This window comes from Streptomyces sp. DSM 118878, assembly GCF_052936595.1.
The window spans coordinates 3056603-3171945 of the sequence record NZ_CP193622.1 but is presented as its reverse complement, the minus strand read 5'-3'; the positions used below and the strand labels follow the sequence as shown (position 1 = coordinate 3171945).

General features: G+C 71.9%; 98 protein-coding genes (2 of these 98 running past the window's edge). 57 read left to right on the top strand and 41 right to left on the bottom strand.

Features of this window, described 5'->3' with window-relative positions; translation table 11 throughout:
• Both ACRAKF_RS13935 and ACRAKF_RS13930 read right to left on the bottom strand, forming a co-directional pair.
• A protein-coding gene (locus ACRAKF_RS13935; RefSeq protein WP_447037383.1) for an NADH-ubiquinone oxidoreductase-F iron-sulfur binding region domain-containing protein crosses the window boundary here: on the bottom strand, nucleotides 1–1257 show its 5' portion. The gene continues 336 nt to the left of window position 1, outside the view; only the first 1257 of its 1593 coding nucleotides appear in the window; its start codon is at nucleotides 1255–1257; the stop codon falls past the left edge of the window.
• On the bottom strand, nucleotides 1254–2306 hold the full coding sequence (locus ACRAKF_RS13930) for a hypothetical protein (RefSeq protein WP_447037382.1): 1053 nt from the start codon (nucleotides 2304–2306) through the stop codon (nucleotides 1254–1256). Before ACRAKF_RS13930 ends, ACRAKF_RS13935 begins: the two co-directional genes overlap by 4 nt.
• Nucleotides 2307–2703: 397 nt before the next feature.
• Here ACRAKF_RS13930 and leuS point away from each other — a divergent pair, with 397 nt between their 5' ends.
• The 6 genes from leuS to ACRAKF_RS13900 all read left to right on the top strand — a co-directional run bounded on the left by leuS (nucleotide 2704) and on the right by ACRAKF_RS13900 (nucleotide 12577).
• A complete protein-coding gene (gene leuS, locus ACRAKF_RS13925) occupies nucleotides 2704–5604 on the top strand; it encodes a leucine--tRNA ligase (RefSeq protein ID WP_447037381.1) in 2901 nt (966 codons plus the stop codon).
• Nucleotides 5605–5743: 139 nt separating this feature from the next.
• Nucleotides 5744–6487, top strand: a complete 744-nt coding sequence (locus ACRAKF_RS13920) for a hypothetical protein (protein WP_447037380.1) — start codon at nucleotides 5744–5746, stop codon at nucleotides 6485–6487.
• Between the two features lie 88 nt (nucleotides 6488–6575).
• Nucleotides 6576–7421 (top strand): DegV family protein, encoded by an 846-nt coding sequence (locus ACRAKF_RS13915; RefSeq protein WP_447037379.1) that lies wholly within the window; start codon nucleotides 6576–6578, stop codon nucleotides 7419–7421.
• Between the two features lie 121 nt (nucleotides 7422–7542).
• The gene (locus ACRAKF_RS13910; protein ID WP_447037377.1) at nucleotides 7543–8718 is read left to right on the top strand and encodes a helix-hairpin-helix domain-containing protein; all 1176 of its coding nucleotides are present in this window, start codon (nucleotides 7543–7545) and stop codon (nucleotides 8716–8718) included.
• Nucleotides 8715–11405, top strand: a complete 2691-nt coding sequence (locus tag ACRAKF_RS13905) for a ComEC/Rec2 family competence protein (RefSeq protein WP_447037376.1) — start codon at nucleotides 8715–8717, stop codon at nucleotides 11403–11405. Before ACRAKF_RS13910 ends, ACRAKF_RS13905 begins: the two co-directional genes overlap by 4 nt.
• A gap of 278 nt (nucleotides 11406–11683) precedes the next feature.
• On the top strand, nucleotides 11684–12577 hold the full coding sequence (locus ACRAKF_RS13900) for a YceI family protein (RefSeq protein ID WP_447037374.1): 894 nt from the start codon (nucleotides 11684–11686) through the stop codon (nucleotides 12575–12577).
• Between the two features lie 97 nt (nucleotides 12578–12674).
• On the opposite strand, the gene ACRAKF_RS13895 is transcribed toward ACRAKF_RS13900, so the two are convergent.
• Nucleotides 12675–12920 carry a hypothetical protein gene (locus ACRAKF_RS13895; protein WP_447037373.1) on the bottom strand — a complete coding sequence of 82 codons (246 nt, stop codon included), beginning with the start codon at nucleotides 12918–12920 and terminating at the stop codon, nucleotides 12675–12677.
• A gap of 117 nt (nucleotides 12921–13037) precedes the next feature.
• On the opposite strand from ACRAKF_RS13895, the gene holA reads away from it, so the two are divergent.
• Nucleotides 13038–14024: a DNA polymerase III subunit delta gene (gene holA / locus ACRAKF_RS13890; RefSeq protein WP_447037372.1), complete on the top strand. Its 987-nt coding sequence runs from the start codon at nucleotides 13038–13040 to the stop codon at nucleotides 14022–14024.
• Nucleotides 14025–14497: 473 nt separating this feature from the next.
• Here holA and rpsT read toward each other — a convergent pair whose 3' ends face one another.
• Nucleotides 14498–14764: a 30S ribosomal protein S20 gene (gene rpsT, locus ACRAKF_RS13885; protein ID WP_447037371.1), complete on the bottom strand. Its 267-nt coding sequence runs from the start codon at nucleotides 14762–14764 to the stop codon at nucleotides 14498–14500.
• A gap of 345 nt (nucleotides 14765–15109) precedes the next feature.
• Between rpsT and lepA the strand changes: the two genes are divergently transcribed.
• Both lepA and ACRAKF_RS13875 read left to right on the top strand, forming a co-directional pair.
• Nucleotides 15110–16981 (top strand): translation elongation factor 4, encoded by a 1872-nt coding sequence (gene lepA, locus ACRAKF_RS13880; RefSeq protein WP_447037370.1) that lies wholly within the window; start codon nucleotides 15110–15112, stop codon nucleotides 16979–16981.
• Between the two features lie 274 nt (nucleotides 16982–17255).
• A complete protein-coding gene (locus tag ACRAKF_RS13875; RefSeq protein WP_447037369.1) occupies nucleotides 17256–19145 on the top strand; it encodes an AMP-dependent synthetase/ligase in 1890 nt (629 codons plus the stop codon).
• Between the two features lie 49 nt (nucleotides 19146–19194).
• Here ACRAKF_RS13875 and ACRAKF_RS13870 read toward each other — a convergent pair whose 3' ends face one another.
• The gene (locus ACRAKF_RS13870; protein WP_447037368.1) at nucleotides 19195–19779 is read right to left on the bottom strand and encodes a response regulator; all 585 of its coding nucleotides are present in this window, start codon (nucleotides 19777–19779) and stop codon (nucleotides 19195–19197) included.
• Between the two features lie 12 nt (nucleotides 19780–19791).
• Nucleotides 19792–23886 carry a HAMP domain-containing protein gene (locus ACRAKF_RS13865; RefSeq protein ID WP_447041972.1) on the bottom strand — a complete coding sequence of 1365 codons (4095 nt, stop codon included), beginning with the start codon at nucleotides 23884–23886 and terminating at the stop codon, nucleotides 19792–19794.
• Nucleotides 23887–24141: 255 nt separating this feature from the next.
• Here ACRAKF_RS13865 and ACRAKF_RS13860 point away from each other — a divergent pair, with 255 nt between their 5' ends.
• Both ACRAKF_RS13860 and hemW read left to right on the top strand, forming a co-directional pair.
• On the top strand, nucleotides 24142–26058 hold the full coding sequence (locus tag ACRAKF_RS13860) for a SpoIIE family protein phosphatase (RefSeq protein WP_447037367.1): 1917 nt from the start codon (nucleotides 24142–24144) through the stop codon (nucleotides 26056–26058).
• 28 nt (nucleotides 26059–26086) lie between these two features.
• Complete coding sequence (gene hemW / locus ACRAKF_RS13855) at nucleotides 26087–27319, top strand: radical SAM family heme chaperone HemW (protein WP_447037366.1); 1233 nt, start codon at nucleotides 26087–26089, stop codon at nucleotides 27317–27319.
• 18 nt (nucleotides 27320–27337) lie between these two features.
• On the opposite strand, the gene ACRAKF_RS13850 is transcribed toward hemW, so the two are convergent.
• Nucleotides 27338–28165, bottom strand: coding sequence for a DUF3097 domain-containing protein (locus tag ACRAKF_RS13850; RefSeq protein WP_447037365.1), 828 nt, complete (start codon nucleotides 28163–28165; stop codon nucleotides 27338–27340).
• Nucleotides 28166–28200: 35 nt separating this feature from the next.
• Complete coding sequence (locus tag ACRAKF_RS13845) at nucleotides 28201–28944, bottom strand: MBL fold metallo-hydrolase (RefSeq protein ID WP_447037364.1); 744 nt, start codon at nucleotides 28942–28944, stop codon at nucleotides 28201–28203.
• A 166-nt stretch (nucleotides 28945–29110) separates the two neighbouring features.
• On the opposite strand from ACRAKF_RS13845, the gene hrcA reads away from it, so the two are divergent.
• The 17 genes from hrcA to ACRAKF_RS13760 all read left to right on the top strand — a co-directional run bounded on the left by hrcA (nucleotide 29111) and on the right by ACRAKF_RS13760 (nucleotide 48199).
• The gene (hrcA, locus tag ACRAKF_RS13840) at nucleotides 29111–30127 is read left to right on the top strand and encodes a heat-inducible transcriptional repressor HrcA (protein ID WP_447037363.1); all 1017 of its coding nucleotides are present in this window, start codon (nucleotides 29111–29113) and stop codon (nucleotides 30125–30127) included.
• A complete protein-coding gene (gene dnaJ / locus ACRAKF_RS13835) occupies nucleotides 30128–31264 on the top strand; it encodes a molecular chaperone DnaJ (RefSeq protein WP_447037361.1) in 1137 nt (378 codons plus the stop codon).
• 168 nt (nucleotides 31265–31432) lie between these two features.
• Nucleotides 31433–32515: a nitronate monooxygenase gene (locus ACRAKF_RS13830; RefSeq protein ID WP_447037360.1), complete on the top strand. Its 1083-nt coding sequence runs from the start codon at nucleotides 31433–31435 to the stop codon at nucleotides 32513–32515.
• The gene (locus ACRAKF_RS13825) at nucleotides 32512–33252 is read left to right on the top strand and encodes a 16S rRNA (uracil(1498)-N(3))-methyltransferase (protein WP_447037359.1); all 741 of its coding nucleotides are present in this window, start codon (nucleotides 32512–32514) and stop codon (nucleotides 33250–33252) included. The genes ACRAKF_RS13830 and ACRAKF_RS13825 overlap by 4 nt, the downstream gene beginning before the upstream one ends.
• A 76-nt stretch (nucleotides 33253–33328) precedes the next feature.
• On the top strand, nucleotides 33329–33982 hold the full coding sequence (locus ACRAKF_RS13820; protein ID WP_447037358.1) for a hypothetical protein: 654 nt from the start codon (nucleotides 33329–33331) through the stop codon (nucleotides 33980–33982).
• A gap of 46 nt (nucleotides 33983–34028) precedes the next feature.
• A complete protein-coding gene (locus ACRAKF_RS13815) occupies nucleotides 34029–37262 on the top strand; it encodes a S41 family peptidase (protein ID WP_447037357.1) in 3234 nt (1077 codons plus the stop codon).
• A 63-nt stretch (nucleotides 37263–37325) separates the two neighbouring features.
• The gene (locus ACRAKF_RS13810) at nucleotides 37326–37679 is read left to right on the top strand and encodes a histidine triad nucleotide-binding protein (protein ID WP_447037356.1); all 354 of its coding nucleotides are present in this window, start codon (nucleotides 37326–37328) and stop codon (nucleotides 37677–37679) included.
• Nucleotides 37680–37694: 15 nt separating this feature from the next.
• Nucleotides 37695–38600, top strand: a complete 906-nt coding sequence (locus tag ACRAKF_RS13805) for a ribonuclease Z (protein ID WP_447037355.1) — start codon at nucleotides 37695–37697, stop codon at nucleotides 38598–38600.
• Nucleotides 38601–38640: 40 nt separating this feature from the next.
• Nucleotides 38641–39642 (top strand): adenosine deaminase, encoded by a 1002-nt coding sequence (locus ACRAKF_RS13800; RefSeq protein WP_447037354.1) that lies wholly within the window; start codon nucleotides 38641–38643, stop codon nucleotides 39640–39642.
• Nucleotides 39643–39799: 157 nt separating this feature from the next.
• Nucleotides 39800–40981 (top strand): macrolide family glycosyltransferase, encoded by a 1182-nt coding sequence (locus ACRAKF_RS13795; RefSeq protein WP_447037353.1) that lies wholly within the window; start codon nucleotides 39800–39802, stop codon nucleotides 40979–40981.
• 135 nt (nucleotides 40982–41116) lie between these two features.
• Nucleotides 41117–42052, top strand: coding sequence for a TerC family protein (locus tag ACRAKF_RS13790; protein WP_447037351.1), 936 nt, complete (start codon nucleotides 41117–41119; stop codon nucleotides 42050–42052).
• Nucleotides 42053–42339: 287 nt separating this feature from the next.
• Nucleotides 42340–43644 (top strand): glucarate dehydratase family protein, encoded by a 1305-nt coding sequence (locus ACRAKF_RS13785; protein ID WP_447037350.1) that lies wholly within the window; start codon nucleotides 42340–42342, stop codon nucleotides 43642–43644.
• Between the two features lie 67 nt (nucleotides 43645–43711).
• Nucleotides 43712–44815, top strand: a complete 1104-nt coding sequence (locus ACRAKF_RS13780) for a carbohydrate kinase family protein (protein ID WP_447037349.1) — start codon at nucleotides 43712–43714, stop codon at nucleotides 44813–44815.
• A gap of 195 nt (nucleotides 44816–45010) precedes the next feature.
• Nucleotides 45011–46027 carry a PhoH family protein gene (locus ACRAKF_RS13775; RefSeq protein ID WP_447037348.1) on the top strand — a complete coding sequence of 339 codons (1017 nt, stop codon included), beginning with the start codon at nucleotides 45011–45013 and terminating at the stop codon, nucleotides 46025–46027.
• A gap of 12 nt (nucleotides 46028–46039) precedes the next feature.
• Nucleotides 46040–46537 carry an rRNA maturation RNase YbeY gene (ybeY, locus tag ACRAKF_RS13770; protein ID WP_447037347.1) on the top strand — a complete coding sequence of 166 codons (498 nt, stop codon included), beginning with the start codon at nucleotides 46040–46042 and terminating at the stop codon, nucleotides 46535–46537.
• 4 nt (nucleotides 46538–46541) lie between these two features.
• The gene (locus tag ACRAKF_RS13765) at nucleotides 46542–47846 is read left to right on the top strand and encodes a hemolysin family protein (RefSeq protein WP_447037346.1); all 1305 of its coding nucleotides are present in this window, start codon (nucleotides 46542–46544) and stop codon (nucleotides 47844–47846) included.
• Nucleotides 47843–48199, top strand: coding sequence for an MmcQ/YjbR family DNA-binding protein (locus ACRAKF_RS13760; protein WP_447037345.1), 357 nt, complete (start codon nucleotides 47843–47845; stop codon nucleotides 48197–48199). Before ACRAKF_RS13765 ends, ACRAKF_RS13760 begins: the two co-directional genes overlap by 4 nt.
• 202 nt (nucleotides 48200–48401) lie before the next feature.
• Here ACRAKF_RS13760 and ACRAKF_RS13755 read toward each other — a convergent pair whose 3' ends face one another.
• Nucleotides 48402–48533 carry a hypothetical protein gene (locus ACRAKF_RS13755; protein WP_257788610.1) on the bottom strand — a complete coding sequence of 44 codons (132 nt, stop codon included), beginning with the start codon at nucleotides 48531–48533 and terminating at the stop codon, nucleotides 48402–48404.
• A gap of 442 nt (nucleotides 48534–48975) precedes the next feature.
• On the opposite strand from ACRAKF_RS13755, the gene ACRAKF_RS13750 reads away from it, so the two are divergent.
• The 4 genes from ACRAKF_RS13750 (at nucleotide 48976) to era (ending at nucleotide 51895) form a co-directional block, all read left to right on the top strand.
• A complete protein-coding gene (locus ACRAKF_RS13750; RefSeq protein WP_447037344.1) occupies nucleotides 48976–49890 on the top strand; it encodes a helix-turn-helix domain-containing protein in 915 nt (304 codons plus the stop codon).
• A gap of 193 nt (nucleotides 49891–50083) precedes the next feature.
• Nucleotides 50084–50308 (top strand): DUF397 domain-containing protein, encoded by a 225-nt coding sequence (locus ACRAKF_RS13745; protein ID WP_447037342.1) that lies wholly within the window; start codon nucleotides 50084–50086, stop codon nucleotides 50306–50308.
• A gap of 164 nt (nucleotides 50309–50472) precedes the next feature.
• On the top strand, nucleotides 50473–50826 hold the full coding sequence (locus tag ACRAKF_RS13740; protein WP_447037340.1) for a cytidine deaminase: 354 nt from the start codon (nucleotides 50473–50475) through the stop codon (nucleotides 50824–50826).
• A gap of 106 nt (nucleotides 50827–50932) precedes the next feature.
• Nucleotides 50933–51895 carry a GTPase Era gene (gene era, locus ACRAKF_RS13735; RefSeq protein ID WP_447037339.1) on the top strand — a complete coding sequence of 321 codons (963 nt, stop codon included), beginning with the start codon at nucleotides 50933–50935 and terminating at the stop codon, nucleotides 51893–51895.
• A 210-nt stretch (nucleotides 51896–52105) separates the two neighbouring features.
• Here era and ACRAKF_RS13730 read toward each other — a convergent pair whose 3' ends face one another.
• The 3 genes from ACRAKF_RS13730 to ACRAKF_RS13720 form a co-directional block, all read right to left on the bottom strand.
• The gene (locus ACRAKF_RS13730) at nucleotides 52106–53458 is read right to left on the bottom strand and encodes a GH1 family beta-glucosidase (protein ID WP_447037338.1); all 1353 of its coding nucleotides are present in this window, start codon (nucleotides 53456–53458) and stop codon (nucleotides 52106–52108) included.
• Nucleotides 53459–53553: 95 nt separating this feature from the next.
• A complete protein-coding gene (locus ACRAKF_RS13725; protein WP_447037337.1) occupies nucleotides 53554–53820 on the bottom strand; it encodes a protealysin inhibitor emfourin in 267 nt (88 codons plus the stop codon).
• A 43-nt stretch (nucleotides 53821–53863) separates the two neighbouring features.
• On the bottom strand, nucleotides 53864–54940 hold the full coding sequence (locus tag ACRAKF_RS13720; protein WP_447037336.1) for a M4 family metallopeptidase: 1077 nt from the start codon (nucleotides 54938–54940) through the stop codon (nucleotides 53864–53866).
• A 358-nt stretch (nucleotides 54941–55298) separates the two neighbouring features.
• Between ACRAKF_RS13720 and leuA the strand changes: the two genes are divergently transcribed.
• The 5 genes from leuA to ACRAKF_RS13695 all read left to right on the top strand — a co-directional run bounded on the left by leuA (nucleotide 55299) and on the right by ACRAKF_RS13695 (nucleotide 62184).
• On the top strand, nucleotides 55299–57020 hold the full coding sequence (leuA, locus tag ACRAKF_RS13715) for a 2-isopropylmalate synthase (protein WP_447037335.1): 1722 nt from the start codon (nucleotides 55299–55301) through the stop codon (nucleotides 57018–57020).
• Nucleotides 57021–57275: 255 nt separating this feature from the next.
• The gene (locus ACRAKF_RS13710; RefSeq protein ID WP_447037334.1) at nucleotides 57276–57959 is read left to right on the top strand and encodes a TerB family tellurite resistance protein; all 684 of its coding nucleotides are present in this window, start codon (nucleotides 57276–57278) and stop codon (nucleotides 57957–57959) included.
• Nucleotides 57960–58108: 149 nt separating this feature from the next.
• Nucleotides 58109–60199, top strand: a complete 2091-nt coding sequence (locus ACRAKF_RS13705) for an MMPL family transporter (protein WP_447037333.1) — start codon at nucleotides 58109–58111, stop codon at nucleotides 60197–60199.
• A gap of 72 nt (nucleotides 60200–60271) precedes the next feature.
• Nucleotides 60272–61519 carry a sensor histidine kinase gene (locus ACRAKF_RS13700; RefSeq protein ID WP_447037332.1) on the top strand — a complete coding sequence of 416 codons (1248 nt, stop codon included), beginning with the start codon at nucleotides 60272–60274 and terminating at the stop codon, nucleotides 61517–61519.
• A complete protein-coding gene (locus tag ACRAKF_RS13695) occupies nucleotides 61516–62184 on the top strand; it encodes a response regulator transcription factor (RefSeq protein ID WP_447037331.1) in 669 nt (222 codons plus the stop codon). The genes ACRAKF_RS13700 and ACRAKF_RS13695 overlap by 4 nt, the downstream gene beginning before the upstream one ends.
• Nucleotides 62185–62200: 16 nt before the next feature.
• Here the strand turns inward: ACRAKF_RS13695 and ACRAKF_RS13690 are convergent, their stop codons facing one another.
• From ACRAKF_RS13690 to ACRAKF_RS13670, 5 genes are read right to left on the bottom strand one after another with little or no spacing between them, the layout of a single operon-like run.
• On the bottom strand, nucleotides 62201–63130 hold the full coding sequence (locus ACRAKF_RS13690; RefSeq protein ID WP_447037330.1) for a dihydrodipicolinate synthase family protein: 930 nt from the start codon (nucleotides 63128–63130) through the stop codon (nucleotides 62201–62203).
• Nucleotides 63127–64167 (bottom strand): oligopeptide/dipeptide ABC transporter ATP-binding protein, encoded by a 1041-nt coding sequence (locus ACRAKF_RS13685; protein WP_447037329.1) that lies wholly within the window; start codon nucleotides 64165–64167, stop codon nucleotides 63127–63129. The genes ACRAKF_RS13690 and ACRAKF_RS13685 overlap by 4 nt, the downstream gene beginning before the upstream one ends.
• Nucleotides 64164–66185, bottom strand: a complete 2022-nt coding sequence (locus tag ACRAKF_RS13680) for a dipeptide/oligopeptide/nickel ABC transporter permease/ATP-binding protein (RefSeq protein ID WP_447037328.1) — start codon at nucleotides 66183–66185, stop codon at nucleotides 64164–64166. Before ACRAKF_RS13680 ends, ACRAKF_RS13685 begins: the two co-directional genes overlap by 4 nt.
• Before the next feature lie 31 nt (nucleotides 66186–66216).
• Nucleotides 66217–67176 (bottom strand): ABC transporter permease, encoded by a 960-nt coding sequence (locus ACRAKF_RS13675; RefSeq protein ID WP_447037327.1) that lies wholly within the window; start codon nucleotides 67174–67176, stop codon nucleotides 66217–66219.
• A gap of 37 nt (nucleotides 67177–67213) precedes the next feature.
• A complete protein-coding gene (locus ACRAKF_RS13670; RefSeq protein WP_447041971.1) occupies nucleotides 67214–68869 on the bottom strand; it encodes an ABC transporter substrate-binding protein in 1656 nt (551 codons plus the stop codon).
• Nucleotides 68870–69114: 245 nt separating this feature from the next.
• Between ACRAKF_RS13670 and ACRAKF_RS13665 the strand changes: the two genes are divergently transcribed.
• Nucleotides 69115–70395: an aminotransferase class I/II-fold pyridoxal phosphate-dependent enzyme gene (locus ACRAKF_RS13665; protein ID WP_447037326.1), complete on the top strand. Its 1281-nt coding sequence runs from the start codon at nucleotides 69115–69117 to the stop codon at nucleotides 70393–70395.
• Nucleotides 70396–70425: 30 nt separating this feature from the next.
• Here ACRAKF_RS13665 and ACRAKF_RS13660 read toward each other — a convergent pair whose 3' ends face one another.
• The gene (locus tag ACRAKF_RS13660) at nucleotides 70426–71103 is read right to left on the bottom strand and encodes an AIM24 family protein (protein ID WP_447037325.1); all 678 of its coding nucleotides are present in this window, start codon (nucleotides 71101–71103) and stop codon (nucleotides 70426–70428) included.
• A 200-nt stretch (nucleotides 71104–71303) separates the two neighbouring features.
• Between ACRAKF_RS13660 and ACRAKF_RS13655 the strand changes: the two genes are divergently transcribed.
• Nucleotides 71304–72101, top strand: a complete 798-nt coding sequence (locus tag ACRAKF_RS13655) for an isocitrate lyase/PEP mutase family protein (RefSeq protein WP_447037324.1) — start codon at nucleotides 71304–71306, stop codon at nucleotides 72099–72101.
• A 25-nt stretch (nucleotides 72102–72126) separates the two neighbouring features.
• Nucleotides 72127–73599, top strand: coding sequence for a membrane-associated oxidoreductase (locus ACRAKF_RS13650; protein WP_447037322.1), 1473 nt, complete (start codon nucleotides 72127–72129; stop codon nucleotides 73597–73599).
• On the opposite strand, the gene ACRAKF_RS13645 is transcribed toward ACRAKF_RS13650, so the two are convergent.
• A complete protein-coding gene (locus ACRAKF_RS13645; protein WP_447037320.1) occupies nucleotides 73586–73951 on the bottom strand; it encodes a DUF397 domain-containing protein in 366 nt (121 codons plus the stop codon). The genes ACRAKF_RS13650 and ACRAKF_RS13645 overlap by 14 nt on opposite strands.
• Complete coding sequence (locus tag ACRAKF_RS13640; RefSeq protein WP_447037319.1) at nucleotides 73933–74766, bottom strand: helix-turn-helix domain-containing protein; 834 nt, start codon at nucleotides 74764–74766, stop codon at nucleotides 73933–73935. Before ACRAKF_RS13640 ends, ACRAKF_RS13645 begins: the two co-directional genes overlap by 19 nt.
• A 115-nt stretch (nucleotides 74767–74881) precedes the next feature.
• On the opposite strand from ACRAKF_RS13640, the gene ACRAKF_RS13635 reads away from it, so the two are divergent.
• The 4 genes from ACRAKF_RS13635 to ACRAKF_RS13620 all read left to right on the top strand — a co-directional run bounded on the left by ACRAKF_RS13635 (nucleotide 74882) and on the right by ACRAKF_RS13620 (nucleotide 77041).
• On the top strand, nucleotides 74882–75124 hold the full coding sequence (locus ACRAKF_RS13635) for a hypothetical protein (protein WP_447037318.1): 243 nt from the start codon (nucleotides 74882–74884) through the stop codon (nucleotides 75122–75124).
• Complete coding sequence (locus ACRAKF_RS13630; RefSeq protein WP_447042311.1) at nucleotides 75121–75342, top strand: hypothetical protein; 222 nt, start codon at nucleotides 75121–75123, stop codon at nucleotides 75340–75342. Before ACRAKF_RS13635 ends, ACRAKF_RS13630 begins: the two co-directional genes overlap by 4 nt.
• 68 nt (nucleotides 75343–75410) lie before the next feature.
• A complete protein-coding gene (gene recO, locus ACRAKF_RS13625; protein ID WP_447037317.1) occupies nucleotides 75411–76160 on the top strand; it encodes a DNA repair protein RecO in 750 nt (249 codons plus the stop codon).
• Between the two features lie 59 nt (nucleotides 76161–76219).
• Nucleotides 76220–77041 (top strand): isoprenyl transferase, encoded by an 822-nt coding sequence (locus tag ACRAKF_RS13620; protein ID WP_447037316.1) that lies wholly within the window; start codon nucleotides 76220–76222, stop codon nucleotides 77039–77041.
• Between the two features lie 73 nt (nucleotides 77042–77114).
• Here ACRAKF_RS13620 and ACRAKF_RS13615 read toward each other — a convergent pair whose 3' ends face one another.
• From ACRAKF_RS13615 to ACRAKF_RS13600, 4 genes are read right to left on the bottom strand one after another with little or no spacing between them, the layout of a single operon-like run.
• A complete protein-coding gene (locus ACRAKF_RS13615; protein WP_447041970.1) occupies nucleotides 77115–77570 on the bottom strand; it encodes a Fur family transcriptional regulator in 456 nt (151 codons plus the stop codon).
• A gap of 17 nt (nucleotides 77571–77587) precedes the next feature.
• Nucleotides 77588–78475, bottom strand: a complete 888-nt coding sequence (locus tag ACRAKF_RS13610; protein ID WP_447037315.1) for a metal ABC transporter permease — start codon at nucleotides 78473–78475, stop codon at nucleotides 77588–77590.
• Nucleotides 78476–78486: 11 nt separating this feature from the next.
• Entirely contained in the window at nucleotides 78487–79266 is a 780-nt protein-coding gene (locus tag ACRAKF_RS13605) for a metal ABC transporter ATP-binding protein (protein ID WP_447037314.1), read from the bottom strand.
• Nucleotides 79267–79298: 32 nt separating this feature from the next.
• On the bottom strand, nucleotides 79299–80321 hold the full coding sequence (locus ACRAKF_RS13600; RefSeq protein ID WP_447037313.1) for a metal ABC transporter substrate-binding protein: 1023 nt from the start codon (nucleotides 80319–80321) through the stop codon (nucleotides 79299–79301).
• 187 nt (nucleotides 80322–80508) lie between these two features.
• Here ACRAKF_RS13600 and ACRAKF_RS13595 point away from each other — a divergent pair, with 187 nt between their 5' ends.
• Nucleotides 80509–81891: a glycine--tRNA ligase gene (locus ACRAKF_RS13595; RefSeq protein WP_447037312.1), complete on the top strand. Its 1383-nt coding sequence runs from the start codon at nucleotides 80509–80511 to the stop codon at nucleotides 81889–81891.
• Between the two features lie 246 nt (nucleotides 81892–82137).
• On the top strand, nucleotides 82138–82656 hold the full coding sequence (locus ACRAKF_RS13590) for an allene oxide cyclase barrel-like domain-containing protein (protein WP_447037311.1): 519 nt from the start codon (nucleotides 82138–82140) through the stop codon (nucleotides 82654–82656).
• A 34-nt stretch (nucleotides 82657–82690) separates the two neighbouring features.
• On the opposite strand, the gene ACRAKF_RS13585 is transcribed toward ACRAKF_RS13590, so the two are convergent.
• Entirely contained in the window at nucleotides 82691–84145 is a 1455-nt protein-coding gene (locus ACRAKF_RS13585) for an MFS transporter (RefSeq protein ID WP_447037310.1), read from the bottom strand.
• A 156-nt stretch (nucleotides 84146–84301) separates the two neighbouring features.
• Between ACRAKF_RS13585 and dusB the strand changes: the two genes are divergently transcribed.
• The gene (gene dusB / locus ACRAKF_RS13580) at nucleotides 84302–85435 is read left to right on the top strand and encodes a tRNA dihydrouridine synthase DusB (RefSeq protein WP_447037309.1); all 1134 of its coding nucleotides are present in this window, start codon (nucleotides 84302–84304) and stop codon (nucleotides 85433–85435) included.
• Nucleotides 85436–85513: 78 nt separating this feature from the next.
• Here dusB and ACRAKF_RS13575 read toward each other — a convergent pair whose 3' ends face one another.
• Entirely contained in the window at nucleotides 85514–86788 is a 1275-nt protein-coding gene (locus tag ACRAKF_RS13575; RefSeq protein ID WP_447037307.1) for a cytochrome P450, read from the bottom strand.
• Nucleotides 86789–86821: 33 nt separating this feature from the next.
• Entirely contained in the window at nucleotides 86822–88153 is a 1332-nt protein-coding gene (locus tag ACRAKF_RS13570; RefSeq protein WP_447041968.1) for a glutamine synthetase family protein, read from the bottom strand.
• 354 nt (nucleotides 88154–88507) lie between these two features.
• Here ACRAKF_RS13570 and ACRAKF_RS13565 point away from each other — a divergent pair, with 354 nt between their 5' ends.
• From ACRAKF_RS13565 to ACRAKF_RS13535, 7 genes are all read left to right on the top strand, one after another.
• Nucleotides 88508–89305 (top strand): acetoacetate decarboxylase family protein, encoded by a 798-nt coding sequence (locus ACRAKF_RS13565; RefSeq protein WP_447037306.1) that lies wholly within the window; start codon nucleotides 88508–88510, stop codon nucleotides 89303–89305.
• Between the two features lie 161 nt (nucleotides 89306–89466).
• Nucleotides 89467–90045 (top strand): MarR family winged helix-turn-helix transcriptional regulator, encoded by a 579-nt coding sequence (locus ACRAKF_RS13560; protein ID WP_447037304.1) that lies wholly within the window; start codon nucleotides 89467–89469, stop codon nucleotides 90043–90045.
• 126 nt (nucleotides 90046–90171) lie between these two features.
• A complete protein-coding gene (locus ACRAKF_RS13555) occupies nucleotides 90172–91692 on the top strand; it encodes an aldehyde dehydrogenase (protein WP_447037303.1) in 1521 nt (506 codons plus the stop codon).
• Nucleotides 91685–92602, top strand: coding sequence for a 3,4-dihydroxyphenylacetate 2,3-dioxygenase (locus tag ACRAKF_RS13550; RefSeq protein WP_447037301.1), 918 nt, complete (start codon nucleotides 91685–91687; stop codon nucleotides 92600–92602). Before ACRAKF_RS13555 ends, ACRAKF_RS13550 begins: the two co-directional genes overlap by 8 nt.
• Before the next feature lie 2 nt (nucleotides 92603–92604).
• The gene (locus ACRAKF_RS13545; protein ID WP_447041966.1) at nucleotides 92605–93450 is read left to right on the top strand and encodes a fumarylacetoacetate hydrolase family protein; all 846 of its coding nucleotides are present in this window, start codon (nucleotides 92605–92607) and stop codon (nucleotides 93448–93450) included.
• A 26-nt stretch (nucleotides 93451–93476) separates the two neighbouring features.
• Nucleotides 93477–93668, top strand: coding sequence for a ferredoxin (locus ACRAKF_RS13540; RefSeq protein ID WP_447037300.1), 192 nt, complete (start codon nucleotides 93477–93479; stop codon nucleotides 93666–93668).
• A gap of 3 nt (nucleotides 93669–93671) precedes the next feature.
• On the top strand, nucleotides 93672–94871 hold the full coding sequence (locus tag ACRAKF_RS13535; protein ID WP_447037299.1) for an NAD(P)/FAD-dependent oxidoreductase: 1200 nt from the start codon (nucleotides 93672–93674) through the stop codon (nucleotides 94869–94871).
• A 143-nt stretch (nucleotides 94872–95014) separates the two neighbouring features.
• Here the strand turns inward: ACRAKF_RS13535 and ppdK are convergent, their stop codons facing one another.
• From ppdK to ACRAKF_RS13490, 9 genes are all read right to left on the bottom strand, one after another.
• Nucleotides 95015–97753, bottom strand: a complete 2739-nt coding sequence (gene ppdK, locus ACRAKF_RS13530) for a pyruvate, phosphate dikinase (RefSeq protein ID WP_447037297.1) — start codon at nucleotides 97751–97753, stop codon at nucleotides 95015–95017.
• 402 nt (nucleotides 97754–98155) lie between these two features.
• The gene (locus ACRAKF_RS13525; RefSeq protein ID WP_447041965.1) at nucleotides 98156–98992 is read right to left on the bottom strand and encodes a carbohydrate ABC transporter permease; all 837 of its coding nucleotides are present in this window, start codon (nucleotides 98990–98992) and stop codon (nucleotides 98156–98158) included.
• Between the two features lie 89 nt (nucleotides 98993–99081).
• The gene (locus tag ACRAKF_RS13520) at nucleotides 99082–100002 is read right to left on the bottom strand and encodes a carbohydrate ABC transporter permease (protein ID WP_447037296.1); all 921 of its coding nucleotides are present in this window, start codon (nucleotides 100000–100002) and stop codon (nucleotides 99082–99084) included.
• A complete protein-coding gene (locus tag ACRAKF_RS13515) occupies nucleotides 99999–101255 on the bottom strand; it encodes an ABC transporter substrate-binding protein (protein ID WP_447037295.1) in 1257 nt (418 codons plus the stop codon). Before ACRAKF_RS13515 ends, ACRAKF_RS13520 begins: the two co-directional genes overlap by 4 nt.
• Before the next feature lie 133 nt (nucleotides 101256–101388).
• A complete protein-coding gene (locus ACRAKF_RS13510; RefSeq protein WP_447037293.1) occupies nucleotides 101389–102171 on the bottom strand; it encodes an SDR family NAD(P)-dependent oxidoreductase in 783 nt (260 codons plus the stop codon).
• A 76-nt stretch (nucleotides 102172–102247) separates the two neighbouring features.
• On the bottom strand, nucleotides 102248–102832 hold the full coding sequence (locus ACRAKF_RS13505) for a TetR/AcrR family transcriptional regulator (protein ID WP_447037292.1): 585 nt from the start codon (nucleotides 102830–102832) through the stop codon (nucleotides 102248–102250).
• 84 nt (nucleotides 102833–102916) lie between these two features.
• A complete protein-coding gene (gene nirD, locus ACRAKF_RS13500) occupies nucleotides 102917–103240 on the bottom strand; it encodes a nitrite reductase small subunit NirD (RefSeq protein WP_447037291.1) in 324 nt (107 codons plus the stop codon).
• Nucleotides 103237–105813, bottom strand: coding sequence for a nitrite reductase large subunit NirB (gene nirB / locus ACRAKF_RS13495; protein ID WP_447037290.1), 2577 nt, complete (start codon nucleotides 105811–105813; stop codon nucleotides 103237–103239). Before nirB ends, nirD begins: the two co-directional genes overlap by 4 nt.
• Nucleotide 105814: 1 nt before the next feature.
• Nucleotides 105815–107077, bottom strand: a complete 1263-nt coding sequence (locus ACRAKF_RS13490) for an NAD(P)/FAD-dependent oxidoreductase (protein ID WP_447037289.1) — start codon at nucleotides 107075–107077, stop codon at nucleotides 105815–105817.
• 282 nt (nucleotides 107078–107359) lie between these two features.
• Here ACRAKF_RS13490 and ACRAKF_RS13485 point away from each other — a divergent pair, with 282 nt between their 5' ends.
• Entirely contained in the window at nucleotides 107360–108142 is a 783-nt protein-coding gene (locus ACRAKF_RS13485; protein ID WP_447037287.1) for a sulfite exporter TauE/SafE family protein, read from the top strand.
• 2 nt (nucleotides 108143–108144) lie between these two features.
• On the opposite strand, the gene ACRAKF_RS13480 is transcribed toward ACRAKF_RS13485, so the two are convergent.
• From ACRAKF_RS13480 to ACRAKF_RS13470, 3 genes are all read right to left on the bottom strand, one after another.
• A complete protein-coding gene (locus tag ACRAKF_RS13480; RefSeq protein ID WP_447037286.1) occupies nucleotides 108145–108813 on the bottom strand; it encodes a class F sortase in 669 nt (222 codons plus the stop codon).
• Between the two features lie 152 nt (nucleotides 108814–108965).
• Nucleotides 108966–109517, bottom strand: a complete 552-nt coding sequence (locus ACRAKF_RS13475) for a hypothetical protein (RefSeq protein ID WP_447041964.1) — start codon at nucleotides 109515–109517, stop codon at nucleotides 108966–108968.
• Between the two features lie 544 nt (nucleotides 109518–110061).
• Nucleotides 110062–110859 (bottom strand): aminotransferase class IV, encoded by a 798-nt coding sequence (locus ACRAKF_RS13470; protein WP_447037285.1) that lies wholly within the window; start codon nucleotides 110857–110859, stop codon nucleotides 110062–110064.
• A 69-nt stretch (nucleotides 110860–110928) separates the two neighbouring features.
• On the opposite strand from ACRAKF_RS13470, the gene cutA reads away from it, so the two are divergent.
• A complete protein-coding gene (gene cutA, locus ACRAKF_RS13465) occupies nucleotides 110929–111315 on the top strand; it encodes a divalent-cation tolerance protein CutA (protein ID WP_447037284.1) in 387 nt (128 codons plus the stop codon).
• A gap of 18 nt (nucleotides 111316–111333) precedes the next feature.
• Here the strand turns inward: cutA and ACRAKF_RS13460 are convergent, their stop codons facing one another.
• Together ACRAKF_RS13460 and ACRAKF_RS13455 are read right to left on the bottom strand one after the other, a co-directional pair.
• Nucleotides 111334–113490, bottom strand: coding sequence for a molybdopterin oxidoreductase family protein (locus ACRAKF_RS13460; RefSeq protein ID WP_447037283.1), 2157 nt, complete (start codon nucleotides 113488–113490; stop codon nucleotides 111334–111336).
• Between the two features lie 107 nt (nucleotides 113491–113597).
• Nucleotides 113598–114443: a SanA/YdcF family protein gene (locus ACRAKF_RS13455; protein WP_447037282.1), complete on the bottom strand. Its 846-nt coding sequence runs from the start codon at nucleotides 114441–114443 to the stop codon at nucleotides 113598–113600.
• A gap of 241 nt (nucleotides 114444–114684) precedes the next feature.
• Here ACRAKF_RS13455 and ACRAKF_RS13450 point away from each other — a divergent pair, with 241 nt between their 5' ends.
• Nucleotides 114685–115343, top strand: the 5' portion of a protein-coding gene (locus ACRAKF_RS13450) for a sirohydrochlorin chelatase (RefSeq protein ID WP_447037280.1). The gene runs 289 nt beyond the window's last position; the window shows 659 of its 948 coding nt (coding positions 1–659); its start codon is at nucleotides 114685–114687; its stop codon lies off the right edge, out of view.

Sequence of the window (115343 nt, the reverse complement as noted above, 5' to 3'; positions counted from 1 at the left end):
CACCGGGCGGCCACAGCCGTCACCGAGGACGTGCGCCGCGAGGTCGTCGGTGAACGCCGCGATCGTCGACTCCAGAAAGGCTGCCGTGCCGTCCGGATGCTTGCAGGCGCCGCGCCGCTTCACGGCTCTGGTCACCTCACGCAGCGCCTCCAGGGCGGTGGGGCCGCCCCCATTGAGGACGTCCGCGAGGCCGCGGGCCGCCGCGGGGAGGCCGAGATAGCAGGGCCCGCACTGCCCCGAGCTCTCCGCGGCCAGCCAGTGCGCGACGCGCAACGACTCGCCGAGCGGGCAGGTCGACTCGCCGATCGGCAGGATCGCCCCGGCGCCGAGCGCGCCTCCGCAGGCGTCCAGCGAGGCCCTGGAGACGACCGCCTCGTGCGCGGTGACGCTGTCGAGCCACTTGCCGTGGTAGCCGCCGGTGAGCACGCCCTGGGGCAGCGCGGGAGCGCCGGCGAGCTGGAGCACGTACCGCAGCGGGACGCCGGTGGACACCTCCACGACCATCGGCCGCGCGACCGCTCCGGAGAGGGTCAGCAGGACCGTGCCGGGCTCGTCGTGCAGACCGGTGCGGCAGTAGCGGTCCGCGCCGAGCCGTGCGGCGATCGCGAGCTGGGCGAACGTCTCGGCGTTCGAGAGCAGCGTGGGGGCGCCGCCCACCCCGGAGTCGGAGGTGCGCACCTTGCGGCCCGGCGGCAGCGCGGGCCCGCCGTCGGCGGAGCGGACCAGCGCGGAGGACTCCCCGGTGACCATGCGCATCGGATTGCGCTGCACGCGCGCGCGTAGTGCGGCGCCGCGGCGGTTGCCCAGGCCGCGCTCGGCGAGGGCGGTGCGCATCGAGGCCTCGGTCGAGTCGCGGGTCACGCCGATGACGAGCGTCCGGGCGCCGAGGGCCTCGGCCGCGAGCAGGGCGCCGTCCAGGATGAGGTGCGGGGCGCGGTTGATCAGGACGGTGTCCTTGCGGCAGGCCGGCTCGTCCTCGCTGCCGTTGACGACCACCACGGGACGTACGCCGCGCCGTATCGCCGCCTCCGCGACGGAGCGCAGCTTGCGCGCGAAGGGGAAGCCCGCGCCACCCCTGCCGCGCAGCTCGATCTGCTCGGCGAGTCCGGCGAGAGCCTCGCCCGCCATCGGTTCGAGGGGCCCGTGCACCTTCAGGTGCATCGTCAGATCGAGGCGTTCGACCAGGTCGAAGCCGGACGTGAGCAGGGGCAGGCCGACGACGCGGACCTCGGGGACGTCGGGCAGCGACGTGTTCACGGGTGGCCTCCGGTGGCGGCGTTCCAGGGCTCGCCCGAGCTGGGGGCCTGGAAGGGCCCTGGCAGCGGCTCGGTGGCGGAGCCACTGTCGTACGCGGGGTCGTAGGGCTCGTACACGGGCTGGGGTGCGGTGTCGTAGGTGGGCGGGGGCGCCACGTAGGGGGACTCGGCGGGAGGGGGCGGCGATGGCGCGGGCCAGCGCTCGGCGGGCTCGGCGCGCGGCGGGGGCCCCGGCGGGTACAGAGGCGGCGTGGTGGCCAGTGCGCGGTAGGCCGCGGAGATGCCGACCACGGGGCCGGGGTCGGTCGCGACGTCGGTGACCGTGCCCGGCAGCGGGGCGGAAACGGTGTCCCGCGCGGGAGGCCGTTTTCGGGACGGTGTGCCATGTCCCGGTTCGAGCAGGGCCAGGATGCGGGCGGCGACCTTCCGCTTGACCGGCGGTGGCGCGGCGCGCAGGGCGACGGCTCCGGCGACCGCGATGAGACACAGGCAGTACAGGGCGACCACCCAGGGCTTCGGCTGGCGGCCCGCGTACAGGCCGTGCGTGAGCGAGGCACACCAGGCGGGGTAGGCGAGCATGTGCAGCGACCGCCAGCGCGACGCGACCCGGGCGGGAGAGGCGAAGGCGCTGCGCAGGGCTCCGGTGACGCTCGTGACCACCATGAGGAGGCCCGCGAGCGAGCCCAGGCCGATCAGCCCGGCGCTGCCGGAGACGCCGAGCCCGAAGGGCACCAGGGCGCCGAGGAGCGACACGTGGTCGAGCGCGACCTTGACGGTGCCGTGCAGCAGCAGGAAGCCCACCGAGGCGACCGCGGTGGCGCGGTGCACGGCCTGGGCGAGCAGCCGCTGGCGGGAGCGGAGGAAGAGGCGGTCGGTGGCGACCAGGCCCCAGACCACGGCCGCGGTGAGGGAGACCAGGCACAGGACGCCGGTCGTGAAGTCCAGGGCGGCGCGGAAACCGTCACTGCCCGCGAAGACGAGCAGGGGTATCAGGAGCATGGCGCCGGCGGCGAGAACTCGGCTCCGGCGATGAGGGTGCAGAGGGTTCATGGGGGCGGCTCCGAAAGGGTTCGGTTCCCGCCGCATGCTAAGTCGCTCCATACCGGTGGGTACGAGGTTTGAGTTATTGCGTCGTTACCAAAGCGCTATCTGCTCTTGGTGTTGCCCCGATAGTGGGCGGTACGCCGAGTAACCCTTGGCCAAGGGTGAAGATCCACGGTCGGGAGGCCCGCCCGGGGAAGCTCGTCGCGGGGTGCGGGAGGGCTGCGGTACCCTGACGCCATGCGTGCCGTACGCCTTCTGCTTAGCGGGCCGCGTTGATCAGTCCCGACCGTCGGTGAACCGCGGTTGGAATCGGCGCGGCGTCCCCTCCTGTGCGAGGGGCTTTTTCATTTGACCCGCACGGTCAATTCCGCAGGCAGAGACGATCGATGGAGCTTTGAGGATCATGAGCGAGACGAATTCTGCTGCCGCCTCCGAGGTGGCCGCGCCGCACCGCTACACGGCCGCCCTGGCCGCTGAGATCGAGGCACGCTGGCAGGACTTCTGGGACGCCGAGGGCACCTACGAGGCGCCGAACCCCAGCGGTGACATGGCCGCACGGGACGAGGCGGAGGCCGCGCTGGTCGACCGGCCCAGGAAGTTCATCATGGACATGTTCCCGTACCCCTCGGGTGCGGGCCTGCACGTCGGCCACCCGCTGGGCTACATCGCCACGGACGTCTTCGCCCGCTTCCAGCGCATGACGGGCCACAACGTCCTGCACACCCTGGGCTTCGACGCCTTCGGCCTGCCCGCCGAGCAGTACGCCGTGCAGACGGGCACCCACCCCCGGGTCTCCACCGAGGCCAACATCGCGAACATGAAGACCCAGCTGCGCGCGCTGGGTCTGGGGCACGACAAGCGGCGTTCGTTCGCCTCGATCGACCCCGAGTACTACAAGTGGACCCAGTGGATCTTCGTCCAGATCTTCAACTCCTGGTACGACGCCGACGCCCAGAAGGCCCGCCCGATCGCCGACCTGGTCGCCCAGTTCACCAGCGGTGAGCGCCCCGTACCGGGCACCACGCGCGCGTGGGACGAGCTGGACGCCACCGAGCGCGCGGAGATCCTGGGCGAGTACCGCCTGGCCTACGCCTCCGACGCACCCGTCAACTGGTGCCCCGGCCTGGGCACCGTCCTGGCCAACGAGGAGGTCACCGCCGACGGCCGCTCCGAGCGCGGCAACTTCCCCGTCTTCAAGGCCAAGCTGCGCCAGTGGAACATGCGCATCACCGCCTACGCCGACCGGCTGCTCGACGACCTGGACGGGCTGGACTGGCCCGAGGCCATCAAGCTGCAGCAGCGCAACTGGATCGGCCGCTCCGAAGGCGCCCGCGTGAGCTTCCCCGTGGGCACCGAGGGCGACGCCATCACCGTCTTCACCACCCGCCAGGACACCCTGTTCGGCGCCACCTACATGGTCCTGGCGCCCGAGCACGAGCTGGTCGACAAGGTCGTGCCCGCCGCCTGGCCGGAGGGCACCCACGAGACCTGGACCGGCGGCCACGCCACGCCCGCCGAGGCCGTCACCGCGTACCGCGCGAGCGCCGCGGCCAAGTCCGACGTGGAGCGCCAGGCCGACGCCAAGGAGAAGACCGGCGTCTTCACCGGCGTCTACGCCACCAACCCGGTCAGCGGCGAGCAGGTCCCCGTCTTCATCGCCGACTACGTCCTGATGGGCTACGGCACCGGCGCGATCATGGCCGTCCCCGCCCACGACAGCCGCGACTTCGCCTTCGCGCGCGCCTTCGGCCTGCCGATGCGCTGCGTGGTCGAGCCGTCGGACGGCCGCGGCACCGACACCGCCACGTGGGACGACGCCTTCTCCTCCTACGAGGCGAAGCTGATCAACTCCGCGAACCAGGAGATCTCCCTGGACGGCCTGGACGTCACCACGGGCAAGGCCCGCATCACCGGCTGGCTGGCCACGCGCGGCATCGGCGAGGGCACCGTCAACTTCCGGCTGCGCGACTGGCTGTTCAGCCGCCAGCGCTACTGGGGCGAGCCCTTCCCGATCGTCTACGACGAGGACGGCGTCGCCCACTCGCTGCCCGAGTCCATGCTGCCCCTGGAGCTGCCGGAGGTCGAGGACTACTCCCCGCGCACCTTCGACCCGGACGACGCGGACACCTCCCCGGAGACGCCGCTGTCCCGCAACGACGACTGGGTCAACGTCACGCTGGACCTGGGCGACGGCCCCAAGAAGTACCGCCGCGAGACCAACACCATGCCCAACTGGGCCGGTTCCTGCTGGTACGAGCTGCGCTACCTGGACCCCCACAACGACCGGAAGCTGGTCGACCCGGCCGTCGAGCAGTACTGGATGGGCCCGCGGGAGGACCGGCCGACCGGTGGCGTCGACCTGTACGTGGGCGGCGCCGAACACGCCGTCCTCCACCTGCTGTACGCGCGCTTCTGGTCCAAGGTCCTGTTCGACCTGGGGCACATCTCTTCGGCCGAGCCGTTCCACAAGCTGTACAACCAGGGCATGATCCAGGCCTACGTCTACCGGGACAGCCGCGGCTTCCCGGTGCCCGCGCCCGAGGTCGAGGAGCGCGACGGCACGTTCTTCTTCGAGGGCGAGCCGGTCAAGCGCGAGCTGGGCAAGATGGGCAAGTCCCTGAAGAACGCCGTCACCCCGGACGAGATCTGCGACGAGTACGGCGCGGACACCCTGCGCCTGTACGAGATGGCGATGGGTCCCCTGGACGTCTCCCGCCCCTGGGACACCCGCGCCGTCGTCGGCCAGTACCGCCTGTTGCAGCGGCTGTGGCGTCTGATCATCGACGAGTCGACCGGTGAGGTCACCGTCGCGGACACCGCCGAGGCCGACATCGACGAGGCCACCCTGCGCGCCCTGCACAAGGCGATCGACGGCGTGCGCCAGGACCTGGACGGCATGCGGTTCAACACCGCCATCGCCAAGATCACCGAGCTGAACAACCACCTGACCAAGGCCGCGGGGCCGGTGCCGCGCTCGGTCGCCGAGCGCCTGGTGCTGCTGATCGCGCCGCTGGCCCCGCACATCGCCGAGGAGCTGTGGCGCAAGCTGGGCCGCACCGACTCCGTCGTCCACCACGACTTCCCCGTCGCCGACCCGGCGTACGTCGTGGACGAGGCCGTGACCTGCGTCGTGCAGATCAAGGGCAAGGTCAAGGCACGCCTGGAGGTCTCTCCCGCCATCTCCGACGAGGAGCTGGAGCAGATGGCCCTGGCCGACGACAGGGTCGTCGCCGCGCTGGACGGCGCCGGCATCCGCAAGGTCATCGTGCGGGCGCCGAAGCTGGTGAATATCGTCCCCGCGTAGCCGGAACCGCCCCGAGGGGGCGGCATGGGGGTCATCCCCTACGGGCAGGTTGGGGGTTCCGCTGGAACCTCTGGCCTGCCTTCTCCGTTTACGGTGGGAGGACGGTCGCAGGAGCGGACGCGAATCGGAGAGGGGCGTCATGGAAGCCGTGGGCGCAATCGTGGCGCTGCTCGTCGTGCTGTTCCTGGTGGTGGGGGTCTACGCGACGGTGAAGGTCGTCAAGGCGACCAAGCGGGGAGTCGACCGCACCATCGCGGAGGCCCGCCGCACCGTGGAGGACACCACGCTGCGGGCGAGGAGCTTCGCGCAGGTCGGCAGCGCCGCCCAACTGGCACAGCTGCGCCTGTCGTTGCGCACGTCGATGCGGGCCACACAGGACGTGCTGCGCGCGGGCGCGGTCGAGGACAATTCGCTGAAGGAGTCCCTCGGACTCTTCGACCGGCTCAGCGCCCATGGGCACGAGCTGGACGAGGAGCTGCGGCGCCTGGAGCGGGACCCGGACAAGGCGGCCCTCGCCGCGCGCCTCCCCGAGCTGCGGGAGCGCACCGAGCAGATCACCAAGGCTGCGGACTCACTGCGGTGGGTGGCGCGAGACCGCGCCAGCCGGTTCGCCAACGACGACCTGGACGCGCTGAGCACCCAGATCGACTTGGAGACGGGCGCCCTGCGCCACTGGACGACGGAGCCCGCGCCGGAGCAGGCGCCTGCGGCGTGGCCGGAACCGGCGGCGCCCGGCAAGGCCTCCGAGCAGGCCTGGTCCGAGCCGTCCCCCGCCTCCGCGCGGGAGGAGACTCAAGAGCCGCAGCGGCCCGCGATCACCCCGCCCAAGCCGCCGGTCACCTATCCGTGGGAGAAGAAGACCAAGCCTGAGACCACGACCTGAGCCGCCCGTGACACAGCACGTCGCCCCGGGGCAGGGTGAGCGGGGGCCGGACTGCCGTCCCGCCGGTCAGACGGGTAACCTCCAGCTCATGTCCCGCCATGTCGCGATCGTCACGGATTCAACGGCCTATCTGCCGCAGCGGACGATGGACCGGCACGGCATCACCGCGGTGCCCCTGACGGTGGTCCTCGGCAGCCGGGCGCTTGAGGAGGGCACCGAGATCTCCGCCCGGTCCCTCGCCCAGGCCTTGCAGAAGCGGAAGCCGGTGACGACGTCCCGGCCCAGCCCGGAGGTCTTCGCGGAGACGTACCGGAAGGTCGCCGAGGCGGGCGCCACGGCCATCGTCTCGCTCCATCTGTCCGCCGAGTTTTCCGGTACGTACGACGCCGCGGTCCTCGCGGCGAAGGACGCGCCGGTCCCGGTGCGGGTCGTGGACACCGGGATGGTCGCGATGGCCCTCGGCTTCTGTGCCCTCTCGGCCGCGGAGGCCGCGGAAGCGGGAGACTCGGCCGAGGAGGCGGTGGCAGCGGCCGAGAAGCGCGCCGCGGGCACCTCCGCCTACTTCTACGTCGACACCCTCGACTATCTGCGCAGGGGCGGCCGCATCGGCGCGGCGCAGGCGCTCTTCGGCTCGGCGCTGGCCGTGAAGCCGCTGCTGAAGCTGGACGACGGCCGCATCGACATGCTGGAGAAGGTCAGGACGGCGTCGAAGGCGATCGCCCGCCTCGAAGAGATCGTCGTGGAGCGTGCGGGAGCCGGTCGTGTCGACATCGCGGTCCATCATCTGTCCGCGCCGGACCGCGCGGCGACGCTCGCGGACCGCCTCCGCGAGCGGGTGCCCGGCCTGGCGGAGCTCCACGTCAGCGAGGTGGGCGCGGTGATCGGGGCGCATACGGGTCCGGGGTTGCTGGGGGCCGTGGTCTCGCCTCGATAGGTGGGGCTCGGTACGGCGGAATTCCCTCGTGAGGGTGACGGAGTTATCCACAACGGGCCGGTGATCCACGGGTTTTGCCCAAGATCATCGCGAACGGGCGGTGGTGCCTAACGTCGTCGGTATGACTCTTCGATCTCCTTCCCGGACACCCCACGTGACCTCCGCGGCCCGAGCGCCTCGGGCGCCCTCCGCGACGAGCGGCCCCGGCCGCGGTCCGACATCCGACGGTCGTGCGCAGAGCCGGCACGCCCGAGGCAGGGCCCGCCGCAGGCGAGTCACCGTGGACGCCGTGCGGTTGCGCGCGGAGAACCTCTTCCCCGAGCCACAGCCGCCGCCCGCCTCGACGCGGCCGGACGTGGCGGCCGCCGATGAGGCGCATGCGCCGCCGCGTGCGCCCGGGCCCCAGCGGGCGTGGAAGGCCGTGCCTGCCGCATGGCCCGAGGTGAGAAGTGCGCCGGAAGGGGATGCCGAGCAGGAGCCTGACGCCGATGGGCAGGCGGTGGCGCGGCGGTCCTCGCGGCGGGAGCGGGCGGGGCTCGCCGTGCGGGAGCGGCTGCCGGTGTGGCTCCAGTCGCGGTGCGGCCTGGAGCGCCGAGGCGTCGTCGCGCTCGTCGTGGTCCTTGCCGTCGCCGCGGTCTTCGCGGCGCAGCACTTCTGGGCGGGGCGTACGCAGTCGGTGCGGCCGCCTGACGTGGTGCGTGCGGCGGGCGACACCCGTGAGCAGGGGGCGGAACCGGTTCCTTCGCCGGGGGCGGCGCCGAAAGGGGGCAGCGCGACTGCGGGGGGCGGTGTCGCGGCGGCCGGTGCGCAGGGCGGCCGGGTCGTCGTGGACGTCAGCGGAAAGGTGCGTCATCCAGGGGTGCGCCGGCTGCCCGCCGGCTCCCGGGTGGCCGACGCGCTGCGGGCCGCCGGTGGGGTCCGGCCCGGTGCCGACCTCGGTGGGCTCAACCGTGCGCGGGTCCTGCTGGACGGCGAGCAGGTGGTCGTCGGCGCCCCTGCGGTGCCGGCCGCTCCGGGCCAGGCCGGTGCGGGCGGGACTGCTCCGGGTGGGAGCGGTGCGGGTGGCGCCGGGGCTGCCGGAGCCGGCGGGCCGGCGGCTGCCGCGGGCCCGGTCGCGCTGAACACGGCGAGCGCCGCGCAGCTCGACGAACTGCCGGGCGTCGGACCGGTCCTGGCTCAGCACATCATCGACTATCGCACCGAGCACGGCGGTTTCCGCTCCGTCGAAGAGCTCCGCGAGGTCAACGGCATCGGCGACCGGCGGTTCGCCGATCTCCAGGATCTCGTACGGCCATGACGCCGGGCACCGGGGCCGGGACGGCGCGCGAGGCGGTCCACCTCTCGTCGGGCAACGCCCTGGGCGCCTCGCATCCCCGGCAGGAGGGACCGGTCGACCTCCGGCTCGTGCCGCCCGCGCTGGCGGCGTGGGCGACGGCAGCGCTGATGCTGGACGCCTCGCCCCGATGGGCTCTCACGACGGTCGTGGCCTGCGTGGTGGTGGCCGGAGCCCTGATGGTGGCGCGGACGGCGCGGGGGCCGTCGCACGCCGCACCGGATCGCGGGAGACCACCGGGGCGGCGCCCTCTCCGGGGACGGCTGACGGTGGCGGCCGTGCTGCTGTGCACCGCCGCTTCGGCAGGCTCCGCGGCGCTGCACGGGGCGGACCTGCGTCGTGGACCGGTGCCCGCCTCCGCGAGGGAGTACGCGGAGGTGGAGGCGGAGCTACAGGTCACGTCCGACCCCCGTCGCACCAGGCCCCGCACGGCGAGTGCGCACGCGATGCCGCCCGCCGTGGTGCTCGACGCCGAGGTCCTGCGCCTCACGAAGGCTGACGGCTCGGCGTCGGTGACACGGGCGCCGGTGCTGGTCATCGTGAGGACGGAAGGAGGGACTGAGGAGGGGGGCACGCGAAGGGCCGCGGAGGCGGTTCCGGGCGGGGGCGCGGACAGAACGGTGAGCTCGTCCTCGGAGGCACGGGGGAGCGACGCGCGGAGAGGCGACGCGCGGGAGTCCGAAGCCCGGGGTCCCGGCAGCAGTCCCTGGCTCGCTCTGCTGCCGTCGACGCGGCTGCGGGTGCAAGGGCGTCTGGCGCCGCCGTTGCCGCAGGGCGGGAGGGCCGCGGCGGTGCTGCGGGTGTCGGGGCAGCGGGCGCCGCACGTGATCGGGCCGCCCTCCGGGGCACAGCGGTTCGCCGGTGAACTGCGGGCGGGGCTGCGGGAGGCCACGGGCGGACTGCCGGCCGACGCCCGGGCGCTGCTGCCGGGGCTCGTGATCGGGGACACCTCGCGGGTGCCCGCCGAGTTGGAGCACGCGTTCAGGGCGACGGATCTGACCCACCTGCTGGCCGTCAGCGGGGCGAACCTGACGATCGTCCTCGCGCTGCTCATCGGACCACCGGGCATGGCGCAGCGGGCCGAGCGGCGGGGGCTCGCGCCGAAGCTGGGCATTCCGTTGCGGACCACGGCGTTACTGGGCGGGATGCTGACCCTCGGCTTCGTCATCGTCTGCCGACCGGACCCGAGCGTGCTGCGCGCCGCGGCCTGCGGGCTGATCGCGCTGCTCGCCATCGCCACCGGGCGGCGCAGATCGCTGATCCCGGCGCTGGCCGCCGCGGCGCTGCTGCTCGTCCTGTGGGACCCCTGGCTGGCCCGGAGCTATGGCTTCCTGCTCTCCGTCCTGGCCACCGGCGCCCTGCTCACCCTCGCGCCCCGCTGGGCAGCCGCGCTGCGGAAGCGTGGGGTGCCGCAGCGGCCGGCGGAGGCGCTGGCCGCGGCTGCCGCGGCGCAGGCGGTGTGCGCGCCGGTGGTGGCCGTTCTCGCCGCCCGGGTGAGTCTGGTCGCGGTGCCGTGCAATCTCCTGGCGGAGTTCGCCGTCGCACCCGCCACCGTGCTCGGTTTCGCCGCGCTCGCGGTGGCGCCGGTGGCGATGCCGGTCGCGGAGGTGCTCGCGTGGGGCGCCAGTTGGCCCACCGGGTGGATCGCGGAGATCGCCCGCACGGGCGCGGCACTGCCCGGCAGCGGCGTCGACTGGCCGGGCGGCTGGCGCGGCGGGCTCCTGTTGGCGCTCGCCACGGTGGCGGTCGTCCTGGCCGGGCGCAGGCTCGCACGGCACCCGTGGCTCGCGGCGGCCTGCGTGCTGCTGCTCCTGCTGGTCATCGTTCAGCCGCCGCCCCTCACCCGGGTGATCGCGGGCTGGCCGCCGCAGGGCTGGCGCATGGTGATGTGCGACGTGGGCCAGGGCGACGCCATGGTGCTCGCGGCGGGCGAGGGCGCCGGGGTGGTGGTCGACGCGGGGCCGGATCCGGTGGCGGCGGACCGCTGTCTGCGCTCCCTCGGGATCACCCGTGTGCCCCTCGTGCTCCTGACGCATTTTCACGCCGACCATGTGGCCGGGCTGCCGGGGGTGTTGCGGGGGCGTGAGGTGGGGGCGATCCAGACAACGGGGTTGCAGGAGCCCTCGGATCAGGCGGAGTTCGTCCGGAGGCAGGCGGCTGCGAAGGGGGTGCCGGTGACCCGGGCCGCGGCAGGGGAGCAGCGGCGGGCGGGCGCCTTGGAATGGCGGGTGCTCTGGCCGCAGGCCGAGCCACGGGTGCGGCCCGAGGGGCCGAACGACGCGAGTGTCACCCTGCTCGTGCGGACCGCCGGGCTGAGACTGCTGCTGCTCGGTGACCTCGAACCCCCCGCCCAGCGGGCGTTGCTGCGAAGCCCGCAAGCCGCGTCACTCACGTCCGTGGACGTCCTGAAGGTCGCCCACCACGGCTCGGCCAACCAGGACGCGGAGCTACTGCGCAGGGCGGCGCCCCGGCTGGCCCTGGTCTCTTGCGGCGCGGACAACACGTATGGACACCCGGCACCGGTCACCGTGGCGGCGCTGAGGGCGGAGGGCGCGGAGGTGTTGCGCACGGACAAGCGGGGTGCGATCGCGGTGCTGGCTGCGGGGCGGAGATCGGCGCCACGGCTGGAGGTCGCCACACGGCCGCCCTAGCGGGACGCCGGAGTGGGTGGTCGGCGCAGGGCTGAGTGGCCATCGTCCCGGGCGGTCGCTCTCTCCGGTGGGGCTACCGGCGGGAACACCATCCTGACCTGCGCCGGAGGCGGAAGTGTAGGGGCCAAAGCGGTTCAGTAGTGGCGCTACAGCGCATCGTCGGCATTTGGCGCGATGTAGGTCCGTGTTGCACCGAAAGCCGCAACGGTGATCGAATGCCCTTCGTTGTAGTTGGCGGGTTTCAGGTGTTGTCAAGGGAACGCGGGGGTGTGTCGTAGGTGTTCAGCCGTTGGCTGGGGAGCCGGTTGGGGAACCGTACGAATCGGGTGGGACGGACAGGGGTCCTGTCGGCGTTCACGGTTCCGCCGAGTGCGGGGTTGCTCAGCTGCCGAGTGCTCGATGCCGTGAACGAGCCCGTTCGGAACGCGGAGTTCGTGGTCAGCGATGCCGTGGGCCGCAAGGTGGTGAGCGGGGGGACGGACCCCTTCGGGTCGTTCATCACGACCGTGCCGGCGGGGGAGTACCGCCTCGCGGTGGCGGCGGAGGGGTTCACTCCGTACCGGGCGAGCGCCACGGTGGGAGAGGACGCGCACGCCTCGCTGGGTGACGTCATGCTCCAGGTCGCCCAGCCCCCGGCGCTTCCCGAGCCCGGCGACTGGGAGATCGACCCGCAGCACTCCTCGGTCGGGTTCTCCGCGCGGCACATCGGACTGGCCCGGATCCACGGGCGGTTCAACAGTTTCGCGGGGGCGATTCGGTTGGGCGAGCGCATAGAGGACTCCGCGATGCACGTCGTCATCGACGCGGCGTCCATCGACACCGCGGTCAAGATGCGCGACGACCATCTGCGTTCGGGGGACTTCCTGGACGTGGCGCGCTTCCCGACGATGGAGTTCTACAGCGACCGCTTCGTGCACAAGGGCGGCAGCCGCTGGGCGATATCCGGTGGGCTGACGCTGCACGGCGTGACGCGGACGGTGACGCTGGACGCCGAGTACCTCGGGGTCGGGCAGGGGCTGGAGGGGGAGACCCGCGTGGCCTGCCGAGCCAGCACCGAGCTGCACCGCGACGACTTCACGATCACCTGGCAGACGATGCTCGCGCGCGGTATCGCGGCCGTCGGGCACAGCATCACGATCGACCTCGACATCCAGGTCGTCCCCAAGAGCTGACGCGGCGGAGGTACACGCGGCGGCCTGAGGTCGCCCCCGGGCCGCCGCGCGAGACCGCCAGGCCTACGGGCCTACCGGGCCTACCGGGCCTCCAGACCTACGGAACCTCCAGCCAGCCCTCGTGTTCGGCGGCCAGTTCGTCGAGCGCCGCGCGGTCGAGGCGGGACTCGGGGTCTTCGACCACGACCAGCCACTGGGCGTCCTCGGCGTCGTCCTCGCCGGCCAGGGCGTCGCGTACCAGCTGGGGTTCCTCGGCGACGCCGAAGCGGTCGGGAAGCTCTTCGGCCACCTCCTCCGCGGCATCGCGGTCGGGCAGCACCAGGACATGTCGTACGTCGCTCACGCCCCCATTCTCCGCTACGGGCCGCGCGGCCCGGCACGGGCTCCCGGCCGGGAAGGCCGTCGTACGGGACGGACTGTCGGTGCCGCCTGTCAGTGCCGCGTGGGATGCTTGACCGCGATGGCCAGGAAGACAGCTAACGACGATCCGCTCGCTCCCCTCACGCTCGCCGTGGGGCAGGAGGACCTGCTTCTCGACCGTGCCGTGCAGCAGGTGGTGGCGGCCGCCCGTGCCGCCGACGCGGACACGGACGTGCGCGACCTCACCTCCGACCAGGTGCAGCCCGGCACGCTCGCCGAGCTCACCAGCCCCTCGCTCTTCGCCGAGCGCAAGGTCGTCGTCGTGCGGAACGCGCAGGATCTGTCGGCCGACACGGTGAAGGACGTGAAGGGGTATCTGGGGGCGCCCGTCGAGGAGATCACCCTGGTGCTGCTGCACGCGGGCGGCGCCAAGGGCAAGGCGCTGCTCGACGCGGCCCGCAAGGCGGGAGCGCGGGAGGTCGCCTGCCCGAAGATGACGAAGCCCGCGGACCGGCTGGCGTTCGTGCGTTCGGAGTTCCGTACGACGGGGCGTTCGGCGACGCCCGAGGCGTGCCAGGCCCTGGTCGACACGATCGGCAGCGATCTGCGGGAGCTCGCCTCGGCGGTCTCGCAGCTCGTGGCGGACGTCGAGGGCACGATCGACGAGGCGGTCGTCGGGCGGTACTACACCGGCCGGGCGGAGGCGTCGAGCTTCACGGTGGCGGACCGGGCCGTGGAGGGGCGGGCCGCGGAGGCGCTCGAGGCGTTGCGCTGGTCGCTGTCGACCGGGGTCGCCCCCGTCCTGATCACGAGCGCGCTCGCGCAGGGCGTGCGGGCCATCGGCAAGCTCTCCTCCGCGCGGGGCGGGCGGCCCGCCGATCTGGCCCGCGAGCTGGGTATGCCGCCCTGGAAGATCGACCGGGTGCGGCAGCAGATGCGCGGCTGGACCCCGGATGGCGTAGCCGCCGCGATCACCGCGATCGCCGCGGCCGACGCGGGGGTCAAGGGCGGCGGCGACGACGCGGAGTACGCACTGGAGAAGGCCGTGGTGGCCGTCGCCCGCGCCGCCAGATCCCGCCGCACCTGACCCCCTGGCCCACCTGGCCTTCCCCAAACCTCGGGCCCACCTGACCTCCCCCGGCCCCACGGCCCCGGCGGCCTCCCCTGGGCCTCGGGCCCGGCGACACCCCCGCGCCGCGCCGCCTCCGCGATCGCGACCGCGGGGCCGCCCCGCCCAACGGTCGCAGCCGCCCGTAAGCGACGGCCGACCGCGGGCCCGGCCACGCCCCAGCCGCCCCCCCCCGCGGCGGAGCCCCCCGCCGCCCGTACCCCCCAACGCCGAAAACCCCGCCCCGCCGACCTGGGGAAGGGCGGCGGAGCGGGGTTTTCGTTGAAACGCTGAGTGGACCCGTACCCGCGTGGCGAACGCAGATCGTGTACGGATCCGGGGTGCCGGACGGGAGCGGAAGAGAGGGGCCCGCTGGTTCCCGTGCCGGCGTCAAATCAAGTGAGGCCGCTGTCAGCCGCTCGAAGCGAGGGCCCGCGGTACTCGCAGAGGCTTCAGCCCTTGAGGGACGCGGCCTTCGTCGCAAGCGCCGACTTCTTGTTGGCGGCCTGGTTCTTGTGGATGACGCCCTTGGAGACAGCCTTGTCCAGCTGACGCGTGGCCTCACGCGTGAGCTCGGCGGCCTTCTGGGTGTCACCGGCGGCAACGGCCTCGCGGGCCTTGCGGATCGAGGTCTTCAGAGAAGACTTGACCGCCTTGTTGCGCTGACGCGCCTTCTCGTTGGTCTTGATCCGCTTGATCTGGGACTTGATGTTCGCCACGAAAGAGCCTTCTCAGGTTCAGGTACTGCAGAGGTACTGCAGATGAGTGTTATGACACGTGCCTCGATGCTCGATCTCGATGCTCGATAGGGCTACGAGACACAGCTGTCCACGGTACCAGTCGTCCTCCGACCGGCCCAAACCGGGCGCAGCCCCAGCCCCAGCCCCGCCGAGCAGCCCAGCATCGACCGCCGCCGCCGAGCCGCCGCCCCCCAAGCAGCGCTGAGCCCCCCCATACCGCCCCCGCCCCACCAAGCGCCCGGCCCGCGTCCCGCCCATGGGACGATGGAAGCTACGTATAGATCCGACCCGAGGCGACCGGCGCCTCAAGAGACAGGACCCTGCGTGCCCGCGACCCCTAAGAATGTGCCCGAGCCGAGCCGTACCGACCCGGCTCTGATCCGCAATTTCTGCATCATCGCGCACATCGACCACGGCAAGTCCACGCTCGCCGACCGCATGCTCCAGCTCACCGGGGTGGTGGAGCAGCGGCAGATGCGTGCTCAGTACCTCGACCGTATGGACATCGAGCGCGAGCGCGGCATCACGATCAAGTCCCAGGCGGTGCGTCTGCCCTGGGCCCCGAGCGAGGGCCCGGACCAGGGCAGCACCCACGTCCTCAACATGATCGACACCCCGGGCCACGTGGACTTCACGTACGAAGTCTCGCGTTCGCTCGCGGCCTGCGAGGGCACGGTCCTCCTGGTCGACGCGGCCCAGGGCATCGAGGCGCAGACTCTCGCCAACCTCTACCTGGCGATGGAGAACGACCTCAAGATCATCCCCGTACTGAACAAGATCGACCTGCCGGCCGCCCAGCCGGAGAAGTTCTCCGAGGAGCTCGCCAACCTCATCGGCTGCGACCCCGAGGACGTCCTGAAGGTCTCCGCGAAGACCGGCATGGGCGTCGAGGCGCTGCTGGACAAGGTCGTCGCCGAGATCCCGGCGCCGGTCGGCGTCAAGGACGCCCCGGCGCGCGCGATGATCTTCGACTCGGTCTATGACTCCTACCGCGGCGTCGTGACGTACGTACGAGTCGTCGACGGTCAGCTCAACAAGCGCGAGCGCATCCGGATGATGTCCACCGGTGCCACGCACGAGCTGCTTGAGATCGGTGTCTCCTCGCCCGAGATGACCCCGGCCGACGGCATCGGCGTCGGCGAGGTGGGCTACATCATCACCGGCGTGAAGGACGTCCGTCAGTCCAAGGTCGGTGACACGATCACCTCCCTGCACAAGGGCGCGACCGAGGCGCTGGGCGGCTACAAGGACCCCAAGCCGATGGTGTTCTCGGGGCTGTATCCGCTGGACGGCTCGGAGTACCCGGACCTGCGCGAGGCCCTGGACAAGCTCCAGCTCAACGACGCCGCGCTCGTGTACGAGCCGGAGACGTCGGCCGCGCTCGGCTTCGGTTTCCGCGTGGGCTTCCTGGGTCTCCTTCACCTCGACGTGATCCGCGAGCGCCTCGAACGCGAGTTCGGGCTCGACCTGATCGCCACCGCCCCCAACGTGGTCTACCGCGTGACCATGGAGGACGGCACCGAGCACACGGTCACCAACCCGAGCGAGTTCCCCGAGGGCAAGATCGACGAGGTGCATGAGCCCGTCGTGCGCGCCACGATCCTCGCCCCGAGCGAGTTCATCGGTTCGATCATGGAGCTGTGCCAGAACCGGCGCGGCGTCATGCTCGGCATGGACTACCTCTCCGAGGACCGCGTCGAGATCCGCTACACGCTGCCGCTCGCCGAGATCGTCTTCGACTTCTTCGACCAGCTCAAGTCGAAGACGCGCGGTTACGCCTCGCTGGACTACGAGCCCACCGGCGAGCAGTCCGCGCAGCTCGTCAAGGTCGACATCCTGCTCCACGGCGACAAGGTCGACGCCTTCTCCGCCGTCACGCACAAGGACGCGGCGTACGCGTACGGCGTGCGGCTCGTCGCCAAGCTGCGCGAGCTCATCCCGCGGCAGGCCTTCGAGATCCCCGTGCAGGCGGCGATCGGTTCGCGCGTCATCGCGCGCGAGACGATCCGCGCGATCCGCAAGGACGTCCTCGCCAAGTGCTACGGCGGTGACATCTCCCGTAAGCGCAAGCTCCTGGAGAAGCAGAAGGAGGGCAAGAAGCGCATGAAGATGGTCGGCTCCGTCGAGGTGCCGCAGGAAGCCTTCATCGCCGTGCTCTCCAGCGACGAGAGCGGCCCCGGCAAGGGCAAGAAGTAGTCATCCCGGCCGCGGTCGAGCCGCTGCCGCGCGGGCCCGGTGCGTAGGTGCACCGGGCCCGCGGCATGTTGCCGCGGGCCTGCTCGTTCCGTTTGAGTGTCTGTACGAAGTGTCTGTACGAAGTGACAGGCAGATGCCCCTTACGCACCGGGCGTCGGCGCTCTACTCTGATCACCACTCGTAGGTTACTCGCAAGTTAAACAAGTAGCCGGCAGGGACGTAAGAAGCAGCCAACCAGCCAGTTCGCCGCACTGACGTGGGCCCGGAGGATGTCGTGAGCGACACACAGACCTTGATCGAGAACCGTCCGCCCTCCGTGGCGCATCTGTTCCTGGAGCGCGTGGCGGCCACGCCCGACGCCGAGGCCTATCGCTACCCGGTGCCCACGGCCACCGGCGAGGGCCCCGACGACTGGAAGGCGCTCAGCTGGGCACAGGCCGCCGAGCGGGTCCACGCCATCGCCGCGGGCCTCATCGAGCTCGGCCTGCGCCCCGAGGACCGCGTCGCCCTCGCCTCCTCCACGCGGGTCGAGTGGATCCTCGCCGACCTCGGCGTCATGTGCGCGGGCGCGGCCACCACGACCGTCTACCCGCAGACCAACGCGGAGGAGTCCGCGTACATCGTGGCCGACTCCGAGAGCCGGGTGCTGATCGCCGAGGACGCCGCCCAGCTCGCCAAGGCGCGCGAGAAGCGGGCCGAGTTGCCCGAGCTGCGGCACGTCGTGGTCATCGACGCCGAGGGCGTCTCGGCCGCCGAGGGCGACCCCGACGGCTGGGTACTCACCCTCGCCGAGCTGGAGACCAGGGGCGCCGCCCACCTGGAGAAGAACCCCGCGCTCGTCAAGGACCGGATCGCGGCGATCACCTCCGACCAGCTCGCCACACTGATCTACACCTCCGGCACCACGGGCCGCCCCAAGGGCGTGCGCCTGCCGCACGACAACTGGTCGTACATGGCGAAGGCCATCGCCTCGACCGGGCTGCTCGGCCCGGACGACGTGCAGTACCTGTGGCTGCCGCTCGCCCACGTCTTCGGCAAGGTGCTGACCTCCGGGCAGATCGAGCTCGGGCACGTCACCGCCGTCGACGGCCGGGTGGACAAGATCATCGAGAATCTGCCGGTGGTACAGCCCACCTACATGGCCGCCGTGCCCCGCATCTTCGAGAAGGTCTACAACGGCGTCGCGGCCAAGGCCCGGGCCGGCGGCGGGGCCAAGTACAAGATCTTCCTGTGGGCCGCCGAGGTCGCCCGCGAGTACGCGAAGGTCAGCCAGGACAACTTCCGCAGGACCGGCACCGCCTCCGTGCCCTTCGGGCTGCGCGCCAAGCACAAGGCCGCCGACGCGCTGGTCTACTCCAAGCTGCGCGAGGCCTTCGGCGGACGGCTGCGCGCCGCCATCTCCGGTTCCGCCGCGCTCGCCCCGGAGATCGGGTACTTCTTCGCGGGCGCCGGCATCCACATCCTGGAGGGCTACGGCCTGACCGAGTCCTCCGCGGCGTCCTTCGTGAACCCCGGCGAGGCGTACCGCACCGGAACGGTCGGCAAGCCGTTGCCCGGCACCGAGGTGCGGATCGCGGACGACGGCGAGATCCTGCTGCGCGGCCCCGGCATCATGGAGGGCTACCACAAGCTGCCCGACAAGACCGCCGAGGTCCTGGAGTCCGACGGCTGGTTCCACACCGGGGACATCGGCGAGCTGTCCGTCGACGGCTATCTGCGGATCACCGACCGCAAGAAGGACCTGATCAAGACCTCCGGCGGCAAGTACATCGCGCCCGCCGAGGTCGAGGGCCAGTTCAAGGCCGTGTGCCCGTACGTCTCCAACATCCTGGTGCACGGCGCCGACCGGAACTTCTGCACCGCGCTGATCTCCCTCGACGAGCCCGCGATCCTCCAGTGGGCCAAGGAGAACGGCCAGGAGGGCAGGTCCTACGCCGAGGTCTGCGCCTCGCCCGCCGCCGTCAGGCTCGTCGACGGCTATGTGAGGCAGCTCAACGAAGGCCTCCAGCGCTGGCAGACGATCAAGCAGTTCCGTCTCCTCCCGCGCGACCTCGACGTCGAGCACGGCGAGCTCACGCCGAGCCTGAAGCTGAAGCGCCCGGTCGTCGAGCGGGAGTACAAGCACCTGATCGACGAGATGTACGCGGGCTCACGCGAGGCCTGAGAGCCGGTGTCATCACCCCGGCAGGGGGACGCGCACGGGGCGGTCCGTCTCAGACGCCCCGTCCGCGGCGCATCTCCTGCACCAGTTCCTCCATATGGGTCACATGGCGGCGCAGCTCCAGGACGTCCCTGAGGCCGCTCGCCGCCATGTGGCTCTCGATCGCCGAGAGGCGCGCGGCCAGCTCGTCGAACTGGCGCTGCTCACGAGCGAGTATCCGCTCCAGCTGGCGGTTCTTGCGGTGCAGTTCCAGGAAGACGGTGACCTTGGCGCGCAGCACCCACGGGTCGAAGGGCTTGGTGAGGTAGTCGGCGGCGCCCGTGGCATACCCGCGGAAGGCGTAGCCCGCGTCGTTGTCGGTGCCCGTCAGGAAGATGATGGGCACGTCCTTGGTCTGGTCGAGGCGCTTGATGTTGGTCGCGGTCTCGAAGCCGTCCATGCCGGGCATCCGGACGTCCAGGAGGATCACGGCGAACCGTTGCCTCAGGATCGCCTTCATCGCCTCCTCTCCCGAACGGGCACGCACCAGCGGTTCGTTCAAGGACCCCAGGACTGCTTCGAGTGCCATCAGGTTGTCCTCCATGTCATCGACCAGGAGGATGCTCGCGCGGTGGTCGGTCATGGAATCTGCGCTCATGGTCATGGTGCCTCAATCGGTTGCCGGCGGAGCAGCGCTCTCTTCAGGGGTGCTCGGCTGTTCCGCTGCGACGGATGCCGGGTCGGGGGAAGCGGGCTCCTGCCCGGTGGCCGTGCCCTCCTGGTCCAGGAGGGCGCAGACGACACCGAGGAGCTGGTCCACATCCACGGGTTTGGGTACGTAGTCGGTGGCGCCCTCGGCGATCGCCTTCTCGCGGTCGCCCGGCATGGCCTTGGCGGTCAGCGCGACGATCGGCAGCCCCCGCCAGCGGGGGCTGCGGCGGATGGCCGCCATGGTTTCGTAGCCGTCCATCTCCGGCATCATGATGTCCATCAGGACGATGTCGACGTCGGGATTGCGCTCCAGGGTCTCGATGCCCTCGCGGCCGTTCTCCGCGTACAGGACGGGCATGCCGACGCGGCTGAGCACGTGGGTCAGCGCGAAGACGTTGCGGATGTCGTCGTCGACGATCAGCACCCTGCGGCCCGGCAGTATCCGACCGGCACGCCCTTCCTTCCACTCCTCCAGTTTCGTGGGGGTGGGCCAGCTGTCGTCGGGTTCGAGGGCGGTGTGCGGCCGCAGGGCCGCGTGTTCCAGCGGTTCGGGCAGGTGCTGGGTGTGGGCCGCCGCGTACGCCAGGGCGGCGGCGCCGTGGCCGGGGTGCACCACGGGCACGTACAGCGAGAAGACCGAGCCCTGGCCCGGGCGGCTCTCGGCGGTGATCCGGCCGCCGAGCAGGCCCGCGATCTCGCGGCTGATGGAGAGGCCGAGGCCGGTGCCGCCGTACTTGCGGTTGGTGGTGCCGTCGGCCTGCTGGAACGCCTCGAAGATCACCGGTAGCTGCTCGGACGGGATGCCGATGCCGGTGTCCTTGACCGCGAAGCAGAGCAGGTCGTCGTGGTCGTGGGCCAGGCGGTCGCGCGCGGTCTCCTTGACGCGGCTGACCCGCAGCTCGATGCGGCCGGCCGAGGTGAACTTCACCGCGTTCGACAGGAGGTTGCGCAGGATCTGCTGGAGGCGCTGCTCGTCGGAGAACATCTCGCGCGGCACGTCCTCGCCGACCGACACGTCGAAGGCCAGGCCCCGGTCGAGGGTGAGCGGGCGGAACGTCGCGTGGACGTAGTCGAGGACCTTGATCAGCGGCAGCTTCTTGGGGCGTACGTCCATCCGGCCCGCCTCGATCTTCGACAGGTCGAGGATGTCGTTGATGAGCTGGAGGAGGTCCGAGCCCGAGCGGTGGATGGTCGTGGCGAACTGCACCTCCTGGTCGGAGAGGTGGTTGTCGGGGTTGTCGGAGAGCAGCCTGGCCAGGATGAGCAGGGAGTTGAGCGGGGTGCGCAGCTCGTGCGACATGTTCGCCAGGAACTCCGACTTGTACTGCGAGCTCGTGGCGAGCAGGGCCGCCTTCTCCTCCAGCTCGGCGTTGGAGCGGCGCAGTTCGGCCTGCTGGCGCTGGAGTTCGTCCGAGCGCTCCTGGAGCTGGGTGGCCAGCCGCTGGGACTCGCCGAGCAGCGATTCCGTACGTGAGTTGGCGATGATGGTGTTGATCGCGACGCCGATGGTGTTCACGAACTGGTCGAAGAAGGCCAGGTGGACGTCGGAGAACCGGGAGAACGTGGCCAGCTCGATCACGCCGAGGAGCTTGTCCTCGAAGAGGATCGGGATGATCACCACGGTGGCGGGGGCGGCGTCGCCGAGCCCGGAATGGATCTTGATGTACTCGGGCGGCACCTCCTCGACCAGGATGCGCTTCTTCTCCAGGGCCGCCTGCCGCACCAGGCCCTGGGCGGGCATCCCGCCGGTGTCGACGACCGAGCCCTGCGCCGCGCCGTAGCCCGCGATGAAGGCGAGGCCCTTCGCCGTGACCTGGGTGGGCGCCGGGCTCTCCGCGGCGTCCGGATCGGCCAGGAAGAACGCGCCGTACTGCGCGTTCACCAGCGGGGTCAGCTCGCGCAGGATCAGGTCGGCGACCTCCATCAGGTCGCGGTGGCCCTGCATCAGGCCCGCGAGGCGGGCGAGGTTGGACTCCAGCCAGTCCTTGGCGCGGGTGGTCTCGCGGAGGTTGGAGACCATGAGGTTGATGTTGTCCTTGAGCTCCGAGACCTCGCCCCGCGTCTCCACGGTGATGGCGCGGGTCATGTCGCCCTGGGCCACGGCGGAGGCGACCTCGGCGATGGCGCGGACCTGGGTGGTGAGGTTCAGCGCCAGCTCGTTCACGTTCGTCGTCAGGCGCTTCCACGTGCCGTAGACGCCCTCGACGCGGGCCTGGCCGCCGAGCTGCCCCTCGGAGCCGACCTCGCGGGCGACGCGGGTGACCTCCGAGGAGAAGGAGGAGAGCGTGTCCACCATGGTGTTGATGGTGGTCTTCAGCTCCAGGATCTCGCCGCGCGCATCCACGTCGATCTTCTTGGAGAGGTCGCCCTGGGCGACGGCGGTCGCGACCTGGGCGATGTTGCGGACCTGGCCCGTGAGGTTGTCCGCCATGTAGTTGACGTTGTCGGTGAGGTCCTTCCACACGCCCGAGACGCCGAGGACCTGCGCGCGGCCCCCGAGACGGCCGTCCGTGCCGACCTCGCGGGCGACGCGGGTGACCTCGTCGGCGAAGGCGCGCAACTGCTCCACCATCGTGTTGACGGTGTCCTTCAGCTCCAGGATCTCGCCGCGCGCGGTGACGGTGATCATCTTGGAGAGGTCGCCGTTGGCGACGGCGGTGGTCACCTGGGCGATGTTGCGGACCTGGGAGGTGAGGTTCGACGCCATGAAGTTGACGTTGTCGGTGAGGTCCTTCCATACGCCGGACACGCCCCGCACCTGGGCCTGCCCGCCGAGGTTGCCCTCGGTGCCGACCTCGCGGGCCACGCGCGTGACCTCGTCGGCGAAGGCGGAGAGCTGGTCGACCATCGTGTTGATCGTCGACTTCAGCTCCAGGATCTCGCCCTTGGCCTCGACGGTGATCTTCTTGCCGAGGTCGCCCTGGGCGACGGCCGTCGAGACGAGCGCGATGTTGCGGACCTGGGAGGTGAGGTTGTCCGCCATGAAGTTGACGTTGTCGGTGAGGTCCTTCCATACGCCGGACACGCCCCGCACCTGGGCCCGCCCGCCGAGGTTGCCCTCGGTGCCGACCTCGCGGGCCACACGCGTCACCTCGTCGGCGAAGGCGGAGAGCTGGTCCACCATCGTGTTCACCGTCGACTTCAGCTCCAGGATCTCGCCCCGGGCGTCGACGGTGATCTTCTGGCTCAGGTCGCCGTTGGCGACGGCGGTGGTCACCTGGGCGATGTTGCGGACCTGGGAGGTGAGGTTCGACGCCATGAAGTTGACGTTGTCGGTGAGGTCCTTCCACACGCCGGACACGCCCCGCGCCTGCGCACGGCCGCCGAGCTGCCCCTCCGTGCCGACCTCGCGGGCCACGCGGGTCACCTCGGCGGCGAAGGCGGAGAGCTGCTCCACCATCGTGTTCACGGTCAGCTTCAGTTCGAGCAGCTCGCCCGTCGCCTCGACCGTCACCGTGCGCGTCAGGTCGCCCTGTGCCACCGCCGTCGTGACCAGGGCGATGTCCCGCACCTGCGCGGTGAGCCGCGCCGCCATGGTGTTGACCGCCTCGGTCACATCGCGCCAGCTCCCGGAGAGGCCACGCACCTTGGCGCGTCCGCCGAGCCGCCCCTCGGTGCCCACCTCGCGGGCCACGCGCGTGACCTCGCCGGTGAAGAGGGAGAGCTGGTCGACCATCGTGTTGACCGCGCGGCCCAGCCGGCGCAGGTCGCCCCGCAGCTCGCGGCTGCCGTCGTGCAGGTCGACGCGCTGGGTGAGGTCGCCGCCCGCCACCGCGTTGAGCACCCGGGTGGCGTTCGCGGCCGGGGCGACCAGGGAGTCGAGGAGGGTGTTGACCTCCTGGACCCGGGCCGCCCATCTGCCCTGGCCCGGGCTCGGGGTGAACCGCTCGTCGAGACGGCCGTGCCGGATGATCTCCCTGCGCACCCGGACGAGTTCCCCGTCGAAGTGGAGCGAGCGGTCCAGCATCTCGTTGAAGAGCGTGTACAGCTCGGCGGTCAGCCCCTCGCCGACCGGTACCACCTTGGTGAAGTCCCCGTCCCGCGCGGCACGCATGGCGGCGAGAAGCGGGCGCAGTTCGGCCGGGGTCACGGTGACGGGGCTCGCGGGAGCGTCGCCGTCCACCGGCACCGAGGGGTGCGCCGGGGCGGGAACGCGGTTGGATCCACGCGTCGATCCACGCGCAGGGATAGCACTGTTCTCACTCATAGCGGCCCACTTCGGTGACTCGGTGCTTATGGGCGCGACCAGTCTGTCACTCTGTCGGTGTCGCCTGAGGCGTATTCGCCCGAACTGCTCAGGAGCCGCACCGTGGGGTCCATCTCGCCGCAACGGGAGACCGCGTTCCGTGCCTCCGCCAAGGACCCGGACCATCCCGGGTCGTCGGCGGTGGCGCGGACGTCGCTGCCCGGAAACCCGCTGGCACCGGCGGCCGCGCGAAGATTCGTGCGTGGCGCCCTCGCCGACTGGGCCGAGCTCGGCGTGCCCGCGGCGGCCGGCATCGACGGCAGGCTGGCCGACGACGCGGTGCTCATCGTCAGCGAACTGGCGACCAACGCCGTCGTCCACGCGGGCACCGACGTCGAACTGCTGTGCCGTCTCGAGGAGGCCGAGGCGGGGGAGGAGGGCGAGACCCTCGTCATCGAGGTGTCCGACCACCACCCCGCCCGCGCCGTCCGCGGCGACCAGGGCCCGGTCTCGGCCGGCATCCCCGAGTACGGCCGCGGCCTCCAGCTCGTCGCCAGCCTCGCCGAGTCCTGGGGCATCACCTACCGCAGGGGCACCAAGAGCGTCTGGGCCAGGCTGCCCGTCCACGGCGTCGTGGCCGTCAAGGGAATCGAGGCGTACGCGAACGACCAGGCGCTCCAGCGCGGTCTGCGCGCCGTCGAGATCCTCGCGCCGCTGCCCAAGCGGACCTCGCACGGCGCGGAGTGGGTCAACCGCGGCGCGCTGAGCTTCCTCGCCGAGGCGTCCGACCTCCTCGCGGGGCAGTTCGACGAGGACCTGGTGGCCGCCCTGGCGGGCCAGCTCCTCGTGCCGCGGCTCGCGGACTGGTGCGCGGTCTGGCTCGACGTCGCCTCCGAGGGCCCGGCCCACACCGCTGCCGACGGCTCCGCGACGCGGCTCGCCCGCGTCTGGCACACCAGCGAGAGCCGCATGGAGGAGCTCCGCCGCGTCCTGGAGAAGGACCCGCCCCACCTGGCCGCCGCCGCGGGCTCCGGCGCCCACCCCGTCCACTGGCCGGCCGCCGCCCTGCCGGACGACACCTCCGGTGCCGCGCTCGCGTACCGGCTCACCGCGGGCGGGCGCGCCCTCGGCACGCTGGTGATCGGCCGTGCGGGCCTGGACCGCTTCCCCGACGAGGTCACCGGCCTCGTCGAGGACTTCAGCCGCCGGGTCGCCCTCGCGATCAGCACGGCCCGGCGGTACCAGCGCCAGGCCAACATCAGCCAGGTGCTCCAGCGCGGACTGCTGCCCGACAAGGTCGCGCAGATCCCCGGCGTGGCGAGCGGCGTGGTGTACGAACCGCGGGACAAGGGCGGGCCCGGCGGCGACTTCTACGACCTCTTCCAGGCCGGCGAGGGGCGCTGGTGCTTCGCGCTCGGCGACGTCCAGGGCAAGGGGCCCGAGGCCGCCGTCGTCATCGGCCTGGCCCGCCCCTGGCTGCGGCTGCTCTCCCGCGAGGGGTACGCGGTCGCCGAGGTCCTCGACCGCCTCAACCAGCTCCTCCTCGACGACGCCACCGAGGCGTCCGACGCGGCGGCCGCGGTCGTCGCCGTCGCGGGCGGCCAGGGAGTGCCCGCCGACGGCTCCACCGCGCGCTTCCTCTCCCTGCTCTACGGAGAGCTCGTGCCGTACGAGGGAGGGGTCCGCTGCACCATCGCGTGCGCGGGACACCCGCTGCCGCTGCTGCTCGGCCCCGAGGGGAAGGTGCGGGTGGCGGCGAACCCGCAGATGCTGCTCGGGGTCTTCGACGACGAGACGTACACGAGCGAGTCCTTCGAGCTGCGGACCGGCGACACGCTCCTGTGCGTCACGGACGGCGTGACCGAGCGGCGCTCGGGGCGGCTCCAGTTCGACGACGGCGACGGCCTCGCGCTGGCCCTCGCCGACTGTGCCGGGCTCGACGCGGAGCTCGTGGCGGAGCGGATCCGGCGGCTCGTGCACGAGTTCTCCGACCGGCCGCCGGACGACGATCTGGCGGTGCTGGTGCTCCAGGCGCGGTGAAGGCGCGTAGTGCGGGACAATCGGGTACATGCCTTCCGCACTGCCCGATGGTGAGCCCATGCCCGAGGACGGCGCGCTGCCCGCGTCCGCCCTGGACGGCGCGGCCTCCCGCCCGCTCGGCTTCTACCTGCACGTCCCGTACTGCGCCACGCGCTGCGGCTACTGCGACTTCAACACCTACACCGCGACGGAGCTGCGCGGCTCCGGTGGCGTGCTCGCCTCGCGCGACAACTACGCCGAGACCCTGGTCGACGAGGTACGGCTCGCCCGCAAGGTCCTCGGCGACGACCCGCGGCCCGTGCGGACCGTCTTCGTCGGCGGCGGTACGCCGACGCTCCTCGCCGCGGGCGATCTCGTACGGATGCTGGCCGCCGTACGGGAGGAGTTCGGGCTCGCGGACGACGCGGAGGTCACGACCGAGGCGAACCCGGAGTCGGTGGACGCGGCGTACCTCGCCGAGCTGCGGGCCGGTGGCTTCAACCGCGTCTCCTTCGGCATGCAGAGCGCCAGGCAGCACGTGCTGAAGGTGCTCGACCGCACGCATACGCCCGGGCGGCCCGAGGCGTGCGTGGCCGAGGCGCGGGCGGCCGGGTTCGACCACGTCAACCTCGACCTGATCTACGGCACGCCGGGCGAGTCCGACGCCGACTGGCGGGCCACGCTCGACGCGGCGCTCGGGGCCGGGCCCGACCACATCAGTGCCTACGCGCTGATCGTCGAGGAGGGCACGCAGCTCGCGCGGCGCATCCGCCGCGGGGAGGTGCCGATGACCGACGACGACGCCCACGCGGACCGGTACCTCATCGCCGACGAGGTGCTCGGGGCCGCGGGCTTCGAGTGGTACGAGGTCTCCAACTGGGCGACGACACCGGCGGGCCGGTGCCTGCACAACGAGCTGTACTGGCGGGGGGCCGACTGGTGGGGGGCCGGGCCCGGCGCGCACAGCCACGTCGGGGGCGTGCGGTGGTGGAACGTGAAGCACCCCGGCGCGTACGCGGCGGCTCTGGCGGAGGGACGGTCGCCCGGGGCCGGGCGCGAGGTCCTCTCCGCCGAGGACCGCAGGGTCGAACGCATCCTCCTGGAGCTCCGCCTCCAGGACGGCTGCCCGCTCTCCCTCCTCCGGGAGGCGGGCCTGGCGGCCGCACGGAAGGCCCTCTCCGACGGCCTGCTGGCTCCCGAGCCCTACGCGGCCGGCCGCGCGGTCCTGACCCTGCGGGGACGCTTGCTGGCGGACGCCGTCGTACGGGACCTGGTGGACTAGGGGCATCTGTCGCGGGTGCTAGGGGCCGGGCGCCGTCACGAAGTCGATCAGTTCTTCCACCCGGCCCAGGAGTTCCGGCTCCAGGTCCCGGTAGCTGTGGACCGAGGAGAGGATGCGCTGCCAGGCCGCGCCCGTGTTCGGGGGCCAGCGCAGGGCCTCGCAGACGCCCAGTTTCCAGTCCTGGCCCCTCGGCACCCGCGGCCACGCCTCGATGCCCACCGAGGAGGGCTTCACCGCCTCCCAGACGTCGATGTAGGGGTGGCCGACCACCAGGGCGTGCGCGGTGCCGACCTCCGCCGCGATGCGGGACTCCTTGGAGCCGGGGACCAGGTGGTCCACCAGGACGCCGAGGCGCGCGTCGGGGCCCGGGGAGAACTCCGCGACGATGCGAGGCAGGTCGTCGATGCCCTCCAGGTACTCGACGACGACGCCCTCGACCCGCAGGTCCTCGCCCCACACCCGCTCCACGAGCTCCGCGTCGTGGCGGCCCTCCACGTAGATGCGCCCCGCGCGAGCGACCCTGGCGCGCGCCCGCGGGACGGCCACCGAGCCGGATGCCGTACGGGACGGACGTACCGGAGCGGGCGCCGTCGCGGCCGGGCGGACGAGCGTCACCGGCCGGCCCTCCAGGAGGAAGCCGCTCGGCTCCATCGGGAACACGCGGTGCTTGCCGAAGCGGTCCTCCAGCGTCACCGTCGGCCCCTGCGCCGTCTTCTCGCAGCGGATCACCGCCCCGCAGAACCCGGTGACCGGCTCCTCGACCACGAGACCGGCGTCGGCCGCCACCTCGGGCACGGCCTTCGGCTTCTTCCAGGGGGGCGTGAGGTCGGCGGAGTACTGGCGCATTGTGCCGACGATAGGAAGAGTGGCGGCGGCGGCGCTCACGACACGCCGAAGCGAGCCGCCAGTGTGGCGCGTTGCGCACGGACAAAAGCCGCATCCACCACCGCGCCGTGCCCCGGCACGTACAGCGCGTCCTCCCCGCCGAGTTCGAGGAGGCGGTCCAGCGCCGCGGGCCACCGCCGGGGCACCGCGTCAGGACCCGCCTGCGGGTCGCCCGACTCCTCGACGAGATCGCCGCAGAAGACGACCTCCGGACCGTCGCCGGGGCTCTTCACCAGGACCGCCAGGTCGTGCGCCGTGTGACCGGGGCCGACGTTCGCGAGGAGGACCTCGGCCCCGCCGCCGAGGTCCAGCGTCCACTCCCCGCACACCAGATGCCCCGGTGCGCGCAGGAGATCGGCCGCCTCCGCCGCCGCGTCCGCGCCGAGGCCGTGCCGCACCGCGTCCGCCCGCAGCTCCTCGCGGCCCGCGTCGAGGACCGTGTCGGCGCCTACGGCGGCGTACACCTGTACCCCCGCGAAGGCCGCCGCCCCGAAGACGTGATCGAAATGGGGGTGGGTGAGCGCGAGATGCGTCACTCTGCGCCCGCCGCCCATGAGATCCCGGGCCCGCGTCCGCAGCGCCGCGCCCTCCGCCAGGCTCGACCCCGCCTCGACCATGAGGGCCGCCCCGGCACCGACGACGAGTCCCGCCGTGCAGTCCCAGCCGGGCAGGCGCACCCGTCCCACGCGCGGGGCGAGCCGTTCCCAGCCCGCCGCTTCCCATGCCGGCTCCACGTCCATACGGTGACGCTAACCGCTGGGGAAGGCCTCGGCAGAGTGAGAGGGGTCCGGCCTTGCCGGGCCCGTACCCGACCGCCGTACACTGGCTCTTTGACAGGCTGGCACTCACCCGCGTTGAGTGCCAGGCGGGGATCACGGCGACGGATGACGGCTGGAGGTGTGCGCGATGCTGAGTGAACGCAGGCTCGAGGTGCTGCGCGCCATCGTCCACGACTATGTCGGGACAGAGGAGCCCGTGGGCTCCAAGGCGCTCACCGAGCGGCACAGTCTCGGGGTCTCGCCGGCCACTGTCCGCAACGACATGGCGGCGCTGGAGGAAGAAGGGTTCATCGCCCAGCCCCACACCAGCGCGGGGCGTATCCCGACCGACAAGGGCTACCGCCTTTTCGTCGACAGACTCGCGGGCGTCAAGCCGATGACCGCGCCCGAGCGGCGGGCCATCCAGAACTTCCTCGACGGCGCCGTCGACCTCGACGACGTGGTGGGGCGTACGGTGCGGCTGCTCGCGCAGCTCACGCGGCAGGTGGCCGTCGTGCAGTACCCCTCGCTCACGCGGTCGACGGTGCGGCACGTGGAGTTGCTCTCGCTCGCTCCGGCGCGCTTGATGCTCGTACTGATCACCGACACGGGCCGGGTCGAGCAGCGGATGATCGACTGCCCGGTGCCCTTCGGTGAGACCTCGCTGGCCGACCTGCGGGCACGGTTGAACAGCAAGGTCGCGGGGCGCCGCTTCGCGGACGTGCCGCAGTTGGTGCAGGACCTTCCCGAGGCCTTCGAGGCCGAGGATCGCGGCACCGTCGCGACGGTCCTCTCCACCCTCCTCGAAACGCTCGTCGAGGAGACCGAAGAACGGCTGATGATCGGCGGCACCGCCAATCTCACCCGCTTCGGACATGACTTTCCCCTCACCATCCGGCCCGTTCTCGAAGCCCTTGAGGAGCAGGTCGTGCTCCTCAAGTTGCTTGGTGAGGTGCAGGATTCGGGCATGGCCGTACGGATCGGTCATGAGAACGCCCATGAGGGGCTCAGCTCCACGTCCGTGGTCTCGGTCGGCTACGGTTCGGGCAGCGAGGCAGTCGCGAAACTAGGCGTGGTCGGACCGACCCGCATGGACTATCCGGGAACGATGGGAGCAGTACGCGCAGTGGCACGTTACGTCGGACAGATCCTGGCGGAGTCGTAAGTGGCCACGGACTACTACGCCGTACTCGGCGTGCGCCGCGACGCTTCCCAGGACGAGATCAAGAAGGCCTTCCGGAGGCTGGCGCGTGAGCTTCACCCGGACGTGAATCCGGACCCGAAGACTCAGGAGCGCTTCAAGGAGATCAACGCCGCCTACGAGGTGTTGTCGGACCCGCAGAAGAAGCAGGTCTACGACCTCGGCGGCGACCCGCTGTCCCAGGCGGGCGGCGGCGGAGCAGGTGGCTTCGGAGCCGGTGGCTTCGGCAACTTCTCCGACATCATGGACGCGTTCTTCGGTACGGCGTCGCAGCGTGGCCCGCGGTCGCGCACGCGCCGCGGCCAGGACGCCATGATCCGGCTGGAGATCGACCTCGACGAGGCGGCCTTCGGCACCACCAAGGACATCCAGGTCGACACCGCGGTCGTCTGTACGACCTGTAGCGGTGAGGGCGCCGCGCCGGGGACCTCCGCCCAGACGTGTGACATGTGCCGCGGTCGCGGCGAGGTGTCGCAGGTCACGCGGTCCTTCCTCGGCCAGGTCATGACCTCGCGGCCCTGCCCGCAGTGTCAGGGCTTCGGCACGGTCGTGCCGACGCCGTGCCCCGAGTGCGCGGGCGACGGGCGGATCCGCTCGCGGCGGACGCTGACCGTCAAGATCCCGGCCGGTGTCGACAACGGCACCCGGATCCAGCTCGCGGGCGAGGGCGAGGTCGGGCCCGGCGGCGGTCCCGCCGGTGACCTCTACGTCGAGATCCACGAGCTGCCGCACGCCGTCTTCCAGCGGCGCGGCGACGATCTGCACTGCACGGTGACGATCCCGATGACGGCGGCGTCGCTCGGCACGCAGGTGCCGCTGGAGACGCTCGACGGTCTTGAGGAGATCGACATCCGGCCCGGCACGCAGTCGGGGCAGTCCGTCCCGCTGCACGGGCGCGGCATCACGCATCTGCGGGGCGGCGGCCGTGGCGACCTCATCGTGCACGTCGAGGTCCTCACGCCGACGAAGCTCGACGCCGAGCAGGAGCGGGTGCTGCGGGAGCTGGCGCAACTGCGCGGCGAGGAGCGGCCCACGGGGCAGTTCCAGCCGGGGCAGCAGGGTCTGTTCTCCCGGCTCAAGGACGCGTTCAACGGGCGGTAGCGCCTTCAGCGGTGCGATGGCGGGGCCCCGAGGTGACGACCTCGGGGCCCCGCGGCTTTTCCCTCCTTTGCCGCTTCGCGGCAGGTCTCCCACCGACCCGCCCGTTACCCCGAGGTAAACGGGTGGGTGGGGGGAAGTGGGGGGCCGGGGACGTGGCACGATGCCGTTATGTCCTCCGCACTGACCGATCTCTGCCGCTGTCCGATCGTGCAGGCCCCCATGGCCGGCGGGGCCTCGGGCCCGCAACTGGCCGCGGCCGTGTCCGAGGCCGGAGGGCTCGGGTTCCTCGCCGCCGGGTACAAGACCGCCGACGGGATGTACCAGGAGATCAAGCAGTTGCGGGGGCTGACCGCGCGGCCCTTCGGCGTCAACCTGTTCATGCCGCAGCCCGACAGCGCCGACGCGGCGGCGGTGGAGGTGTACCGCAACCAGCTCGCGGGCGAGGCGACCTGGTACGAGACGCGGCTCGGCGACCCGGAGTGCGGCCTCGACGACGGGTACGACGCCAAGCTCGCGATCCTCCTCGACGACCCGGTACCGGTCGTCTCGTTCACCTTCGGCTGCCCCACCCGCGACGTCCTGGACTCCTTCACGCGCGTCGGCACCCTGACCGTCGTCACCGTCACCACCCCGGAGGAGGCGCAGGCCGCCCAGTGGGCCGGCGCCGACGCCGTGTGCGTGCAGGGCGTGGAGGCGGGCGGCCACCAGGGCACCCACCGCGACCAGCCGGAGACCGACGGCGCCGGACTCGGCCTGCTCACCCTCCTCACGCTGGTCCGCGAGACCGTGCGGCTCCCCGTGATCGCCGCGGGCGGCCTGATGCGCGGCGCGCAGATCGCCGCCGTGCTCGCGGCGGGCGCGGACGCGGCGCAGCTCGGCACGGCCTTCCTCGTCACCCCCGAGTCGGGCGCCCACGCCCTGCACAAGCAGGCCATGACCAACCCGCTGTTCGTACGCACCGAGCTGACCCGGGCGTTCTCCGGGCGGCCCGCGCGCGGCCTCGTCAACCGCTTCCTGCGCGAGCACGGCCCGTACGCCCCCGCCGCCTACCCCCAGGTCCACCACCTGACCAGCGACCTGCGCAAGGCCGCGGCGAAGGCCGGTGACGCGCAGGCCATGGCGCTCTGGGCAGGGCAGGGCCACCGGCTCGCCAGGGAGATGCCCGCCGGGCAGCTCGTGGAGGTCCTCGTGGCCGAACTGGCCGAGGCGAAGGCGTCGTCGGCCGCGAAGGACCAGGGAGGCACCCGGTGACCGCACCCGTATTCGTCGTCGAGCACCTCGACGTGGGCGCCGGCGGGCGCCATGTGCTGGACGGGCCCGAGGGGCGGCACGCGGTCTCCGTGAAGCGGCTGCGCGCCGGTGAGGACGTCGTCCTGACCGACGGCGCCGGACGGTGGGCCCGGTGCGTGGTCGTGGACACCGAGGGCAAGGACCGGCTCGTCGTCCACATGGACCCCGTCGCCGAGGAGCCCGCGGAGTCGCCCCGTATCACCGTCGTCCAGGCGCTGCCCAAGGGCGACCGCGGTGAACTGGCCGTGGAGACCATGACGGAGACCGGCGTCGACGCCGTCGTGCCGTGGGCCGCGTCGCGCTGCATCACGCAGTGGAAGGGCGAGCGCGGCCAGAAGGCGCTCGCCAAGTGGCGGGCCACCGCGCGCGAGGCCGGCAAGCAGTCGCGCAGGACGCGCTTCCCCGAGGTGGCGGACGCGGCGTCGACCAAGCAGGTCGCGGCGCTGCTCGCGGAGGCCGACTTCGCCGCCGTCCTGCACGAGGAGGGCAGCGAGCCGCTGGCCACCGCGGAACTCCCCGACAGCGGCCACATCGTGCTCGTGGTGGGGCCCGAAGGAGGGGTTTCCCCGGCCGAGCTCGCGCTCTTCGCGCAGGCCGGTGCGGCGCCCTACCGGCTCGGGCGCAGCGTGTTGCGCACATCGACCGCGGGGACCGCGGCGAGCGCGCTGCTCCTCGGACGCACGGGCCGCTGGTCCTGACCCGTCGGCCCGGCCTTCGGACGGATGGCCGCAAGCGGTCTACCCCTCCGGCGCGCCGGGTGGCACTCTGCCGCTCATGGGGGCATCGAGGCGGCCGAGCGGCCGCGAAAAGGGGATCCTGCGGCCACGGAAGCGGCGCGCCCCGGTCCTGTACGCCGTCGGGCTCGCCGGCGCCGCCGCGCTCGGCGTCACCGCGTGCGACCCGGCGCACGGCGGCATGACGCCCTCCGTGGTCGCGCTCACCACCGACCGGGAGGGCACCGAGGAGCTGGAGCGGCAGCACCTGGACGTGACCTGGCTGAGCTGCACGGCACGCTACGAGGACAAGGTGACCCCGAAGAGCGGCTCCTCCGCCGAGGGGAACGCGGCCGTCACGGTGGACTGCCAGGGCGAGAGCGACGACCGCGAGGACATCACCCTCAAGGGCAAGGTGCACTCCGTCGTCGACGGAGGCTGCGTCCGCGGCGACCTCACGGCCAAGGTCGACGGGAAGCAGTGGTTCCAGGTAGACGTCCTCGGCAACTGCGACGCGGGCGACGACAACGACAACGACAACAACGACAACAACGACGACGGCGGCGACGGTGACGGCAACGGCTCGAATCCGCCCGTCTCGCACCAGCCGCCCTCCCCGCCCTCCCAGGAGGAGCCGCGGCCCGGCCCCACCACGACCGTCACCGTGACCGTGACACCGCCCGCCCCGACCTGCGACTGCCTGCCGGGCAAGTGATCCAAACCTCTGCCGGACCGCCGCGGGCCTGCCTAGGCTGGACCGTGTGACACAGACTGCGTACCTCCGATACCCGCACCTTCACGGCGAGTTGGTCACCTTCACGGCCGAGGACGACGTCTGGGTCGCCCCCCTCGACGGGGGCCGGGCCTGGCGGGTCAGCGCCGACAACATGCCCGTGAACCACCCCCGTATCTCCCCGGACGGCACGACCGTCGCCTGGACGTCCACCCGCGACGGCGCGCCCGAGGTGCACATCGCGCCCCTCGACGGCGGACCCTCCCAGCGGCTCACGTACTGGGGCAACGCGAAGACCGGCGTGCGCGGCTGGACCCCCGACGGGCGCGTCCTCGCCGTCAGCGCGGCGGGCCAGGCCTCCCTGCGCCGCACCTGGGCACGGGCCGTCCCCCTCGACGGCGGCCCCGCGCAGACCCTGCCGTACGGCCTCGTCGGCGACGTCACGTACGGCCCCGACGGGCAGGTCCTGCTGCTCTCGGCCCCCATGGGGCGCGAGGCCGCCCGGTGGAAGCGGTACCGGGGCGGCACGGCGGGAAAGCTGTGGCTCCGCGCGGCCGTCGCCCCCGAGCCGTCGGATGAGGCCGCCGGACCGTTCGTACGCGTCCACGAGGAGCTCGCGGGGAACATCGAGTACCCGCTCTGGGTGGGGGAGCGGATCGCCTTCCTGAGTGATCACGAGGACGTGGGGGCCGTCTACTCCTCACTGCCCGACGGCACCGGCCTGCGCCGCCACACCCCCGTCGACGGCTTCTACGCCCGGCACGCCGCCACCGACGGCACCCGCGTCGTCCACGCGTCCGCCGGTGAACTCTGGCTCCTGGACGACCTGGACGGCGCCGAGCCGCGCCGCCTCGACATCCGCCTCGGCGGCCAGCGCACCGACCTCCAGCCGCACCGCGTGGCCGCCGCCCGCTGGTTCGGGGCCGCGGCGCCCGACCACACCGGACGCGGCAGCGCCGTCTCCGTGCGCGGCTCCGTGCACTGGGTCACGCACCGCGAAGGCCCCGCCCGCGCCCTCGCCGCCACCCAGGGCGTCCGCGCCCGGCTGCCCCGCACCTTCCGCGTCGCCGGCGAGGAACACGTCGTGTGGGTCACCGACGCCGAGGGCGACGAGGCACTGGAGTTCGCCCCCGCCACCGGACCCGCGCCCGGCGCCACGCCCCGCAGGCTCGCCGCGGGGCAGCTCGGGCGGGTCCTCGGGCTCACCGTGTCGCCGGACGGCAGCCGCGCCGCCGTCGCCTCGCACGACGGCCGGGTGCTGCTCGTGGAGCGGGAGAGCGGCGAGGTCCGCGAGGTCGACCGCGGCGAGGACGGCGAGGCCACCGGCCTGGTCTTCTCGCCCGACTCCGCCTGGCTCGCCTGGTCGCACCCGGGGCCGCCCCCGCTGCGGCAGCTCAGGCTCGCCAACACCGCCGACCTCTCCGTCTGCGACGCGACCCCGCTGCGCTTCCGCGACTACTCGCCCGCCTTCACCCTCGACGGCAAGCACCTCGCGTTCCTCTCCGCGCGCGCCTTCGACCCGGTCTACGACGAGCACGTCTTCGACCTCGCCTTCGTCGGCGGCGCACGGCCGCACCTGATCACGCTCGCCGCGACCACGCCGTCCCCGTTCGGGCCGCAGCGCCACGGCAGGCCCTTCGACGCGCAGGACGGCGGCCCGGAGACCCCCGACAGCGAGGGCGCCCCCGTCACCCGCGTCGACTTCGACGGGCTCGCCGACCGCATCGTGCCCTTCCCCGTGGAGGCCGCCCGGTACTCGACGCTGCGCGCCGCCAAGGACGGGCTGCTCTGGCTGCGCCACCCGGTGCGCGGCGTGCTCGGCGCCTCCCGGGCGCACCCCCTCGACCCCGACCCGCACACCGAGCTGGAGCGGTACGACCTCGCCCAGCGCCGCGTGGAGGAACTCTCCTCCGACGCCGACCACTTCGCGGTCACCGGCGACGGCAAGCGGGTCCTGCTGTGGACCGACGGCAAGCTGAAGGTGGTGCCGAGCGACCGGCGCGCCTCCGGCGACGAGGACAGCGACTCGAACATCACCGTCGACCTCTCCCGCGTCCGGCACACCGTCGACCCGGCCGCCGAGTGGCGGCAGATGTACGACGAGACCGGCCGCCTCATGCGCGACAACTTCTGGCGGGCGGACCTCGGCGGCGTCGACTGGGACGGCGTCCTGGAGCGCTACCGCCCCGTCCTCGCCCGCGTCGCCACCCACGACGACCTCGTCGACCTGCTCTGGGAGGTCCAGGGAGAGCTCGGCACCTCGCACGCGTACGTCGTCTCCGGCGGCGGTGGCGGCGGGTCCACGTTCCGGCAGGGGCTCCTCGGCGCCGACCTCTCGCGCGGCGAGGACGGCCTCTGGCGCGTCGACCGCGTCCTGCCCTCGGAGACCTCCGACCCGGCCGCGCGCTCACCGCTCGCCGCCCCCGGCGTCGCGGTGCGCCCCGGTGACGCGGTGATCGAGGTCAACGGACAGGGCGTCGACCCCGTGACCGGGCCGGGACCGCTGCTCGTCGGCACCGCGGGCAAGCCCGTCGAGCTGACCGTCTCGCCCTCCGGCGGCGGCGACCCGCGGCACGCCGTGGTGGTCCCCGTCGACGACGAGGAGCCGCTGCGCTACCACGCGTGGGTCGCGGACCGGCGGGCCTACGTCCACGAGCGCTCGGGCGGCCGGCTCGGCTACCTCCACGTCCCCGACATGCAGGCGCCCGGCTGGGCGCAGATCCACCGTGACCTGCGCGTCGAGGTCGCCCGCGAGGGCCTGGTGGTGGACGTCCGCGAGAACCGCGGCGGGCACACCTCGCAACTGATCGTGGAGAAGCTGGCGCGCAAGATCATCGGCTGGGACATCCCCCGCGGCGCGCGGGCCTTCAGCTATCCGCAGGACGCGCCGCGCGGCCCCGTCGTCGCCGTGGCCAACGAGTTCTCCGGCTCCGACGGCGACATCGTCAACGCCGCCATCAGAGCGCTCGGCATCGGCCCCGTCGTCGGCACCCGCACCTGGGGCGGCGTCGTCGGCATCGACAGCCGCTACCACCTGGTCGACGGGACGCTCGTGACCCAGCCGAAGTACGCGTTCTGGCTGGAGGGCCAGGACTGGGGCCTGGAGAACCGCGGGGTCGAGCCCGACGTCGAGGTCGTGACCACCCCCGACGACCACGCGGCGGGCCGCGACCCGCAGTTGGACGAGGCCGTGCGGATCGCGCTGGCCGCCCTGGAGGAGAACCCGGCGAAGACGGCACCGCGCGTACCCGGAGCCCCGTGACGGCCGCGCCGCGGGGATAGCATTCCGTACGTAATCGATCATCACGAGCCAGGAGGCCGGGCCATGGCGGGAGAACCGCAAAGCGACTGCCTGTTCTGCAAGATCGTCGCGGGCGACGTGCCGGCGACCGTCGTACGCGAGACGGAGACGACCCTCGCCTTCCGCGACATAAACCCCCAGGCGCCCACGCACGTCCTGGTCATCCCCAAGGTGCACCACGCGGACGCCGCCGCGCTGGCCGCCGCCGAGCCGGGGATCGCCGCCGACGTGCTGCGCGAGGCGGGGGAAGTGGCCGCCGACGAGAAGGCGGAGAGCTACCGCATCATCTTCAACACCGGCTCCGGAGCCGGGCAGACCGTCTTCCACGCGCACGCGCACGTCCTGGGCGGCCGCGGCCTCCAGTGGCCTCCCGGATAGCGGGGCCAACTCTCCTTGTCCGTACGTGAACTGGTCGTGCTCGGCACGGCCAGCCAAGTCCCCACCCGGCACCGCAACCACAACGGCTACGTCCTGCTCTGGGACGGCCAGGGCATCCTCTTCGACCCCGGCGAGGGCACCCAGCGGCAGATGCTGCGCGCCGGGGTCGCCGCGCACGACCTGCACCGCATCTGCGTGACGCACTTCCACGGCGACCACAGCCTGGGCCTCGCCGGGGTGATCCAGCGCATCAACCTCGACCGCGTCCCGCACCCCGTCACCGCCCACTACCCGGCCTCCGGCCAGCACTTCTTCGACCGGCTGCGGTACTCCACCGCGTACCGCGAGACCGTGGAGCTCCGCCAGGAGCCCGTCGCCGCCGACGGGCCCCTGGCCGAGGGGCCCTCGTACACCCTCGACGCGATGAGGCTCTCCCACCCCGTCGAGTCCTACGGCTACCGCCTCACGGAACCCGACGGGCGGCGCATGCTGCCCCGGCTGCTCGCCGAGCGCGGCATCACGGGGCCCGACGTCGGCCGCATCCAGCGGGAGGGCGGCCTCGACGGGGTGACGCTCGACGAGGTCAGCGAGGTGCGGCGCGGACAGCGGTTCGCCTTCGTGATGGACACCCGGCTCTGCGAGGGCGTGCACGCCCTCGCGCAGGGCTGCGACATGCTCGTCATCGAGTCCACCTTCCTCGACGAGGACGAACAGCTCGCCACCGACCACGGGCACCTCACCGCGGGGCAGGCCGCCCGGGTGGCGGTGGAGGCGGGCGTCCGCCACCTCGTCCTCACCCACTTCAGCCAGCGCTACCCCGACCCGGCCGTCTACGGGCGGCAGGCCCGCGCCGCCGGGTTCACGGGCGAACTCACCATCGCCCGGGACCTGACCCGCGTCCCCGTGCCCAAGCGGACCTGAACACCAGCACGACCACCACAGAACTGAGCGAGACCCCACCATGCCGATCCCCAAGGCCGAACTCCACCTTCACATCGAGGGCACCCTCGAACCCGAACTGGCCTTCGCGCTCGCCGCGCGCAACGGCGTCGACCTGCCCTACGCCGACACCGAGGAGCTGCGCGAGGCCTACCTCTTCGACGACCTCCAGAGCTTCCTGGACCTCTACTACGGCCTGATGGCCGTACTGCGCACCGAGGCCGACTTCGAGGAGCTCGCGGACGCCTACCTCGCCCGCGCCGCCGCGCAGGGCGTGCGGCACGCGGAGATCTTCTTCGACCCGCAGGCCCACATCGCGCGCGGCGTCCCCATCGGCACCGTCGTCGAGGGCCTCTCCCGCGCGCTCGACCGCAGCGAGGAGCGGCACGGCGTCTCCACGCGGCTCATCATGTGCTTCCTGCGCGACCAGTCCGCCCAGTCCGCGATGGAGACGCTCCAGGCCGCGAAGCCGCACCTCCACCGGATCATCGGCGTCGGCCTCGACTCCGCCGAGGTCGGCCACCCGCCGGCCAAGTTCAAGGAGGTGTACGAGGCCGCCGCCGCGCTCGGGCTCCGCCTCGTCGCCCACGCGGGCGAGGAAGGCCCGCCCGCCTACATCACCGAGGCCCTGGACGTGCTGCGGGTCGAGCGCGTCGACCACGGGCTGCGCTGCGTGGAGGACCCGGCCCTCGTCGAGCGGCTGGTCGCCGAGCGCGTGCCGCTCACGCTCTGTCCGCTCTCCAACGTCCGGCTGCGCACCATCGACGTGCTGGCGGACCACCCGCTGCCGCGGATGCTGGACGCCGGGCTCATGTGCACGGTCAACTCCGACGACCCGGCCTACTTCGGCGGGTACGCGGGCGACAACTTCGACGCCGTACGCGAGGCGCTCGGCCTCGACCAGGAGCGGCTGCGCACCCTGGCGCGCAACTCCTTCGAAGCGGCCTTCCTGGACCGCGACGCGGCGGACGAGGCGCTTCGGGCGCGGTACCTCGCCGAGGTCGAGGCTTATTCGTTCGACTGAGGCCCCGCAGCCGCGTTACGGTCCCGGCATGGATTCCTTCCTGCAGATCTACGGCTGACACGGCTCCGTGCCCCCGCCCGCCCCAGAGGGGCCGCGGCGGTGGGCCGCCGTGTCCTCGTCCGTAGTTCTCCCGAGTTCTCCCGCATGAAGGAACCTCATGTCATCTCACCGAAACCCCCGTCGCCGTGCCCATATCGCCATGATCGGCGTCCCGATGGTCAGCCATGTGCTGCCGAGTCTGGAGATCATCCGGGTCCTGGCCGCGCGCGGCCACCGCGTGACGTACGCCAACGACCCGGCCACCGCCGCGCTCATCGAGCCCACCGGCGCCGAACTCGTCCCGTACGACTCGACGCTCCCGCACCGCGACAACATCTGGCCCGAGGACCCCATCGAGGCCAGTTCGCTCTTCCTCGACGACGCGATGGCCGTGCTTCCGCGGCTCCACGCGGCGTACGACGACGATCCCGCGGACGTGTACCTGTACGACATCGGGGCGTACGTCGGCCGGGCCCTCGCCGAGGCGCAGGGGCGGCCCGCCGTGCAGCTTTCGCCCACCTTCGTCGCCTGGGGCAGCTACCAGGAGGACGTCGGCGCCCACCTCGCGCGGCTGCCGGGCGCCGACGCCCTTGAGGCCCGCTTCAAGGAGTGGCTCGGCGGGTGCGGGGCGACCACGCTCGACGTGGGCGAGTTCTCCGGCGTCCCGCGCCGGGCCATCGCCACGATTCCGCGGGCCATGCAGCCGCACGCCGCCACGGTCGACGCGGCCCGGGTCGACTTCGTCGGGCCCTGCCTGGGCCGGCGGGCAGGGACCTGGGAGCGGCCCGCGGGCGCCTCGAAGGTGCTTCTGGTCTCGCTCGGCTCGGCCTACACCAAGCAGCCCGACTTCTACCGGCGGTGCGTGGAGGCTTTCGGGCACCTCGACGGGTGGCATGTCGTGCTCCAGATCGGCAAGCATGTCGACCCGGCCGAGCTGGGACCCGTGCCGGACTCCGTCGAGGTCCGCTCCTGGGTTCCGCAGATGGCGATCCTTGAGCAGGCCGACGCGTTCGTCACGCATGCGGGGATGGGGAGCAGTGCCGAGGGGCTGTACTGCGGGGTTCCCATGATCGCGGTCCCTCAGGGGGCCGAGCAGCCGATGAACGCGGACCGGCTGGTCGAGCTGGGGGTCGCCCGGCGGCTCGACACGGAGGCCGCGACGGTCTCCGCGCTGCGGGGCGCGCTCCTGGACCTGACCTCCGACCCCGGTGTCGCGGAGCGCTGCGGGCGGCTCAGGGCCGAGGTCAGGGGTGAGGGCGGCACTTCCCGCGCGGCGGACCTGATCGAGGCCGAGCTCTAGCACCGATCCGCGGAGCTCCAGCACCGCTCCGCGCCGTCGGCCCCCTCGCGCGGGTGCGGGCGACAAGCCGGAACCTCTGGGTCAGAATTTCGTACAGAGGCAGGCTTTCGCCCACGCCCGTGTGAGGGGTCTCCCGTGCTCGATGTGCCGTTGTGGCTGTGGGCGGCGTTCGCCGTCACCGTGGTCGTGTCGCTGGCCGTGGACCTGCTGGCGCACCGGGAGGCGCATGTCATCGGGTTCAAGGAGGCGGCCGCCTGGAGCGCGGTGTGGGTCGGCCTGGCCCTCGTCTTCGGCGCGGTCGTCTTCCTGGTCCTGGGCACGACGCCGGGGGTGGAGTACACGACCGCGTGGCTGCTGGAGAAGAGCCTGTCGGTCGACAACCTGTTCGTCTTCGCGCTGATCTTCGCCTACTTCAAGGTGCCGCGCGCCTACCAGCACCGTGTGCTGTTCTTCGGCGTCATGGGCGCCCTGGTGTTCCGTGGCCTCTTCCTGGCCGCCGGAGTGGCGGTGGTCAGCCGGTTCACCGCGGTGCTCTTCGTCTTCGCGGCCATCCTCTTCTACAGCACCTACAAGATCCTCAAGGGGGAGGAGGAGAGCTTCGACCCGGGCAGGAGCATCGCCGTGCGGCTGCTGCGCAAGGTCGTACCCGTCCGGGACGAGTACGCCGGGATGAGGTTCTTCGTGAAAGAGGCCGGCAAGCGGGTCGCCACCCCGCTGCTCGCCGTCGTCGCCGCGATCGAGGCGGCCGACCTGGTCTTCGCGGTGGACAGCGTGCCCGCCGTGCTCGCGGTCAGCGACGACGCCTTCATCGTCTACACCAGCAACGCGTTCGCCATCCTCGGTCTGCGGGCGCTGTACTTCCTGCTCGCCGGGCTGCTCGACCGGTTCCACTACCTCAGCAAGGGCCTCGCGCTGATCCTCTCCCTCATCGGCGTGAAGCTGATCCTTCAGGCGTCCCACAAGCTGTTCAGCAGCAGCATCCCGGAGGTTCCGTCACTCCTCAGCCTGGCGATCATCGTCGCGATCCTGGCCGTGTCCGTCGTGCAGAGCATCCGGCGTCCCCGCGAGTAAAATCGCCCCCATAATATTGCAAAATGCCCTATTCTCGACATATGGGCAGAGCTGAGCATTCGAACGCGTCGCGGGCCGGGCACGTCTGTCCCGCCTGCCACAACCCCGTGACCGACGAGGTCGCCAGGCACAAGACGATGGGAGTCTTCGTGCCCCAGTGGAAACCGGGCCCCTGTCACAACCCGGACTGTCCGGAGTGCGCGCAAGGAGAGCGGCGCACGAGGGGAGAACCGGAACACTCCTGAGCCATTGACCCCACCCCGTTCGCATACCTAGTCTCCGTTCTCATGTATGGACAGAGCTTGGTCATCAGCGAGGTTCGGCTCACTCCGGTGCTCGTCGCCGACCCGCCCCTGCTCAATACCCAGGGCGTCCATCAGCCCTACACCCCGCGCCTGATCATCGAAGTGGTCACGGAGGGCGGAGTGACCGGGATCGGGGAGACGTACGGGGACGGGAAGTATCTGGAACTCGCGCGGCCGTTCGCCCGGCGGCTGGTCGGGCGGGGCGTGGCCGATCTGAACGGGCTGTTCACACTCGCGGACGACGTGGCCGTGGACGCCGCGCGCGTCGACGCCGCCGTCGACGTGGGCGGGCTGCGCGGCGTGCAGACCGCCGACAAGCTGCGGCTCTCCGTGGTCTCCGGGTTCGAGGTGGCGTGCCTGGACGCGCTCGGCAAGGCGCTCGGCCTGCCCGTGCACGCGCTGCTCGGCGGCAAGGTGCGGGACGCCGTGGAGTACAGCGCGTATCTCTTCTACAAGCGGGCCGAGCACCCGGCGGGCAGCGCCCACGAGCCCGACGACGGGTGGGGCGCCGCGCTCGATCCGGCCGGGATCGTCGCCCAGGCCAGGCTCTTCACCGAGCGGCACGGATTCTCGTCCTTCAAGCTCAAGGGCGGCGTCTTCCCGCCGGAGGAGGAGATCGCCGCGGTCCGCGCCCTCGCGAAGGCGTTCCCGGGGGCGCCGCTCAGGCTCGATCCCAACGGAGCCTGGTCGGTCGAGACCTCGCTCAAGGTCGCCGGCGAGCTGGACGGCCTGCTCGAATACCTGGAGGACCCCGCGCTCGGCACCCCCGCCATGGCCGAGGTCGCCGCGGGCACCTCGGTGCCGCTCGCCACGAACATGTGCGTGACGACCTTCGAGGAGATACCCGAGGCGTTCGGCGCGGGCGCCGTGCAGGTGGTGCTCTCCGACCACCACTACTGGGGCGGTCTGCGGCGTACGCGCGAACTGGCCGCCCTCTGCCGGACCTTCGGGGTAGCCGTGTCCATGCACTCCAACACGCACCTGGGCATCAGCCTCGCCGCGATGACGCACGTGGCGGCGACCGTGCCCGACCTCGACCACGCCTGCGACTCGCACTACCCCTGGCAGTCCGAGGACGTGCTGACCGAGCGGCCGCGGTTCGTGGCCGGCGGGATCGCCGTCACCGACACCCCCGGCCTCGGCGTCGAGCTCGACCGGGAGAAGCTCGCGGCCTTGCACGCGCGCTGGCTGGACGACGGCTTCCGCGCGATGCGGGAGCGCGACGACGCGGCGGCGATGCGGGTGACCGACCCCGGCTGGGTGACGCCGGCGGTGCCGCGCTGGTAGGGCTTCGTCCACGCCGGAGGGTCCGTAACCCGGGGTCCCGGCGGCGATCGTCGGTTACGTTGCCTGCATGGTCGTACCCGTGCAGCCCACCGTCGACCCGCTGAAGTCGGCCCGCAGAGCCGGTGATCCGGCCTGCGACGTCTACCTCACCGGCACCGTCTTCCTGGACATCATCTTCACCGGCCTCGACTCCGCGCCCGTGCGCGGCACGGAGTCCTGGGCCCGCGGCATGGGGTCGAGCCCCGGCGGCGTCGCCAACATGGCGACTGCGCTGTCCCGGCTCGGCCTGCACACGTCGCTGGCCGCGGCCTTCGGGGACGACCACTACGGGGAGTACTGCTGGGACGCCCTCGAAGGCGGTGAGGGCATCGACCTCGCCTCGTCGAGGACCGTGCCCGGCTGGCACACCCCGGTGACCGTCTCCATGGCGTACGAGGGCGAGCGGACCATGGTCAGCCACGGCCACGAGCCGCCCCCGGACGCCGACGCGCCGGACGGCGGCGCCCCCTGCTGCCCGCCCCGCGCCCGCGCCGCGGTCGCCTCGCTCACGCCCGGCACCAGGGCCCCCTGGATCGCCCAGGCCGCCGGCAGCGGCACCCGGATCTTCGCCGACGTCGGCTGGGACGACACCGGCAAGTGGGACCTCGCCGCCCTCCCCGACCTGCGGCACTGCGAGGCGTTCCTGCCGAACGCGGAGGAGGCCATGCGCTACACCCGCACCTCCTGCCCCAGAGAGGCGGCCCAGGCGCTCACCGAGTACGTTCCGCTCGCCGTGGTGACCCTCGGTGCCGAAGGGGCGTACGCGGTGGACCGGCGGACCGGCGAGACCGCGGAGGTGCCCGCCATCGAGGTGGAGGCCCTGGATCCGACCGGCGCCGGTGACGTCTTCGTGGCCGGTTTCGTCACCGGGACCCTGGCCGACTGGCCGCTGGCGGACCGCCTCGCCTTCGCCGGGCTCACCGCGGCCCTCTCCGTGCAGGAGTTCGGCGGCTCCCTCTCCGCGCCCGGCTGGGCCGAGGTGGGCGGCTGGTGGCGGCGGGTCAGGGAGTTCGACGAGCAGGACCCGAAGGCCCTGCGGCGCTACAGCTTCCTGGAGACCCTGCTCCCGGCGGCCGGCAGGCCCTGGCCGCTGCGCAGGGCCGTCCCGACGATCGGCTTCCGCTCGGCCTGAGGGCCAGGCTCCGAGCGGGCGAGGGGGCTCCGGTTGTCCGGGCCGAAAAGGCCTACGGCTCTGTCAGTGGGCCGACGTACTCTTGGCAGTGCAAGAACAGTTGTCCAGGGAACCACGACGGCGGACGTCCCGGTCCGCGAGAGCGGCGCCAGAACCGGCGCGAAGGAGGGTTGAGCAGGCCTTTAGAGCCGGCCCATGACTCAGACACCCACGACTCCCACTGCCGCGCAGGGCCAGGCCAAGGCGCACTTCACCGTGCCGGCGAACCACCCCATGGTGACCGTCCTCGGCTCCGGCGACGCCCTGCTGCGTGTGATCGAGAAGGCCTTCCCGGCAGCCGACATCCACGTCCGGGGCAACGACGTGAGCGCCGCGGGCGACGCCCGCGAAGTCGCCCTCATCCAGCGCTTGTTCGACCAGATGATGCTGGTGCTCCGCACCGGTCAGCCGATGACGGAGGACGCGGTGGAACGCTCGATCGCCATGCTGAGGGCGGACGAGAACGGCAACGGCGCGGAGGAGACCCCCGCCGAGGTCCTCACGCAGAACATCCTCTCGTCCCGCGGCCGCACCATCCGCCCCAAGACCCTGAACCAGAAGCGGTACGTCGACGCGATCGACAAGCACACCATCGTGTTCGGCATCGGCCCCGCGGGTACGGGCAAGACGTACCTGGCCATGGCCAAGGCCGTGCAGGCCCTCCAGTCCAAGCAGGTCAACCGCATCATCCTGACCCGGCCCGCGGTCGAGGCGGGCGAGCGGCTCGGCTTCCTGCCCGGCACGCTGTACGAGAAGATCGACCCGTACCTCCGCCCGTTGTACGACGCCCTGCACGACATGCTCGACCCGGACTCCATCCCGCGGCTCATGGCGGCGGGCACGATCGAGGTCGCCCCGCTGGCGTACATGCGGGGTCGCACGCTCAATGACGCGTTCATCATCCTCGACGAGGCGCAGAACACCAGCGCCGAGCAGATGAAGATGTTCCTCACCCGCCTCGGCTTCGACTCCAAGATCGTCATCACCGGTGACGTCACCCAGGTCGACCTGCCCGGCGGCACGAAGAGCGGTCTGCGCGAGGTCCAGCGCATCCTCGACGGCGTGGAGGACATCCACTTCTCCAGGCTCACCTCCCACGACGTCGTACGGCACAAGCTGGTCGGCCGTATCGTCGACGCGTACGAGCAGCACGACAGCCGCGACGGGAAGTAGACCAGCACCACCATGTCGATCGACGTCAACAACGAATCCGGAACCGAGGTCGACGAGCAGGCGATCCTCGACATCGCCCGCTATGCCCTCGCGCGGATGCGCATCCACCCGCTCTCCGAGCTCTCGGTGATCGTGGTGGACGAGGCGGCCATGGAGCAGCTCCACATCCAGTGGATGGACCTGCCCGGGCCCACGGACGTCATGTCCTTCCCCATGGACGAGCTCAGGCCGCCCATGAAGGACGACGACGAGCCCCCGCAGGGCCTCCTCGGCGACATCGTGCTCTGCCCCGAGGTCGCCGCCAAGCAGGGCCAGGACGCCCCGACGCAGCACTCCATGGACGAGGAGCTCCAGCTCCTGACCGTCCACGGAGTGCTGCACCTGCTCGGGTACGACCACGAGGAGCCCGACGAGAAGACCGAGATGTTCGGCCTCCAGGCGGCGATCGTCGACGGCTGGCGCGCGGAGAAGGGCCTGACCGGCCCGTCCCCGGCGCCCACCGTCTCCTAGCGCCATGGACATCCAGCTGATCGCGGGCGCCGTCGCCCTGGTCGTCGTCGCCTGGCTCGCGGCCTGCGCGGAGGCGGGCATAGCCCGCGTCTCCAGCTTCCGCGCCGACGAGGCCGTCCGCTCCGGGCGGCGCGGCAGCGCCAAGCTCGCGCAGGTCGCCGCCGACCCCACCCGCTATTTGAACGTGGCGCTGCTCGTGCGGGTGGCGTGCGAGATGGCCTCGGCGGCCCTGGTGACGTACGCCTGCCTGAAGGAGTTCGAGCGGACCTGGGAGGCGCTGGCCATCGCCATCGGCGTCATGGTCCTCGTCAGTTATGTCGCCGTGGGCGTCTCGCCGCGCACCATCGGCCGCCAGCACCCGCTGAACACCGCGACCGCCGCGGCGTACGTCCTGCTCCCGCTGGCCCGCGTCATGGGCCCGATCCCGCCCCTGCTGATCCTCATCGGCAACGCGCTCACGCCCGGCAAGGGCTTCCGGCGCGGCCCGTTCGCCTCCGAGGCCGAGCTGCGCGCGATGGTCGACCTCGCCGAGAAGGAATCCCTGATCGAGGACGACGAGCGCCGCATGGTGCACTCCGTCTTCGAGCTCGGCGACACGCTGGTGCGCGAGGTCATGGTGCCCCGCACCGACCTGGTCTCCATCGAGCGGTTCAAGACGATCCGCCAGGCCCTGACCCTCGCGCTGCGCTCCGGCTTCTCGCGCATCCCGGTGACGGGGGAGAGCGAGGACGACGTGGTGGGTGTCGTCTACCTCAAGGACCTGGCGCGCAAGACGCACATCAACCGCGACAGCGAGTCCGAGCTGGTCTCCACGGCGATGCGCCCCGCGACCTTCGTGCCCGACACGAAGAACGCGGGCGACCTGCTCCGCGAGATGCAGCAGGAGCGCAACCACGTGGCCGTCGTCATCGACGAGTACGGCGGCACGGCGGGCATCGTGACCATCGAGGACATCCTGGAGGAGATCGTCGGCGAGATCACCGACGAGTACGACCGCGAGCTGCCGCCCGTCGAGGAGCTGGCCGACGGCTGCTACCGCGTGACCGCCCGCCTCGACATCGGTGACCTCGGGGAGCTCTTCGGCTTCGACGAGTTCGACGACGAGGACGTCGAGACGGTCGGCGGCCTTCTCGCCAAGCGGCTCGGCCGCGTCCCGATCGCGGGGGCGTCGGCGGTCGTGCCGCTGCCGGACGGCCGCGAGCTGACGCTCACCGCCGAGTCCGCGGCGGGCCGCCGGAACAAGATCGTGACGGTGCTCGTGGAGCCGGTCGGGGCCGGGGGCGCGGTGAAGGAGGGCGAGCCGGGATGACCCCCGAGGAACTGCGCGCGTTCTGTCTCTCGTTCAACGACGTGGTGGAGGATTTCCCCTTCACGCCGGAGACCTCGGTCTTCAAGGTGGCGGGGAAGATCTTCGCCCTCACGGCCCTCGACAGCCGCCCGCTCACCGTCAACCTCAAGTGCGACCCGGACCTCGCCGTCCAACTGCGCGCCGCGCACCCCGAGATCGTGCCGGGCTACCACATGAACAAGCGCCACTGGAACACGGTCACGGCCGACGCCGCGCTCCCGGAGCGGCAGCTCAAGGAACTGATCGAGGACTCCTACGACCTGGTGGTCGCCGGCCTGCCACGGGCGCAACGGCTGCGCCTCGACCGCGCCTGAGCACGTGCGCACGCCGGGGTGAACTCCCCGATGTGTCCCAACAGGCCCTCGCCATCGGGGTGGCGGAGCGGCAGAATGGTGAGGAGGGCGGATCCGAAACGCTCCCACTCCGGGCTGCCGTCGAAGTAACACGGAGTGGAAACGTCTGTGCGATGGCATTCGCCGCACCTGGCCCCGGCCCCTAGGTCGGGGCCAGTTCCTTTCACACGTGAGGCAGCACCCACTCGTCGATGATCTTCTGGATCACCAGGAGAAGGCTGACCCACGGAGCCGCCAGAGCGGCCCGGTCGGTCCACGTGCGGAGGGTGCGACGCCCATCCGGCTTCTCGGCCATCGGGCTGTTCTCCTTCCTGGTCCCACGAGAGCCGTGGATACCGCGGCGATCCACGAACGGGTGGCGCCAGGAAGAGGGAACCGGCGGTCCGGGCCACTCGAAGGAGTGAGTCGGGCGCCGTGTCGTCGCTGCGTGGCAACCTCCTTGCTGGAGCTTTCAGTTGGGCGTGACGCTGCTTCAGACCAGCGTAGCCTGGAGGTGCGCAGCTGGGTAGAGTGCGGTACGACAGCTTGCCGAAGTACGTGTCAACTTAGGAGCGTCCGATGAGCAGGTGGCCAAATGCGATATAGCTGTCCGGCAACTGCCGGGCTCCCTGTTGCCGTGTCGAGCGGGATGGGTTCTCCTGTCAGTGACGTGAACCGTCGCCTCGGAAGGTCCCGATGAGTAAGCTGCTAGTCTGCTACGTAGCACCTCGCACAGTCCGTTTGGGGGTGGAGCCATCATGAGCGTGCCGAATGCGGCCCTTCAGCGACTGCGGCTGCGCACCGAGCTCCGCAAGGCGCGGACAGGTGCCCGGCTCACGCAGCGCCAGGTCGCGGCCATGATGGAGTGGAGCCCCTCCAAGCTGATCCGGATCGAGGCCGGCGAAGTCGGGATCTCCGTCAACGACCTGCGTCCGCTCCTCGACGCGTACGGGATCAGGGACCGCCGCAAGATCGACGAGCTCCTCGACCTCGCGCGCGGCAGCCGCCGCATGCCCTACAGCGAATACCGGGATCTGTACGGCAAGGAGTTCCTGGAGTTCCTCTCCCTGGAGTCCTCGGCCTCCATCATTCGGCACTACGGCGCCCTGGTGATGCCGGGACCGCTGCAGACCGAGGAGTACGCACGGGCGATCATGACCGCCTACAACAAGAGCATCCCCGAGGAGCGCCTGGAGCGCGGCGTCGAAGTGCGCCTCGCGCGCCAGGAGTTGCTGACATCGGGCGGGCGTGAGCTCTTCTACATCCTCGATGAGGCGGTCGTGCGCCGTCACGTGGGCGGGCGGGGCGTGATGCGCGCCCAACTGGAGCGGCTCGCCGAGCTGTCCGCCAAACCCGGCGTCACCATCCAGATCCTGCCGTTCAGCATCGGCGCCCACGCCGGAATCCAGGGGCCCTTCAGCCTCTTCGAGTTCGAGGCGGACGAGATGCCGGACTCGCTCCACCTGGAGAACCCGCGCGGCGACTCGTACACCACCAACGCGGCGGACGAGACGGGCCGCTATCTGGAGCGCTTCTGGGAGCTGGAGGACCTCGCACTCAAGGAAGACGTCGGAGCGCTCCTGAAGGCGCTCGCCGAGCGGATCGCGGACGGGCGGGACGATCTGGAGACACTGCTTCGCGACGTCCCCGTGGCTGCCGCCGCACAGGAGTAACACGCCCCGGGACGCGGGACCTTGGCGAGAAACCGGCCGTTCATATTCGAATGGCGTCCGGTTATTCTGGAAGAGGTGCTGCGTGTGCCTGCACCAGTCGCGCGGGGGAGTCGAGTGAGCTGGAACCCCAGTCTCCGTCCGTACGCCGTGGGCAGTGACGGCTGGCCTTCCGCACCCGGGGTGGAGGAGAAGCGTGGGCAGCTCGTGGACGTGGCGCAAGAGCAGTGTGAGCGACGGCGGGGAAGGGCAGTGCGTGGAGACCGCCTGGACCGGGGAGACGGTTCTGGTGCGTGACTCCGCGCGGCGCCGAGGTGGCGTGCTCGCCTTCACGCCGCAAGCCTGGACGGCCTTTCTCGGGCTCGTGGCCCGGCCGTCCTCAGCCGCCCGCCCACGGGACGAGTCGGCGGTCCGCCTCTGAGCGAGGCGGACCGCCGATGGGCACGGCGGCGCGCCCAGTGATCCTCATGACCATCCTCATGGCCATCCTCATGGCCCCCGCGGCCCGTGTGACCCCTGTCACGGCCCCCGTGCCCGCGACGGGCTGAGTCACCCCGCGCACGCCCCGCTCCTTATGCTCGTGCCATGACGCAGAGCACCGACCTCGGTCCCGAGGACCGCAAGATCGTCACCCTCGCCCGCTCGGCCCGGGCCCGCAACGGAGTGCCCGAGGGTGCGGCCGTACGGGACGAGACGGGGCGTACGTACGTGGCGGGGACCGTGGGCCTCGCATCGCTCCAGCTCTCCGCGCTGCGGACCGCGGTCGCGATGGCGGTGGCCTCCGGAGCCGAATCGCTGGAGGCCGCGGCCGTGGTGTCCGGCGCGGAGAAGCTCGCCGATGAGGACATCGCCGCGGTGCGGGACCTCGGCGGCGCGGGTACGCCGGTCTTCCTGGCGGGCCCCGACGGCGAGGTCCGGGAGACGCTGACGGCCGAATAGAGCCCGTCCGGCGTTTGAGGACGAGCCCGGCGCAGCCGGCGATGAGGGGGGCCGAAGCAAGGCCCACGGCCAGTACTGTGCGGCGGGGGTCCCGGGATCAGGGACAATGGGCGCCATGAGCGTCCGTACCCCGTCATCAGCCGAGCCGTCCGAGGCCGTCCACCGCGCCGGCTTCGCCTGCTTCGTCGGCCGCCCCAACGCGGGCAAGTCCACCCTCACGAACGCTCTGGTCGGCAAGAAGGTGGCGATCACCGCGAACCAGCCGCAGACCACGCGGCACACGGTACGCGGCATCGTGCACCGGCCGGACGCCCAGATGATCCTGGTGGACACCCCCGGCCTGCACAAGCCGCGCACGCTGCTCGGTGAGCGGCTCAACGACATCGTGCGCACGACGTGGGCCGAGGTCGACGTCATCGGCTTCTGTCTGCCCGCGAACGAGAAGCTCGGCCCCGGCGACCGGTTCATCGCCAAGGAGCTCGCCTCCATCAAGAAGACGCCGAAGATCGCGATCGTCACCAAGACCGACCTCGTCGACAGCAAGACGCTCGCCGAGCAGCTCATCGCCATCGACCAGCTCAGCACGGAGCTCGGCTTCGAGTGGGCGGAGATCGTCCCGGTGTCGGCCGTCGGCGACCAGCAGGTCGGGCTGCTCGCCGACCTCATCGTGCCGCTGCTGCCCGAGGGCCCCGCGCTCTACCCCGAGGGCGACCTCACGGACGAGCCCGAGCAGGTCATGGTGGCCGAACTGATCCGCGAAGCGGCGCTCGAAGGCGTACGGGACGAACTGCCGCACTCCATCGCGGTCGTCGTGGAGGAGATGCTGCCGCGCGAGGACCGGCCCGCGGACAAGCCGCTGCTCGACATCCACGCGTTCGTCTACATCGAGCGGCCCAGCCAGAAGGGCATCATCATCGGCCCCAAGGGCAAGCGGCTCAAGGACGTCGGCATCAGGTCGCGCAAGCAGATCGAGGCACTGCTCGGCACGCCCGTCTTCCTCGACCTGCACGTCAAGGTAGCCAAGGACTGGCAGCGCGACCCCCGCCAGCTCCGCAAGCTGGGCTTCTGACGGCGGGGCGCAGCGGTGGACCCCCGTCCCGCCGCTGCGCCGCCGTTCCTCCGGCCCGGGCCGGATGTCAGCGGCAACCGTTCGGGGCGCCTCCGCATTCCCGATCGGGCACCACGAATTCGCGAACGGGCACCACGAGTTCGGCGATCGGGCACGACGACTGCCCATTCGGGCATCGCGGTGCCCGCCGCGGGGGCTCCCCGCGGCGGGTCATGCCCGCTGCGCCCGCAGGACCTCGCGCAGCCAGTGGTACGACGCCTTCGGGGTGCGCTCCTGGGTGGCGTGGTCGACGTGGACGAGGCCGAAGCGCTGCCGGTGGCCCTCCGCCCACTCGAAGTTGTCGAGCAGCGACCAGACGAAGTAGCCGCGCACGTCGACGCCGGCTTCGACGGCCCGGTGCAGGGCCCGCAGATGGCCGTCCAGGTAGGCGATCCGCTCCTGGTCGTCGATGCCCTCGTACGAGCAGCCGTTCTCGGTGACGACCAGGGGCGGGAGCCGGTCGCCGTAGCGGTCGCGGAAGCCGGTGAGCAGTTCGGTGAGCGCCTCGGGGACGACGGGCCAGCCGAAGTCCGTGACCGGGTACCCCTCGATCGGCCGCGGCGCGAAGGGGAGTCCGGGCGGGAGCGTGACGCCGGAGAACTCGGCGGCCGTGCCCCCGGGGAGCGGGGCGCCCACCTTCGTCGGCTGGTAGAAGTTGATCCCGTACCAGTCGAGCGGTTCCGCGATGACCTTCAGGTCCGCCGCGAGGTCCGCCGCCGGCATCAGCTCGCCGAGGCCCTCGGGGTAGCGGCCGAGCAGCAGCGGGTCGGCGAAGAGGCGGTTGAGGAGTACGTCGTAGAAGTCGGCGGCGGCCGTGTCCGCCTCGGCGTCCGACGCGGGCCAGGTGGGGCCGTGCGAGTTGGCGATGCCGATGTCCCGGGCGCCCGCCGCGCGCAGCGCGCGCACCGCGAGGCCGTGGGCGAGGAGCTGGTGGTGGGCGGCGGGCAGCGCGTCGAAGAGCAGGGCCTGGCCGGGGGCGTGCAGGCCGAGGGCGTGGCCGAGCAGGGTGTGTTCCGCCGGTTCGTTGAGGGTGATCCACTTCGGGACGCGGTCGCCGATGCGGGCGCAGACCACCGCCGCGTACTCGGCGAAGCGCTCGGCGGTCGCGCGCCGCAGCCAGCCGCCCGCCTCCTGGAGGGCCAGCGGGGTGTCCCAGTGGAACAGCGTGGGGACGGGGCGCACGCCCCGCGCGCACAGCTCGTCGACGAGGCGGTCGTAGAAGTCGAGGCCCGCCGCGCTGACCGCGCCCGCCCCGTCGGGCAGCACGCGAGGCCAGGAGACCGAGAACCGGTAGGCGTCCACGCCGAGGCCGCCGACGAGCGCCACGTCCTCGCGGTAGCGGTGGTAGTGGTCACAGGCGACGGCGGCGGTCGTGCCGTCCTTCACGTGTCCCGGCACGGCGGTGAAGGCGTCCCACACCGACGGGCCCCGCTCGTCGACGGCACCCTCGATCTGATGGGCCGATGTGGACACGCCCCACAGGAAGTCGCGGGGGAACCGGGGTGTCGCCGCAGTCGCTGCCATGGGCGGGATCTTCCGTACCGCCCAGTACGCACGTCAATGGGCGCGCACGGAAAAGGTGAACAACCCTCAGCTTCGCTGAACCGCCCTCAGCTTCGCTACGCGCCTTCCTTCAGCACCCGCGAGATCAGCTTGCGCTGCGGCTCCGTGAGCCGGGGGTCCGAGCAGTACACCGTCCGCCCGTCCACCGTGAGGGTGTAGCTGAAGCCGTCCGGCACCCCTATCGGCGGGGTGCTCCTGCCCTCGGCCACGGCCTCTTCGGCCAGGGTGTGCCAGTCCGGGGCATCGGCCAGCAGCGAGGTGTCCACCTCGGCATGCCGGTCGATGCCCGCGAATCCTCCGGTCCGCTTCACCTGGATACGCATGGGTCCTGTCTACTGCACCGGGCGAGCGGCGACCAGCGCACCATCAGTCGTTCGTGGGCACCTTCACGGTGGACCACGCGTCGACGACGGCCTTGAGCTCGTCCCCGTCACCGAACTTCTGGCGTGCGGCGGCGACCGTCAGCTTCGCGAAGTCCTGGAAGGACGCGTCCTGCGCGAGCTCGCCGCCGGTCAGGACGGCGTACCAGATCTGCCCGGCCCGCTCCCAGGAGTGCCCGCCGAGCGCGTCGGCGACCAGGAAGAACGCGCGGTTCGGGATGCCGGAGTTGATGTGCACGCCGCCGTTGTCGCGGCCCGTGCGCACGAAGCTGTCCATGTCGGCGGGTTGCGGGTCCTTGCCGAGCACGTCGTCGTCGTAGGCGGTACCGGGCTCCTTCATGGAGCGCAGCGCCTTGCCGGTGACGCGCGGGGCGAGCAGGCCCGCACCGATCAGCCAGTCGGCGTCGGCGGACGTCTGGCCGAGCGTGTACTGCTTGATCATCGCGCCGAAGACGTCCGACATCGACTCGTTCAGGGCGCCCGGCTGGCCGAAGTACGTGAGGTTCGCCGTGTACTGCGTGACGCCGTGGGCCAGCTCGTGGCCGATGACGTCCACGGGGATGGTGAAGTCGAGGAAGATCTCGCCGTCACCGTCGCCGAACACCATCTGCTCGCCGTTCCAGAAGGCGTTGTTGTAGTCCTCGGAGTAGTGCACGGTCGCGTTCAGCGGCAGTCCGCCGCCGTCGATGGAGTTGCGGGCGTACGACTTCTGGAACAGCTCGAAGGTGGCGCCGAGCCCCGCGTACGCCCGGTTGACGGTGGCGTCCTTGCCGGGCTTGTCGCCCTCGGCGCGGACCTTGCGGCCCGGCAGTTCGGTGCGGTGCCTGGCGTCGTACACCGTGCGGCGGGGCTTGTCCGGCGCGGCGTCCTTGGGCGGGGCCACGGCGGGTGCGCCGATGACGGTGGTCAGCCGGCGGCGGGTGCGCTCGATGGCGTCGCGCTCCAGGGAGCGGCGGGCGGGGGCGGCGAGCGCGGGGTCCTGGCTCTGGGCGAGCGTGTCCAGGACGTGGGGCGGCACGATCGTGCAGAAGACGGGCTCGAAACCCGTCGGGTTGGCGGTCATGGCGGCAATGTGGCACTGAGTCATGCCGCTGTCACTAGCTGCCACCATGATTGATGAAATAGAGGTATACGGGTCCGGAAGCGGCCCTCCGTGGGGTACGGCGCTTTTTGGGTCACGCGGATGCACAGTGGGATAAGACACCTTTTGGGTGATCATCGACCCCGGGTCCCGCATACTGATACGGGTCCGCGCACGGAGCGCGGCTCGGCTAGGCTGCGGTGCACCATGCGATTCGGGCTGCTTCTCCTTAGCTGCCGCGGCGAGGGCCTGTAGACAAGGCCGACCCCCTCCCCGCGGAGTTCGGCGTTGCGCTAAGACCGTCGGCCGTCCTTCAGGACACTTCCGAGGAGCCCCGCACATGCCGAACTTCCAGCGCCCCACGTCCCTGCCGATCCACAAGTACGGTCAGTACGAGCAGGTCGACATCCCCGACCGCACGTGGCCGGACAAGCGGATCACCGTCGCCCCCCGCTGGCTCTCCACCGACCTGCGCGACGGCAACCAGGCGCTGATCGACCCGATGTCCCCCGCGCGCAAGCGCGCCATGTTCGACCTGCTGGTACGCATGGGCTACAAGGAGATCGAGGTCGGCTTCCCCTCCTCGGGCCAGACCGACTTCGACTTCGTGCGGTCGATCATCGAGGACGAGGACGCGATCCCCGAGGACGTGACGATCTCCGTCCTGACCCAGGCCCGCGAAGAGCTGATCGAGCGCACGGTGGAGTCCCTGAAGGGCGCCCGGCGCGCCACCGTCCACCTGTACAACGCGACCGCGCCCGTCTGGCGTGACGTCGTCTTCCGCGGCTCGCGCGACGCCGTGAAGCAGATCGCCGTCGACGGCACGCGCCTGGTCATGGAGTACGCCGACAAGCTGCTCGACGACCGCACGACCTTCGGCTACCAGTACAGCCCCGAGATCTTCACCGACACCGAGCTGGACTTCGCCCTGGAGGTCTGCGAGGGCGTCATGGACGTCTGGCAGCCCGACGCCGAGCGCGAGATCATCCTGAACCTGCCCGCCACGGTGGAGCGCTCCACGGCCTCCACCCACGCGGACCGCTTCGAGTGGATGTCCCGCAACCTGTCCCGGCGCGAGTTCATCTGCCTCTCCATCCACCCGCACAACGACCGCGGCACCGCCGTCGCCGCCGCCGAGCTGGCCGTGATGGCCGGCGGCGACCGCATCGAGGGCTGCCTGTTCGGCCAGGGCGAGCGCACCGGCAACGTCGACCTGGTCACCCTGGGCATGAACCTCTTCAGCCAGGGCGTCGACCCGCAGATCGACTTCTCGGACATCGACGAGGTCCGCCGCGTGTACGAGTACTGCAACCAGATGGAGGTCCACCCCCGCCACCCCTACGCGGGCGACCTCGTCTACACCGCCTTCTCCGGCTCCCACCAGGACGCCATCAAGAAGGGCTTCGACGCGATGGAGTCCCGGGCGGCGGCAGCGGGCAAGACGGTCGACGACATCGAGTGGGCCGTGCCGTACCTGCCCATCGACCCCAAGGACGTCGGCCGGTCCTACGAGGCGGTCATCCGCGTCAACTCGCAGTCCGGCAAGGGCGGCATCGCGTACGTCCTGCAGAACGACCACAAGCTGGACCTGCCGCGCCGCATGCAGATCGAGTTCTCCCGGATCATCCAGACGAAGACCGACGCCGAGGGCGGCGAGGTCACGCCCGGCGCGATCTGGAACGTCTTCCGGGACGAGTACCTGCCCAACCCCGAGAACCCCTGGGGTCGGATTCAGGTCAAGAACGGCCAGACGACGACCGGCACCGACGGCGTCGACTCCCTCACCGTCGAGGCCACGCTGGACGGCGCGGACACCGTCCTGACCGGCACCGGCAACGGACCGATCTCCGCGTTCTTCGACGCGCTGCAAGGCATCGGCATCGACGTGCGCCTGCTGGACTACCAGGAGCACACGATGAGCGAGGGCGCGTCCGCGCAGGCCGCCTCGTACATCGAGTGCGCGATCGGCGAGAAGGTGCTGTGGGGCATCGGCATCGACGCCAACACGACGCGTGCCTCGCTCAAGGCCGTGGTCTCCGCGGTCAACCGCGCGGCCCGCTGACCACACCCCGATTTCGCCACCCCGTACGCCGCCCCGCCCGCCGTTTCGCGGGAGGGGCGGCGTCGTCTCCCGGCCACGTCCTCCTCACTCTCCTGCGCCAGGTGCTGACGCCACATCAACAATGTGGCTAACATCACGCCAACGCGGCAATGGAGTCGGTCGGGGCACCTTCATGTCCATCAGGTCATGGGGGAGTTACGGAGGTGCGTGGTGCTGGATCGGGAACGAAACGGCAGGAAAGCACGCGTCCTCGCCATGCCCGTATCGCGTGGGAGGGCGTTGCGCAGGCGCCTGATCGGCATGAACACCGCCTGGGACGCCATCGGCGACGGCGAGTTCTTCTGTCCCGCCTGCGGCGGCGACCGCAACTACCAGCGGCTCACGGGACGGCGCCGCTTCGTCCTGCTCGGCCTGCCGGTCCTGCCGCGCGGCAGCGCGGGGCCCGTCATCCGGTGCGCCGCCTGCCAGGACCTCTTCGACCCCGACGTCCTCGACCACCCCACCACCACCCGGCTCTCCGCGATGCTCCGTGACGCCGTCCACACCGTGGTCCTCGCCGTCCTGTCGACCGGCGGCACCGGATCGCGGCCCACACTCGACTCGGCCGTCGCCACCCTGCACGCCGCGGGCCACGACGACTGCACCGAGGAGCGGCTCGTCGCCCTCGTCGAGGCGCTGGCCGCCGACACGGGCCGCGTCACCGAGCCCGACTGCGGCCCCGGTCTCGCCATAGAGCTCCACGAGGCCCTCGGCCCCCTCGCCCCCCACCTGGCCCCGGCGGGCCGCGAGGCCCTGCTCCTCCAGGGCGCCCGCATCGCCCTGGCGGACGGCCCCTACACCCCGGCCGAACGCGACGTCCTCACCACGGCGGGCTGCGCGCTGACGATCTGCTCGGAGGACGTGGCGCGCCTCCTGGTGGCGGCGCGCACGCCTTCCTGAGAGCGGCGTCCCGTACTCCCCCGGGAGTAACCACCGCCCCCCGCCTCCCCGCGGCGTACGCCCCGACTCGGCCTCGCGCCGGACGGATTGCGGCGTGTGCCCCGGCAGGGTTGACCCCGACACGTCACCCCTGCCGAAGGAGGCCCGTCATGGGGGCCGCACAGACCACCGATGCGCCGCGACGGCGGAGGCGAGCCGTGCCCTGGGTCTTCCTGGGGCTGTGGGTCGTCCTGCTCGCGCTCGCCTCGCCCTTCGCCGCGAAGCTCGCCGACGTCCAGAAGGACCGGGCCGTCGACTACCTCCCGGCCAGTGCCGGATCCACCGAGGTCGCGCACATACAGGACCAGTTGCCCGGCGGCGAGGCCACCGAGCTCGTGCTCGTGTACCACCGGGACGGCGGGCTGAGCGCCGCCGACCGCACGACCGCCGGCGAGCAGGTCGACCGTATCGCCGAGGACCACCGACTCGTGGCCGAGCCCGAGGGCGTGCCCTCCCAGGACGGCACCACCCTGATGTACCCGGTCGTCAGCACCGAGCCGGGGCAGGACGAGGAGAAGCGGGACGCCCTCGTCGACGCCATACGCGACACCGCCCGCGGCGGGAACGGGCTGAGCGTCGACGTCGGCGGGCCCAGCGCACTGGGCACCGACGCGGGCAAGGTCTACGACTCCCTCGGCGGGCCCCTGCTCTACACCACCGCGGCCGTCGTCGCGATCCTGCTCATCCTCATCTACCGCAGCCCGTTCCTCTGGCTCGTGCCGCTCGCCGTCGCGGGCGTCGCCGACTACCTCGCGATGGCCGTCGCCTACGGGCTCAACCAGGGCTTCGACACCTCCGTCACGGGACAGAGCTCCGGCGTCATGACCATCCTCGTCTTCGGCGCCGGCACCGACTACGCCCTGCTCCTCGTCTCCCGCTACCGGGAGGAACTGCGCCGCGTCGAGCGGCCGTACGACGCCATGGCCGCCGCCCTGCGCGGCTGCGGGCCCGCCGTGCTCGCCTCCTCGGGGACCGTCGCCGCGGGCCTGCTCTGCCTGCTCGCCGCCGACCTCAACAGCAGCCGCGGCATGGGCCCGCTCGGCACCGTCGGCGTGCTCTGCGCGCTCGTGACGATGCTGACGCTGCTGCCCGCCCTCCTCGTGCTGCTCGGGCGGCGCGTGTTCTGGCCGCTCGTGCCCGCCTTCGGCAGCACGCCCAAGCAGCGGCGGAGCCTGTTCACCGCGATGGGCGGTTCCGCGGGACGCAGGCCCCTCACCGTCCTCGCGGGCGGCGCCGTGCTCCTCGGGGCGCTCGCCCTCGGCACGCTCAACCTGCCGGGCGCCCTCAAGCAGGAGGACTCCTTCACCAAGACCCCCGAGTCCGTGACGGCCATGGAGACCCTCGCCACCGCCTACCCCGAGCGGAGCACCCGGCCGATCACCGTCATGGCGCCGTCCGACCGCGTGGAACAGGCCCTCAACGAGATCCGGGACACCCGAGGCGTCGAGGCCGCCGAGCGGGGGCGCAGCGGCAAGGACTGGGCCGAGATCTCCGTGATCGCGACGTCCGCGCCCGAGTCGGCGGGCGAGACCGCCACCATCGAGGCTTTGCGCGAGCGCGTCGACGGGGCCCACGTCGGAGGCGCCAGCGCCCAGCAGCTCGACCTGAAGGAGACCAACGACCGCGACCGCGGCATCGTCGTGCCGCTCGTGCTCCTCGCCGTGCTCCTCATCCTCGTCGTGCTGCTGCGCAGCCTGGTCGCGCCGCTGCTGCTCCTCGCCGCGGTCGTCGCCGTCTGGGGCGCCTCGCTCGGCATCGCGGGACTCGTCTTCGGGCCGCTCCTCGGCTTCGAAGGCACCGATCCGGGGCTCGGCCTGCTCTCCTTCGTCTTCCTCGTCGCGCTCGGGGTCGACTACGGGATCTTCCTGATGCACCGCATGCGTGAGGAGTGCCTGAACGGGGCCGAACCGGGGACGGCCGCGCTCACCGCACTGCGCACCACGGGCAGCGTCATCGCCTCCGCGGGCCTGGTGCTCGCGGCGACGTTCGCCGTGCTCACCAACATGCCGCTCGTCCAACTCGTCGAGCTGGGCTTCGTCATCGCGGTCGGCGTGCTCCTGGACACCTTCCTGGTGCGTACGTACCTGGTCACGAGCGCGAGTGTGGCGCTCGGCAGGAAGGTGTGGTGGCCGGGGGCGCTGTCGAAGGCACCGCCCACACCCGCCGACGAGCCGGAGCGCGAGCCCGCCCGCGTCTCCTAGAGCCCGCCGGCCGCACATTTCCGGGGCGCCTCTCCCTGCCGGAGGGGCGCCCCCCTGACGGAGGATGGAACGGTGGACGCCACCCGAAGCCCGGACAAGAGCGCCTTCCGCCTCGCCGGGTTCCCCGGGCCGCGCCGGCGGCCCGTCAGCCCGGCCGGGACCCTGCGCGCCGACGCGCTGCTCGCCGCCGCCGCGGCGGTGACCGCCGTCATCATCGGCGCGGGACGGCCCGACGGCCGCCCGCTCGACGCCCTCGGCTGGGCGCTGCTGGTCACCGCGCACGTGCCGATGGCGTGGCGCCGCCGCGCCCCGCTGCTCTCCTTCGCCTGCCTGGTCGCCTTCATCGCGCCCTACCACGCGATGAACTACGACCACGCCGCGCCCATGGGCGTCGCCATGCTCGGCCTCTACACGATCGCCGTCACCGGCAGACCGCCGCGCACCGCGCTCATCGGCTCCGCCGTCATCGGCCTGATGCTGACGGTGAAGTTCGGCCAGGGCCTCGCCGAGGGCCGCAACGCGCTGCGCGTCACCGGCTGGATCGTGGCGTTCCTGCTGATCGGCGTCTACGTACGCGTCCACCGCCAGTACATCGCCTCCGTCGTCGAGCGCGCCGAACGCGCCGAACGCACTCGCGAGGAGGAGGCCCGCCGCCGGGTCGCCGAGGAACGGCTGCGGGTCGCCCGCGATCTGCACGACCTGCTCGCGCACAGCATCACCCTGATCGGCGTCCAGACGTCCGTCGCCGCCCACGTCCTCACCGCCGACCCGGACCGCCTCGACCGCGCGGCCGTCGCCAAGGCCCTGGACGACGTGGCCGGCACGTGCCGCGCGGCCCGCGGTGAACTCCGCGCCACGCTGGAGGTGCTGCGGTCGGGCACCGACGACGGCGGCCAGGAGACCAGGGGCCCGCTGCCCGGCCTCGACGGCCTCCCCGACCTCGCCGAAGCCGCCCGTACCTCCGGGGCCCGCGTCGAGCTCACCGTCGACCCGCGCGAAGCCCCGCCCGCCGTGGGCGCCGCCGCGTACCGCATCGTGCAGGAGGCGCTCACCAACGCCGTGCGGCACGCGGGCCCCGGCCCGACCGTGCGTGTGGACGTACGTACGCGGGACGCCGCCCTCGCCGTGACGGTGACGGACGACGGCATCGGCCCCGGCGCCCAAGCGGGCACGCACGCCCCGGGGTTCGGGCTCATCGGCATGCGGGAGCGGGCCCGTACGGTCGGCGGCACCCTGGAGGCGGGCCCCCGGGCCGAGGGCGGTTTCATGGTCTCGGCGGTACTGCCCCTCGCACCCGCCGCTCTGGGAGGCCTCACATGACGATCCGCGTACTGCTCGCCGACGACCAGACACTGGTGCGGGCGGCCTTCGCGATGCTGGTGGAGTCCGCCGCCGACATGGAGGTGGTGGGGCAGGCGGGGACGGGCCGGGCGGCGGTCGAACTGGCCCGCTCCGAGCGGGCCGACCTCGTCGTCATGGACATCCGCATGCCCGACCTCGACGGCATCGAGGCGACGCGGCTGCTCGCCGCCGACGAGGACCTGGCGGGCGTGAAGGTCCTCATGCTGACGACGTACGACACCGACGAACACGTCGTCGAGGCGCTCCGCGCGGGCGCCTCCGGCTTCCTGGTCAAGGACACCAGGCCCGCCGAACTCCTGGACGCCATCCGCACGGTCGCGGCCGGCGACGCGCTCCTGTCGCCGGGCCCCACCGCGCGGCTCATCGCCCGAGTGCTGCGCGCGCCGGACACGGCGGCCCTCACCGCGCACGGCGGCCCCGACGGCCTCTCGGACCGCGAGCGTCAGGTCCTCGCGCTGGTGGCGCGAGGCCTGAACAACACGGAGATCGCCGAAACGCTGGCCCTCAGCCCGCTGACGGCGAAGACCCACGTGAGCCGCATCATGGGCAAACTGGGCGCCCGGGACCGCGCCCAACTGGTCATCGTCGCCTACGAGTCGGGCCTGGTCGCGCCGGGCGGCTGAGGGCGGCGCGACGCCCCTACAGCAGGCCCGCGGCCGCCAGGTGCTTGGCCACCGTCTTCGTCTCCTCTCGGGAGAGGGGGATCTGCGGGGCCGCTGTGGCGGGGCAGGCGATGACGCCGCGGTGGTGCAGGGCCGCCTTGAAGGCGCCCAGCGCCGCCGAGCTGCCGCCCATGCGGGCCGGGTCGCCCGCCGTCACCATGCCGAAGAGGGCGCACAGCCGCTCCTGCTCGGCCCGCGCCCGCGGCCAGTCGGCGTCGCGGGACGCCCGGTAGAGGCGTACGTACCCCTCGGGGTCGACGTTCCCGAGGCCGGGCACCACCCCGTCCGCGCCCATGGCCAGCGCCGAGTCGGCCGTCAGCTCGGAGCCGGTCAGCGCGCTGAAGCCGCCGGGCAGGTCCCGCTTTCCCACGACCACCTCGCGGAAGCCGCCCTCGTCGCCGCTGGAGTCCTTCAGGCCGGCAAGCACCCCCTCGGCGGCCAGCGCGAGGACAGCCCCCGCGCCCAGCTTCGTGTGCACCGCCACCGGCAGGTCGTAGGCGATGACCGGCACCCCGGAGCCCCGGGCGACCAGCCGGAAGTGGCGCGTCACCTCGGCGGGGTGCGTGCGCGTGTAGAAGGGCGCGGTGACCACGGCGGCGTCCGCGCCCGCCTTGGTGAGCACGCGGACGTGGTCCAGGACGCGGGGCGTGGTCATGTCGATGGCGCCCGCGAGTACGGGGAGCTGCCCGGCCACGTGACGGACGACCGTGTCGAGCACCAGCGCCCGCTGCCGGTCGGTGAGGTAGGCGACCTCCGAGGTCGAGCCGAGCACGAAGAGGGCGTCGACGCCGCCCGTGACCAGGTGGTCCACGAGCCGGACGAGCGAGGCCGTGTCGACCTCGTGCTCCGGTGTCAGGGGCGTGCAGACGGGCGGTACGACACCGCTGAGCGGGGCCGGCAGAGTCATGGGTGCTCCCTGGTGGCTGGTGCGGGGGCCGTGGCGGCGGCCTGGGCGACGAGCTCGTGGGTCGACTCGCCTTCCGCCACCGGGTGGTGGCAGCGGAACGTGTGCGCGGGGCCCGCCTCCTGGGCGTCCGGCATGGCGGCGGCGCACGCCTCGTCCGCCTTCCAGCAGCGCGTACGGAACGGGCAGCCGCTCGGCGGCCGGGTCGCCGAGGGCACCGGGCCCACCAGCGGGATCGGGTCGATGGGGTCGAGCAGGCCCGGCGTCGCGGAGAAGAGGGCGCGCGTGTACGGGTGCCGGGCGCGCTCCGGGATCTCGGCGGCCGGTGACTCCTCCACGATCCGCCCCAGGTACATGGTGACCACGCGGTCGCTCATCCTGCGTACGGTCTGGATGTCGTGCGACACGAAGACCAGGGCCAGGCCCAGGCGCTCCTTGAGGTCCAGGAGGAGGTTGAGGATCTGGGCGCGGACGGAGACGTCCAGGGCGCTGGTCGGCTCGTCGGCCACGATCAGGCCGGGCTCCAGGGCCAGGGCCCGGGCGATCGCCACGCGCTGGCGCTGGCCGCCGCTGAGCTGGCCGGGCAGCCCGTCGGCGAGGCCCGGCGGGAGACCCACCAGGTCCATCAACTCCCTTACACGGTCGTTCCGTTGGGCCGTGGTGCCTCGTCCGTGCACGTCCAGCGGGTCGCGGAGGATCTGGCGTACGGGGAGTCTGCGGTTCAGGGCGGTCGAGGGGTCCTGGAAGATCATGCCCGTGCCGGTTCCGATCGCCTTGCGGCGGGCCGCCGGCCGCAGGGTCCAGAGGTCCTCGCCCTGGAACGTCACCGTGCCGGTGGACGGCTTCCGGATGCCCACGAGGGTCTGCGCCAGAGTGGTCTTGCCGCAGCCGGACTCTCCTACGATGCCCACCGTTTCGCCTCGGGCGATCGCGAGGGTCGCCGCCGTCAGGGCATGGACCTTGTCGCGGGACAGGAGGCCGCCGGTCCTTGCCTTGTGCACGACGTGGACTGCGTCCAGCTTGACGAGTTCGGTTGTCATTCGGCTTGCCCTCCGTGGGGGCTGGGCGCGCAGTTCCCCGCGCCCCTGAAGGGGCCCCTCCGGGGCCCTTCATCGGGGGCCGGGTGGTGGCAGGCCGTTGCGTGGGATCTGGGGCCCACCAGCCACGGTGTCTCGGAACGGCACACCTCGCTCGCCAGTGGGCACCTGTCCGCGAAGCGGCAGCCCGCCGGGAAGTCCGCCGGGGAGGGGACCACGCCCTTGATCTGGGTGAGGCGCTGGGCCGCCGACTCCAGGGAGAGGACCGAGCCGAGCAGGCCCCGTGTGTAGTGGTGGGACGGGGACTCCACCAGGTCCGCCGTCACGCCCGTCTCCACGATCTGGCCGCCGTACATCACCACCACCCGGTCGGTGACGTCGGCGACGAGGGCCAGGTCGTGCGAGACGAGGATCAGCGCGAAGCCCAGCTCCTCGCGCAGGCGCAGCAGGAGCTGGATGATCTGGGCCTGGACGGTGACGTCGAGCGCGGTGGTGGGTTCGTCGGCGACGATCAGCTTCGGGTCGCGGGAGAGGGCCATGGCGATCAGGACGCGCTGGCGCTGGCCGCCGGAGAGTTCGTGGGGGTAGCTGCGCAGGGTGCGCTCCGGGTCCAGGCCCACCAGGCCGAGCAGTTCGGGCGCCGTGCGGCGGCCTCCTCTGCGGACGACCTGTTTGAGCTGGGCGCGGACGGTCATCGCCGGGTTCAGGGACGACAGGGCGTCCTGGTAGATCATCGCCATGTCGTGGCCGAGGAGCCGGCGGCGGGAGCGCATGGGCAGGCCGGTCAGCTCCCGGCCGTCGAAGGTGACGTTGCCCCGGACGTGGGCGCCCCTCGGCTCCAGGCCCATCACCGTCAGGGCCGTGAGCGACTTGCCGCAGCCCGACTCGCCGACCAGGCCGAGGACTTCGCCGGGGCGTACGTCGAAGGTGATGCCGTCGACGATGTCGACCCCGCCGTGGCGTTCGGGGAACGAGATGCGCAGGTCCTCGACGGAAAGGACGGGCGCCGCCGTGGGGAGCGGCCGGGCCCGGGAGCGCAGGCGGGCCGCCGCCTCGGTGAGGCCCGGCAGCGCGAGGACCTCGCCGCTGCCCGGCTCCGGGGCTTCGAGGCGGTCCTCGCGGCGGGCCCTGCCGGGGACGGCCCGCGCCGACGGCGCCGCCCAGGCGTCCGAGACGCCCTCGGAGAGGACGTTCAGGGCGAGGACCGTGATCAGCATCAGCAGCCCGGGGAAGACCGTCGCCCACCAGCCGCCGATCAGGACCATGTTCTTGCCGTCGGCGATGACGCTGCCCCAGGACGGGTCGGGCGGCCGGACGCCCGCGCCGATGAAGGAGAGCGAGGCCTCGAAGACGATGGCCTCGGCGACCTGCACCGTGCAGAAGACCAGGATGGGCGCCGCGCAGTTCACGGCGACGTGACGGACGAGGATGTGCGGGGTGCGCGCGCCGATGACGCGCTCGGCGCTCACGTAGTCCTCGCCGTACTGGTCGAGGACGTTGGCCCGTACGACGCGGGCGATCGGCGGGGTGAAGAGGAACGCGATGGCGCAGATCAGTACGGTGATGCCGCCGCCGAAGACCGCCACGAGGACGGCGGCGAGCGCGATGCCGGGGAAGGCCATGACGACGTCGAGGCAGCGCATCATCGTCTCGTCGACGGCCTTGCGGGAGGTCGCGGCGATGGCGCCGATGACCGCGCCGACGATCAGGGCGAGCAGCGTGGCGCCCAGGCCGATGGCGAGCGACCAGCGCGCCCCGTACATGAGCCTGCTGAGGATGTCGCGGCCGAGGCTGTCCTGGCCCATCCAGTGGTCGGCCGAGGGGCGTCCGGTGCCGCCGGTCTGGGGCTGCTGGTCGAGCGGGTCGTGCGGGGCGATGAGCGGCGCGAAGAGCGCGACCAGGACCACGAGGCCGACGACGCCGACGGCGACGCGGGAGGGGACGGGGAGGTTCCGCAGCGAGCGGATGCGGAGGCCGGGCACCGAGAGGCGCTCTGCCAGCGATTTGCGCGTGGAGTACATCAGCGGGCCTCTTCAGAGTGCGGCGCGGCCATCAGGCGGTGCCCCTCAGACGGGGATTGACCAGCAGGTGGAGGACGTCGATGACGAGGTTCACGACGACGAAGCCGACGGCGGTGGTGATGACGACGCCCTGGACGACGGCCGGGTCGCCGTTCTTCACGGCGTCGATCATCAGCTTCCCCATGCCCGGCAGCGAGAAGATCGTCTCGATGACGACGGCGCCGCCGAGCAGATAGCCCACGCGCAGGCCGAGCACGGTGAGCGGGTTGATGAGGGCGTTGCGGAGCACGTTGCGGCCCACGACGACCACCGGGGGCAGGCCGTTGCCGATGGCGGTGCGGACGTAGTCCTTGTCCAGTTCCTCGACCACGGCCGTGCGGATGATGCGGGTGAGGCCCGCCGCCACCGGCAGGGAGAGCGCGAAGGCGGGCAGGGTCATGGTCTTCAGCCAGCCGGTGAAGGAGTCGGCGGGGTTGATGTAGCCGCCGGTCGGGAACCAGCCCAGGTCGACGGCGAGGTACTGGATCATCAGCAGCGCCAGCCAGAAGCCGGGCGCGGCGACGCCGGTCAGGGAGACGACGCGGATGAGCTGGTCCGGCAGCCTGTCGCGGTGGATGGCCGCCGTCACGCCGAGGGTGAGCGAGAGCACCACGGCGATGCCGAGCCCCAGGAAGGTGAGCTGCATGGTGAGCGGCAGGGCGGTCATGACCTGGTCGAGCACGGGGGAGCGGTTGAGGACGCTGATGCCCATGTCGCCCTGGAGCAGGTCGCCGACAAAGGCGATGTAGCGGGCCGGCAGCGGATCGAGCAGCCCGTTCTCCTCGCGGAACTGGTGCAGTTGCTCGGGGGTGGGGTTGGCGCCCTGGAAGAACGCTGAGGCCGGGTCGACGTCCGAGAAGCGCATGACGAGGAAGACGAAGAGGACGATGCCGAGCAGCAGGGGGACGAGCAGGGCGATGCGGCGGGCCAGAATCCTGACGACAGCGGTCACGCGCGGGGCTCCTGAACTTCGGTGATCCGGAGCCCGTTCAGGCCCACTTGGCCTTGAGCAGGTTGATCCCTGGATAGGGCTGGGCCTGGACGCCGCTGATCTTCTTCGGGTCCCAGGCCGTCATGAGTTCGTTGTGCACGACCGGGTAGAGCACGGCCTGCTCGGCCACCGTGTCGATGTAGTCCTGGATCATGACCCGCTTCTTGGTGGCCTCCGGCTCGCGGGTGGCCCGGTCCATGTCCTTGAAGAGCCGCTTGGCGTCGGAGCTCCTGGCCCAGCGCGCGTAGCCCATCCAGATGTTCTCGGGGCCGTAGTTGTAGCGCATGATCAGGTCGGCGTCGAGGCCGAACTGGTTGGGGTTGGACGCCGCCGCGACGATCTGGAAGTCCTTCTTCTGGTCCAGCTTGGTGAAGACGGCGGTGGTCTCCTGCGGGTCCAGGGTGACCTCGACGCCGAGCTTCTCCCAGCCGTCCTTGATGGTGGGCAGGCAGTCGACGATCCAGCTCACGTTGACCGCCATGAGGTTGACGCTCAGCTTGCCGACCCCGGCCTCCTTGAGGAGCTTCCTCGCCTTCGCCAGGTCGTAGCCGTAGACGGTCTTCGCGGGGCGGTAGGAGGGGTTCGACTCGTTGAGGAAGGACGTCGACGCCTTGCCGTGGCCCCGGAGCGCGGCCTCGATCATCTTCTCGCGGTCGATGGCGTAGTGCAGCGCCTGCCGCACGCGTACGTCGTCGAACGGCTTGTGCGCGGTGTTGAAGAGCAGGAAGAGGTTGTTCATCCCGGCGCCGCCCTCGACGGTGAGGCCGCCCTTGGTGAGCTGTCCGATGTTGGCGTACGGGATGTTGTCGGCGATCTCCGAGTCCGCGCTGCCGCCGGAGATCTTCGCGACGCGGGGTGCGGCGTCCACGATGGTCAGCCAGTTCATCTTCTTGAACGCGGCCTTGCGGGGGCCGTTGTAGTCCGCGAAGGCCTCGAAGGTGGTGTTCGACTTCGGGTGGTGCGCGGTCATGCGGTACGGGCCCGAGCCCACCGCCGTGCCCTTGGTGGCGTCGTCCCAGGCGCCGGGCTTCCCGAAGACGTGCTTCGGCATGATCTTGGCGAGGGAGAGCCGGGCGGCGCCGTCGGGGAAGGGGAACTTCAAGGCGAGTTCCACGCTGGTGGCCCCGGTCTTCCTGACCTCCTTCAGCCAGCTCTCGAAGAAGCCCTTGGCCAGCGTCTGGGTCTTCGGGTCGAGGATGCGGTCGAAGACGAACACGACGTCGTCGGCGGTGACGGGCTTCCCGTCGTGCCACGTGGCGCCCGGCCGCAGGGAGAACGTCCACGTGGTCGCCCTGAGGTCGTTCGGGACCTCCGTGGCGAGCGCCGCGTACGGCTCGCGGGTGATCGGGTCGGTGCCGAGCAGCCCCTCGTAGATGTGTTCGTTCCCGGCCATGGCGAAGGCGGACGCCGTCTGTGTCGGGTCCCAGCTCCCGTCGTTGCCGTAGCCGATGACGGCCGTGAGCGTGGAGTCGCCGCCCTGCCCGCCGTCCCCGGTCTCGTTGGTCGACTCCGGGCCGGAAGAGCAGGCCGCGAGTGTGCCGCTCAGGGCGGCGGCCGTGCCGAGCGCCCCGCCGTATCTGAGGAAGGACCTGCGGTCCGGTGCGGATGGAGGCCCTGGCCGCGTGCCGTGCCGCGACGCGCTCCGAGGGGTCAGATCGCTCACAGTGTCTCCCTGCCTGCCGGAAGAGGTCCCACGTCCTACGTCATGGGGGGCGTGGCGACCATAGGAGCGCGGAGAGGGCCGGTCAAGGGCTCACACACGGTGTCGCACAAGGTGACGAGCAGGGGCTGCCGCAGGGCCACCCTGTGGAACGCCCGCACCGCCCGCCGCCCGCCTTTGTATTCTCGGCAGGCGGCACCCCACCCCCCCCCGAAGCGGCACCTGCGAGAGGCGACACCATGACCACCGAGCTCAGCCCCGACGCCCCGGCCCTGGCCGGCCTGCTGGAGCGGGCCCGCGAGGACTACGAGGAGCTCGCCGGGCGCGGGCTCTCCCTCGACCTCACCCGCGGCAAGCCCGCCCCGGAACAGCTCGACCTCAGCGAGGACCTGCTGAGCCTGCCCGGCGGGCGCCACACCGCCGCCGACGGCACCGACGTACGCAACTACGGCGGCCTCCAGGGCCTGCCCGAGCTGCGCGAGATCTTCGCCGGCCTGTTCCAGGTCCCGGTCGCGCAGCTCCTCGCCCTCGGCAACTCCAGCCTGGAGCTGATGCACGACTGTCTCGTGCACGCCCTGCTCAGCGAGGTGCCGGGCGCCGAGTCGCGCTGGGTGGACCAGGAGCGCATCGCGTTCCTCTGCCCCGTGCCCGGCTACGACCGGCACTTCGGCCTGTGCGAGCGCTTCGGCATCGACATGATCCCGGTGCCGATGACGGCCGAGGGCCCGGACATGGACGAGGTCGAGCGGCTCGTCGCCGAGAACCCGGCGGTCAAGGGCATCTGGTGCGTGCCGAAGTACAGCAACCCCGACGGCGTCTCGTACAGCGACGACACGGTCGCCCGCCTGGCCCGCATGGAGACCGCCGCCCCCGACTTCCGGATCTTCTGGGACAACGCCTACGCGGTCCACCATCTCACCGACGAGCCGGTCGAGATCGCCGACATCCTCGGCGCCTGCGCCGACGCGGGCCACCCCGACCGCGCCTTCGTCTTCGGCTCCACCTCGAAGATCACCGCGGCCGGCGCGGGCGTCGCCTTCTTCGGCTCGTCGCCCGAGAACGTGAAGTGGATCCTCGCCAAGAACGCCAAGCGGTCGATCGGCCCCGACAAGATCAACCAGCTCCGCCACGTGATGTTCCTGCGCGACGCCGACGGCGTACGGGCCCACATGGAGCGGCAGCGCGCGCTGCTCCAGCCCAAGTTCGAGGCGGTCGCCCGCATCCTGGACGCCGAACTGGGCTCCACCGGCCTCGCGACCTGGACGGCGCCCAAGGGCGGCTACTTCGTGACCCTCACCGTCCCGGACGGCTGCGCCAAGGACGTCGTGAAGCGCGCCGCCGAGGCGGGCATCGTGCTGACCCCGGCCGGCGCGACCCACCCCTACGGCGACGACCCGCGCGACGCCGTCATCCGCGTCGCCCCCAGCTACCCCGGCCTCGCCGAGCTGGAGCAGGCCATCCACGGCCTCACGGTCTGCGTCCGCCTGGTGGGCCTGGAAAAGAGGCAGGCGGCCAACTAGCCGGGAACTTGATGGCCGGAAGGGGCGGGCTCAGTGCTGCTGGGGCTTCTGCGGCGTCACCTCGCTGGGCCGCACGATGACGTACCCCTCGCCCTGGAGCATCAGCTGCACGGCCTCGCCGGAGCCGCCGCGGATCATCGATCCGAACGACTGCGAGCGGTGCAGGGACGTGGTGAGGTCGGCGGTCCAGCCGACCACCGCGTCCGTGTCGACGTACACGGGCTGCTGGTGGGAGACGGGAATGACCAGCGGATTCCCCTCACACATCAGCCCGAGGCGCCCCGAGCCCGTGAAGACGCTGTTGAACAGCCCGCCACCGGTCATGCCGGCGCCCTTCACGGTCTTGATCTCGTACGACAACGACGCGTCGAAGCAGAGCACGTTGCGGCCGTTGATGGTCAGGACGTCACCGGGCTCGACGTCGACGATGAAGCAGTTCTGCGCCTCGTGCGCGAACCACGCCTCGCCCTGGCCGCGCACGGCCATCACCGGCAGCCCCTCACCGGTCACGGCACGCTTGAGCATGCCGCCGACGCCCTGCCCCTTGCGCTCGAACTGGAGGTCGCCCCGGTAGGCGATCATCGCGCCCTGCCGCGCGAACATCTCGCCGTTCACCGCGTACTTGATGGACTTGGCGTTCTGGAGGCTCATGCCCGGCATGTGCGCGGGCTGCGCCATGTGGTCACTGGAGAACAGATCACTCTTCATGCCCACATACTGATCGACCCCGCGCACGGGTGGAAGCAGGACCTGGCCACTCCGCTTCCGCGCTCCTGTCCCGAGCCCCCCGGCGGATGCAGGAAAGTCCCACCCGGAGACGGTAAAACCCCAGGTCACATCCGCCCGCACTGGTACTTTCCTGCATTCGTCCGCCCCTCGCCGGAACGGCGACCGCATACCGTCGTCGCATGACACAGCGCTACGACGAATTCCGTGACCTGCACCGGGCCGGTGCGCCCCTGTTGTTGCTGCCCAACGCCTGGGACCACGCGTCGGCCGCCGCGTTCGCCGGGGCCGGGTTCCGGGCCGTGGGGACGACCAGCCTCGGGGTGGCGGCGGCCGCCGGGGTGCCGGACGGGGTGGGCGGCACGCGGGTGGAGACCGTCCGCCTCGCCCGGTCCCTGTCCCGGCTGGACGCCCTGATCAGCGTCGATGTGGAGGGCGGCTTCGACGACCGGCCGGCGGAAGTGGCCGCGCTCGCCGTGGAGCTGGCCGAGGCGGGCGTCGTGGGCGTCAACATCGAGGACGGGCGCGCGGACGGCACGCTGCGGGACGTGGGGCAGCAGGCCGAGATCCTGCGGGCGGTGAAGGAGGCGGTGGGGGAGCGGCTGTTCGTGAACGCCAGGACGGACACGTACTGGCTGCCGGGGGCGCCGGTGGCGGAGACGGAGGCTCGCCTCGCGGCGTACTGCCGGGCGGGCGCGGACGGGGTCTTCGTGCCGGGCCTCCGCGACACGGCAGCCATCGCCGCCGTGGCGGCCGCCTTCGACGCCCCGCTCAACATCCTCCACTCGCCGGACGGCCCCTCGCTCGACGCCCTCGCGGCGGCGGGCGTGCGGCGCGTGAGCTGCGGGTCGCTGCTGTTCCGCGCGGCGCTCGGGGCCGCGGTGGCGGCGGCCGAAGCGGTGGCGGGGGGCCGGCCGCTTGCCGGTGACATCCCGTCGTACGCGGACACGCAGGGGCTGGTCGGGCCGGTTGACAGGTGATCGGCCGCGGGCCAGCATCGCGGCGGTGGAGATCAGCGAACTGAACGATGCCGAGCGGCGGGTGTGGGAGGCGTTTCCGCTGGGCGGGACCGTCGACTTCCAGGAGGGGCCCGATGACGCCCCCGGGCCCGACGCGGACTGGGGGCCCGCGCGGACCGTGCGGGCGGAGGTGCTGCGGGCACTGCTGTTGGGCGGGGCCGCCACGGAGGGGAACACGCCGGTCCTCCGGGTGACCGGGGCGCGCGTCAGCGGGGTGCTCGACCTCCAGTACGCGGAGATCGCCGCGCCGATCCACCTGAAGGCCTGCCTCTTCGAGGACGTGCCCGAGCTGTACAGGGCGCAGTTGCGGCCACTGAGCCTCAGTCGCTGTCATCTGCCGGGCCTGCACGCCATCGCTCTACGGGTCGACGGCTCGCTCCGCATGCCCGACTGCCGGGTCCTGGGGCCCGTCCGGCTCGGCGGGGCGCGGATCGCCGGAGGGGTGACCCTGTACGGGGCGCACCTGGGGGAGCGGGGCGTGAACCTGGACGAGCCGGTCCTTGCGCTGAATCACGTCACCGTCGAGGACGACGTCCGGGCCGACCGGGGGTTCATCGCGCATGGCGTGGTCCGTCTCGAAGGGGCGACCGTCTCGGGGCGTGTCGACTTCAATGACGCGGTCCTCAGCAATCCGGGCGGAACCGCCCTCCAAGCCAGAAACCTCGCGGTGGGCTCGGAGCTGCACGCCGCACGGCTCGTGGCGCGCGGCCTGATCGATCTGCGGGGTGCCCGGATATCCAGCGGGGTCGACCTGGAGCAGGCGTCCCTCGTGAACCCGGGTGGCATCGCACTGCGTGCCAGCTCCCTCGTGGCGGGGGCCCTGTGGCTGCACAGGACCCCACGCATCGAGGGCACGGTCACGCTGCGCGGCGCGCAGGCCGACTTCCTGTACGTGACGCCCGACACCTGGCCCGACGAGGTGCGTCTCGACGGTCTCACGTACACCAGGATCGGCCCCAGCGAACCCGTCGAGCGGCGTCTTGAGGTCCTGGAGCGGGACACCGACGGCTACGTGCCGTTCGCGTACGAGCAGCTCACCGCCGCGTACCGGCACATGGGCGATGACGCCGCCGCCCGTACCGTCCAGCTCGCCAAGCAGCGCCGCCAGCGCGCCACCCTGCCCTGGTACGCCAGGGCCTGGGGGCACCTCCAGGACGTGACCGTCGGCTACGGCTTCCGGCCGACGCGGGCGGCGGTGTGGCTGCTGTCGCTGCTGCTTGCCGGGTCGGTGACGTACGCCGTGCGGGAGCCCAGGGCGCTGAAGTCCGGGGAGGCCCCTGACTTCAACCCCGTCTTCTACACCCTTGACCTGCTGCTGCCGATCGTCTCCTTCGGGCAGGAGCAGGCGTACGCCTCGCGGGGCGCGTACCAGTGGCTGGCGTACGCCCTGATCGTCCTGGGCTGGACCCTGGCGACGACCATCGCCGCGGGCATCACGCGGTCGATCAGCCGCCAGTAGCCCCACGGACACCGGTCACGAAGGCCTGCCAGGCGGTGCCGCCGATGACCAGGGCGGGGCCCTGGGGGTCCTTGCTGTCCCGCACGGGGACGACGCCGGGGATGCCGTCGGCCACCTCGATGCAGGACTCGCCGCCGTCGCCACCGCTGTGGCTGCTCTTGCGCCAGCGGGCGGCGCCTGGGAAGTTGTGGCCCACCTCGACGCAGTCGCCGCCTTCGCCGTTGCTGTAGGTGCTTTTTCGCCAGCGGGCGGCGCCCGGGAAGTCGTGGGCTATCTCGACGCAGCTGCCGCCTTCGCCGTTGCTGTGGCTGCTTTTCCGCCAGCGTGCGTTACTCAGGTCGTACTCATGCATCGTCTGTAGTCCTCCGCCGCCGATTCGATCAGGGCGAGGGATGCCTCCGGCGACAGCGCGGCGCCCCTGAGTAGATCGTATGCGCGCTGTGCGCGCCGCACCACTGCCGGTTCGTCGACGAGAGTTCCCGAAAACGAGGTCTCTGTATAGGCCGTTGGCGGCGCGTCCTCGAAGTCCATGAGCGTCAGCATTCCCCCCATCGTGGCGTGGGCCCCCGCCACGTACGGGAGCACCAACACCAACGCCTGCCGCTCCCGCATTTGCCACGCCAGGTGGTCCAACTGCTCGGCCATCGCCGCGGGCCCGCCCACCGGGATGTACAGCACGTTCTCGTGCAGGGTCACCCAGTACTCGGGGCGGGTCGCGTCCTTGAGGATGCCCGCCCGTTCGAGGCGGGCGCCCACGATGTCCTGTACGTACTCGTCCGTGACGAACGGGTTCGCCGCGAGGGTGACCGCGCGGGCGTACGCGGCGGTCTGGAGCAGGCCCGGCACCAGCGTCGGCGCGAACTCACAGATCCGCGTGGCGAGCGCCTCCAGCTCCACCACCGCCGCGAAGTAATCCGCGTACCGCTTGTCGTCGATCAGACTGCGGCAAAGGCGTTCGAAAAAACCCCCGGTTTGTAGGACCTCATCGATCCGCTGGGCGACATCCAACTGCGGCTTACGAATCGCCTGTTCGAATTGGCCGATGTAGCCGCCGGAGACGAAGACCCGCATTCCCAGGGAGGACTGCGTGAGCCCGGCCTCCTCGCGGCGCCGTTTCAGCTCCGTGCCGAAGAACTCCCACGCTGCCTGCCGTGAACCATTGGCCATGGCCAACCGCCTTTCGCTGCCCCGTAGTTGTAGAGGGCAGAATGCTGCCGAGTGTAGTTGCCGTGCGTCACCGTAGGGGTGCGAAGAGTGAAATGCGGAAGCGAAGGGGAGTCACGTGAGGTCGGAAACCAAGGGGCACGCAGTCGTCTGCGTCGAACAGGCGGAGGAAACATTGAGGGAATTGCGCGCCGCACTCGCCCGTGCGGGAATTACGCTGCCGTCCCTGCGGATCGACGCGGCGACGATCGCGAGGGAGGCTCCGTGTCCGCGGATCGAATTCGGCGGTTGTTCCGTCGACGCCGCGGCCCGCCTGGTCGCGGCCCTGCGCGCCGGCGGTGCCAAGGAGGCGACCCCGTGACTCTGTACCTTCCCGTCGGCTCCTACGTGGTCGACACCCGGAACGGACGCATCGGCAGGGTGATGGGCCACGAGGGTCCGTATGTACAGCTACGCCCGTACGGCGGGGGCTGCGAGTGGGACTGCACACCGGAGGCGGTGCGGACCGCGACGCAGGCGGAGCGGCTGAGCGCGGCGACGGCGTACGCGAACGCACGGAGCCGGGGGGAGGTGCCTTGACCCGCTGCGATGCCTCCCGGTTGCTCCCCGAAGAACTGTGAGGCCGATTCGTACGCGAGAATGGCCCCATGAGTCTGTTCCGCGACGACGGCATCGTGCTGCGCACCCAGAAGCTGGGTGAGGCGGACCGGATCATCACGTTGCTCACGCGCGGTCACGGGCGCGTACGCGCCGTGGCGCGGGGAGTGCGGCGGACGAAGTCCAAGTTCGGGGCCAGGCTCGAACCGTTCTCCCACGTCGACGTGCAGTTCTTCGCCCGGGGGAGCGAGCTGGTCGGGCGGGGGCTTCCGCTCTGTACGCAGAGTGAGACCATCGCTCCCTACGGCAGCGGCGTCGTCACCGACTACGCCCGGTATACGGCCGGGACGGCCATGTTGGAGACCGCCGAGCGGTTCACCGACCACGAGGGCGAGCCCGCGGTGCAGCAGTATCTGCTGCTCGTCGGGGCGCTGCGCGTGCTGTCCAGGGGCGAGCACGCGCCGCATCTCGTGCTCGACGCCTTTCTGCTGCGCTCCCTGGCCGTGAACGGCTACGCGCCCAGTTTCACGGACTGCGCGCGATGCGGGCTTCCGGGGCCGAACCGGTTCTTCTCCGTCGCCGCCGGCGGCTCCGTCTGCGTCGACTGCCGGGTGCCCGGCAGCGTCGTACCCTCTGCGGAGACCCTCACCCTGCTCGGCGCGCTGCTCACCGGTGACTGGGAGACGGCGGACGCGTGCGAGGCGCGGCACGCCAGGGAGGGCAGCGGGCTTGTTTCCGCCTATCTGCACTGGCACATGGAGCGCGGACTGCGCTCCCTGCGGTATGTGGAGAAGAGCTAGCCCCGTGAGCACCTCACGTATGCACGTACAGAGATCAGCTAGGTAGGAGAGAGCCCCCCATGGCACGACGCGGAATCCTCGGACGGTCCCGCCGTGAGTACAAGGTCCCCGAGCCGCACCCCTCGGGCGCCAGGCCGCCGAAGATCCCCGGCGAGCTCGTACCGAAGCACGTGGCCTGCGTGATGGACGGCAACGGCCGCTGGGCCAAGGAGCGGGGGCTGCCGCGCACCGAGGGGCACAAGGTGGGCGAGGGCGTCGTTCTGGACGTGCTCAAGGGGTGCCTGGAGATGGGCGTCAAGAATCTCTCCCTGTACGCCTTCTCCACCGAGAACTGGAAGCGCTCGCCCGACGAGGTGCGCTTCCTCATGAACTTCAACCGTGACGTCATCCGCCGCCGCCGCGACGAGATGAACGAGCTCGGCATCCGCATCCGCTGGGTCGGCCGGATGCCCAAGATGTGGAAGTCCGTCGTCCAGGAGCTCCAGGTCGCCCAGGAGCAAACTGTCGACAACGACGCGATGACCCTGTACTTCTGCGTCAACTACGGCGGCCGTGCCGAGATCGCCGACGCCGCGCAGGCCATCGCCCGCGACGTCGCCGCCGGCAAGCTCGACCCGTCCAAGGTGAACGAGAAGACGTTCGCGAAGTACATGTACTACCCGGACATGCCGGACGTCGACCTCTTCCTGCGGCCCAGCGGCGAGCAGCGCACCTCCAACTACCTGATCTGGCAGTCCAGCTACGCCGAGATGGTCTTCCAGGACGTGCTGTGGCCCGACTTCGACCGCCGCGACCTGTGGCGCGCCTGCCTCGAATACGCCGGGCGTGACCGCCGCTTCGGCGGCGCCATCCCGAACGAGGAGCAGATCGCCAACAGCTAGCCAGGGCGTACGCGAAGGGGCCCGCGCCGCCGTCGTGGCGGTGCGGGCCCCTTCCCGTACGTACTGCTGCCGGCTACTTCCGCGCGCACTCCTCGCACGTGCCGAAGATCTCCACGGTGTGCGCCACGTTCACGAAGCCGTGCTCCGAGGCGATCGCCTCGGCCCATGACTCCACCGCCGGGCCCTCGACCTCCACGGCCTTGCCGCAGACGCGGCAGACCAGGTGGTGGTGGTGCTCGCCGGTCGAGCAGCGGCGGTAGACCGTCTCGCCCTCGCTGGTGCGCAGGGCGTCGACCTCACCGGCGTCGGCCAGGGACTGGAGTGTGCGGTAGACCGTGGTCAGTCCCACCGAGTCGCCCTTGTGCTTGAGCATGTCGTGCAGCTCCTGCGCACTGCGGAACTCGTCCACGTCGTCGAGTGCCGCGGCCACTGCCGCACGCTGGCGGGTGGACCTGCCTCGAACCGGGGCTCCCACGGTTGTCTCCTCGCGTCTGCGCTCTGGTCTGGGCCTGCCGGGCCATTGTGCCAGGTCGCCCACGACCGGGGTCAGGTCTTGGTCACCGGCTGGGCCGGAACCGCGCACTCCGCGGGGTCGGCGTCCGCCGCGGCCGCCGCCGCACGGGCCCTGCGCCGGGCGAGCGGTGTCGCGAGCACGGTGAGGGCGATGAAGACCCCGATGGTGAGCAGCACGATCGTCGCGCCGGGCGGCACGTCCTGGTAGTACGAGGTCGCCGTGCCGCCGATCGTCACGGACACGCCGATCGCCACCGAGACCGCGAACGTCGCCGCGAAGCTCCGGGTGAGCTGCTGGGCCGCCGCCACCGGCACCACCATCAGCGCGGAGACCAGGAGCAGGCCCACGACCCGCATGGCGACGGTGACGGTGACCGCGGCGGTGACGGCGGTGAGCAGGTTCAGGGCGCGCACCGGCAGGCCCGTCACGCGTGCGAACTCCTCGTCCTGGCTGACCGCGAAGAGCTGGCGCCGCAGGCCCACCGTGACCAGGACCACGAAGGCGGCCAGGAGGCAGATCGCCGTCACGTCCTCCTCGGAGACCGTCGAGAGCGAGCCGAAGAGGTACGACTGGAGGTTCGCGTTCGAGCCGCCGGGGGCGAGGTTGATGAACATCACGCCGCCCGCCATGCCGCCGTAGAACAGCATCGCGAGCGCGATGTCGCCCCGTGTCTTGCCGTACCAGCGGATCAGCTCCATCACCACGGCGCCGACGATCGCGACCGCCGTGGCCATCCACACCGGGGACGTGGAGAGCAGGAAGCCGAGGCCGACGCCCGTCATCGCCACGTGGCCGATGCCGTCGCCCATCAGGGCCTGGCGGCGCTGCACGAGGTAGATGCCGACGGCGGGGGCGGTGATGCCGACCAGGACGGCGGCGAGCAGAGCCCGCTGCATGAAGGCGTATTCGAGGATTTCCATCGCCGTGGTCCTTAGGTGAACAGGCCGGTACGGACCGGCTCCGCGTCGGCGGTGTGCGGGTGGACGTGGTCGTGGCCGGGCAGCGCGTGCTGGCCGAGCGCGCGCGGGGGCGGCCCGTCGTGCATCACGCAGCCGTCGCGCAGGACCACGGCGCGGTCGATCAGCGGCTCCAGGGGGCCCAGCTCGTGCAGGACGAGGAGGACCGAGGTGCCCTTGGAGACCTGCTCGCGCAGCGTGGCCGCGAGGACCTCCTGGCTGGCCAGGTCGACGCCCGCCATCGGCTCGTCCATGATCAGCAGCTCGGGCTCGGAGGCCAGGGCGCGCGCGATCAGGACCCGCTGGTGCTGGCCGCCGGAGAGCGCGTCGACGGAGTCCTTGGCGCGGTCGGCGAGGCCCACCAGGTCGATGGCGTGGGCGACGGCGGCGCGGTCGGCCTTGCCGAGGATGCCGAAGCGGGCGCGCGAGAGCCGCCCGGAGGTGACGACCTCGTTGATCGTGGCGGGCACGCCGCCGGCGGCCGTGGTGCGCTGCGGGACGTACCCGACGCGGGCCCAGTCGCGGAAGCGGCGCCGCGGGGTGCCGAAGATCTCCACCTCGCCGCCGGTGACGGGTACCTGGCCGATGACCGTGCGCACGGCGGTGGACTTGCCCGAGCCGTTGGCGCCGAGCAGGGCGACGACCTCGCCGCGGCCCACCCGGAGGTCGATGCCGCGCAGTACGGGGCGCGAGCCGAGCTCGGCCGTCACCTTGCGCAGGGATATGACGGCTTCACCCGGGTCTGTCTTGCTCATGGCTCATGCCTCCGTAGCCGCGGAGAGGGGGATCATTTGGTGCCAAGGGCCTTCTTCAGGGCCTTCAGGTTGGACTCCATGACCTGGATGTAGTCGTCGCCCTTGGACTTGCCGTCGGTGATGCCCTCGATCGGGTCGAGTACATCAGTCCGCAGGCCGGCGTCGTTCGCCAGGGTCTTCGCGGTCTTGTCGCTGACGAGGGTCTCGTAGAAGACGGTGGTGACGCCGTCCTCCTTCGCCATCTTCTGGAGGTCCTTGACGCGCTTGGCGCTGGGCTCGCCCTCGGGGTCGAGGCCGCTGATGGCCTCCTCGGTGAGGCCGTAGCGCTCGGCGAGGTAGCCGAAGGCGGCGTGGGTGGTGATGAAGACCTTGGTCTTCGTGTCCTTGAGGCCGTCCTTGAAGGACGTGTCCAGGCCGCCGAGCTTCTTCACGAGCTTCGCGGTGTTCTTCTCGTACGTCTTCGCGTTGTCCGGGTCGGCCTTCTCCAGGGCCTTGCCGACGCCCTCGGCGACCTCGGCGTACTTCACCGGGTCCAGCCAGATGTGCGGGTCGGCGCCCTCGTGGGAGTGGCCGTGGTCGTGGCCCTCGTGGCCCTCTTCTTCTTCGTGACCGTGCTCGTCGGCGTGCTCGTCGCCGTGCTCGTCGCCGTGCTCGTCGGCGTGTCCGTCGACCTCGTCGCCGTGCTTCTCCATGCTGGTCAGGGAGGCGGCGTCGACCTTCGTCCCGATGCCGGACTGGCTGAGCGCTTGGTCGACGGCGGGCTGGAGGCCCTTCAGGTACAGGGCGACGTCGGACTCCTCCATCTGTCCGCGCTGCTTGGCGGAGACTTCGAGGTCGTGCGGCTCCTGGCCGGGCTCGGTGAGGTTGGTGACGGAGACGTGGTCGCCGCCGATCTGCTCCGCGAGGTACTGCATGGGGTAGAACGACGCCACCACGTCGAGCTTGCCGTCCTTGTCGTCCGCGGCGGAGGTCGAGCACGCGGTGAGGGCCGTCAGGCCGAGCGCGGTGGCGGAGGCGAGGGCGGCGGTGGATATCAGACGTCGTCGTACGTTCATGACACTCATTTTCAACAAATGTGGAAACGATTGTCAACAAAGGGTGGAGCGGGGGGCGGTAAGAGGGTCATACCGGAACCGATTTGATTAGGGGGGTCGGGCCGCCGGTAACCTGAAGCATTCGCTCCCGAAGCTGCTGCCTCCGGCAGTGAACGCTTCGCCCCGCCGTCGTCATGAGAAGAGCACCGTGGCCGCCGACAAGATCGACACCATCGTCAGCCTGAGCAAGCGCCGTGGCTTCGTTTTCCCCTGTAGTGAGATCTACGGCGGCCAGCGCGCCGCCTGGGACTACGGACCGCTGGGCGTCGAGCTCAAGGAGAACCTCAAGCGCCAGTGGTGGCGTTACATGGTCACCGCGCGCGAGGACGTCGTCGGCATCGACTCGTCGGTGATCCTGGCGAGCGAGGTCTGGCAGGCCTCCGGCCATGTCGCGACCTTCTCCGACCCGCTCACCGAATGCCTCTCCTGTCACAAGCGCCACCGCGCCGACCACCTGGAAGAGGCCTACGAGGCCAAGCACAACCGTCCCCCGGCCAACGGCCTCGCGGACGTCAACTGCCCCAACTGCGGTACGAAGGGCCAGTTCACCGAGCCCAAGCAGTTCTCCGGCATGCTCGCCACGCACCTCGGCCCGACCCAGGACAGCGGCTCCGTCGCCTACCTGCGGCCGGAGACCGCGCAGGGCATCTTCACCAACTTCGGCCAGGTGCAGCAGACCTCGCGCCGCAAGCCGCCTTTCGGCATCGCGCAGATGGGCAAGTCCTTCCGCAACGAGATCACGCCCGGCAACTTCATCTTCCGCACCCGCGAGTTCGAGCAGATGGAGATGGAGTTCTTCGTCAAGCCGGGCGAGGACGAGCAGTGGCAGGAATACTGGATGGAGCAGCGCTGGAACTGGTACACCGGTCTCGGCCTGCGCGAGGAGAACATGCGGTGGTTCGAGCACCCGAAGGAGAAGCTCTCCCACTACTCCAAGCGCACCGCTGACATCGAGTACCGCTTCCAGTTCGGCGGCAGCGAGTGGGGCGAGCTGGAAGGCGTCGCCAACCGCACCGACTACGACCTGACCGCGCACTCCAAGGCCTCCGGCCAGGACCTGTCGTACTTCGACCAGGAAGCCGGCGAGCGCTGGACGCCGTACGTCATCGAGCCCGCGGCCGGTGTCGGCCGCACGATGCTCGCCTTCCTCCTCGACTCCTACATCGAGGACGAGGCGCCCAACGCCAAGGGCAAGCTGGAGAAGCGCACGGTCATGCGCTTCGACCACCGCATCGCCCCGGTGAAGGTCGCGGTCCTGCCGCTCTCCCGCAACCCGGAGCTGTCGCCGAAGGCCAAGGGCCTGGCCACCGCGCTGCGGCAGAACTGGAACATCGAGTTCGACGACGCGGGCGCCATCGGCCGCCGCTACCGCCGCCAGGACGAGATCGGCACCCCGTACTGCGTCACCGTCGACTTCGACACCCTCGACGACAACGCCGTCACGGTGCGCGAGCGCGACACCATGAAGCAGGAGCGTGTCTCCCTCGACCAGATCGAGGGCTACCTCGCCAGCCGCCTCGTGGGCTGCTGACGCGCCTGCCGCTCCACGCGAAAGCCCCCGGTCCCGGTCATGGGACCGGGGGCTTTCGCGTCCGTACGGGGATCGCCCCGGCCGGCGGAGGGCTCATGTCCTCCAGGCGATGAGCTCATGGCGGTGCTGGTCTTGGACGCCGCAACTCCCGCGCCATAGCGTCGAGTTGTCCGCACACACAGAGTGTCCGCACACGCAGATCGCCACGAGGGAGATTTCGCCATGGGGAACAACAGGGTCCGACCCATGCTCATGAGATGCGCCGCCCTGTCGCTGGCCACCGCCGCGGTCGGCGTCTTCGCGGTGGGCAGCGCGGGTGCCGACACCGCGCAAGCCGACACCGCGCAATCCGACACCGCGCAAGCCGACACCGCGAAGAAGGGCCGCGTCGAGGTCATCGAACTCCAGATCAAGGATCTTGAGTACAAGGCCGTCGATCTCGGCGAGGCGGGGCCGAGCCTGGGCGACATGAGCGTCTACTGCGGCACTGCCGTGGAGAACGGCCGCAAAGTCGGGGTCGGGGCCGGGACGTCCCAGATCGTCTACCTCGACGGCGACGGCGGAAAGGCCACGTCCCAGGCCGTGATCACGCTGAAACTGGAGCGCGGCTCCCTGACGATGCAATCGCTCCTGACCGACCGCGAGAGCCCGCACGACATGGCCATCACCGGCGGCACGGGCGCCTACAAGGACGCCCGGGGCAGTGTCCGCTACTGGGACATCGCCACGCCGCAGGAGAGGATGCGCGCCGAGATCCTGCACTGATGGAGGCACCGGACGTGCGGGCACGGCGGCACGGCTAGCTCCGGGCGGCGGCCGTCACCTCGTGGCCGTCGTCCGCCAGCCGCTCCGCCGTCCGTTCCGCCGAGGCGCGCGCCCGGCGGCCGCTGGTCAGGAGGCCGACGACGAGCACGGCGAGACCGCAGGCCACGAGAATCCACCAGGCGGGGCGGCTGGCCCCGGTGAAGTCCCGCGCGTACGAGGACGAGGCGACGCCCGAGGCCAGGACCGCGCCGATCACCGCGACGCCGAGCGTCTGGCCGATCTGGCGGCTGGTGGAGGCCACGGCGGCGGCCACGCCCGCCTGGGCGCGCGGCATCCCGGCGACCGCGGTGTCGGTGATCGGGGCGTTGACGAAACCGAAGCCGAGGCCGAAGAGGACGTAGCCGACGAAGCGCGTGAGGCCCGTGTTCTCCGCCTCGAACGCCGCGAACAGCACGCCCGATGCCGTCATCGCGACCCCCGCGATCAGCAGGGGGAGCCGCGGGCCGCGGCTGCCCACGAGCCGCCCGGACAGCGGCGCGCAGACCAGGGTCATGGCCGCCATCGGCAGCATCCACAGACCGGCGTGCAGCGCGTCGAGGCCGCGGACGTCCTGGAGGTAGAGCGTGGAGAGGAAGAGGAAGCCGCCGAGTGACGCGAAGGCGCAGACCGCGATCACCGTGGCCCCGCTGAACGGCGCCGACCGGAAGAAGCGCAGGTCGATGAGGGGTTCCGCGCGGCGCGGCTCGTAGAGGAGGAGCCCGGTCAGGCCGAGCAGGGCCGCTCCGGCGAAGGCGAGGATCAGCGGCGAGGTCCAGCCGGCGCTGGGCGCCTCGATGATCGCGTACGTCAGCGCGCCGAGCAGCACGATGACCAGGATCTGCCCGACGGGGTCGGGGCGGCGCGGCTTCGGGGCGCGGGACTCGGGCACGTACCGCATGGTCAGCAAGAGCGCGGCGAGGCCGACCGGCAGGTTGATCCAGAAGATCGAGCGCCAGCCGACGGAGTCCACGAACAGGCCGCCGACGATGGGGCCCGCCGCCATGGAGATGCCCACGACGCCGCCCCAGACACCGATGGCCCTGGCCCGCTCGCGCGGCTGGGTGAACGTGTTGGTGATGATCGACATCGCCACGGGGTTGAGCATCGAGCCGCCCACCGCCTGGACCGTGCGGAACGCCACGAGGCACGGCAGGTTCGGCGCGAGCGAGCAGAGCACCGAGCCGACGGTGAAGATCACCAGGCCCGCCTGGAAGACCTTGCGGCGGCCGATGCGGTCGGCGGTCGAGCCCGCGAGCATGAGCAGCGCGGCGAGGACGAGCGTGTACGCGTCGATGGTCCACTGCATGCCCGAGACGCTGGCGTCGAACTCCCGCTTCATGGTCGGCAGGGCGACGTTCAGGACGGTGTTGTCGAGGCTGACGATCAGCAGGCTCATGCAGCAGATCGCGAGGACGAGCACGCGTCGGCGATGGGTAAGTTCATCGGGCATGTATCCGACGGTAGCCCGCCGCGGGAGAAGCGGCCCGGCCGCCCGGCGGGACACGGCCCGGCCGCCCGGCGAGACACCGCCCGGCCGCCGCGCGACGAGCGGTCCCCGGAGTGAGGGACAATGGAGGGTCCCGTCGTCCGTCCCGGAGAGCTCCCCATGCCGTCCAAGCCCCTGTCGATCGGCCCGCACACCGTCCAGCCGCCCGTCGTGCTCGCCCCCATGGCGGGCATCACGAACGCGCCGTTCCGGACGCTGTGCCGGGAGTTCTCCGGCGGCAAGGGCCTCTTCGTCAGCGAGATGATCACGACGCGCGCCCTGGTCGAGCGCAACGAGAAGACCATGCAGCTGGTCCACTTCGACGAGACCGAGAAGCCCCGGTCCATCCAGCTGTACGGCGTCGACCCGGCCACCGTCGGCAAGGCCGTCCGCATGATCGCGGAAGAGGACCTCGCCGACCACATCGACCTGAACTTCGGCTGCCCCGTCCCCAAGGTCACCCGCAAGGGCGGCGGCTCCGCGCTCCCGTACAAGCGCCCGCTGCTGCGCGCGATCCTCCGTGAGGCCGTCAGCGGCGCCGGGGACCTCCCCGTCACCATGAAGATGCGCAAGGGCATCAACGACGAGCACATCACCTTCCTCGACGCGGGCCGCATCGCGGTCGAGGAGGGCGTCACCGCGATCGCCCTGCACGGCCGCACGGCCGCCCAGCACTACGGCGGCACGGCCGACTGGGACGCCATCGCGCGCCTCAAGGAGCACGTGCCGGAGATCCCGGTGCTCGGCAACGGCGACATCTGGTCGGCGGCCGACGCGGTCCGCATGATGAACGAGACCGGCTGCGACGGCGTCGTCGTGGGCCGCGGCTGCCTCGGCCGCCCCTGGCTCTTCGGCGACCTGGTGGCGGCCTTCGAGGGCACGGGCGCGCCCAAGGCCCCGGACCTGCGCGAGGTGTCCGCCGTCATGCTGCGCCACGCCACGCTCCTCGGCGAGTGGATCGGCGACGAGGCGCGGGGCGTCATCGACTTCCGCAAGCACGTGGCGTGGTACCTCAAGGGCTTCGCGGTCGGCTCGGAGATGCGCAAGCGCCTGGCGATCACGTCGTCGCTGGCCGAGCTGGAGGACGGCCTCGGCGAGCTGGACCTCGACCAGCCGTGGCCCACGGGCGCCGACGGCCCCCGCGGCCGTACGTCGGGCAACAACCGCGTGGTCCTCCCCGACGGCTGGCTGAAGGACCCGTACGACTGCGCGGGCATCAGCGAGGACGCCGAGCTGGACACCTCGGGCGGCTGAACAGCGCCCTGAAGGGGCGCGGGGAACTGCGCGACCAGCCACATACGGCCCGCGGACGAAGTGAATCCGGCGGAAGCGCTAGGCCGACGTCACCGTGACGGGAAGCTCCTTGATCCCGTTCACGAAGTTCGACCGCACCCGGCGGACGGCACCGTCCAGGCGAATGTCGGCGATACGCGGCAGCAGCTCCTCGAACATGACCCGCATCTCCAGGCGCGCCAGCGAGTTCCCGAGGCAGAAGTGAGGACTGCCCTTGCCGAAGGTGAGGTGATCGACGTCCCGCCGGGTGACGTCGAAGCGGTAGGGGTCGGGGAAGACGGCCTCGTCCCGGTTGCCGGAGGCGAACCAGAGCACCACCTTGTCCCCCTCCCTGATCCGCCGGCCGCCGAGGACGACGTCCCGCGTGGCCGTGCGCCGGAAGTGGTAGACGGGCGAGGCCCAGCGCAGGCACTCCTCGACGGCACCGGGGATGAGCGAGGGGTCGGCGACGAGCTTGGCGCGCTCCTCGGGGTGCTCGATCAGGGCGAGCATGGAGTGCGAGATGGCGTGCCGGGTCGTCTCGTTGCCGGCGACGACGAGCAGCAGGAAGTAGTTGTCGAAGTCGGTGGCGGAGAGCGGGACGCCGTCCTTGGGCGAGCTGTTGACCAGGGTGCTGACCAGGTCGTCGCCGTCTCCGCCCCTGCGCCGCGCGGCCAGTTCCCGCCCGTACGCGAAGACTTCGAGGGCGGCGGGGGAGCGGAACGGCAGGTTGCGGTACTGCTCGCTCTCGGTGCTCTCCAGGAGGACGTCGGCGTAGTCGGGGTCGGTGTTGCCGATGATGCGGTTGCCCCAGTCGATGAGCTGCTGGGTGTCCTCCCGCGGCACGTCGAGCATGCGCGCAAGGACGTTGATCGGGAAGTCCGCGGAGATCTCCTTGACGAAGTCGAAGCGGCCCTTGGGCAGGGCCGCGTCCAGGGTGCGCCCGGTCAGGCCGCGCAGGAACGTCTCGTACGTCGCGACGGCCCGCGGCGTGAACCGCTTCTGGAGGATCAGCCGCATCGCGCGGTGCCGCAGGCCGTCGGTCTCCAGGAGTGAGCGGCGCAGCGCGATGTAGTCCTCGTCGACCTCTTCGAGGTTGGTGAACCGCTCCGAGGTGAACGTCTCGGGGTCGCGGTCGACGCGCACGATGTCCGCGTGCCGGGTGACCGCCCAGAAGCCGGAGTTCGGGGCGGGTTCGGGCTGCCAGTGGACGGGGTCCTCGCGGCGCAGCACGTCGAACATCCGCCAGGGCAGCGTGGCGTCGGTGAAGCGGTCGTTGTCGGCGAGGTCGACGTCGTCGAGGGTGAGGGGCGCGGAGCCCGTGGCCGTACGCATGGACGTACTCCTTCGCAGGCGCTCGGGGTGCGGTCAGTTGAGGAAGGCGTACTCCGTGAACTCCCAGTCGGTGACGGCCCGTTGGAAGCGTTCGAGTTCGTCGCGCTTGTACGTGAGGAAGGCCCCGGTGAAGCCCGCGCCGAGCAGCCCGGTGAGCGCCTCGTCGGCCTCCAGGGCGTCGAGGGCCGCGGCGAGGGTGGCGGGCAGGCGGGGCGCGGTGGTCTCGTCGTAGCCGTAGCCCTGGAGCGGGGCGGGCGGGTCGAGTCCCTCGCGCAGGCCGAGGAGCAGGGCGGCCAGGGCTCCCGCGACGGCGAGGTAGGGGTTGGCGGACGCGTCGCCGAGGCGCAGCTCCAGGCGGGTGCCCGCGCCGCGCTCGGGCGGGACGCGGACCATCGCGCTGCGGTTGTCGAGCCCCCAGTCGATCAGCCAGGGGGCGAGGGTGTCGGGGCCGAAGCGCTTGTAGGAGTTGACGGTGGGGTTGAGCAGCGCGGTGAGCGCGGGGGCGTGCGCGAGGACACCGGCGATGGCGTGCCGCGCGGTGGCCGAGAGGCCCACGGGGTCGGCGGGATCGTCGAAGACGTTGCGCCCGGCGGCGTCGGTCAGCGAGATGTGCAGGTGGAAGCCGGAGCCGCCGCCGGTGCTGAACGGCTTGGCCATGAAGGTCGCGAGGCGCCCCTCGCGGCGGGCCGTCTCCTTGACGGCGGCCTTGAAGCGGAAGGCGCGGTCGGCGGCGTCCAGGGCCTCGGAGTGGTCGAGGTTGATCTCGAACTGCCCGCCGTCGAACTCGTGGTTCCCCGCGATCACGCCGATGCCGAGGCCGTCCAGGAGCCGCAGGGTGCGCAGGAGGTGCCCGTCGGGGTCGCCGCGCCTGCCCGCGCTGTAGACATTGCCGGTGGCGCCGCCGTACGGGACCCAGCCCGACGCGGCGGCGGGGTCGGCCTCGCAGAGGAAGTACTCCAGCTCGGGGCCGACGACCGCGGTGAGGCCCGCCGCTCCGGCCCACTGTGCCACGGCGTCGAGCACCCGGCGCAGCAGGGCGCGCGGCGACTCCGGGGCCGGTTCGCCGGTGAGGGGGTCGAGGGTGTCGCCCAGGCACCAGGCGACGCCGGGCTCCCAGGGCAGCGGCTGAAGGGTGCTGAGGTCGGGGTAGACGCAGACGTCGGGGAGCCCGGCGTCGAGCCCGCCCGCGACGGGGACGACGTCGCCGCCGGGGGTGGTGTGGTAGACGGCACGGCAGAAGGCGAGGCCATGCCCGCAGGCGCTCGGCAGGTGCCCGACGAGGACGTCACGGCCCCGGTCGGCGCCGATGAGGTCGGGGTAGACGACGCGGACGACGTCGGTGCCGCGCTCGCGCAGCGCCCGCACGACCTGCCCGACGTCCCCCTGGTCGGCCGGTCCGCCCTGCCCTCGTGGTGGTCCGCTCGCTTCACTCACCCGTGTCCCAGCCTTTCTGAGGGGTGGATCGGGACGGGGGCACTGCCTGCGTGCCGAGGGTTGTCGTTTGAATTCAAACGGTAGGCAGGTGCGGGGGTGCGCGCAAGAGGGTGTGCGGCGATCGCGCGGTCCGGGCCGGAGCGCGAACTCGGCCGCTGGCGCATGGAGTTGTCTGGCGGAGCGAGTCGTGACCCACCCCGTGACAGATCGGCCGGGCGGGCATATCGTACGGGCTCAAACGACGACGCGACGAGCGGTGGGTCGGCAGCCGAAGGAGCCCGCGCGATGACCGAGGTCCGAGGATTCTTCCCGCCAAGGACGGCGACCGGGCGGTCCTCCGTGGTGCCCGCGCCGCCCTGGCGCTACTCGGGCGACCTGCTCACCGTCGAGTACCGCACCGACCCCGCGCGGGTGCGGGAGCTGCTGCCCGAGCCGCTGGAACCCGCGGAGAGCGATCCCGGGGCGGTCGCGCTGATCTGGGCCGACTGGCAGTCCTGCGGCGAGAGCGGGGCCGAACTGCTCGACCCCGTACGGGCCCAGTACAAGGAGTGCTTCGCGGTCGTGCGGTGCGCCTACCGGGGGCGGACCTACTCGCGGTGCGTCTACATCTGGGTCGACAAGGACTTCGCCATCGCCCGCGGCATCCACCAGGGCTACCCCAAGAAGCTCGGCTCCATCCAGATGACCCGGCCGCACCCCTTCGGCCCCGCCCCGCGCGTCGAGGCGGGCGCGGCCTTCGGCGCCACGCTCGCCGCCGCCGACCGCAGGCTCGCCCAGGCGGTGGTGACCCTGCGCGAGCCGTCCGCGAGCAACGGCTTCGTCAACGGACATCCCATGGCGCACCACCGTCAACTCCCCGCCATCAACGGCAAGGGCCTCGCCCTCGACGAGCTGATCGCGTCCGGCGCCGCCGCCTTCGAGGGCGGCCAGGCGTGGTCGGGCGAGGCGGAGCTGCACCTCTTCGCGTCGCCCACGGAGGAGCTGGCGGCCCTCGCGGTGGAGGAGCCGATCGGTGCGTACTACCGGCAGGTGGGCGTCGTCTGGAACGGCGGGACCGTGCTGGAGCGGGGACTTCAGGGCTAGCGGGGGCTTCAGGGCCAGCGGGGGCGAACGGGGGGCGGGGGCGCCGGTTTCGGCCGGCGCCCCCGCAGGGCTGTCCGACGGGGGACGCGTGGGGGACGCGTGGGGACGCGCTAGCGTTTGAGCCCGTACGAACCTGACCGGAGATACGAGGAGACGCGCACGTGACGGGCCATCGCTCCATCCGTGAGACCGAGAAGGCGGTCCGGGCCAAGCTCGGCGGGACACCCGTCAAGCACGACCGGATGGCCGCCGTGGCGAACATCTACCGCGCGGCGTCGGCCGTCCGGCAGCACTTCGAGAACTCCGTGCTGCGCGGCGCCGAGCTGACGTGGACGTCGTTCGTCGTGCTCTACGTCGTCTGGATCTGGGGCGAGATGGAGACGCGGTACGTCGCCGAGGAGGCGGGCATCTCCAAGGGCACGCTCACCGGGGTGGCCCGCACGCTCGCGGGCCGGGGCCTCATGGAGCGCCGCGGCCACCCCGACGACGGGCGGCTCGCGCTGCTGCGGCTCACGGACGAGGGGGAGCGGCTGATGGGCGAGGTCTTCCCCGCGTTCAACGCCGAGGAGGCCTTCGTCACCGAGGGGCTGACCGACGCGGAGTGCCGCACGCTCGCCGATCTGCTCCGCAAGATCGTCGTACGGACCGAGGACAAGGGCGAGGAGCGCAGGCTCGAACTCCTGGACGGCGCGGAGCCCGCCCCGCGCAGGAGCGGCCGCCGGGCGCGTACGGAGGCCTGAGCCGCGTCACGCTGGGGGCCGTCACGCTGGGGGTGGGGGCGGTCAAGTGCGGGGCCGCGGCGGGGGGTTGACCCCGTCCCCCCGCCCCTCCTATGTTGTTTGGGGTCAAACGAACTGGAGGTCGCGATGGCTCTTCCAGAGGTTCCGCTGCCGACGGCCACCGTCGCCGGCGTCCCCGTCGACACCCGCCACTGGATAGGCGGCGCCCGCCTCGCCTCGGCCGACCCCGAAGCCACCGCGGCGCCCAGCTTCACGACCTGCTCGCCCATCGACGGCGCCCCCCTCGCCCAGATCGTCCGCGGCGGCGCCGCCGAGGCCCGCGCGGCCGTGGCCGCCGCGCGCGACGCGTTCCCCGGCTGGGCCGCGACGCCGCCCGCCGAACGCGCCCGGCTGCTGCACGCCGTGGCCGACGGTGTCGAGGCCCGGGCCGAGGACCTCGCCCGCGTGGAGACCGCCGACAACGGCGCCCTGCTGCGCTCGCACCGCCGCGGCGTCATGCCCCGCGTCGCCCACAACCTCCGCTACTTCGCCGACCGCCTCCTCGCGCTTGCCCACCCCGACTTCGACACCCGCGGCCACACCAACCACGTGACCTGGGACCCGGCGGGCCCCGCCGTGCTCATCACGCCGTGGAACGCGCCGCTGATGCTGGCGAGCTGGAAGATCGCGCCCGCGCTCGCCGCGGGCTCCACCGTGGTGCTCAAGCCCGCCGAGTGGACACCGCTGACCGCCTCCCTCTTCGCCGACATCACCCACGAGGCGGGGCTGCCGCCCGGCGTCTTCAACCTCGTACAGGGGTACGGCGAGGAGGTCGGGGCGCCCCTGGTCGCCGACCCCGACGTACGCCGCGTCAGCTTCACCGGATCCGTGCCCACCGCGCGCCGCATCGCGCGGGCCGCCGCCGCGCACCTCACGCCGTGCGGCTTCGAGCTCGGCGGGAAATCGCCGCTGCTGGTCTTCGCCGACGCGGACCTTCACCTGGCGGCGGACCTCGCCGTCGAGCAGTACGACAACGCGGGGCAGGTCTGCCTCGCCGCCACCCGGATCCTCGTGGAGGAGTCCGCACGCGAAGCGTTCCTCGGTCACTTTCTTGACCGGGTGACGAAGTTGACCCAGGGAGATCCGCGCGACGAGGCCACCGACATCGGGCCCTCCATCCACCCCCGGCACGTGGAGCGCGTCGACGGCTTCGTGCGCCGCGCCCTCGCGGCGGGCGCCACGCCCGTCATCGGCGGCGGCCGCAACACCGACCTGGGCGGGACCTACTACCTCCCCACCCTCCTCACCGGCGTCGAGCAGGACTCCGAGATCGTGCAGGAAGAGGTCTTCGGGCCCGTCCTCACCCTCCAGACCTTTCCCGACGGCGACGAGGACGAGGCCGTGCGGCTCGCCAACGGCACCCGCTTCGGCCTCGCCGCCACCCTGGCCACCGGCGACCGCGAGCGCGCCCGCCGGATCGCCGCGCGGCTCGTCGCCGGCACGGTCTGGGTCAACTGCTTCTTCGTGCGCGACCTCTCCGCGCCCTTCGGCGGCTCCCGGCAGTCCGGCGTCGGGCGCGAGGGCGGCGACTGGTCCTTCGACTTCTACTGCGACCTGAAGAACACCGTGACCGCGCCGGGGGCAGAGGAGGAGGCCCGCCATGGGTGAGATCGTCGGGGCGGGCCTCCTCGCCCACGTGCCGACCATCGTGCTGCCCGAGGAGACCCGCAAGGAGCTCAACGAGGGCCGCGAGATCAGCCTCGTCCCCGGCCTGCGCGAACTGCGCCACGACGTCTTCGAGACCCTCGACTACGACACCGTGGTCGTCCTCGACTCGCACTGGGCGACCACCGTCGAGTTCGTCGTCACCTCGCACCCGCGCCGCGCCGGGCTCTTCACCTCCGAGGAGCTGCCGCGCGGCATGTGCCGCATGCCGTACGACTATCCGGGCGACCCCGGACTCGCCCACGCCGTCGCCGGGTTCGCCGACCGGCACGGCACCTGGATCACCCCGATCGACGATCCCTTCCTGCCCGTGTACTACGCCACGATCAACCTGTGGACGTACCTGGGCGCCGGCCTCCCCGACAAGAAGTGGATCTCGATCGGGGTCTGTCAGACCGGTGACGCGGAGGACCACCTGCGGCTCGGCCGCGCGCTCGCCGACGGCATCGCGTCCCTCCCCGGCCGCAGGGTCCTCCTCATCGCCTCCGGAGCCCTGTCCCACACCTTCTGGCCGCTGCGCGAGCTGCGCGCCCACGAGGCGAGCGACCCCGCCCACATCCGCACGCCCGAGGCGCGCGCCGCCGACGAGCGCCGCATCGCCTGGTTCGAGGCCGGCGACCACGCGCGGGTCCTCGCCACCATGCCGGAGTTCCTCACGTACCGGCCCGAGGCGCGCTTCAGCCACTACCTGATGATGATCGGCGCCCTGGGCGAGGACCGGTGCACCGCCCCGGGGCGCGCCTACAGCGCGTACGAGAACTCCATCGGCACCGGGCAGGTGCACCTGTGGTTCGACCGCCCGGCCGACGGCTGGACCGGCAGTACCCGTGAGCGGAGCGGGGGCGCCGCATGACCATCACCGAGTACCGCAGGATCCTGCTCGACGGGGCGGCCGTGCAGGTCGTGCGGGACGGCGACGAGCTGGTCGCCCACGACGGGCGCCGCGTGAAGGCCGCCGAGGCGCACCACCTGCCGCCCGTCCGCCCCTCCAAGGTGATCGCCGTCCACCTCAACCACCGCAGCAGGGTCACCGAGTTCGGCGCGAGCCTGCCGCCCGCGCCCACCTACTTCCACAAGCCCATCTCCGCGCTCAACAGCCACGGCGGCGCCGTCGTACGGCCCGAGGGCTGCCGCTACCTCAACTACGAGGGCGAGATCGGCATCGTCATCGGCCGCACCTGCCGCAACATCGCCCCCGCGGAAGCCGGTCCGTACATCGCCGGCTTCACCGTCGCCAACGACTACGGCCTGCACGACTTCCGCGACACCGACGCCGGTTCGATGCTGCGCGTCAAGGGCTCCGACACGCTCTGCCCGCTCGGTCCCGGACTCGTCACCGGCTGGGACTTCCGCGGCAAGTACCTGCGGACGTACGTCAACGGACGGCTCGCGCAGGACGGTTCGACCGACGAGATGGAGTGGGACATGCACTACCTCGTCGCCGACATCGCCCGCACGATCACCCTGGAACCCGGCGACGTCCTGCTCTCCGGCACCCCCGCGGGCTCCCGCCCGGTCCGGCCCGGCGACGTCGTCGAGGTCGAGGCCGAAGGGCTCGGACGCCTCACCAACCACATCGTCACCGGGCCGACGGCCGTACGCGCCGACGTCGGCGCCCAGCCCACCGCGTCCGAGGAGGTCCTCTCCACGGCACTCGGCGGCGACTGGGAGTTCCGGGGCATCCGCGCGCCGCGCCGCTGAGTACCCGCTGAAGCAGAGGAGTTCACGTGCTCAAGGTCACCGTCGACATGGATGTCTGCCAGAACCACGGCCAGTGCGTCTTCGCCGCGCCGGACGTCTTCCGGCTCGACGACGACGGCCACCTCTCCTACGTCGCGTCACCGGACGGATCGCTGCGCGAGGACGCCGAGGACGCCGCCGACGTCTGTCCGTTGCAGGCCATCCGGGTCGAGGGCTGAGCCGTGGCAGCACAGGGCATCGCCGTCGTGGGGGCGTCGCTCGGCGGCCTGCGCGCCGCCGAGCAGCTCCGCGCCGCCGGGTGGCGCGGCGGCATCACGCTCTACGGCGACGAACCCCACCTCCCGTACAACCGCCCCCCGCTGACCAAGGACGTGCTCGCGGGCCGCGCGCACCCGAGCGCCACGGAGCTGCGCCGCCGGCCGAGCGTCGCCGACGTCGAGTGGCGCCTGGGCACGGCGGTCACCGCCGCCGACCTCGGGGCACGCACCCTGACGCTGGCGGACGGCACGGTCCGTCCCTACGAGGGCCTGGTGGCCGCCACGGGCGTGCGGCCCCGGCGGCTCCCGCTGCCCGGGGGCCCGCCCCGGCACGTCGTGCGCACCCTGGAGGACTCGGCGGCGCTGGGCGCCGGGCTGACGGCGGGCGCCCGGGTCCTGGTCATCGGCTCCGGCTTCATCGGCTGCGAGGTGGCGGCCACCGCGCGCACCGCGGGCTGCGCGGTGACCGTCGTCGCCCCGGAGGCGCAGCCCATGCTCCTCGCCCTCGGCACGGACCTCGCGCGGGCCCTGCGGCTGCGGCACGAGGCGCGGGGCGTGCGGTTCCGCATGGGCCGCCTCGTCACCGCGCTGACCCCGGCGGGGGCGGTGCTCGACGACGGCACGGAGGTCGCCGCCGACGTGCTCGTGGAGGCCGTGGGCTCGCTGCCCAACACCGAGTGGCTGGCCGCCACCGAGGGGATCGATCTCACCGACGGCATCCTGTGCGACGCCCATCTGCGCATCGGCGGCCTCCCGCACGCGGTGGCCGTCGGCGACGTCGCCCGCTTCCCCAACGCGCGCTACGGCCCCGAGCCGCACCGCGTCGAGCACTGGTCGGTGCCCGGCGACACCGCGCGCCACGCGGCCCGCACCCTGGTCGCCGGGCTCACCGGCACCGTCCGCGACCCGGCGCCCTGCGCACCGCTGCCGTCCTTCTGGAGCGACCAGTTCACGCTGCGGCTCCAGTCCTTCGGCCGGCCGGCCCTCGCCGACCGCTGCGAGCTCCTCGCCGGCGACCCGGAGTCCGCCGACGGCGACCTGCTCTACGGCTACCACCGCGGCCCGCGCCTCATCGGCGTCGCCGCACTCGGCGGCCCGGAGGCCGCCGCCGCGGCGGGCCGCCACCGGGCCGCCCTCATGACGCTGCCCGAGCCGGTGGTCTGACCCGGCCCGGGCACGCGCGCGGGGCACAGGGAAGGGGCGGCACCCCCGCACGGGTGCCGCCCCCTCATGGTGGACCGGAACCGCCGCCGCATCGGTTGAGGGTCGGGGACACGGCGGCGGTCCCGGGGTCTTCGGGCAGGCGCCTACCGGTGGTCGCTGCCCGTGGAGTGCGAGGCCGCGCGGCCCGCTTCGAGCCGGGCCACCGGGATGCGGAACGGCGAGCAGGAGACGTAGTCCAGGCCCACCTCGTGGAAGAAGTGCACCGACTCGGGGTCGCCGCCGTGCTCGCCGCAGACGCCGAGCTTCAGGTCAGGACGGGTCGCGCGGCCGGCCTTGACCGCGTCCCGCACGAGCCGGCCGACGCCGTCCCTGTCGATCGTCTCGAACGGGGAGACACCGAAGATGCCCTTCTCCAGGTAGGCCGTGAAGAAGCTCGCCTCCACGTCGTCACGGGAGAAGCCCCAGACGGTCTGCGTGAGGTCGTTCGTGCCGAAGGAGAAGAACTCCGCGGCCTCCGCGATCTGGTCGGCCGTCAACGCGGCCCGCGGCAGCTCGATCATCGTGCCGAGCGACAGCTTCAGCTCGACGCCGGTCGTCTCCTGGACCTCCGCGATGACCTGCTCGGCCTCCTCGCGGACGATCTCCAGCTCCTGGACCGTGCCGACGAGCGGAATCATGATCTCCACACGCGGGTCGCCCTTGGCGTTCTTCCGCTCGGCGGCGGCCTCGGCGATGGCCCGCACCTGCATGGTGAAGAGACCGGGGATGACGAGCCCGAGCCGGACGCCGCGCAGACCCAGCATCGGGTTCTGCTCGTGCAGCCGGTGCACGGCCTGGAGCAGGCGCAGGTCGTTCTCGTTGGGGTCCTTGCGGGACTCGGCGAGCGCCACGCGCACCGAGAGCTCGGTGATGTCGGGCAGGAACTCGTGCAGCGGCGGGTCCAGGAGCCGGACGGTGACGGGCAGGCCGTCCATCGCCTCGAACAGCTCCACGAAGTCCCGCTTCTGGAGCGGCAGAAGCTCCTTCAGCGCGTCCTCGCGCTCGTCGTCCGCGTCGGCGAGGATGAGGCGCTCGACCATCTCGCGGCGCTCACCGAGGAACATGTGCTCGGTGCGGCACAGGCCGATGCCCTGCGCCCCGAAGCGGCGGGCCCGCAGCGCGTCCTCGGCGTTGTCCGCGTTGGCGCGCACCCGCAGGCGCCGCACCCGGTCCGCGTACGCCATGATCCGGTGCACGGCGGCGACCAGCTCGTCGGCGTCGTCGGCGCCCGCGTGCATGCGGCCCTCGAAGTACTCGACGACGGGCGAGGGCACGACGGGCACCTCACCGAGGTACACCTTGCCGGTCGAGCCGTCGATGGAGACGGTGTCGCCCTCCTGGACGACCACGCCGCCCGGCGCGGTCAGGCAGCGCCGCTTGGTGTCGACCTCCAGCTCCTCGGCGCCGCAGACACAGGTCTTGCCCATGCCGCGCGCCACGACCGCCGCGTGCGAGGTCTTGCCGCCGCGCGAGGTCAGGATGCCCTCGGCGGCGATCATGCCGTCCAGGTCGTCGGGGTTGGTCTCGCGGCGGATCAGGATGACCTTCTCGCCCGAACGCGACCACTTGATCGCGGTGTACGAGTCGAAGACCGCCTTGCCGACCGCGGCACCGGGTGACGCGGCGATGCCCCGGCCGAGCTGCTCGGCCTTCGCGCCCTCGTCGAAACGGGGGAACATGAGCTGTGCGAGCTGGGCGCCGTTGACGCGCTGGAGCGCCTCGGCCTCGTCGATGAGCCCCTGGTCCACGAGCTGCGTCGCGATGCGGAAGGCGGCACCGGCGGTGCGTTTGCCGACGCGGGTCTGGAGCATCCAGAGCTGACCGCGCTCGATGGTGAACTCGATGTCGCACAGGTCCTTGTAGTGCGTTTCGAGCGTCTCCATGATCTGCATGAGCTGGTCGTACGACTTCTTGTCGAGCTGCTCCAGATCGGCGAGCGGGACGGTGTTGCGGATGCCCGCCACGACGTCCTCGCCCTGCGCGTTCTGGAGGTAGTCGCCGTACACGCCCTGGTGGCCGCTGGCCGGGTCGCGGGTGAACGCGACGCCCGTGCCGGAGTCGGGGCCGAGGTTGCCGAAGACCATCGAGCAGATGTTGACCGCGGTGCCGAGGTCGCCCGGGATGCGCTCCTGGCGGCGGTAGAGCTTGGCGCGGTCGGTGTTCCACGACTCGAAGACCGAGCGGATCGCGAGGTCCATCTGCTCGCGCGGGTCCTGCGGGAAGTCCCGCCCGGCCTCCGTCTTGACGATCTTCTTGAACTTCGTGACGAGCTTCTTGAGGTCGGCGGCCTCCAGGTCGGTGTCGACCGCGACCTTCTTCGCCTCCTTGGCCTTCTCCAGCGCGTCCTCGAAGAGGTCGCCGTCGACGCCGAGGACGGTCTTGCCGAACATCTGGATGAGCCGGCGGTAGGAGTCCCACGCGAAGCGGTCGTCGCCGGACTGCTTGGCGAGGCCGGTGACGGACTTGTCGGAGAGCCCGATGTTCAGGACGGTGTCCATCATGCCGGGCATCGAGAACTTGGCGCCCGAGCGGACGGAGACGAGCAGCGGGTCGTCGGACTGACCCAGCTTCTTGCCCATCTTCTGCTCAAGGGCGTCGAGGTGCGCACTCACCTCGTCGCGCAGCGGAGCCGGCTCCTCGCCGCTGTCGAGGTACGTCTTGCACGCCTCGGTGGTGATGGTGAAGCCCGGAGGGACGGGCAGCCCGAGGTTGGTCATCTCGGCGAGGTTCGCGCCTTTTCCGCCGAGGAGGTCCTTGAGGTCCTTGTTGCCTTCGGTGAAGTCGTAAACGAACTTAACGCCCTCACTCGTGTGAGCTACGTGGGGATCTTTGTTTTCCGACACGGGTCTCGGCTCCTCGAGGACTCGGTGGCTGCCCTGACGGCGAGGAACATACCCAGATCGAAGGCACCTGGGTACGTCCACTTGTGCGTCATGCGGCCGTAACCACCCGTCCGCCGCCAGATCGAAAGTGACCAAGGAGTAGCGAATACCGGCGGCGTGCATTCAACTCCTGAAGGCTCAACCCCCGTAGACCCTGGAAAACGCTCACATGAGCGCGAGATTCTCAGATGTGAGTTCACGTCGTGAATGATCGAACAGTGGCACTGAGTGCCACCCCTTGGAGAAGTGCAGCCGCCGGTTCCCCGCTCGTCTGAGCGCCACCCTTATCAGAGGTGGCGAGAATCACGCCGCTTGAGGGGGCTGGATGTCAGCATCCGGACGCCCCCGAGCGGGCCGGGCCGTTCAGTCGTCGATCCCCGACCGCTCCACCCCCGCCACGATCCACCGCTGGAAGAAGAGGAACACCACGAGGAGCGGCAGGATCGAGACCGCCGCCGCGATGAACAGTTCGTGCAGGCGGATCACCTGGGAGGTGGTGAAGGTGGCCAGGGCCACCTGGACCGTCCACGCCTCGCGGTCCTGGCCGATCACCAGGGGCCAGAGGAAGGAGTTCCAGGCGCCGATGAAGACGATCGTGCCGACGGCCGCGAAGACGGGGCGGGAGTTGGGGACGACCACCCGCCAGTACGTGCGCCAGTGGCCGAGCCCGTCCACCCGGGCCGCGTCCTCCAGCTCCCGGGGGAAGCCCAGGAAGTACTGCCGGAAGATGAAGCACGCGAAGGCCGAGAACAGGGTCGGCACGATCAGGCCGCGCAGGGTCGACACCCAGCCGAGCGACGAGACCAGGACGAAGCTCGGCACGAACGTGACGGCGGCCGGGACCATCATCGTGCCGAGGATCGCGTAGAAGACCTTGTCGGCGTGGCGGTACGGGATGCGCGCGAGGCCGTATCCGGCGAGTGAGGCGAGGAGCAGGGTGCCGAGGGTCGTCGCGACCGCGATCAGCGTCGAGTTGAGCAGGGCGTGCGCCATCGGCACCGTCGGGTCGTCGAAGAGCTCCGACAGGTTCGAGAAGCGCAGCGTCGAGGGGAAGAACGTCCAGTCGGGGGAGGTGATCTCGTCCTCGGACGCGAGGCCGTTGCGCAGGAGCAGGTAGAAGGGGATGAGGAAGAGCAGCGCGAGGGCGATGAGCAGGGCGGCGCGCAGGGCGCGGCCGACGCGGACCATGGCGTCGTCCAGGGGCCGCCGGGCAGCGGGCGCGCCACGGTGGCCGGGAGCGGGCGCGACACGGCGGCGGGGGGCCGGGGTCTTGGGCTGGGGCATGGCCGTCAGTCCTCCTTCCTGCCGAGGCCGAACCACTTGGCCTGGCCGACCGTCACGACCGCGATGATCAGGGCGAGGATCACCGCGCCCGCGCTGCCGAGGCCGAGGTTCTGCTCCTGGCCGAGTGCGGTGTAGTAGAGGTAGACGAGCGGCGGCCGGGCGTAGGGCGGATAGCCGCCCGAGTCCGAGAGCAGGTTGTAGAACTCGTCGAAGGCCTGGAAGGCGTTGATGACGAGCAGCAGCGTGACGGCGACCGACGTCGCGCGGAGCTGCGGCAGCGTGATGTGGCGCAGGACCTGCCAGCCGGGCCGTGCTCCGTCCACCGCCGCCGCCTCGTAGAGGGTGGGCGAGATCCGCTGGAGCCCGGCGAGGAAGAGGATCATGTAGAAGCCCGCCTGGAGCCAGAGCCGTACGGTGACGATGACCAGCCAGTACCAGGGCGGGTCCGTGGTCGAGAGCCAGGCGATCCGGTCGGCGCCGAACCAGCCGAGGACGGTGTTGGCGAGCCCGAACCGCACCCCGTTGAAGATCGACAGCTTCCAGACGAGGGCCGCGACGACGTAGCTGCACGCGGCGGGCAGGAAGAAGACGGAGCGGAAGAACGCCTGCGCCCGGCGGAGCCGGTTGACCATCAGCGCGAGCGCGAGCGACAGCACGAAGGTCGTCGGCACGATGAACGCGGAGAAGACCGCGAAGGTGACGAGACTGTCGGTGAACGCGTCGTTCCGCAGCAACGACGCGTAGTTGTCGAAGCCGACGAAGTCATCGGGCGAGACCGTGTTGTGGGCGTCGAAGAAGCTGAGGTAGACGCTCCAGGCGAGCGGTACGTACGTGAAGAGGACCAGGCCGAGCGCGAAGGGGCCGACGAACACCCAGAACCAGAGGGTCCGGTTCTGGCTGCCGAACACGCTCGCTTCGGCCCTCACGACTTCTTCTTGGCGCGGGCCAGTTCCGCCCGGACCGTGCGGACGACGGACCTCAGCTCGTTCGCCGGGTCCGCGCCGGACTTGATGACGCGGCTCAGCGCGTCCTGGTACGCGGTACGGGACGCGGGCGTCCACAGCAGGGGCTCCGCGTAGCCGTACTCGGTGGAGTAGCGCACGGCGTCGGCCGCGGGGCCGTCCTTCAGCTTGCCGGCCTTCTCGGCGAGGGAGACCCTGGCGGGGATGTGGAAGCCGTAGGAGAGCGCGAAGTCCTCCTGGTACTCGGTCTTGTCGATCCACAGCCACTTCAGGAAGGCCTTGCCCTCCTTCCGGCGCTCGCTGCGGGCGCTCACCGCCGCGCCGTACGCGCCGACCGGCAGCGAGGGCCCGCCACCGGCGCCGTCGGCGGGGAACGGCAGGACCCCGAAGTCGTCGCCCAGCTCCTTCTCGACCGCGGGCAGCGCCCAGAGGCCGCACCACTGCATGGCGGTCAGCTCCTGGGTGAACGCCGAGGGGTCCGACCAGTCGGCGGGCGCGCCGAGCAGCAGCGACTCGTCGGCGTACAGCGCGTGGAGCTTGCCCAGGGCCCGGGCGGCGGCCGGATCGTCGAAGCCGACCTCGCCGTCCTCCGTGACGGAGGAGAGGCCCGCCGCGTGCAGGGGGGTGACGCCGAGGGCGCCCGCGCCGCCGTCGTTGCCGAGGAAGAGGCCCTTCACGTCCTTCGTGGTCAGCGCCTTCGCCGCGTCGACCAGCTCGTCCAGGCTCTTCGGCGGGCGCACGCCCGCCTCGTCGAGGAGGCTCTTGCGGTAGTAGAGCAGGTGCATGTCGACCACCTGGGGGATCGCCCAGATCTTCCCGTCGTACGTCTTCGGGGCGAGCACCGCCGGGTTGAAGTCGTCCCTCACGCCCTCGAAGAGGTCCGTGAGGTCGACGACCTGCCCCTGGCGGATCTGGTCCAGGGACGGGCCGTTGACCTCGAAGACGTCGGGCCCGGAGTCGGTGAGCAGGGCCGCCGCGGTCTGCTCGTCGTAGTTCCCCGGCCGCCACTGGACCTGCACGTCCGCCTTCCCGTACGCGGCGGCGTACCGCTTCACGGCCTGCTCGGTGCCCGCCTCGCCGTACTGGTGGTACCACTGCGCGAGGCGCGGGCCGCTGCCGCCCGAACCCCCGCCGCCACGCCCGGGGTTGGACCCGCAGGCCGTGAGCAGTCCGAGAGCCGCGCCGGTACCGAGCAGTGTCCTTCGGCTGATGGTCATGCTGGTTCATCTCCCTGCGTGCGGTCGGGGCCTCACAACACGTCGGCCCAACGATCAACCATGCGCGGGGATTACGACAGGCGTGTTGCGGCCGAGTGTCGGCCACGGCCGCCGCTCCGGGAGCCGGGCCACGTCAGGCGGCGGCGCCCCCGTCGATCAGCAGGTCCGCGCCGACCACGGAGGTGGATTCGTCGGACGCCAGGTACAGCACGGCGGCGGCGACCTCGGCCGTGCTGGACACGCGGCCGAGCGGCGACCGCTCCTTCATCCGGGCGGCCCGTCCCGCCTCGGTCTCGCCGGGCAGGAACGACATGGTGGTGTCGGACGAGCCGGGGCTCACGGTGTTGATGCGGACCCCGTCCCTGATGTGCTCGACGGCCGCCGCACGGCTCAGCGCGGAGACCGCCGCCTTGGTCGCCCCGTAGGCGGCCGTGCCCGGCACGGTGGTGTGCGCGCCGATGGTGGAGCCGATGTTCACGATGGTGCCGCCCGCGGCCTGCGTGCGCATCTGTCCCACCTCGGCCTGGAGGGCGAGGAGGACGCCGGTGACGTTGATGTCGAGCATGGTGCGCCAGTCCGCCTCGGGCAGCTCGGTGACCGGCTGCCCGGCGCGCAGGACGCCCGCGTTGTTGACGGCCACGTCCAGCGAGCCGAAGCGCTCCACGGTGGCGGTGACCAGGGCGGCGAGGTCGGCCGAGCGGGACACGTCGGCGGTGACGGCGAGCGCGGCGGCGCCGGCTTCCTCTATCAGGCCCGCGGTCTCCTTCAGGGGGGCCTCGGTACGTCCGGCCACGACCACGTTCGCGCCCTCCGCGGCGAAGGCGAGCGCGATGGCGCGACCGAGGCCGGAGCCGCCGCCGGTGACGAGGGCCGTGCGTCCTGCGAAGCGGGTACGGGGCGTGGTTGCTGCGAGCATGACGTCTCTCTTTTCTTGACCGTTCGGTCAATTATCGGGGCATGGCGAAGGGCGGTATGTGCGGCATGGGGGGAGGTCAGTCCAGGAGTGCGAGCGCCTGCTCCGCCGCGTCGCGTACGCGGGCCGGGTCCGAGGACGCCTTGCCGACCACGCGCAGGCCCTGCATCAGGACGAGCAGCATGCGGGCCAGCGCCAGCGGATCGCGGCCCTCCGGCAGCTCGCCCTGGGCCTGCGCGCGCACCAGGGCGGAGTGGAGGAGGGTTTCCAGGTGCTCCCAGCTCCGCTCGACGTGGCGCGCCGCCGCGTCGTCGTGGGGGCCCAGCTCGGCCGCGGTGTTGGTGACGAAGCAGCCGAGGCGGCCGCCTTCGCCGGAGGCGGCCTCGCGGGCGAAGCGGCGCACCACCGCGCGCACCGCGGGCAGGGCGGGGCCCGGCCGTGACAGGTCGGTGAGCAGGTGCGGGTCCTGGTTCTGCGCGTACCGCTCCAGGGCCTTCAGGTATAGGTCGTGCTTGTTGCCGAACGTCGCGTAGACACTGGCCCGGCCGATGCCGAGCGCCTCGACGAGGTCCGCCATGGACGTCGCCTCGTAGCCGCGCCGCCAGAACAGCTCTAGGGCCGACTGGAGCGCGGCGTCCGGATCGAATTCCTTGGTCCTGGCCACGAGGGAACAGTACGTTTTTCTGGAACGAACGGTCAAGTAATGTGCGGCGGTTCGGTCGGGGGACGTGCGGCTCCGGTGCTCCGGTCAGGCGATGCGCACCGGATGCGTCTCCACCGTGACCTCGTCGTCGTCCAGGCACCGCCCCGTCTCCAGGTCGAACCGCTGCTTCAGGAGCGGCGACGCGACGAACGGGCGGCCGTCCGCGGTGCCGAGCAGACCCCGGGAGAGCACCGCGGCGCCCGTGAACGGGTCCCGGTTGTCGATCGCGTACGCGCGGCCCTCGCGGTCCAGGAACAGCGCGGCCTGGCGGCCGTCGGGCAGCAGCGCCGCCAGGCCCCGCCCCGGCGTGAGCCGCGCGCGCTCGCAGACCTCGTACCAGTCGTCGGAGAGCTGGAGTTGCACGTTCATCGGGAGGCTCCTTCCAGGGGGCGCCGGCCGATGGCCAGCAGCGGCAGGTCCGGCTTGATCTGGTCGCGCTCGGGGACGAAGCCGACCGTCGGGTCGGGCACGCCCGGCGCGTTGACGAAGGACACGAAGCGGGCGAGCCGCTCCGGGTCGTCGAGGGTGTCGGCCCACTCGTCGCGGTAGTGCGTGACATGGTCGGCCATGAGCGCCTCCAGCTCGGCGCAGATGCCGAGGGAGTCGTGGACGACGACGTCGCGCACGTGGTCGAGGCCGCCGTCGATCCGCTCCAGCCAGGCCGCGGTGCGCTCCAGGCGGTCGGCCGTGCGGATGTAGAACATCAGGAACCGGTCGATGAGCCGGACCAGTTCCGCGTCGTCCAGGTCCTGCGCGAGCAGGTCGGCGTGGCGCGGGGTGGCGCCGCCGTTGCCGCCCACGTACAGGTTCCAGCCGCTCGCCGTGGCGATCACGCCGAAGTCCTTGGACTGGGCCTCGGCGCACTCGCGGGCGCAGCCGGAGACCGCCGACTTCAGCTTGTGCGGGGCGCGCAGGCCGCGGTAGCGCAGCTCCAGGTCGATGGCCATGCGCACGGAGTCCTGCACGCCGTAGCGGCACCAGGTCTGCCCGACGCAGGACTTCACGGTCCGCAGCGCCTTGCCGTACGCGTGGCCCGACTCGAAGCCCGCGTCCACCAGGCGCGTCCAGATCATCGGGAGCTGCTCGACGCGGGCCCCGAAGAGGTCGATGCGCTGCCCGCCGGTGATCTTCGTGTAGAGACCGAAGTCGCGCGCCACCTCGCCGATGACGATGAGCTTCTCCGGGGTGATCTCGCCGCCGGGGATGCGCGGCACCACCGAGTAGGAGCCGTTCTTCTGGAGGTTGGCCAGGAAGTGGTCGTTGGTGTCCTGGAGCGCGGCCTGCTCACCGTCCAGGACGTGGCCCTCCGCGCCGATCGTCGGGGCCAGTGAGGCGATGATCGACCCGACCGTCGGCTTGCAGACCTCGCAGCCCTCGCCGCCGCGCGCCCCGGTGCGGCCGTGCCCGTCGAGCAGCTCGCGGAACGTGGTCAGCCGCAGGGCGCGCACGATCTCGTACAGCTCCTGGCGGGTCTGGCCGAAGCAGCCGCACAGGCCCTTGTCGCCGGTCTGGGGGAGGAGCTGACCGATGAGCTTCACGCAGCTCCCGCAGCCCGTCCCCGCCTTGGTGCACTTCTTCACCTCGGGCAGCGTGGCGCAGGCCTGGATCTCGTCCTTGGTGACGTTGTGGCAGTTGCAGACCACCGCGGAGCCCGGCAGCGCCTCCGGGCCGAGCGCGGCGGGGGCGCCCGTTCCCGCGGGCAGCACCAGTTGTTCCGCGGGCACCGGCGGCACGGTCCCGGTGAGCGGGCGCAGCAGCCCGTACGCCTCGGCGTCGCCGACGAGCACCCCGCCGAGCAGCTCGCCGCCCGCGCCCATCACCAGCTTCTTGTACGTGCCCGAGCGCGAGTCGGCGTAGACGACGTCGAGGCAGCCCTCCGCCGTGCCGTGGGCGTCGCCGAAGGAGGCGACGTCGACGCCGAGGAGCTTGAGCTTGGTGGAGAGATCGGCGCCCGTGAAGCTCGCCCCCTGGTCGGCCGCGATGGCGGCGGCGGCCGTCTGCGCCATCTCGTAACCGGGCGCGACCAGGCCGTACACCCGCCCGTCCGCCGCCTGCGCGCACTCGCCGATCGCGTACACGTCGGGGTCGCTGGTGCGGCACCGCTCGTCGACGGTGATGCCGCCGCGCTCGCCGACGGTGAGGCCGTGCTCGCGGGCGAGCTGGTCGCGCGGCCGGACCCCCGCGGAGAACACCACCAGGTCGGTGGCGAGTTCGCTCCCGTCGGACAGCTTCATGCCGCGCACGGCGCCGTCGCCGTCCGTCACGATCTCCTGCGTGCCGGTGCCCGTGTGGACACTCAGGCCCATGCCGGTGATGGTGCGGAGCAGCGCCTGGCCGCCGCCCTCGTCGACCTGTACCGGCATGAGGCGCGGCGCGAACTCCACCACGTGCGTGGCGAGTCCGAGGCCGCGCAGCGCGCCCGCCGCCTCCAGGCCGAGCAGACCGCCGCCGACCACCGCACCGGTCGTGGCACGCTGCTTCGCGTACTCCTCGATGGCGAGCAGGTCCTCGATGGTGCGGTACACGAAGCAGCCCGTCGCGTCCTTGCCCGGCACGGGCGGCACGAACGGGTAGGAGCCCGTGGCCAGCACGAGCGTGTCGTACGGGAAGACCCGGCCCGAGCGTGCCGTGACGGTCCTGGCCTGCCGGTCGAAGCTCTCGGCGGGCTCGTCGACGTACAGCTCGATGCCGTGCTCGTCGAGGAACTCCCGGTCGGTGAGCGAGAGTTCGTCGGGCGTGCGGCCCGAGAAGTACGAGGTGAGCTGCACCCGGTCGTAGGCGGGGCGCGGCTCCTCGCACAGCACCACGATCCGGTGGCTCGCCGCGAGCCCGCGCTCGACGGCGGCCTCCAGGAAGCGCTGTCCGACCATGCCGTGGCCGACGAGCACGATGGCGGGACGGCCTTGCGAGGACCGGGCGGGGTTCGGCTGGGGCTTCGGCATGTCAGCGGCCTCCGATGGGGGTCTGCCCCGCACGAACGGGATCGAGAGCTGAGGGAAGGTGGGGAAGGTGGGGAAGGGCGAGTAGGTGGAGCAGGGGGCTTTCGTCCTCGGGCAGGGCGTCGTCGGCCTCCCAGGCACGGGCGAGCGCGCCCACCGACGCGAGGTCACCGAGCAGGACGCCGCCGACCAGGCGGTCGCCGCGGACGACGACCTTGCGGTAGGTGCCGCGGGTGGCGTCGGCGAGCTGGATGACGTCGTCGTCGGGGCGCGGCTCGGGGTCGCCGAACGCGGCGAGGTCAAGGGGGCCAGGACCCGCGAGGGTGAGCCGGGTCAGCATGCGGCTGCCCGCGTAGGGGCGCGCGGCGGGGCCGGTGAGGGCGTCGGCGAGCGCGTCGGCCTGTTCGAGCGCCGGGCTCGCCAGACCGTAGACGCGGCCCGCGTGCTCCGCGCAGTCACCGACCGCCCTGATGTGCGGATCGGACGTCCGCAGCAGGTCGTCCACGACGATCCCCTTGCGTACGTCGAGTCCCGCGGCCTGCGCCAGACCGGTGCGGGGGCGCACGCCGCAGGCCAGGACGGTCAGGTCGGTCTCCAGCGCGTAGCCGTCGGCGAGCTCCACCCGGCGCACCGACCCGTCGGTGACGGCGACCCCGCGTACCCGGCACTCGGTGTGCACCTCGACGCCGAGGCCGGTGAGGTGCGCCCGCACCAGCTCGGAGGAGGCCGGGTCGAGCTGGCGCTCCATGAGCCGCTCGGCCTGCTGGGTGAGGACGACCTGCGCGCCCCGGTGGGCCAGCGCCCTCGCCGCCGATACGCCGAGGAGGCCGCCGCCGATGACGACGACGCGGACACCGGGCTCGACGGCGGCGGACAGCGCCAGGCAGTCGTCCATCGTGCGGAAGGCGTGGACGCCGCCGGGCAGCTCACCGGCGCCGGGGGCGAACAGGCCGCGCAGCGGCGGCAGTACGGGGTTGGAGCCGGTCGCCAGGACCAGCGTGCCGTAGGGGACGACGGTGCCGTCCTCGCAGTGGACCTGGCGCTCGGCGCGGTCGATGCGGGTGGCGCGGGTGCGGAGCAGGGTGGCGCCGGGGCTCGGCAGGGTGGTCAGCTCCGCGCCGTAACGGCCCGCCAGGACCTCTGCCAGGAGGACGCGGTTGTACGGGGCGTGGGCCTCGTCGCCGATCAGTACCGTGTCGGTACCGAGGCGGCTCGCCACGCGGGTGCCGGCCAGACCCGCGCCGATCACCACTGCCTTGGGTGTCATGGCATTCAGCGTGCGCGGCGGGTGTTACCCGGACGGGGCCCGAGTGTTTCCCGGCGGGATCGCTGTCCTCAGCTTGGGGGTGGCGGGAGTGTGAGGGAGCGTGGGGGTGCGAGGGGGTGTGGGGTGTGAGGGAGCGTAGGGGTGCGAGGGAGCGTGGGGGTGTGAGGGAGTGTGAGGTCTGGCGGTCGCGGTTCCTTGCCGCCTTGCGGTGACCTCAGAAGTACCTCAACTAACACCCGTATCCGTGGACGCTGCACCCATCCCGTCCATAAGGTCGCGATCATGCCTGACATATCGCTGACCACCGTCGTCGTCCTCTGTGTCGCCGCCCTCGCGGCGGGCTGGATCGACGCCGTGGTCGGCGGCGGGGGACTGCTGCTGCTCCCCGCCCTGCTGCTCGGGCTGCCCGCGGGGACCCCGGCCGCGCACGCCCTCGGCACCAACAAGGCCGTGGCGATCGTCGGCACCGCGGGCGCCGCCGTGACGTACGTCAGGAAGACCCGCGTCGACGTGCCGACCGCCGTACGGATCGGCCTCGCCGCGCTCGCCGGATCGATGGGCGGCGCCTTCTTCGCGGCCGGGATGAGCACCGAGGTGCTGAAGCCCGTCATCATGGTGGTGCTGGTCGCCGTGGGCGCCTTCGTGATCCTGCGGCCCGCCTTCGGCACCGCGCCCCCGGCGGAGCCCGCTTCGCCGAAGCGGATCCTCGCCGCAATCGGCTTCGCGGGGCTCGGCATCGGCTTCTACGACGGCCTGATCGGCCCCGGCACCGGCACCTTCCTCGTCCTGGCCCTGACCGCCGTGCTCCACCTCGACCTGGTCGCCGCCTCGGCCACCGCCAAGATCGTCAACTGCTGCACCAACGCGGGCGCCCTCGCGATGTTCGCCTGGCAGGGCGCGGTCATGTGGAAACTCGCCGCGCTGATGGCCGCCTTCAACCTCGCGGGCGGCATGTTCGGCGCCCGCACGGCACTCAAGAAGGGCAGCGGCTTCGTCCGGATCGTGCTGCTGACCACCGTCCTCGGCCTCGTGGTGAAGATGGCGTACGAGCAGTGGGTCGCCTGAGCTCAGCGGATCTCGGTGAGGTGTGCGAAGACCACCACGTTGCCCTGGTAGCCGGTCTCCTTCGAGTATCCGCCGCCGCAGGTGATGACCCGTAGCTCGGGCCGGGACGCGGCCCCGTACACCTTGTCGTCGGGGAAGGCGTCGGCGTCGTACACCTCGTTCGCGTCGACCGTGAAGACGGCCACGCTGCCGTCCCTGCGCTCCACCTCGATGGTGGTGCCCCGGCGCAGCGCGCCCAGCTCGTAGAAGACGGCCGGGCCCTCCTTGTTGTCGACGTGGCCCGCGACGACGGCGGTGCCGCGCTCGCCGGGCGTGGTGCCCGCCTCGTACCAGCCGGCGAGGTTCTTCCGCTCCGGCGGCGGCACGTCGAGGCTGCCCTGGCGCGTCAGGCCGAGGCCCATCAGCGGTGTGTCGACGCCGATCGCGGGGATGCGCAGGCGGTCCGGCGGGGACGGGGGAAGGGCCGCGGAGCCGGGTTCGTGCCGGGCGTCGGCGTCGTGGTGTCCCGGCAGGTCCGAGGCCGCCTGCGCGGCGGACGGCTGCGGGGGGCGCGGCTCGGCGCCGCTGCTCAGCAACCACGCGCCGGAGCACAGCGCCACGGCGCTGACGGTCGCTATGAGCGCGTTGCCGCTCTTTCCACGCGTTCCTGACGCGAGACGTATACGGCGCATATGGCGTCCCCTTGGGGGGTGGCGGGCTAGGACTGGGGTGGGGGTGAGGCCGGGGTGTGGGGGAGGGGCCTCGTCCCCCTCCCCGCCCGCGGGGGGACATGGGCGGGGAGGGGGCGTAGGCGGCGGTACCGGTGGACAGCGGAGGGCGTCCGTCAGATCCTGTCGCCTCTCGCCCGGCGATGCAGGAGCCAGGTACCGCCCGCGGCGGCGACGGCCAGTGCCGCCACGCCCGCCGCGGTCTGCACGGGGTCGGGGCCGAGTGCGCCACCGACCCCCGTCTTCACGTGCCCCCTCGGCTGCGGCTGGTGCCGCTCGCCCGCGGCCGCGGTGGAGGTGATCGTCACCACCAGATCTGCCGCGATCCGCCTGTTCTTCACCCCGGAGCCGCCCGCGCCGGAGCACTTCGCGGCGATCTCGTAGGTGCCGGGCTGCGCGGAGGGCGGCACCTCGAAGCGGCCGGTCGCCTCTCCGGGGCCGCCGCCCGGCGCCAGGGTGAACCTGCCGGCGCCCACCGCGCTGGCGTCGCCCGCCGCGGTGCCGCCGGAGCCGCAGGCGGTGGTGTGCACGGTGACGGTGGAGCCCGGGGTGACGGTCGCCGGGGTGATCACGAGGTCTCCGCCGGCCGCCGCGGAGGCGGGCCCGGCCAGGGCGCCGGCTGCCGCGGCGAGGGCGGTACCGGTCAGCAGACGGGCGATGCGCATGATGCTCGTTCCTCCGAGGCCTCCGCGTGGGCGCGCCCCGCGACACCCCAAGTGCCGCTGCGTCGGACGAGCCCTACTCCTCCGAGGTAAGTGGCACTCGGCGGCGCGCGCCTCCCGGTGGGCTGCGGGAAAGCCTGGGCCGGGGTGGTTCCCGACGCCTCACCGGAAGCGTTCCAGCAGGTCACGGGCTTTACCGTGGCCCGACTTCGAAGACCGTGAGCGGCGGCTGTGAATGGGTGACCTGGCCCTGCCGGGCGTGGGGGCGTTGCCGGGCCTGGCCCTGCCGGGCGTGGGGGCGTTGCCGGGCCTGGCTCTGAGCCCGACCCGGCGTTCTCGGCTCGGCCTGTCGCGGGCTGCGGCTGACCCGGCGTCTCGGCTCGGCGTCTTGGCTCGGCCCGTCGCCGGCTGCGCCGCGCTCGTCCTCAAGCGCCGGACGGGCTATCTACCTGGCTCCGCGCCGGGTTTGTCCTCTTGCGGCGGGCGCACGGGCCTTCTGCCTCACTCCGCACCGGATTGTCCTCGTGCGGCGGACGCGCCGGCCGTGTGGTCAGACCGTGTCCCAGGGGACCTCCTCGTAGACCCCGGCCACCGTCGCCATCAGCTTCTCGTCGACCCCGTACGCCATGTCGTCGATCCGCCGCACCGGACTGACCCCCCACGCGTTGGTGACGAAGGCCGCCGCGTACGACGGCAGGTCCGCGAGGGTGACGCGGGCGTGCCGGGTGGGGACCCCGGCGGCCGGCAGGCCCGCCTCCACGAGCTGCATCGTGATGCCGGACAGGTGCGGCGCGTCCGGCCAGACGACGCTCACCCCGTCGAAGAAGCCGATGTTCGTGACGGCGCCCTCGCTGATCTCCCCGTCGGGACCGGTGAGCAGCGCGCTGTCGTACCCCGCCCGCCGGGCCAGCTCGGCGTAGTGCGCCTGGCCGAAGCCGCCCAGGTGCTTGATGTGGGCGAAGGGCCGCAGGTACGGCACCGAAAGCAGGGACTGCGCCCGGCCCTCCATGGTCCGCGCGAGTACGGTCGGCGGCCGCACGGTGATCATCACGGACGGCTTCCCGCCCGGGGCATGGACGTGTACGCGTACGGAGGCGTCCTCGATGTCGTCACGCAGGATGTGCCGGAGGTGCCCGCGCACCAGCTCCCCCTCCAGAGCCTCGCCGAACAGCTCGCGCGTCGCCGCGTCCAGCCGCGCCAGATGCCGGTCCATGCCGCGCACCTTGCCGTCTCTGACCTGCATCGCGGTGAAGTGCCCGGGGTTGGCGAGGGCCGGCCAGAGCAGCCCGGCGGCAGTGGCGGGCCGGCCGTCGATCTCAATGCGCTGCACCAGCGCGGCGGTTGTCATGAGGCCACGCTACGAGACACCCCGAGCCGCCGTTTCCCGCCCAGGGAACCCCCCGTGCACAATCTCGGTATGGACGCTGACGACCTGACCGAACCGGCCACGCCGACCGAACCGGCCACGCCGACCGTACCGGCCCCGCCGACGGTGCTGACCGTGCTGACCACCACGGACGCGGAGGACAAGGCCCGGGACCTGGCGAGCGGTGCGGTACGGGCGCGGGTCGCGGCCTGTGCGCAGATCACCGGCCCCGTCACGTCCGTGTACCGGTGGGAAGGCGCCGTAGAGACCGCCCAAGAGTGGCAGGTCCTGCTCAAGACGACCGCCGCGCGCTACGACGCCCTGGAGGCCTGGCTCACCGAAGCCCACGACTACGACACCCCGGAGATCATCGCCACGCCCGTGGAGCGGGGGAGCGCGGCCTACCTGGAGTGGGTGGCGCGGGAGACCGCCGGGTGACCCCCAGGCCGCCCTTCCTCATCCGTCTTCATCCGTAGGGGCCTCAGCCCGTTCGAGTCGTACCGCGCACACCTTGAACTCCGGCATCCGTGACACCGGGTCCAGGGCCGGGTGCGTCAGGGAGTTGGCCCGCCCCTCGCCCGGCCAGTGGAACGGCATGAACACCGTGTCGGAGCGGATCGACGACGTGACCCGCGCCGGGGCCACCGCGCGGCCACGCCGCGACACGACGGCTACCGGCTCGCCGTCCTCGATCCGAAGGCGTGCCGCGAGGCGTGGGTGCAGCTCGACGAAGGGCCCCGGTGCGGCGGAGTTGAGCTCGTCGACCCGCCGGGTCTGCGCCCCCGACTGATACTGCGAGAGCACCCGCCCCGTGGTGAGCAGCACGGGATACTCCGCGTCCGGCTCCTCGGCCGCGGGCCGGTGCACCACCGGCACGAACCGCGCCCGCCCGTCCTCGGTGGCGAACCGGTCCAGGAACAGCCGCCGCGTCCCGGGATGCGGCGACCCGCTCCCGCTCCCGCCCCCGTCCTCCCCGCCCTGCGCGGGGCACGGCCAGAACAGTCCCTCTCCCTCGTCCTCCGTCAGCCGCTCGTAGGAGATGCCCGAGTAGTCCGCCGGTCCGCCCGCGCTCGCCCGGCGCAACTCCTCGAAGACCTCCTCCGGTTCGGCGGGGAACTTCTCCCCGTGCCCGAGCCGTGCCGCGAGGCCGTGCAGGACCTCCAGGTCACTGCGGACCCCGGCGGGCGCGGACACCGCGCGGCGCCGCAGCAGGACCCGGCCCTCCAGGTTCGTCACCGTGCCGGTCTCCTCGGCCCACTGCGTCACCGGCAGCACCACGTCCGCCAGCTCGGCCGTCTCCGACAGGACCACGTCGGCCACCGCGAGGAAGTCGAGCGAACGCAGCCGCTCCTCCACATGCGCCGCCCGCGGCGCCGACACGACCGGGTTGGAGCCCATCAGGAGCAGCGACTTGATGTCCCCGCCGAGCGCGTCGAGCAGTTCGTACGCCGACCTGCCGGGCCCCGGCAGCGACTCGGGTGTCACGCCCCAGACCTCCGCCACATGGGCCCGCGCCGCCGGGTCGGTCAGCTTGCGGTACCCGGGCAGTTGGTCCGCCTTCTGCCCGTGCTCCCGCCCGCCCTGGCCGTTTCCCTGCCCGGTCAGGCAGCCGTACCCGGAGAACGGCCGCCCGGCGCGCCCCGTGGCCAGGCACAGGTTGATCCACGCCCCGACGGTGTCCGTGCCCTTGGAATGCTGCTCGGGACCGCGTGCGGTGAGCACCATCGAGGTCTCGGCGCCGCAGAAGAGCCGTGCGGCGTCCCGCAGTTGCGGCACGGGCACGCCGGTGATCCGCTCGACGTGCTCGGGCCAGTGCGCCATCACCGCCGCCCGTGCCTCCTCCCATCCACTGGTGCGCTCCGCGATGAACGCCTCGTCCGTCCGGCCCTCCGCCACGATCAGGTGCAGCAGACCGAGCGCGAGCGCGAGGTCCGTGCCGGGGCGCGGCGCCAGGTGCAGATCGGCCTGTTCCGCGGTCCGTGTCCGCCGGGGGTCCACGACGATCAGGGTGCCGCCGTTCTCCCGCAGCTCCGTCAGGTACCGCAACGCGGGCGGCATCGTCTCCGCGAGGTTCGACCCGACGAGGATCACGCACCCGGTGCGGGGGATGTCCTCCAGCGGGAACGGCAGCCCCCGGTCGAGCCCGAACGCCCGCTGCCCGGCCGCCGCGGCCGACGACATGCAGAACCGTCCGTTGTAGTCGATCTGCGACGTCCCGAGCGCCACCCGCGCGAACTTGCCCAGCGCGTACGCCTTCTCGTTGGTCAGCCCACCGCCGCCGAACACTCCGCAGGCGTCCGCGCCGTGTTCCGTACGCGTGCGGGACAGCTCGTCGGCGATCCGGTCCAGAGCCTCCTCCCAGGTGGCCGGCGCGAGCTCGCCCGTGGCGCGGTCCCGTATCAGGGGCTCGGTCAGGCGCACCCGCGAGGAGAGCACGGCCGGTGCCGTACGTCCCTTGCCGCACAGGGCGCCCCTGTTCACCGGGAAGCCCGCACGCTCCTTGACCTCCACGCCCCCGCCGGGCCCCACCGCCAGGCCCATCCCGCACTGCAACGCGCAGTACGGGCAGTGCGTCGGTGTCGCGGTTGCCGGGGGTGTCGCCGTGGAGTGCATGCCGCCAGCCTGCGCCGACCTTGTTACGCGCCTCCGCGCGGTCGCGTTACGCACGCGGTAAGCCGACCTCAGCCGTGCCGGCCCCCCACTGTGAGGACCATGTGCCCTCAGCGCCGCGAGGCCAACGCGCGCTCCACGCCCGGCTCCCGCGGGCCCAGGAAGTGCGGGTCGGGCCTGAACACCGCGTCGAGCGCGGCCTTGCCCGCCGCGAAGACCTCCCGGGAGCCGCCGTAGTACCAGGTCGCGTCGTGGTCGGCGTCCACCCCGACGCCGTACGACGAGACGCCCGCCGCGTCGCACAGCGCGACCGCCCTGCGTATGTGGAAGCCCTGACTGATCAGCACCGCCCGGTTCACGCCAAAGATCTTCTTGGCGCGGACGCAGGAGTCCCAGGTGTCGAAGCCTGCGTAGTCACTCACGATCCGCCGTCCCGGCACTCCGTGCTTCTTCAGATAGGCCCGCATCGCGTCCGGCTCGTCGTACTCCTCGCGGCTGTTGTCGCCCGTGACGAGGACGACCTCTATCCTGCCCGCGCGATACAGCTCCGCCGCCGCGTCCAGGCGGTGGGCCAGATAGGGCGAGGGCTCGCCCTTCCACAGCCCGGCGCCGAAGACCACCGCGACCCGTTCCTTCGGCGCGTCCGCGACCGTCCCTATCTCGCCGTCCGTCGTCACGAACAGCCACGTCATCGGCGTCAGCGCGAGCACGCACAGCACCACCACCGCCCGGAAGGCTCTGCGCTGTCCCCGTCTCGTGCGCGGCAACCGCAACCGCAACCGCGACCGCAACCGCACCCGGAGTCGCAGTCGCCGTCGCAGCCACTGGGGCCGGGCGGCGGCCGTCCCCCGCGACACCGCGGCCCGCAGCGACGCGAGCCGCCCCGGCGCCGAACCGCCCCGTCCTTCGTCCTCACCCGGCGGCCTCAACCGCCGCCCCCACCTCGACCGTTTCATGCGATCCGCCCCTGTGCCCGCCGGATCTCCCCCGATCCGATCACTGCCACAACCGTAGGCGACCCCGCCGACGGAATCAGCGCCCCGCGTCCCGGACGCCGCCCTGAAACAACCCTGACCCACCCCTGACGCCCGGCCCGCCCCATCCCTGACGCCCGCCCCGCCCCACCCGTGAGTCCCGCGAAAACAGCCGTCATCGGCGCGCAACGCGTCCGCAATCTGCTCCGGCCATCCTCGGTCCATGACGCCGTCGAACCCTCCGCGCGACGACCCCGGCAGCACACACCCGGACACCCGCCCCGACGTCCACCTCGACACTACGGCGCAACTCATGGACCGCATCAACAGCCGGCTCGGCAGCCGCCTCCGCCTCGTCACCCTCGACGGCAGGCACCGCACCGCATCGCGCACCGCACCCCACACTCCACCCCACCCCGCCCCCACCCTCGTCCTGGTCGCCCACGGCAGCCGCGACCCCCGCGCCCTCGCCACCGTGAAGGAACTCGCCGAGCGGGTCCGCGAGCAGCGCCCCGGTCTCGCCGTGCGCCTGGGCCACATCGAGCTGAACGAGCCGCTGCTCACCGACACCCTCGCCGCGCACGCGAGCGGCCGGGCCGTGCTCGTGCCGCTGCTCCTCGGCCGCGGCCAGCACATCAAACGCGACATCCCTGCGGCCGCCGCGGGCGCGCCCCACGTGGACACCCGCGCCGCCGCCCCGCTCGGCCCGCACCCGCTGCTCGCCGAGGCCCTGCACACCCGGCTCGTCGAGGCGGGCTGGCCCCCGCGACCGCTCGGCGCGGCCGCGCGCCGCCGCCATGCCGTCGTCCTCGCCGCGGCGGGCTCCCGGGACCCGGAGTCGGGCGCGGACACCGAAGCCGCGGCCGGACTGCTCGCCGAACG

Bases quoted from the DNA above. Each gene is read 5' to 3' on its own strand.
- dusB (WP_447037309.1), top strand. From the start codon at position 84,302: ATGCCGTCCAAGCCCCTGTCGATCGGCCCGCACACCGTCCAGCCGCCC.
- ACRAKF_RS13765 (WP_447037346.1), top strand. From the start codon at position 46,542: ATGGACATCCAGCTGATCGCGGGCGCCGTCGCCCTGGTCGTCGTCGCC.
- ACRAKF_RS13555 (WP_447037303.1), top strand. From the start codon at position 90,172: ATGGCTCTTCCAGAGGTTCCGCTGCCGACGGCCACCGTCGCCGGCGTC.
- ACRAKF_RS13485 (WP_447037287.1), top strand. From the start codon at position 107,360: ATGCCTGACATATCGCTGACCACCGTCGTCGTCCTCTGTGTCGCCGCC.
- ACRAKF_RS13910 (WP_447037377.1), top strand. From the start codon at position 7,543: ATGACTCTTCGATCTCCTTCCCGGACACCCCACGTGACCTCCGCGGCC.
- ACRAKF_RS13720 (WP_447037336.1), bottom strand. From the start codon at position 54,940: ATGACCGCCAACCCGACGGGTTTCGAGCCCGTCTTCTGCACGATCGTG.
- ACRAKF_RS13740 (WP_447037340.1), top strand. From the start codon at position 50,473: ATGACGCAGAGCACCGACCTCGGTCCCGAGGACCGCAAGATCGTCACC.
- ACRAKF_RS13800 (WP_447037354.1), top strand. From the start codon at position 38,641: ATGCCGATCCCCAAGGCCGAACTCCACCTTCACATCGAGGGCACCCTC.
- hemW (WP_447037366.1), top strand. From the start codon at position 26,087: ATGCCTTCCGCACTGCCCGATGGTGAGCCCATGCCCGAGGACGGCGCG.
- ACRAKF_RS13780 (WP_447037349.1), top strand. From the start codon at position 43,712: ATGGTCGTACCCGTGCAGCCCACCGTCGACCCGCTGAAGTCGGCCCGC.
- leuS (WP_447037381.1), top strand. From the start codon at position 2,704: ATGAGCGAGACGAATTCTGCTGCCGCCTCCGAGGTGGCCGCGCCGCAC.
- ACRAKF_RS13915 (WP_447037379.1), top strand. From the start codon at position 6,576: ATGTCCCGCCATGTCGCGATCGTCACGGATTCAACGGCCTATCTGCCG.
- ACRAKF_RS13645 (WP_447037320.1), bottom strand. From the start codon at position 73,951: ATGCATGAGTACGACCTGAGTAACGCACGCTGGCGGAAAAGCAGCCAC.
- ACRAKF_RS13455 (WP_447037282.1), bottom strand. From the start codon at position 114,443: ATGAAACGGTCGAGGTGGGGGCGGCGGTTGAGGCCGCCGGGTGAGGAC.
- ACRAKF_RS13460 (WP_447037283.1), bottom strand. From the start codon at position 113,490: ATGCACTCCACGGCGACACCCCCGGCAACCGCGACACCGACGCACTGC.
- ACRAKF_RS13510 (WP_447037293.1), bottom strand. From the start codon at position 102,171: ATGCTCGCAGCAACCACGCCCCGTACCCGCTTCGCAGGACGCACGGCC.
- ACRAKF_RS13685 (WP_447037329.1), bottom strand. From the start codon at position 64,167: ATGACAACCGAACTCGTCAAGCTGGACGCAGTCCACGTCGTGCACAAG.
- ACRAKF_RS13600 (WP_447037313.1), bottom strand. From the start codon at position 80,321: ATGAACGTACGACGACGTCTGATATCCACCGCCGCCCTCGCCTCCGCC.
- ACRAKF_RS13865 (WP_447041972.1), bottom strand. From the start codon at position 23,886: ATGCGTGCCGCGCGGGACGGGGACTTCACCAAGGTGGTACCGGTCGGC.
- nirB (WP_447037290.1), bottom strand. From the start codon at position 105,813: ATGCCGAAGCCCCAGCCGAACCCCGCCCGGTCCTCGCAAGGCCGTCCC.
- ACRAKF_RS13490 (WP_447037289.1), bottom strand. From the start codon at position 107,077: ATGACACCCAAGGCAGTGGTGATCGGCGCGGGTCTGGCCGGCACCCGC.
- ACRAKF_RS13850 (WP_447037365.1), bottom strand. From the start codon at position 28,165: ATGCGCCAGTACTCCGCCGACCTCACGCCCCCCTGGAAGAAGCCGAAG.
- ACRAKF_RS13755 (WP_257788610.1), bottom strand. From the start codon at position 48,533: ATGGCCGAGAAGCCGGATGGGCGTCGCACCCTCCGCACGTGGACCGAC.
- ACRAKF_RS13920 (WP_447037380.1), top strand. From the start codon at position 5,744: ATGGAAGCCGTGGGCGCAATCGTGGCGCTGCTCGTCGTGCTGTTCCTG.
- ACRAKF_RS13795 (WP_447037353.1), top strand. From the start codon at position 39,800: ATGTCATCTCACCGAAACCCCCGTCGCCGTGCCCATATCGCCATGATC.
- ACRAKF_RS13705 (WP_447037333.1), top strand. From the start codon at position 58,109: ATGGGGGCCGCACAGACCACCGATGCGCCGCGACGGCGGAGGCGAGCC.
- ACRAKF_RS13575 (WP_447037307.1), bottom strand. From the start codon at position 86,788: ATGCGTACGGCCACGGGCTCCGCGCCCCTCACCCTCGACGACGTCGAC.
- ACRAKF_RS13870 (WP_447037368.1), bottom strand. From the start codon at position 19,779: ATGAGCGCAGATTCCATGACCGACCACCGCGCGAGCATCCTCCTGGTC.
- ACRAKF_RS13760 (WP_447037345.1), top strand. From the start codon at position 47,843: ATGACCCCCGAGGAACTGCGCGCGTTCTGTCTCTCGTTCAACGACGTG.
- holA (WP_447037372.1), top strand. From the start codon at position 13,038: ATGGCCAGGAAGACAGCTAACGACGATCCGCTCGCTCCCCTCACGCTC.
- ACRAKF_RS13820 (WP_447037358.1), top strand. From the start codon at position 33,329: ATGGGGGCATCGAGGCGGCCGAGCGGCCGCGAAAAGGGGATCCTGCGG.
- ACRAKF_RS13830 (WP_447037360.1), top strand. From the start codon at position 31,433: ATGTCCTCCGCACTGACCGATCTCTGCCGCTGTCCGATCGTGCAGGCC.
- ACRAKF_RS13905 (WP_447037376.1), top strand. From the start codon at position 8,715: ATGACGCCGGGCACCGGGGCCGGGACGGCGCGCGAGGCGGTCCACCTC.
- leuA (WP_447037335.1), top strand. From the start codon at position 55,299: ATGCCGAACTTCCAGCGCCCCACGTCCCTGCCGATCCACAAGTACGGT.
- ACRAKF_RS13565 (WP_447037306.1), top strand. From the start codon at position 88,508: ATGACCGAGGTCCGAGGATTCTTCCCGCCAAGGACGGCGACCGGGCGG.
- ACRAKF_RS13730 (WP_447037338.1), bottom strand. From the start codon at position 53,458: ATGGCAGCGACTGCGGCGACACCCCGGTTCCCCCGCGACTTCCTGTGG.
- ACRAKF_RS13690 (WP_447037330.1), bottom strand. From the start codon at position 63,130: ATGACTCTGCCGGCCCCGCTCAGCGGTGTCGTACCGCCCGTCTGCACG.
- era (WP_447037339.1), top strand. From the start codon at position 50,933: ATGGGCGCCATGAGCGTCCGTACCCCGTCATCAGCCGAGCCGTCCGAG.
- nirD (WP_447037291.1), bottom strand. From the start codon at position 103,240: ATGAACGTGCAACTCCAGCTCTCCGACGACTGGTACGAGGTCTGCGAG.
- ybeY (WP_447037347.1), top strand. From the start codon at position 46,040: ATGTCGATCGACGTCAACAACGAATCCGGAACCGAGGTCGACGAGCAG.
- ACRAKF_RS13710 (WP_447037334.1), top strand. From the start codon at position 57,276: ATGCCCGTATCGCGTGGGAGGGCGTTGCGCAGGCGCCTGATCGGCATG.
- ACRAKF_RS13750 (WP_447037344.1), top strand. From the start codon at position 48,976: ATGAGCGTGCCGAATGCGGCCCTTCAGCGACTGCGGCTGCGCACCGAG.
- cutA (WP_447037284.1), top strand. From the start codon at position 110,929: ATGGACGCTGACGACCTGACCGAACCGGCCACGCCGACCGAACCGGCC.
- ACRAKF_RS13610 (WP_447037315.1), bottom strand. From the start codon at position 78,475: ATGGAAATCCTCGAATACGCCTTCATGCAGCGGGCTCTGCTCGCCGCC.
- recO (WP_447037317.1), top strand. From the start codon at position 75,411: ATGAGTCTGTTCCGCGACGACGGCATCGTGCTGCGCACCCAGAAGCTG.
- ACRAKF_RS13845 (WP_447037364.1), bottom strand. From the start codon at position 28,944: ATGGACGTGGAGCCGGCATGGGAAGCGGCGGGCTGGGAACGGCTCGCC.
- ACRAKF_RS13930 (WP_447037382.1), bottom strand. From the start codon at position 2,306: ATGAACCCTCTGCACCCTCATCGCCGGAGCCGAGTTCTCGCCGCCGGC.
- ACRAKF_RS13640 (WP_447037319.1), bottom strand. From the start codon at position 74,766: ATGGCCAATGGTTCACGGCAGGCAGCGTGGGAGTTCTTCGGCACGGAG.
- ACRAKF_RS13480 (WP_447037286.1), bottom strand. From the start codon at position 108,813: ATGCGCCGTATACGTCTCGCGTCAGGAACGCGTGGAAAGAGCGGCAAC.
- ACRAKF_RS13695 (WP_447037331.1), top strand. From the start codon at position 61,516: ATGACGATCCGCGTACTGCTCGCCGACGACCAGACACTGGTGCGGGCG.
- ACRAKF_RS13470 (WP_447037285.1), bottom strand. From the start codon at position 110,859: ATGACAACCGCCGCGCTGGTGCAGCGCATTGAGATCGACGGCCGGCCC.
- ACRAKF_RS13725 (WP_447037337.1), bottom strand. From the start codon at position 53,820: ATGCGTATCCAGGTGAAGCGGACCGGAGGATTCGCGGGCATCGACCGG.
- ACRAKF_RS13620 (WP_447037316.1), top strand. From the start codon at position 76,220: ATGGCACGACGCGGAATCCTCGGACGGTCCCGCCGTGAGTACAAGGTC.
- ACRAKF_RS13665 (WP_447037326.1), top strand. From the start codon at position 69,115: ATGACCACCGAGCTCAGCCCCGACGCCCCGGCCCTGGCCGGCCTGCTG.
- ACRAKF_RS13590 (WP_447037311.1), top strand. From the start codon at position 82,138: ATGCTCATGAGATGCGCCGCCCTGTCGCTGGCCACCGCCGCGGTCGGC.
- hrcA (WP_447037363.1), top strand. From the start codon at position 29,111: ATGCTGAGTGAACGCAGGCTCGAGGTGCTGCGCGCCATCGTCCACGAC.
- ACRAKF_RS13585 (WP_447037310.1), bottom strand. From the start codon at position 84,145: ATGCCCGATGAACTTACCCATCGCCGACGCGTGCTCGTCCTCGCGATC.
- ACRAKF_RS13550 (WP_447037301.1), top strand. From the start codon at position 91,685: ATGGGTGAGATCGTCGGGGCGGGCCTCCTCGCCCACGTGCCGACCATC.
- ACRAKF_RS13680 (WP_447037328.1), bottom strand. From the start codon at position 66,185: ATGTACTCCACGCGCAAATCGCTGGCAGAGCGCCTCTCGGTGCCCGGC.
- ACRAKF_RS13515 (WP_447037295.1), bottom strand. From the start codon at position 101,255: ATGACCATCAGCCGAAGGACACTGCTCGGTACCGGCGCGGCTCTCGGA.
- ACRAKF_RS13605 (WP_447037314.1), bottom strand. From the start codon at position 79,266: ATGAGCAAGACAGACCCGGGTGAAGCCGTCATATCCCTGCGCAAGGTG.
- ACRAKF_RS13655 (WP_447037324.1), top strand. From the start codon at position 71,304: ATGACACAGCGCTACGACGAATTCCGTGACCTGCACCGGGCCGGTGCG.
- ACRAKF_RS13810 (WP_447037356.1), top strand. From the start codon at position 37,326: ATGGCGGGAGAACCGCAAAGCGACTGCCTGTTCTGCAAGATCGTCGCG.
- ACRAKF_RS13785 (WP_447037350.1), top strand. From the start codon at position 42,340: ATGTATGGACAGAGCTTGGTCATCAGCGAGGTTCGGCTCACTCCGGTG.
- ACRAKF_RS13660 (WP_447037325.1), bottom strand. From the start codon at position 71,103: ATGAAGAGTGATCTGTTCTCCAGTGACCACATGGCGCAGCCCGCGCAC.
- ACRAKF_RS13775 (WP_447037348.1), top strand. From the start codon at position 45,011: ATGACTCAGACACCCACGACTCCCACTGCCGCGCAGGGCCAGGCCAAG.